Below are 115,343 nucleotides of genomic sequence, written 5' to 3'. Positions count from 1 at the left end.
CGACGGCGGCGTGCGCTTCTCCGGCGACCTGGCCAAGGCCATCGCCGCGGGTGCCGACTGCGTGATGATGGGTGGCGCCTTCGCCGGCACCGAAGAAGCCCCGGGCGAGACCATCCTCTACCAGGGCCGCACGTTCAAGAGCTACCGCGGCATGGGCTCCATGGGCGCGATGGCCAAGGGCAGCGCGGACCGCTACTTCCAGGCCGAGACGGGCAACAACCCCAACACGTCCAAGCTGGTGCCGGAAGGCATCGAGGGCCAGGTGCCTTACAAGGGCTCGGTCGTGCAGGTCATCTTCCAGATGGCTGGCGGCTTGAAGGCGTCGATGCACTACTGCGGCTGCGCGACCATCGCCGACATGCAGAACAAGGCCGAGTTCGTTGAGATCACGACGGCGGGCATGCGCGAGAGCCATGTCCACGACGTGCAAATCACCAAGGAAGCGCCGAACTACCGCAGCGAGTGAGTCGCTGACCACGACGACGGGGCGATCAGAGAATCGCCCCGTTTCTCATTCCAGACTTCCGATGAGCCAGCCCCCGCAACGCACCCCGGCCATGGGCTTCATCATGGCAGCCGTGCTGATCGACATGATCTCCATCGGCCTGATGGTGCCGGTGCTGCCGCACATCGTCGGGACCTTCACGGCCAGCAACGACGAGCAGACCTTGGCGTTGCTGATGGTGACGACGGCGTTCGGCATTGCCAACTTCGTCGGCTCGCCGGTGCTCGGTGCGCTGTCGGACCGCTTCGGCCGCCGGCCTGTGTTGTTGATCGGTTTCGCTGGGCTGGCGCTGAGCTTCTTCGTCACCGCCCTGGCAACGGCGCTGTGGGTGCTGGTGGTCGTGCGGCTGTTCTCCGGCGCGATGCAAGCCAACATCGCCATCGCGAACGCCTACGTGGCCGACATTACGCCCGCCGAGGACCGCGCCCGTCGCTTCGGCCAGCTCGGCGCGATGTTCGGCATCGGCTTCATTCTCGGCCCGGTTGTGGGCGGGTGGCTGGGCCACTACGACGTGCACTGGCCGTTCCTGGCCGCCGGCTGCATGGCGCTGATCAACTGGTGCTACGGCTTCTTCGTGCTGCCCGAGTCGCTGCCGCCGGAGCGCCGCAGCCCGTTCAACTGGCGCAAGGCCAACCCGGTCAGCGCGCTGCGCGGTCTGGCTGCGCTGAAGGGCGTGGGGTCGCTGTTGGTCGTCATCGCGCTGTCGTCGCTGGCCCAGTTCATGATGCACATGACTTGGGTGCTGTACACCAAGTTCAAGTTCGGCTGGGGGCCGCTGGAGGTCAGCTGGTCGCTGCTCGCCGTGGGGGTGGCGTCGGTCCTCAGCCAGGGCGTGCTGCTGAAGCCGCTGCTCGCGCGGTTCGGGCCGCCGCGTCTGGCGATGATCGGCATGGGCTCAGCGGCGCTGGCCTACGCCGGCTTCGGACTCGCGACGCAGCCCTGGATGATGTACGCCGTCATCGCGCTGAACCTGCTGGGTGGTGTCGCCACGGCGGCCGTGCAGAGCATGATTTCCAACGCCGCCGGGGCTGACCGCCAGGGCCAGGCCATGGGGGCTGTGTCGTCGCTGAACAGCATGACGGCCGTGCTGGCGCCCGCCATTGGCCTGACGCTGCTGGGCTGGGTGTCGCACCTGCCCGCCACCGACCCGCGCATGGGTCTGCCCTTCTTCGCCTGCGCCGCCCTGCAAGGGGCCGGCCTCTTCCTGGCCTACCGCTTCTTCCATCGCCAGCGCACGGTCCTGCAAACCGCCTGACAGACTGCCCGAGAAACGCCATGCAACACGACAAAGTCCTCATCCTCGATTTCGGCTCCCAGGTCACGCAGCTCATCGCGCGCCGCGTGCGCGAGGCGGCGGTGTTCTGCGAGATCCATCCGAACGACGTGTCCGACGAGTTCATCCGCAGCTTCGCGCCCAAGGCCATCATCCTGTCGGGCAGCCACGCGTCCACCTACGAGGACCACGAGCTTCGCGCACCGCAGGCCGTGTGGGAGGCCGGCGTGCCTGTGCTCGGCATCTGCTACGGCATGCAGACGATGGCGGTGCAGCTCGGTGGCAAGGTCGAATGGAGCGACCACCGCGAGTTCGGCTACGCCGAGGTGCGTGCGCACGGTCACACCCAGCTGCTGGACGGCATCCAGGATTTCGAGACGCCCGAGAAACACGGCATGCTCAAGGTCTGGATGAGCCACGGCGACAAGGTCACCGCGCTGCCGCCGGGCTTCAAGCTGATGGCGTCGACGCCCAGCTGCCCCATCGCCGGCATGGCTGATGAGGCGCGCAAGCTCTACGCGTTCCAGTTCCACCCCGAGGTCACGCACACGCTGCAGGGCGCGGCCATCATCACGCGCTTCGTCAGGACAATAGCCGGCTGCCAGGGCGACTGGCAGATGGGCAGCTACATCGACGAGGCAGTCGCCAAGATCCGCGAGCAGGTGGGCGACGAGGAGGTCATCCTGGGCCTGTCCGGCGGCGTGGATTCGTCCGTCGCCGCGGCGCTGATTCACCGCGCCATCGGCGATCAGCTGACCTGCGTGTTCGTCGACCACGGCCTGCTGCGCCTGAACGAAGGCGACATGGTGATGGACATGTTCGCCGGCAAGCTGCACGCCAAGGTGATCCGCGTGGACGCCAGTGGGCAGTTCATGGGCAAGCTGGCCGGCGTCACCGACCCCGAGCGCAAGCGCAAGATCATCGGCGCCGAGTTCGTCGAGGTGTTTCAGGCCGAGGCCTCGAAGCTCAAGAACGCCAAGTGGCTGGCCCAGGGCACCATTTACCCGGACGTGGTGGAGAGCGGCGGCACCAAGACCAAAAAGGCCACGACGATCAAGAGCCACCACAACGTCGGCGGCCTGCCCGAGACGCTGGGGCTGAAGTTGCTGGAGCCGCTGCGCGAGCTGTTCAAGGATGAGGTGCGCGCCTTGGGCGTGGCGCTGGGCCTGCCCGCCGACATGGTCTACCGCCACCCGTTCCCCGGCCCGGGGTTGGGCGTGCGCATCCTGGGGGAAGTGAAAAAGGATTTCGCCGACCTGCTGCGCCGTGCCGACGCTATCTTCATCGAGGAGCTGCGCAACACCATCGACCCGGCCACCGGCAAGAGCTGGTATGCGCTGACCAGCCAGGCCTTTGCCGTGTTCCTGCCGGTGAAAAGCGTGGGCGTCATGGGCGACGGCCGCACCTACGACTACGTGGTGGCCTTGCGCGCCGTGCAGACCAGCGACTTCATGACCGCCGACTGGGCCGAGCTGCCGTACGCGCTGCTCAAGCGAACGTCGGGCCGCATCATCAACGAGGTGCGCGGCATCAACCGCGTGACCTACGACGTCAGCTCCAAGCCCCCCGCGACGATTGAGTGGGAATGATTCGAAAGTTCTGAAGCGGGCGCGCTTGCCCTTTAGCGCGTGAGATGACCCGCCGTTACCTTTTGACAAACGCATGCGAGACGGATGTCACGGGACGGCGCAGGCGCCATCCTGACGACAAAGAAGCCTCACCGAAGATGTTCGGCATGTGCAATGCAGCTGAGCATTGGATGTGAAAGTGAGAGATTTCTTTGCTCCGTCTGTCTTACTCGACAAGAGTCCTCCGGTCGTCGTTGACCGGCAGGCTGTGCGCCCTGGGCGCTATGCTGGCGTTGTTGACGCCATTTGCCAGTGCGCAGGACGCGCTGCTGGCCCAGGCGCGTGAGCAGCTGAACCGGCGCGACGCCGCCGGTGCGTTCGCGTTGCTGGCGCCCCATGAGGCAAGTCGCGCGGGCGACGCGCGGTTCGATTACCTGATGGGTGTCGCGGCGCTCGACGCTGGGCATGTCACGCGTGCCATCTTTGCGCTGGAGCGCGTCGTTCAGTGCCATCCTGAAGACATGCTGGCGCGCGCGGAGCTCGGGCGCGCCTATCTGGCGGCCGGAGATGCGCAGGCTGCGCGCGAACAATTGCAGCTGGCGCGTTCCGGCAAGCTGCCGCCGGCGGCTTCTGCCGCCATTGAGCGGGTGATCGGCATGGTCGACCAGGTGGCGCCTGCCGCGGCGGGGCCGCAGCTGTCGGGATACGTCCAGTTCGGCGCCGCCTACGACAGCAATGTGAACAGCGCCACCCCGTTGGGCGAGTTCGCCATCCCGGCGTTTGGCGGCATCGTGTTCGAGACCTCGGCGGAGAACCGCCAGAGGCGCGATCTGACGCTCAACGCCGCAGGCGGTGTCAGCGCCGAGGCCACGCTCACGCCTACCTGGCGGCTGGTCGGCGCGGCCAACCTGCGTGCCGGCGTCAATCGCGAGGTCCGCGACATGGACACGATTTTTGTCGATGTCACCGCGGGTCTGCGCCACACGGCTGGCAAACACAGCCAAGTGCTGGCGCTGCAAAGCAGCACGGCGTGGTTGGGCGCCAGCCCGTACCGCACGGCCAACGGCCTGATCGCGCAGTGGCAGTCTGAGCTCGATTCGGATTCGCAGGCCAGCCTGTTCAGCCAGTGGTCGCGCCAGGAGTACGCGTCGCAAGCGGAGCGCGACACCGACCGGCTGCTGCTGGGCGTCGGAGGCGCTCGCCAGCACGGCCTCGCCGGCCCCCTTGCCTACGGCAGTGCCTACCTCGTGCAGGAGCGCGTTCACCAAGCAGCGTTCGCCAACTTCGGACACCGGGGGGGCGGCATCAGGGTGGGCATCGAGCAGCGCCTCGGGCCTGCGAGCGTGGGCTTCGCCGAGTGGCAGTACGAGCAGCGCCGCTACGGCGGCAGCGAACCGTTCTTTGACGTGCGACGCCGTGATCACCAGAAGGACTTGGCAGTGGGGCTGCGGTACACGCTGGACCCGCGGTGGCAAGTCATCGCCCAGGCGCGCCGGTCCCGCGCCGGTTCCAACGTCGTCCTGTACGACTATTCCCGCAACGTTTTGCAGATCACTGCCCACAGGAGTTTTCAATGAGCCGCACGAGTGGACTTCGGCGGCCGCTGCAAGCGCGTCCGACCGCGCGCCTTCGCCATGTGCTGGCCGTGGCAGCGCTGTGCGTGGTGAACGGCGCCGTCTGGTCGGCGCCTGCGGCCACGGCCCTGTTCACGAGCGGACAGGTGCAGGTGGTTTCCGCCAAGGGCGCGGTTCGGGATCTGAAGACTGGTGAGCAGGTCGAATCGGGCGAGACGGTGCAAACCGGCAAGGGCCGCGTGCAGCTGCGCATGGTGGACGGCGCCCTGATGGCGCTGGGTGAGCGCACCACGTTGCGCCTGGACGACTACCGCGTGGGCGGGGCCGAAGGCAAAGAAGAGCGTGGCTTCATGAGTCTGCTCGGCGGCGGGCTTCGCACCATCAGCGGCTCCATCGGCAAGCCCAGGACCGAGAACTACAAGCTGGACACGCCGTCCGGCACCATCGGCATCCGTGGCACCGAGTACACCGCGGACGTCGACCACGGGCTTCGCGTGGGTGTCATCGGCGGGCGGGTGGCCGTCTGCAACGATGGCGGCTGCGTCGACGTGCCCAAGGGGTCGACGGCCTACACGCCGAACCGCTCGGTGAAACCCAGCGTCAGCGCCCAGCAACTCATCCACCTGCAGCCGGCCAACGCCACGGACGCGGACACGGCGGTCGCCGCCGACACGGCGGGGGGCGAGGCCGCTGACATCGCGGTTCCCAACGCCGGTGAGAAGGCCGCGCGCGATCTGGGCGCCGAGCCCACACCCGGCCCGGCGGCCGCGCCAGCGCCGTCGCCTTCAACGTCATCGGGACCAGCGCCTGGCCCCGCACCTGCACCTGCACCTGCACCTGCACCTGCACCTGCGCCTGCGCCTGCGCCTGCGCCTGCACCTGCACCTGCACCTGCACCTGCACCTGCACCTGCGCCTGCGCCTGCACCTGCGCCTGCGCCTGCGCCTGCGCCTGCGCCTGCGCCTGCGCCTGCGCCCGCGCCTGCGCCTGCGCCTGCACCTGCACCTGCACCTGCACCTGCACCTGCACCTGCACCCACACCCACACCCACACCCACACCCACACCCACACCCACACCCGCGCCCGCACCGGCACCCGTGCCTGCACCTGCACCCGTGTCGACACCTTCACCGGCGCCCACGCCCGTGCCGGTTCCCCCGCAGCCCCCTGGACCCGGACCTGCGCCAACGCCCAGCGCGACGCCGGCACCGCCGTCTGCACCCGTTCCGGTGCCCACCCCCACACCTGTCCCGGTACCTGCGCCAACGCCGACCCCAGCGCCGACGCCTCTGCCATCACCCACACCTTCCCCGCAGGTGACCGCGGGCCTGGTCTGGAGCACGGAGAAGGGCGAGATCGCATCAGGCCTGATGGACGGCACGGCGACATTCGATGGTCAGGGGCGTCTGCGGGAGTTGCATTACCCCACCACCGGCAAGCCGATCATCGAGAAGGGCACTCCGGTCGACACCGGCGTGGATGGCGTCATCGCCTGGGGCCGGTGGATTGGCGGCCAGAACAAGGTACGCGGCGCCAACGGCAACGGGAACGGCGTCGGCAATGGCAACCTCGCGACGCTGCACTACTTCACCATGGCATCGGAGCGCACCGATCCCACGCTGGGCCGCTTCACGTCCTTTGCCGCTACGTCGCCAACCATCCAGTCGAATGGCAAGCTGACCTCGACGGGCACCGTCAACAGCGCCGGTGGCAGCTTCACCGCTGCGCTGACGCTGCAGAACGCAGGGACAGCTACCTACCGGCTGACCGTGCCGGTGCCGGGCCAGACGTTCACGCTCGCAGGCGTTGCGTCACAAACATCACCGTCGTCATTCGCCGGCGTCTCGACGATCACGTCGACCGGAACCGGCTGCCGCGGGGGCTGCACCGGCAGCCTCGGCAACAACGTCTCCGTGATCGGCCAGATCGCGGGCTCCCAGGGCAGCCATGCCGGCGTTTTGTACGGGTTCGACAGCCGTTTGGGTAACGTATCGGGCGTCATCGTCTTCAAGCGCTGAACATGAACCGGGAAGCCCCAGATCGTCCGCCCGCAACGACCGTGCCCCTGGAGCTGGAATGCGCGACAGCGCTCGCTGGCATCCTGATCGTCCACCGCGATGGCTCCGAGGCGGCGCGTGACCTGGTGGATGGCCTGCGCCAGACGCGGCTGGTCGTGCGCGACTGCGATGCAGCGCACGCGCTGTCGCAGGTGGACCGCGGCGACTGGGATGTGGTGGTGCTGGATGCGCGTGGCGGGGGCGAGGATGCGATCGCCCTTGCAGCCGACATCCGGGGGCGCTACCCGTCGAACGTGCTGCCGATTGTCATGCTCGCAGACGCCTCGTTGCGCGCCCTCCAGCAACGTGCTTTCGACGCCGGGGCCAGCGACTGGATCCACGGCGATGCGGACATCGCCGAGATCGGGCGCCGCCTGTCCACGCTGGCCGAACTGCGGCGCCTGCGCCGCAAGAGCGCCATGGAGGCCAACCGCTTCGGGGCTGAACTGTCGTCACGCTCGCTGCGCCTGAACGGGCTTATCGAGACTTGCATCGCCATGTCCATGAGCCGGGACCGTACCGCCTTGCTCCAGCAGGTTCTCAGCGAAGGACGGCATCTGCTGAACTGCAACGGCGGCACCATGTACATGGTGACGGACCAGGGAACCCTGCGCTTCGAACTGCGCACCCGCAGCGACCTGCTGCCGGCCAACGAGATACCGCTGCACGACAGCGCAACGGGATTGGCCAACGAGAACTACGTGTCCGTCTACACGGCGCTGAACAACCGCTCCGTGCGCATCGACGACGTCTATGCCGAGACGCGGTTCGACCTGAGTGGCACGCGTGCCTTCGATGCTGCCAGCGGTTATCGCACGGTGTCGATGCTGACCGTGCCCATCGCCCCGCGCGGCAGTGCGCCCATCGGGGTGCTGCAGTTCATGAACGCGGTGGACCCGGCCACCGGCGGCGTCGTGCCCTTCGATCCGGAGGCGGGAGCGCTGGTCGAAGCGCTCGCAGCCCAGGCCGCGGTGGCGCTGGACAACATGGAACTGCTGCAATCGCAGAAGGAGCTGACGGAAAGCCTCATCCGCATGCTGGCGACGACGATCGACGCGAAGAGCCCGCACACAGGCCGGCATTGCGAACGGGTCCCCGAGCTGGCGTTGCAACTGGCCCAGGCCGCCTGTGATGCCAGCGACGGCCCGTTGAAGCACTTTGCGTTCCGCTCCGAGCGCGAGTGGGAAGAGTTCCGCATCGGCGCGTGGCTGCACGACTGCGGCAAGGTGACGACCCCCGAGTACGTCATCGACAAGGCCACGAAGCTCGAGACCATCCACAACCGCATCCATGAGGTCCGCATGCGGTTCGAGGTCTTGCACCGCGATCTGGAGATTCAGAAGCTGCAGGCCCAGGTGGCTGGCACATGGAGCGATGCGCAGGAAGCCGCCCACCTCGACGCGCTGGCGCAGCTGACGCAGGAGTTCGCGTTCGTGGCTCGCTGCAACATCGGCGAGCAGCCGTTGGGCGACGAGGAGGTCCAGCAACTCGCCCGCATTGGCGAGCGTCGATGGACACGACATTTCGACGACCGGCTGGGGCTGTCCGCCACCGAAATGGAACGCCGCGCGCAGGAGCCGCTTCAGACGCTGCCCTGCAGCGAGCCGCTGCTGGCGGATCGTCCGCGAGACGTCGTGCCGCGCCCGCCGGAGCAGCGGCTAGATCCCGCATTCGGGTTCCGCATGGACATGCCGGAACACCTTTACAACCGGGGTGAGCTGTACAACCTGTCGGTCCGCAGCGGCACGTTGACTGCCGAGGAGCGCTACAAGATCAACGAGCATATGGTGCACACGGTGCTGATGCTGGAGCGCATGCCGTTTCCGAAGCACCTGCGGCGCGTGCCGGAGTACGCCAGCACCCATCACGAACGCATGGATGGCAAGGGCTATCCGCGCCAGCTCGGCCCCGAGCAGCTCTCCGTGCCCAGCCGCATCATGGCGGTCGCGGACATCTTTGAGGCCCTGACAGCCGCCGACCGCCCATACAAGCAGCCCAAGCCGCTCTCCGAGGCGCTGGGTGTCATGCAGCGGCTGGCGGGCACCCACATCGACGCGGACATCTTCAACCTGTTCCTGCAGGCGGGCGTCTGCCTGGAGTTCGCGCGGCGGCACCTCAGCCCTGAGCAGATCGACGTCACCGACACCACGCCCTACCGCGCCAGCGGCGGGCATGCCTAGAGGCGCCGACATGCCCGGAGTCCCCGCGCTGCGTGCGGCCTGGCCGGGTGAACGCGATGCATCCGGGCACGCTTAGCCCGCGCGCCGCCCGCTGGGGCTGGGCCGTGCCGCTGGTCGCGATGGCAACGTTACTGGTCACGATGTGGGCGGACCCCCCGCTGCTGCGCAGCCTGCGCTATGCGGCGTTCGACCAGTTCCAACAGTGGCATCCCCGGCCGCAAGTCGATGCGCCGGTGCGCATCGTTGATATCGACGACGAGTCGCTGCGCCGGGTCGGGCAGTGGCCGTGGCCGCGAGACCAAGTGGCGCGGCTGGTGCAGGACCTGCAAGCTGCTCAGCCGGCGGTCGTCGCCATGGACATCCTGTTCGCGGAACGCGACCGCAGGTCCACGGCTGCGTCGGCGGATGCAGGCGCGGCCGCGCCGGATGCGCAGATGACCGCAGCATTGGCCCGGGGCCAGGTGGTGCTTGGCTTCGGCATGGCGCCCACGCGCGCGGCCTCGGCGCCCCCGGACCTGCAGGACGACGGGCTGGCGCTGAAGGCAGGCTACCTTGAGATGGGCGGCAATCCCGAGGCGTTCCTGCCCCCGTTCGCGGCGTCCATCGCCAACCTTCCCGAGTTGCAGCAGGCCGCCGCGGGGCAGGGGGCGATGACGTTCATCCCGGATGTCGACGGCGTGGTCCGCACCGTGCCGCTGGTCCTCAGCCTCGACGGCCGGCTCGTGCCATCGCTGAGCGCGGAGGCCTTGCGCGTGGCCGTGGGCGCCAGCCAGTACGTCGTTCGCAGCGCCGGTGACACCGGTGGCGTCGTCGACGTGCACATCGGTCCGCACGTCATCGAGACCGATGCATCAGGCGCGCAGTGGATTCACTACGCACGCCCCGACACCGCGCGCTACATCCCCGCCTGGCGGGTGCTGTCCCACCAACTCTCCGCGGATGAGCTGAAGGGGAAGATCGTCCTCGTCGGTACCTCGGCTCAGGGCCTGATGGACCTGCGGTTCAGCCCGCTGGGCGGCATCATTCCCGGCGTCGAAGTCCATGCCCAGGCGCTGGAGCAGGTGCTGACGGGCCATCGTCTGCGGCGCCCGGGTTGGACGCCGGCGCTCGAGGTGATCGCCACGCTGCTGGGCTGCCTGCTCGTCGGCGGCCTCGCGATGAAGCGCAGGGCCGTCGGGTCTGCAGTCGGCTTCGCGATGCTCTCGGGCACCGTCAGCTTGGCGGCATGGCAGTCATTCCTGTGGGCTGGCTTGCTGATCGACCCGATCACGCCGGTGCTGGGCATGGCGCTGGTGTTCGTGCCGACCACCGTGATGCGCTACCTGCAGAGCGAGCGCAGGCAGCGCCGCATGAAGCATGCCTTCTCGCGCTACATGTCGCCCAACCTCGTCGACTACCTGCTCAGTCACCCGGATGGGCTGGCGCTCGAAAGCCGGCGGCAGCGCTGCAGTTTTGTTTTCACCGACCTTGCAGGCTTCACGCGCCTGATGGAGGGCATGGATGCGGCCACTGCGGTGGGCCTGGTCAACCGATACCTGGATCGCATGATCGCCATCGCCTTCGAGCATGACGGCACCCTGGACCGCATCGTGGGCGACGCCGTGGCCATCATGTTCTCCGCACCCGTCGAGCAGCGGGATCACGAGCTGCGGGCCTTGCGCTGCGCGCTGCAGATGCACGCCTTCTCGCGCCGCTATGTTGAGGAGCTGGCGCGCCAGGGCATCCCGTTTTCGGAGACGCGCATCGGCGTGCATTCCGGAGAGGTCACGGTGGGAAACTTCGGCGGCGATGCGATCTTCGATTACCGGGCCCTCGGTGATGCGGTCAACACCGCCGCGCGGCTGGAGGGCGCCAACAAGCACCTGGGCACGCTGATCTGCGTGTCCGAGGCCACGCTGAGCGCATGCCCCGGCGCGCTCGCACGCCCCATCGGCAGATTGCGCCTCGCAGGCCGCACCGGCTACGTCATGACCTACGAGCCGCAGGCCGACGGGGCAGCGCCGGACGCGGCGTATCAGCAGGCGTATGAGCTCGTGCACAGCCACAGCGAGCTGGCGCTCCCCGCCTTTGAGGCGCTGGCGGCGGACCGGCCGGCCGACCCGCTGGTGCAGCTGCACCTGGCGCGCCTGCGAGCCGGCAAGCGCGGGGAGGACATCGAGTTGCTGGACAAGTAGGCGTGCGACCTCCAGCCTGACCTCTGAAACTGCCACCCTAGAATCCTCCGAACAAAGTCATTCGTTACGAGGCGCGATGCGAATCCGGACCCGGTTGCTGGTGGTGGTGCTGGGTGTCTGGATGGCCGCTGCCGCAGGGTTTGGCCTGCTGACCTGGAACCTGCACAAGCAGAAGACCGAGGCCGACCTGCAGCAGGTCAGGGACTTCGCGGACGGCGTCAGCGCGCTGGTGGAACTGGAATTGGACAAGCGTGCGTTGCTGGCTCGCACGCTGGCCTCGTCCCGCGCGGTGCGTGACGGCGACTTCGCCCGCTTCCACGAAGAGGCCGTCGTGGCGACCGAGGGTACCGGCGACTGGGCATTGCTGGTGGAGCCGCAGTTGCTGCGAGCCAACTCGCTGGCGCCTTTCGCTGCCGAGCCGCTGCCCCGTTCGCTGCCGCAACCGCTCACGCAAGCCGGCACAAGCATCCTGTTCGTGCCCAAGGGCTCGGTGTCGGGCGCACCCGTGGTGACCGTGATGGTGCCCGTGCCGCGCATGACGCCGCAGAGGTACAACGTCGGGGTGTCGTTCGAGCCGTCGAGGTTCCAGCAGCTGTTCATGGGCCCGAACATGCCGTCCGCGGCCGTGACGTCTATCGTCGATCGGCATCAGGTCATCATGGCGCGTTCGCGGGATCCTGAACTCTGGGTTGGCCGGTCGGCTTCTCCCGCGTTCAAGAAGCGCATCGAGGAGGGCGGCGTCGGCTTCGCGACTTCCACCACGCTGGACGGCACGCCCTCCCTGACCTACCTGACACGCCCGAACGCCTACGGCTGGTCGGTGGTGGTCGCAATCCCGCGTGCGCACCTCACCGCTGCGGCCTGGGCGGCATCGACGAAGGCCATGGCGGTGTCGGGCGCGCTGTTGCTGCTGCTGCTGGTCAGCGCCCTGCTGGGCGCGCGGGCCATCACCTCCGCTGTTGATCGCCTGAGCCGCGCGGCGGCCGACCTGGGCTGCAACCGGGTGCCCGAGCCGCTGGCGTCGGGCGTGCGCGAGTTCGACGACGTGGCCCTGGCCTTGCACGAGGCCGGCGTGAAGGCGCAGGAAGCGACCGGCCTGCTGGAGCGCCGGGTCGAGGAGGCGGTGCGGGCCGAGGCCGACGCGCAGGCCCGGCTGCTGCAGGGCCAGAAGCTGGAACTGGTGGGGCGGCTGTCTGCAGGCGTGGCGCATGACTTCAACAACCTGCTGCAGACGATCACCACCGCGCAGCAGTTCCTGAAGGCCCGCGTCGACGGAGAACGGGAACAGCGCATGCTGAGCGCCGCGGCGCGCGCCACGTCAAAGGCGGCGGATCTGGTGAAGCAGATGATGATGCTGGGCCGCGTGCAGGCGCTCGAACCCAGGCCGGTGCACATCGCCGACGCGATCCTGAAAGGGCACGAGCTGACGAGCAAGGCCGTCGGCCCCGGCATTTCGTTGACGGCGGACATCACGCCCGGCCTGCCGCCGGTGTTCGTGGATGCGGCCCAGTTCGACATGGCGTTGCTCAACCTCGTGTTCAACGCGCGGGACGCCATGCCGTCGGGCGGCAGCATCCGGGTGTCGGCGCACGTGCCGTCGCCGCAAGAGCTGGAGGCCGCGCCGCTGCGAGGCGCCGGCTATGTGTGCGTCGCCGTCTCGGACAACGGTGCCGGCATGACGGCCGAGACGCAGACCCAGGCCTTCGAGCCGTTCTTCACCACCAAGCCGGTGGGGGCCGGTACTGGTCTGGGCCTGGCGCAGGTGCATGCGTTCGCAACCCAGTCGGGCGGCAGCATCCAGCTGACCAGCGAGCCCGGGCGGGGCACGCGCGTGTCCATGCTGCTGCCGGTGGCGCCGCAGACGCCGGCTGCGGCGCAGGAGGCCGGCGGCGTGTCACTGCAAGCGTCCAACCCGCGTTCGCTGTCGGTGCTGATGGTGGAAGACGATGCGCTCGTCGTGTCCGTCGTGGCCGCCGCGCTGCGGTCCGTGGGCCATCGCGTGCAGGCCTGCCACAGCGCCGACGAGGCCGTCGAGGTGCTGCGCACGGGCGCCTCGTTCGACGTGCTGTTCTCCGATGTCGTGATGCCCGGGTCCATGAACGGCGTAGAGCTGATTCACTGGGCCCGGCAGCTGCGCCCGGACCTGGCGGCCGTGGTGGCGACGGGCTATGCGGACAACGTCAGCACGCTGTCCGTGCCGGTCATCCGCAAACCCTACGACTTCGACACCCTGCAGCGGGTGCTGGACGAGGTGGTGGCGCTGCAGCCTGGCTGATCCAGCAGGCCGATCGGGCGACCCGATCGACCCGTGAGACGCCGAGATGGCGTGGATTCCGGCCGGTGTTCCGGGCTTCCTTTTTTTGCCCTCATCGAGGGCGCCGTAACGGTGCATTTGTGCACTGGTCTGGGCGTTACAGCCCGGGACCGTTGAGGTAAAACCCGAATGGTTCGTCCTGGTGGCGCTGCCGGTGTGCAGCTGCCGTGGCCGGGACTTCTACCCGGAGAGTTGCGAATGTTGCGAGGCCCCCAATCGCTCAGCCCCCTGGCGGCGAGCCTGTTCTTGGTCCTGGCCTCGATGGCGAACGCGCAGACGCCGCCCACCGGCGAAGACCTGCTGCGCGAAGCGGAGAAGGCCTCTAGCCGCACCCGCCGCGCCGACCTGCCGCCGCCCGCGCAGCCTGCACCGTCCCGGCCCGGCGCCGGTGCGGCGGTGGTGGTGCAGCGGTTCGAGGTGCTGGGCGTGAAGCTATTGGACGCCGCGACCGTGCAGGCCGTGCTGAAGCCGTGGGTGGGCCAGAAATCCGACCTGGTGTCGCTGCAGCGCGCGGCCGATGCCCTCGTGGATGCCTACCGCCGCAGCGGCTATCTGGCCCGTGCCTGGCTGCCTGAGCAGGAGATCCGTGACGGTGTGGTGCTGATCCGCGTCGCCGAAGGGCGACTGTCGGGGCTGCGCATCGAGAACCGCGGGGCGCCGCGCGCGCTGCCGGAGCCGCGCATCCGTGAGTTCATGCTGGCCCGCCAGCGCGAGGGCGAGGCGCTGCGCACCGACGACATCCAGCGCGCTGTGACGCTGCTCAACGAAATGCCCGGCATGCGTGCCGCGTCGGTGCTGGAGCCCGGCGAAAACGACGGCGACAGCCGTATCGTGGTGGCTGTGACCGACGCACCGCTGGTGACCGGCAGCGCGCTGCTCGACAACGCTGGCGCCCGTGCGACCGGCGAGGCGCGCGCAGCGGTGAACCTGGCGCTGAACGGCCCGCTGGCGCGCGGTGACCAGTGGACGCTGGGCACCTTCGCCAGCAAGGGCTCCAAGTACGCCCGCGCCGGCCTGTCACTGCCGGTCGGGAACGACGGCATGCGCGCCTCGGCGCAGGTGTCGGCGCTTCACTACGGCTACGACCTGAATGCGGTGCGCTACGCCGGCAACGCCAGCACCCTGGGCGGCACGCTGAACTACCCGGTGCAGCGCAGTGCCGAGCGCAACCTCAGCCTGCAGGGCACGCTGGAGCGCAAGCGCTTTAAGAACCGCGTGGCCGGCATCGAGCTGAGCCGCAAGCACATCGACCTGCTGACGCTGGGCTTCAACCTCGACCGCCTGGACGACTGGGCCGGCGGTGGCGTGTGGATCGCCTCCGGTCAGCTGGCGGCGGGCCGGCTGGACCTGGGCGGGAACGCCGCCGACCTGGCCAGCGACCAGCTCGCCGGCGGCCCGCAGCGCAACGGTGGCTTCGCGAAGGTCAGCGGCACGCTGACGCGCATGCAGCGCCTGAGCGCACAGCAGACGCTGACAGTCGCCGCGTCGGGCCAGATCGCCAGCAAGAACCTGGATTCGTCCGAGAAGCTGCAGGTGTCCGGCCCTTACGCGGTGCGGGCTTACAGCGTGTCGGAGCCCAGCGTCGACACCGGCGTGCTGCTGACGGCTGACTGGAAGTACAAGTTCTCGGACACCTGGGCAGTGACGGTGTTCCACGACCAGGCCATGGGCTGGCGTGACGAACAGGTCAACGTGGCGACGCTGCAGCCCAACCGACTGCACGTGCGCGGCTCCGGGCTCGAGCTGAACTGGGAGGCGCCCGGCGCTGTGCAGGTGCGCGCCGGTGTGGCCCGCCGCCACGGCGTGAACCCCACGCGCAACCCGGTGACGCTGGCCGATGCCGACGGCACGCGCAAGGAGACGCGGGCGCTGCTGTCCGTGTCCAAGTGGTTCTGAGTCCGCTGACGTTCCAGTCCAGCGGCATTCGATTGAAGATGAATACAGAGGTGTGACATGAAGGCTCGTGGTCCCGGTGCAATGAATCGTGCGTTCAGGCTGGTGTGGAACGACGCGCTGGGCGCGTTCGTGGCCGTCGCCGAGCACGCGGGCGGCCGCGGCAAGGGCCGCTCAGGCTCGTCCAAGGCGGTGGCCGTCGTGGTGCTGGCGGGTGCGGCGCTGTCGGCGTTCGCGCAGCAGGCACCGCCCGCAGCCAACGCGCTGCCGCAGGGCGGCGTCGTCACGCAGGGGCAGGCGCAGATCACGCAGGGCGGCGCGCGGCTGGAGGTGAACCAGACGAGCAACAAGGCCGCCATCAACTGGCAGCGCTTTGACATCGGCGCGCAGGCCGAGGTGCGCATCAACCAGCCCAATGCCGCGTCGGTCGCGCTGAACCGCGTGGTGGGCGCCGACGTGTCGCAGGTGTTCGGCAAGCTGTCGTCCAACGGCCAGGTCGTGTTGGTGAACCCGAACGGCATCGTGTTCGGCAAGGGCGCGCAGGTGGACGTGGGCGGGCTGGTGGCCTCCACGCTGAACCTCGCGGACGAGGACTTCATGGCGGGCCGCCTGCGCTTTACGCGCGGCGCCGTGGCCGGCGCGGTCGTTAACGAGGGCAGCTTGTCGGCCGCCGAAGCGGGTTACGTGGCGATGCTGGCCCCCGAGGTGCGCAACGAGGGTGTCATCAGCGCCCGCCTGGGCACCGTGGCGCTGGCCGGCGGTGACGCCGTCACGCTGAACTTCGACGGTGCGCAGCTGCTGGGCGTCAAGGTAGAACCCAGCGCGTTGAAAACGCTGATCGAGAACCGCCAGGCCATCGTGGCCGACGGCGGTCAGGTCATCCTCGCGGCAGGCGTGGCTCGGCAGCTGCAACAGCAGGCCATCGCCGGCGGCATCAACGCCGCGCAGATGGTGGAGCAGGACGGCGTGGTACGCCTGGTCAGCAACACCGGCAGCATCTCAGCGCAGGGCGGCAGCGTGTCGCTGGGCGGCGGCAATGTCGACCTGGGCGGCAGCATCGCGGCGCGCGACGGCGGGCGCATCACGGTGCAGGGCGACTACGTGGGCCAGTCTGGCGCGCTGGACGTGTCGTCCGCGCACAGCGCCGGCGGCGCGGTGCAGGTACAGGCCGAGACTGTCATCCAGACGGCGCAGGCCAGCATCCGGGCCGACGGCGCGACGCGGGGCGGCAGCATTGCCGTCACCGGCAGCACAGGTGCCGGCAGCGGCTCGACGATCTACAGCTCCGGCAACGTCAGCGCGCAAGCCGCGGCGGGGCAGGGCGGCAGCATCGACTTCACGGCGGCCAGCGTGCAGCTGCGCGCGGCCACGCTGGACGCCAGCGGCAGTGCGCAGGGCGGCCGCGTGCGTGTGGGCGGCGGGTTCCGCGGCGCGGAGGCCGACATCGGCAACGCGACCAACGTGGGCATCAATGCGTCCACCGTGCTGCGTGCGGATGCCAGCGGCATGCGGGGCGACGGCGGGCAGGTGGTCGTCTGGTCCGACGAGAAGACGCTGTTCGCGGGTGCGGTGAGCGCGCGCGGTGGCTCGCAGGCGGGCGCCGGCGGGCAGGCCGAGGTGTCGGGCAAGCAGGACCTGGTGTTCCAGGGCCGGGCCGACCTCAGCAGCCGCGACGGCCGCCCGGGCCAGCTGTTACTGGACCCGCGCAACCTCATCATCGACAACGCCGGCAACTCGCTGGCGGCGCTGGACATGGCCGATCCGACCCCGTCGGGCACCAACGGCTTCGGCGCGTTCACGCAGGTGCTGGGCAATGGCAACGTGGTCATCTCGGCGCCGCTGGCCAATACGGGCGGCACCGCCGGCACGGGCGCGGTATACCTGTTCAACAGCCAGACAGGTGCGCTGCTGTCCAACCTGCGTGGCACGAATGCCGGCGACCAGGCCGGCAGCGGCGGCGTGAAGGTGCTGGGCAACGACAACTACCTGGTGCTGAGCCCCAAGTTCGGCACGGTCAGCGGCGTCAACACGTTCAGCCTGACGATCACCGACCCCTTCAACGTCAGTGCCGCCAGCGCCTATGCCATCCAGACCGGCACCACGGCCTCGGCCGGGGCCATCACCTGGCAGAGCAGCACCGGCAGCGGTAGCAGCGCCGTCGGCAGCGGCAACAGCCTCGTGGGCAGCACGGCCAACACCGACAGCGTCACGCGCTACGGCTATTCCGGCCTGACCGTGACGACCGGCAGCAACCAGACCATCACCGCCAATGACCGGCTGGGCAATGTCACCACCTACAACCAGTGGGGTGACGTGCTGGCCGAGGGCACGACGAACATCGTCGAGCTGACAGACGGCAACGTGGCCATCGCGGCCAGCAACTGGTTCAACGGCCGCGGTGCGGTCGCCTGGATGAACGGCGGCACCGGCGCACTGGCCAACGCAGCGTCGGGCGGCGCGCTGTCGTCCACCACGGCAGTGGTGGGCAGCACCGGCATCCGCAGCCAGGCGCCGACCGACGCCGACGCCGGCAAGCAGGTCTACGTGACCGGCCTGAACGCGTCACTGCCCTACGTCAACAAGAACCTGAGCAACAACAACCTGCGCACGGCGCCCCCGGGCGCGGCGGGCGATGCGGTCGGCAGCACGCTGACCGCGCTGCCTGGCGGCCGCTACGTCATCTCCAGCCCCACCTTCACCAACGGCGCCAGCACCTATGCCGGCGCGGCCACCTACGGCGCCGCGGGCGGCACGGCGGGCGCGGTGTCGGCCAGCAACAGCCTGGTTGGCACGCACAAGTACGACTTCGTCTCCAGCGGCGGCGTGCAGTCGGTCGGCGCGGGCCAGGGCTACGTGGTGGCCAGCCCGTACTGGACGGATGCCGGCAACGCGGCCGTGGACCGGTTCCTGCAGAACAACCCCAACGGCGCCGTCACCTGGGTGGATGCCAGCAGCGGCCATATCTTCGGCACCGCTGCGACGGGCGCCGATGTCGGCGCCGGCAACAGCCTCGTGGGCGGCGCCGGCGACCTGATGGGCAGCCAGGGCAACAGCAGCAGCTCGCCCATCACCACACGTATCTACAACGGCAGCGACACGCAGAGCGCGCGGTCCGTGGCCACCAGTACCGGCGTGAAGGTGTTGAAGAACGGCAACTACCTGGTCGTCGACACCGACTGGAACACCGGGCGTGGCGCGGTCGCCTTCGCGGCCGGCACGGCCGGCGTGGCAGGATCGGTGGGCGCGGGCAATGCGCTGGTTGGCGCGACGTCGGGCGACGGCGTAGGCACCGCCGTGGTGGAGCTTTCGGGTAGCCACTACGTGGTGCTGTCCCCCAGCGCCGACGTGGGCGCGGTGGACGGCGGCGCTGCAAGCTGGGGCTCGGGCACTGCAGGCATCACCGGCGCGCTTTCGACGAGCAACAGCCTCTACGGGACCACCGTCAGCAGCCGTGTCGGTTCGGGCGGCGCCCTGTCTGTGGGCGCGCTGGACGGCAACGGTCTGCGCGCGAACGCCGTCGTGCTCAGCCCCGACTGGGGCAACCGCACCAGCGCCGCCAGCACCGTCTCCTTCGGTGCCGTGACGTGGCTGGACGGCAGCACCGGCTACGCCACCGGTCAGGGCGCCGCAGGCGGCGCCGTGTCGGCCGGCAACAGCTTGGTGGGCAGCAACCCTGGCGACTACGTCGGCAGCTTCCACTACGCCGACAGCCGCAGTGCCACCTCGGCCGGTGATTTCAGCAATCTGTCCAAGGTGACTGGCGACTGGAACGCCGTGCTCAGCAAGACGGTGGACCTGCTTGCCAACGGCGACTTCCTGGTGCGCAGCCCCAGCTGGGACGGCGGCAAGGGCGCCATCACCTGGGGCAGCGGCAGCGCAGGCCTGGCCGGTGCGGTCTCGTCGGGCAACAGCCTGGTGGGCAGCGTCGCCGATGTCATCAGCACCAGCAGCGCGAACGCCACGCGCGGCGGCAAGAGCTTCACCGACACCACCTACCGCCTGACCACGACGGGCGACCACGTCGGCCTGCTGGGCCAGGTACTGGACAACGGCAACTACGTCGCCATCAGCCCGTACTGGAACGGCGGCCGGGGTGCCGTCACCTGGGTGGGCAGCGGCAACCGCACCGGCACGGTGTCGGCCGCCAACAGCCTGGTGGGCAGCACGGGCGACACCTACAGCGACGTCAACCACAGCGCCATCACGGCCACTGGTGACCGGCTGGGCACGCTGCCCAGCACGAACTGGGTGGTGCCCGTCGTCAGCGAGACCACGTCCGGCGGCGACACCTTCACGACCGCCACACTGCGTCCGCTCGGCCCCTATTCGTTCGGCAGCGCCAGCGACGTGAAGACCGGCACGAACTACGGCGGCGGCGCCGACATCGTGCTGGGCAAGAGCTACTCGGCCACCGCGCCGCGCAACGCTGTCTTCGAGGAGGCCTACGACTACCTCTCCACCAACTTCATGCACAACGGTTATCCGATCGTGCAGCAGCTGGGCAATGGCAACGTGCTGGTGGCCAGCCCGGGGTGGAACAACACCGGCGCGGCCATGGCGGGCGCCATCAGCTGGTTGAACGGCAGCACCGGCGCGTTGGCCGGTGGCGGCAGCGGCGGCACGCTGTCTGCGGCCAACAGCCTGGTGGGCAGCCATGCGAGCGACCTGCTCGGCTACCGCCTGCCGCTGGACGGCTTCACGCAACTCACCAACGGCAACTTCGTGCTGCTGAACCCGCAGTGGTGGGACGAGCGCGGCGCGGTCACCTGGGGCAGCGGCACCGCCGGCATCACCGGCGTGGTGGGCGGTAGCAACAGCCTGGTGGGCACGACCGGCTCTGCCGGTTTCAGCTTCAGCGTGCCAAACGATTCCGTCTACCAGATCGTGCGCGGCGACGTGCTGGTGAGCGACTGGACGATCCGCCGGTCCGACAACGCCGGCGACCGCGTGGGCGCCGGTGGCGTCATCGCGCTGGCGGACGGTAACGCCGCCATCGGCTCGCCGCTGTGGCAGCAGGCCACGCCGTGGGACCAGGTCAGCGCGCCTGCGTCGCTGGGCGCGGTCACCTGGCTGAACGGCAGCAACGGCCAGCTGCGCACCGGCGCGGCCGGCGGCAGCATCAGCAGCAGCAACAGCCTCGTGGGCACGCAGGCCGGTGACGCCATCGGCTACAACAGTTGGATCGACCCGGGCACTGGCCAGCACTACCTGCTGTCCGGCATCACGGCGCTGGACGGCGGGCGGCACGTCATCGCGAGCCCCTGGTGGAGCAACGGCGCGACGAGCGGCGTCGGCGCGGTCTCGTTCGCACCGGCCGGCGGCATTGCTGGCACGGTGACGGCGGCCAACAGTCTGGTGGGCGCGACGGCGGGCGACCATGTCGGCCGCACCTTGTCCAGCTACGACGCCTACACCTACGGCGCCGTCATCGACTCCGGCGTCGTCGTGCTGCGCAGCGGCGGGACCACCAGCTACATGGTGCGCTCGGTCGACTGGACCAGCTCCTACGGCGATGGCAGCGGCACACCCGCGGCCGGCGCCGGCGCGGCCACCTGGGTTAACGCGACCAATGGCCACGCCTACGGCGAGACGGGTGTCGGCGCGGTCGTTTCCGATGCGAACAGCCTGACCGGCAGCAGCGCGGGTGATGCGGTCGGCGGCCAGAGCATCACGCTCAAACGCAACGTCAGCGGCAACCTCGTCGCCACCGGCGACCTGCTGCTGCTGAGCAACCTGGCCTATTGCGGCGTCGACGGCGTGGGCGCCGTGACGCTGTTCTCCGGCGCGCACGGCGCGGCCGGCCCGGTGAGCTGGCGCAACAGCCTCATCGGCGCGGCTTCGGTGGCCGACGGGCTGGCCACCACCGGCTTTGACGGCTACAGCTTCCTCACCGACGTGCGCGCCACGGTGCTGCCCGCTGCCGTGACGAGCGCGGAGCAGGTCGCGTGGCGCCCGCTGGTCTGGGTCGCCCCCAACACCGTGTCCGGCAGCAACGCCAGCCGCGCCTACGGGCTGACGCTGGTGGCTGACAACAGCGCCACGCCCACTACCGTCGACCAGGTCAACGGCAGCGGCGGCAACAGCAACTGGGGCGGCAGCCTCTTCGCCGGCACCACCGGCGGCCTGAACGCCGTGGGCTTCAGCGGCGGCACGCTGGGCTTCTCGGCCAACACCGGCGCGGACGTGGTCATCACGCCCGCCACGCTGGCCGCGCTGCTCAACGCCGGCACCAGCGTCACGCTGCAGGCTAGCAACGACATCACCGTGCTGCGCGACATCGTTGTTTCGGCCATTGGCACCGGCGGCAACCTGACGCTGGAAGCCGGCCGCTCCGTGCACCTGCGCGCCAACATCGACACCGATGGTGGCAACTTCACCGCCATCGCCAACCAGAGCGTGGCCAACGGCGTGGTCGACAACGACTGCAGCACCTGCACCGCCATCATCAGCCAGGCGGCCGGCACGTCCGTGCACGTCGGCGGCGGCCAACTGATCCTGGACCTGCGCAACAGCACGGACAAGACCAGCAACGACGCCGGCACCGTTCGCCTGTCCGACCTCAGCGGCCTGTTCGTCCAGGTCAAGAACAACGGCGTCGACGGCAGCAGCCTGGGCCGCGGCATCCGCTTCAACAGCGGCGCGCATCTGGGCGGCGGCGTCACCAACCGCATCGAGCTGTACGCCGGCGGCCACAGCGCCGTCGGTGGCGGGCTGGTGCTGGCATCTGACACCCAGCTCAGCGGCTCCGGCACGCTGCAGGTCTCTGCGGCCGACCTCGCGGCCGGCATGACACTGGGTGCGGCCAGCGGCACGGGCATGTCGATGACGACGGCCGAGATCGGCGCCGTCATCCACCAGAGCTCGGGCTTCGACAGGGTGCTGCTCGGCAGTGACAGCCAGGGCGGCGCCATGGTGGTCAATTCGCTGGACTTCACGCAGGCGCCGATGCTGCGCGGCGCCAGCACGCTGGATGCCACCGTGCAGATCACCGGCGGCAACGGCGGCATGAACGTCAACGGCGTGCTGAAGTCCGGCGCGGCCACCGGCCGTGCACTGGAGTTCTACGTCTACGACGGCACGATTGCGCTCGGTGGTGCTTCGGCCGTGACGGCCAGCACCGGCGACCTGCTCTTCAACCTCGAATCCGCACAGCTCACCCAAGCGTCGGGCAGCACGATCAACGCCGCGCGCCTGCGCTTCGGCCTCGACGGCACCGCCACGCTGACCGCCGGCACCAACACCGTGGGCAACGTCGCCGGCAGCCTGGGCAGTCTCGACCTCAAGACCTCCGGCAGCACGGCGGTGGACAGCAGCGGCCTGACCGCTAACAACGGCCTCACGCTGCACGCCAGCGGCGCCAGCGCCGACCTCACGGTGGATGGCACCGTCACTGCCAACAACGGCAACCTCGTGCTGGCCGCCGGTCGCAACTTCATCAACAACAAGGCTGCGAACACCGGCCTGAGCGCGCCCAACGGCCGCTACCTTGTTTACTCCACCACGCCCGCCGGCACCACCGAGGGCATGACCGGCTACAGCAAGCACTACGCGCAGGCCTACACCGCCGGTGCCACGCCGGGCTACGCGGCCAGTGGCAGCTGGTTCCTCTACAGCACGACGCCCACGCTGACCGTCTCGGTCGGCGCGGGTTCCACCATCGACTACGGCACCGTGGGCGCCGTTCCGGGCGTCAACATCGCCGGCTTCATCGACGGCGACACGCAGGGCTCAGCCACCACCGGTGCGTTGAACTTCTCCACCAGCAGCTACACGCCGTCAGGCGCTGGCTTCATTCCGGCCGGCACCTATACCGTGAACCTGACCGGGCAGGGCACGTTCGCGGCCAATCTGGGCTACCAGGTCAACGTCACCACGGGCAGCAGCAACTTCGTCGTCAACCCGAAGGCGATCAGCGTCACCGGCCTGAGCGCCGCCAGCAAGGTCTACGACGGCACCACCGCCACTTTCGTCACCGGCACGGGCGCCATCGCCTCCGGCGGCGCGACGGTCAACGACGGCAAGGCGCTGACCGGCGATACGGTGTCGCTGTCCGGCACCGGCAGCGGCGCGTTCGCGGACCGCCATGCCGGCACGGGCAAGTCGGTCACGCTGTCGGGCCTGACGCTCGGCGGTGCCGACGCCGGCAACTACACGATCAGCGCTGGCTCGGTCACGGCCGACATCACGCCCAAGGCGCTGAACGTCGGCGGCCTGGCGGTCGCGGCCAGCAAGGTCTACGACGGCGGCACCGCCGCCACGCCCACCGGCACCGCGGGGTTGCTGGCCGGCCAGATGGCAGGCAGCGGCAGCACGGCCGACGGCACGCCGTACACGCTGGACACGATCTCGCTTACGGGCATCGCCACCGCGACCTACAACAGCAGCCAGGTGCTGCAGGCTGCGCAGGTGCAGTTCGGCGGCTTGACGCTGAGCGGCGCGCAGGCGGGCAACTACACGCTGAGCTTCGGCACGCAGGCCGCCGCGATCACGCCCAAGGCGCTGACCGTGACCGGCACGACCGTGGCCAGCCGCATCTACGACGGCAGCCTGACGGCCGCACTCAGCGGGGGCGCGCTGCAGGGCGTTGTCGGCGGCGACACCGTCACGTTGACGCAGGCCGGCAGCTTCACCGACCGGCACGTCGGCACCGCTAAGACGGTCACCGCGTCCGACAGCATCGGCGGCGCGAGTGCCAGCAACTACACGGTCACGCAGCCCACGGGCCTGACGGCCGACATCACGCCCAAGGCGCTGACGGTCGCCGGCAGCAGCGTGGCCGGCAAGGTCTACGACGGCGGCGTCATGGCGGTCATCACGGGCGGCAGCCTGGTGGGCCTGGTGGGCGGCGACTCGGTCACGCTGACCGAGTCCGGCCACTTCGCCGACAAGAACGCAGGCACGGCCAAGGGCGTGACGGTGACCGACACGCTGGGCGGCGGCGACGCCGGCAACTACACCGTGACGCAGCCCACGGGCCTGACGGCTGACATCACGCCCAAGAGCCTCAGCGTCACCGGCAGCGTCGCGGCCAGTAAGGTCTACGACGGCGGTACGACGGCCGCTATCAGCGGCGGCAGCCTGCAAGGCCTGCTGGGCGGTGACACCGTGACGCTGACGCAGGCGGGCACGTTCGCCGACAGGAACGCCGGCCTGGGCAAGACCGTGACCCTCGCCAACACGCTCGGCGGTGGCGACGCGGGCAACTACAGCTTGTCGCAGCCTGCCACGCTGACAGCCGACATCACGCCCAAGGCCCTCACCGTGACCGGCACCACCGTCACGGGCAAGGTCTACGACGGCACGACGAGCGCCACGCTCAGCGGCGGCAGCCTGCAAGGCCTGATCGGCGGCGACGCCGTGACGCTGGCCGAGAGCGGCTACTACGCCGACAAGCACGTCGGCGCGACGAAGGCCGTGACGGCCACCAGCTCCCTGGGCGGCGGCGACGCCGGCAACTACGCGCTGACGCAGCCGACCGGGCTGAGCGGCGCCGTGACGCCGAAGAGCATCACCGTCACCGGCACGACCGTGGTCGACAAGGTCTACGACGGCACCACCGCCGCCACGCTGACAGGTGGCAGCCTGCAAGGCCTGGTTGGCGGCGACAGCGTCACGCTGGCGCAGTCCGGCGTGTTCGACGACAAGAACGCCGGCACGGCCAAGACCGTCACCGCGACCGACAGCCTCGGCGGCGGCGACGCCGTCAACTACGTGCTGACGTCGTCGGGCACGCTGACCGGCAGCGTCACGCCGAAGGCGCTCACCATCACCGGCACGACCGTGGCGGACAAGGTCTACGACGGCAGCACCATCGCGGCCCTGATGGGCGGCATGCTGCAGGGCCTGGTGGGCGGCGACGCCGTCACGCTGGCCCAGTCCGGCCACTTCGCCGACAAGAACGCTGGCCTGGCCAAGTCGGTCACCGCGACCGGCACGCTCGGCGGCGCCGACGCGGGCAACTACAGCGTCACGCAGCCCGCTGGCCTGAGCGCTGCCGTCACGCCCAAGGCCGTTACGGTCACGGGCACGACGGTGGTCGACAAGGTCTACGACGGCAGCACCGCAGCGGCACTGACCGGCGGGGTGCTGCAAGGCCTCGTCGGCGGCGACACCGTGACGCTGACGCAGGCCGGCCATTTCGCCGACAAGAACGCCGGTACGGCTAAGGCCGTGACCGCGGCGGACGTGCTGGGCGGCGCCGATGCCGGCAACTACAGCATCACGCAGCCCACGAACCTCAGCGGCACCGTGACGCCCAAGGCCGTGACGGTGACGGGCACCACCGTCGCCGACAAGACTTACGACGGCGGCACCAGCGCCGCGCTCCGCGGCGGCACGGTCGACGGCCTGGTGGCGGGCGATGCGGTGACGCTGACCGAGGCAGGGCAGTTCGCCGACAAGAACGCGGGGGCGGCCAAGGCCGTCGTCACGACAAGCACGCTGGGCGGCACCGATGCCGGCAACTACAGCCTCACGCAGGCCACCGGCCTGACCGGCTTCGTGGCGGCAAAGGTGGTCACGATCACCGGCACCACGGTGGCCGACAAGGTCTACGACGGCACGACCGCCGCCACGCTGACCGGCGGCAGCGTCGTCGGTCTCGTGGGCGGCGACGCGGTGACGCTGGTGCAGGCCGGCAACTTCGCCGACCGCCATGCCGGCGCCACCAAGGCCGTCATCGCCGCGAACACGCTCGCCGGTACGGATGCCGGCAACTACAGCGTGCAGCAGCCCACCGGCCTGAGCGCCAGCGTCGGCTCGCGCAGCGTGACCATCACCGGCACCGTCAGTGCCGCCAAGGTCTACGACGGCACCACTGTGGCCACGCTCAGCGGTGGCAACGTCGTCGGCCTCGTGGGCGGCGACACGGTCACGCTGACGCAGACCGGGCAGTTTGCCGACAAGAACGTCGGCACCGGCAAGGCCATCACCGTCACCGGCACGCTGGGCGGTGCATCGGCCGGCGACTACAGCATCAGCCCCACCACCGGCCTGACGGCGGACATCACGCCGCGTGCGCTGACGCTGGCCGGCCTGCAGGCGCAGGACAAGGTCTACGACGGCACGCTGGCCGCGCAGATCGGCACCCAGGGCCTGGAGTGGCAGGGTCGGGTGGCGGGCGACCAGGTGCTGCTGAACAGCGTTACCGGCAGCTTTGCCGACAGGAACGCGGGCATGGGCAAGGTGGTGGCCGTGGTCGCGTCGCTGGGCGGCGCGGACCTGGGCAACTACCTGGTCAGCGTGCAGCCGCAGTCCAGCGCGGCCATCACGCCGCGCGGCCTCACCGTGACGGCCGACGACCAGCGCAAGATCTACGGCGACGCCGATCCCGCGCTGAGCTACCGCCTCGGTGGCCAGGGCCTCGTGGCCGGCGACACCGCGGCGGGCAGTGTGTCCGGGCAACTCGCCACCGACACCGGCGCGGCGGCGACAGCGGGCAGCCATGCCATCACGCTGGGCACGCTCAGCGTCGATGCGAATTACCGCATCACGCAGTTCGTGCCGGCCACGCTGAGCGTCGACAAGGCAGCGCTGACGCTGGCGTTCGACCCGCAGACCAAGGTTTATGGCGCCGCGGAGCCGGCGCCTACGTGGCGCGTGAATGCGGCCCAGCTGAAGTACGGCGACACCGCCGGCGTGGTGCAGGTGGCCGGCGTCTCGACCGCCACCGGCGCGCAGGCCACGGCCGGCACCCACGCCATCACCGGCCAGGCCACGTCGGCCAACTACGCAGTCACCGTGGCGCAGGGCGTGCTGACCGTGACCCAGGCACCGCTGACGGTGACGGCCGACGACAAGACCAAGACCGCCGGCGAACAGGATCCGGTACTGACCTGGTCACTCGACCCCAGCCAGCTGCGCTACCAGGACACCGCCACGGTGGTGCAGGGCGCCAGCCTCAGCGCGCCCACCGGCGCGGGCACGCCGCCGGGCAGCTACGCCATACAGATCAACGGTGCCAGCGCGCAGAACTACGCGCTGACGCTGGTCGACGGCGTGCTGACCGTGAAGCCGTCTCCGGCCGTCAAGTCCGAGAACCTGGAGACACAGCTGAACCTGATTCCAGTTACCGCGCTGCCCTACGCGACCCTGACGCAGCCGGTGCTGAACGCGCCGTTGCCGCCGGCGGGTAGTGCCACGGCCATCGGCCCGGCGGGCTCGCTGACCGTGCTGGGCGGCGGCGTGGCCGCGCCGGACTTGCCGGCCCCCGCTGCACCAGTGCAGCTTGCTGCGACAACAGGACGGGCGTTGGATGTCAGCGCGCCAGCGGCGGCCGTGGCCGCGCGCCTGGTCGTGCTGCAGCCGGTGCTGCAACTGCCCGTCGGCGATCTGCGCAGCGGCATCGCGACAGACCGGCTGTTCAGCCCGCCGGCCGGCACGCAGGTGACGTACAGCGCGCGGCTCGCGGATGGCAGCGCGCTGCCCGGCTGGCTGCGCTTCGACCCGCAGAGCGGCCGTCTCGAAGGCACGCCGCCTCGTGGCATGAACGCCAACCTGATCGTGGAAGTGCTGGCGCAGACGTCCGACGGCCAGTCAGCCTCCGCGCGCATCAGCGTGGGGCGCGGCAACTGAGGCCGGCGCGAGGATGCCGGCGTGAGAAGACGGCGGGGGGCGATGAGATGATGGCGCGATGCGTGCCGCCCTCAGCCTCCTCGCCCTCGTCGTCGTTGCCGCCATCGTGTTGTCGCTGACCAAGAAGCAGGGGACAGCCCTGAAGCCACCCGCGGCCGGCGCCTCGGCCGCCAGTGCGGCGCAGCCCACGCCGCAGGCCGTCGGCCAGCAGATGCAGGGGGCTGTCGACGAGGCGGCCCGGCGTGCCGCCGACGCGGCGAGCGCGGCGACGAACTAGGGCGCTGGATCGCCCCAGGCAGGCGGCGCAGGCGTGCGGGCCGCGTCGGCGCGTCCCCTAACAAGGCTTCAGCCGCTCCTGCTGCGGACAGGAACTGTCACGTGCGCTGCACATGAGGTTCCTAGAGTTCGGCGCCATCCCGACTTCCATTTCCGGAGCGCCCATGTCCTCTCAACCCGATCGCCGCGGCTTCCTGCGCGCCGTGGGCCAAGGCGTCGCCGCCAGCGCCGCGCTGGCCAGCTTTCCGCCCGTCATCCAGCGCGCACTGGCGATCCCCGCCCACACCCGCTCCGGCACGCTGCACGACGTCGAGCACATTGTCATCCTGACGCAGGAGAACCGCTCGTTCGACCACTACTTCGGCACGCTGCCCGGCGTGCGCGGCTTCGCCGATCCGTTCCCGGCGCCGACGTTGGACCGTCCCGGCACCTTCACCGGCAAGACCGTGTTCGTGCAGCCCAACGGCGGCGGTGCCAAGGTGCCGGGCCGGCCCGACTGGGGCGGCCAGCGCGCAGCCATCTCGCCGTTCCACCTGAACACGCAGCAGGACTTCGCCGTCATGCGCGTCGCCGGCACGCCGCATTCGTGGAACGACGCGCAGGCCGCGTGGGACCACGGCCGCATGAACAACTGGCCCGCTGCCAAGCAGGCCCATTCGCTGGGCTACTACAAGGAGGCGGACCTCCCGTTCCAGTTCGCTCTGGCACGGGCCTTCACGGTGTGCGACGCCTACCACTGCGCCACGCAGACCGGCACCAACACGAACCGTCTGTTCCTGTGGAGCGGCAACAACGACCCGCAGGCGCTGGGCGGCGGCCCGTCCACCGACAACAGCCACGACTGGTTCAACGAGAACCCGCTGACCGACTACACCTGGACCACCTACCCCGAGCGCTTGCAGGCCGCGGGCATCCGCTGGCAGGTCTACCAGAACATGGAGGACAACTTCACCGACAACCCGCTGGCCGGCTTCCGCCCGTTCCGCGATGCCTGGTACGGGCGGCCCGGTGCGTCCGCCGTGCTGCGCGAACGCGGCATCGCCACGCGCGACCTCGACAAGCTCAAGGCAGATGTGCTGGCCAACCAGCTGCCGCAGGTGTCGTGGATCGTTGCGACCGCCGAGGGCTCGGAGCATCCGGGACCGTCCAGCCCGGCGTCGGGCGCCGACTACACGGCCCGCGTGCTGGAGGCGCTGACCGCCAATCCCGAGGTCTGGGCCAAGACCGTGCTGTTCATCAATTTCGACGAGAACGACGGCTTCTTCGACCACATGCCGCCGCCGGCCGTGCCTTCTTACCTGGCTTACGACGCCGACCCCGGCAAAGCGCAGCTGGCTGGTGCGTCCACCGTGGACACGACGGGCGAATACCACCACGTGTTGAACGGCAGCAACCCCGCCTACCAGCACCGCCCTTACGGGCTCGGCCCGCGCGTGCCGATGTACATCGTGTCGCCCTGGAGCAAGGGCGGCTGGGTCAACTCGCAGGTGCATGACCACAGCTCGGTGCTGCGCTTCATCGAAGCCCGCTTCGGCGTGCAGGAACCGTTGATCACGCCGTGGCGCCGCGCCGTCAGCGGCGACCTGACCGGCTGCTTCGACTTCGCCCGCCCCGAGGACAGTGCGTTCCTGCAGGATCTGCCCGCCACCGCCGCGCTGCGCGCCCGCGCGCTGACGCTGCCCGGCACGAAGATGCCGGCCACGCCCACCAGCCTGGTCACCCCGGTGCAGGACGCCGGCCTGCGCATGGCCCGCGCGTTGCCCTACGAGCTGCAGGTGCAGGCGAGCGCCAGCGCCACGGGCGTCATGCTGCGCTTCGAGAACGCGGGCGACGCGGGCGCGGTGTTCCACGTCTACGACCGCCTGGCGCTGAGCCAGCCGCCGCGGCGTTACACGGTCGAGGCCGGCAAGCAGCTGGAAGGTCGCTGGGCCGGCACTCCCGGTGCAGCCTACGACCTGTGGGTGCTCGGCCCGAACGGCTTTCATCGCCATTTCATCGGCGAACTGCCCAAGCTGGGCGCCGCACAGTCACAGCCTGACGTGCGGGTGCATGCCGACCGTGTGTACCTGGAGCTGGTGCTGGAGCTGCGCAACGAGGGCAGCAAGCCCTGCACCTTCGTGTTGAGCAGCCACCGTTACGCCGCCGTGCCCGACCGGCGCTGGATGCTGGCCGCCCACAGCCAGCAGACGGTGCGCATCGCCGTGGACGGTGGGCACCGCTGGTACGACCACAGCCTCAAGGTCATCGAAGTGCCCGGCTTCGGCCGCCGCCTGGCCGGTCACCTGGAGAACGGCGAACCCTCGGTCAGCGACCCGGCCATGTCCGGCGCCGCGCGCCTTGACCAGACCCGCCCCTGACACTTCCAACGAGACAGAACATCATGATCAAGAAGCTCCTCGCCACTGGCCTGCTGGCCGCCTTCAGCGTCGTCGCACAGGCCCAGGCCACACTGGGCGGCAATCTCATCGTCAACGGCGGCGCCGAGGCCGGCGTGTCCGGCTGGACCGGCTTCGACGGCTACCCGCTGTTCCAGTCGGTCGACTACGGCAGCAACTGGGTGCTGCCCACGCAGCCCGGCCCGGCGGATCGGGGCAGCAAGATGTTCGCCGGTTTCGGTGGCCAGACGGCCGGCTTCCAGGTCGTCGAGCTGGGTGTGCTGGCAGGCCAGGCGCTGCACTACGACCTCAGCGGCTGGCTGGGCGGCTGGCAGACGCAGGGCGACAACGCGTTGCTGTATGTGTCCTTCTTGGACACAGTGGGCAACGAGATCGGCTTCGCGTCCATCGGCCCCGTGATGCCCGCGGACCGCGGCAACCAGACCGGCCTGTTCCTGCGCGGCGCGTCCGGCCTGCTGCCCACGCAGACCACGTCGCTGATGTTCTCGCTCTCCATGGAGCGCCAGGGCGGTGGCGACAACGACGGCTATGCCGACAACTTGTCGTTCGTCGTGACCAGCGCTGTCCCTGAGGGCAGCACGCTGGCCTACCTGCTGGCTGGCCTCGGCCTGGTGGGCGGTGTGGTGGTGCGGCGGCGCAGCTGCTGAAACGGGCGGGCAGGGCATGATGGCGCGATGCCGGTCATCCTTGGCCTCCTTGCTCTTACCGCGGCGGAATGAATCGTGGAGGGCAACGCCGTGGCCGGTCACAAGCTGTTCTTCGCACTGCGTCCCGCCGCAGAGACGGCCGAGCGCATCGCCCGCATCGTCACCGCCGAGCACGAGGCTCGCGGCCTGGCGCCGAGGCTGCGGCCCAGCCGCGTCTTCCACATCACGCTGCACTACTTCGGCTATTTCGAAGGCGAGGAGCCGGACGAGCGCTTCGTCGCCGCAGCCAGCCGCGCTGCCGCGGAACTGGTCTGGCCGGCGTTCGATCTGCGATTTGACACCTTCGCCAGTTGGGGTGACGAGCGCGCGCGTCACCATCCCTTCGTGCTGACCGGCGGGCGGTGCCTGGAGGCAGTGCGCAAGTTGCGCGACGCGCTCGTGGCGCGGCTGGTGGCGCGCGGCTTGGCAGCGCCCCAGCGCGCTTACGAGCCGCACCTGACGCTGCGCTACGACCCGCGTCCGGCGCCCGCCTGGGGTGTCGGCCTGCCAGGCTGGGTGGCCAGCGAATTCGTGCTGGTCCGCAGCATGCAGGGCCAGACGCGCCACCACGTGCTGCGGCGCTGGCCGCTGCAGGGGTAGCGTCCTACAACCGGCCACGCCGCCCGCCGACCATCTGGGCAGGGCGGCAACGCCACCATGGCGCACCTGCCAGATTCCGTACAGGAGAGACCGTCATGATCAAGCATGTGATTGCCCTGGTCGCCGCCTCCGGGTTGGCGGCCAAGTTGGTGAAGCACCTCAGCCAGAGGCACCAGACGCGCCGCAGCCACGAGGAAGGCCACCGTCACCACGAGGAAGTCAGCCGATGGGAAGCCGAGGGCGGCAACCTGCCGCCGGCGCCACCGAAGCGGGCCGGCGCGCCGCGCGGCCGCAACACCGCGAAGAAGGCGCGTGCAGCGGGCTGAAGCCAGCGCGTCTCATCAAGGAAGGTGCACGGATCGTGCATCTTCTTCTTGCTCACCGCTCCAACAGTGCGAAAGAGAAAGCCGCCCCGAGGGGCGGCTTCTTCATTCAGGACAGCGCAGCTGTCGTCACACCTTGTCGTTGATGAACCAGTCATCGGTCACGCGGCGCTCCCAGGTAGCGATCTGCTTCTCGGCGTCGTCCTTTGCCACGCCGTAGCGCTCCTGGATCTTTCCGGCCAGCTGGTCGCGGCGTCCGGCAACGACGTCGATGTCGTCATCGGTCAGCTTGCCCCACTGCTCGCGCACCTTGCCGGTGACTTGCTTCCATTGGCCCTGAATTCGATCCCAGTTCATGGTGACTCCTTCATTGACGTGCGGCGATGTGCCGCGGTGATGTCACTTTGCCGCGGCATCTGTCGTCAACGGGTCGGACCATCGGTTAAATCCCTGTAGGAACAGGCTGATGGGGCTTCAGCCCTGTGGCGCCCCTTGCACCACCGCCTGCGCCAGCGCGCGCACGCTGAGCGGCGCTGATCCCTCGGCCTTGTTGGAGATGGTCACGAAGCAGTCGTGCCCCGCACCAGCCGTGCCGCGGGTGATGCGGGCCAGTTCGGCACGTGTCTCGGGGTCGGGGTCCAGCATCTCCGCGAACTCGCCGTATTTCTTCTCGGCATTTTCGTAGCCGTAGGCGCCATGCAGACGGTTCAGGTTCCAGCGCGCCACCAGCGGGCCGGGCCACAGCGCGCGCAGCAGCGGCAACTGCTCCGCCAGTGTCGGTAGTTTGGGATGCAGGCCGAGGCAGTAGCGCGCACCAGTGTCGCGCAGCAGCGAAGCGAACTCGGACGTCAGCCAGGCCGTGTCGCGCACCTCCACGGCGACGACGCCGGCCGGCAACGTGCTCAGCGCGCTCAACATGGCGTGCAAACGGTCCAACTGCTCGGGCATGCGTGCCAGCAGACCGCCGGGCAGGGGGCTGATCTGGAACACCAGCGCGCCGATCTTGGTGCCCAGTCCTTCGATGACCGGCTCAATGAAATCCTGCATCGCCACGGCGGCGTCCAGGAACAGCGGGTTGGGCTGCTGGCCGCGGCCGTCCTCGTTGCGGATCAGCGCGTCGGTTACCAGGCTGGGCGCCTTCACCGTGAAGCGGAAACCCGCCGGTACCTGTTCGGCGTAGCGCTGGAACTCGCTGGCGGCCAGCGGCTTGTAGAAGCCGCGGTCGATGCCCACGGCGCGCAGCAGTGGATGCGCCGCATAGGCGGGCAGGCCGGTGCGGGACAGCGTGGACTCGCTGTGCCGCCCGGCCCATACCAGGCCCTGCAAGCCGGGGTAGCTCCACGTGGAGGTGCCGAGGTGGACATGCGGCGACAGCGCGGCGGCCAGCGCCAGGTCGTCGTCGCTGGACGGTGCAGGCTGAACGCCGCGTGCGCGCTTCTGCGTCGACTCGTCGGCACCCGCAGCACCATCCGCAGCACCATCCGCAGCAGCAGCGAACAGCTCGTCCTGCATGGTCAGGCGGTCACGCGCACGCCCGCGCCGACCAGCGCCGCGTGCAGCGCCCGCGCGAAGGCCAGCGCGTGCGGGCCGTCGCCGTGCAGGCAGATCGTCTGCGCGACCAGCGGCACGGTCTCGCCGCCGACCGCCACGACGACACCTTCGCGTACCATGCGCAGCGTGCGGGCGACGGCCTCGTCCACGTCGGCAATGAGCGCGCCTGGCTGGGCGCGCGGCACCAGGCTGCCGTCGGCGCGGTAGCCACGGTCGGCGAACACCTCGGACACCGCGCGCAGGCCAGCCCGTTCAGCGGCGCGCAGCAGTTCGCTGCCAGCCAGCCCATAGAGCGCGAGGCTGGGGTTCACGTCGAGCACGGCGGCAGCAATGGCATCGGCCAGCGCCGGGTCGCGCGCGGCCTGGTTGTACAGCGCGCCATGCGGCTTCACGTGGTGCAGCTCGCCGCCTTGCGCGCGCACCAGCGCATCCAGCGCGCCGATCTGGTAGATCAGGTCGGCGCGCACGTCGGCCGCGCTCAACTTCATCTCGCGGCGACCGAAGTTGTCGCGGTCGGGGTAGCTGGGGTGGGCGCCGATGGCGATGCCGCGCGCCAGCGCCGCCGCCACCGTGGCCTGCATCTGCCGTGCATCGCCGGCATGCCAGCCGCAGGCGACGTTGGCGGCGCTGACCAGCGCCAGCAGTTCGGCGTCGTCGGGCGCGCCTTCGCCGAGGTCGGCGTTCAGATCGACTCGCAGGTTCACAGCGCGTAGCTCCAGGCGTCCAGGTCGCGTTGCCGCTCGCGCAGCGCGGCGACGGCGTCGTCGGGCGAGCAAGGCACGAAGCGCAGTGTCGCGCCCAGGCGCAGCTGCGCGAGTTTCCACAGGTCGGCGCGGATGACGACGGCGATCTTCGGGTAGCCGCCGGTGGTCTGCGCATCGGCCAGCAACACGATGGGCTGGCCCGACGGCGGCACCTGCACGACGCCGGGCAGCACGCCGTGCGACGGCAACTCCTCGCCGCGTTCGCGCGCGAGGGCCGGGCCGGCCAGACGGTAGCCCATCCGGTTGCTTTGCGGCGTGACGGTCCAGTCGGTGGCCAGCAGCGCCTCGCGGGAGGCGCTGTCGAAGTCGGTGTACTCGGGGCCGGGCAGCACGCGCACGGCGGGCGTCCAGTCGGGCAGGCGCAGGCCGGCCGGCTTCAGCGGCGAGCGGGCGGGCCTGCCCACGGGCAGCCGGTCGCCGTCGCGCAGCGCGCGGCCCTCCAGGCCGCCATAGCTGGCCTTCAGGTCGGTGCTGCGCGAGCCCAGCGCGGCCGGCAGGTCGATGCCGCCCGACACTGTCACATAGCTGCGCATGCGCTCGTGCGGTGCGGCGACCTTGACCTGCTGGCCCGCGCGCACGGCGCAGCGCCAGCCTGGGCGCAGCGGGCGGCCGTCCAGGCTGGCATCGGCGTCGGTGCCGGTCAGCGCGATCCAGCCGTCTGCATGGAAGCGAAGCGTGGCGCCGCCCAGCGTGAACTCCAGGCCGGCGGTGTCCGCTGGGTTGCCCAGCAACAGGTTGCCGGCCGCCAGCGCGACATCGTCCAGTGCGCCGCACAGGCTGACGCCGCGGTCGCGCCAGGGCTTGCGTCCCAGGTCTTGCACGGTGGCCAGCGGGCCGGCGCGGACGATCTCGATCATATCGGCACGAAGCGCACGCGGTCGCCCGGCGCGAGCAGCGTGGGCGGGTCGGCCAGCGGATCGAACAGGGGCACGGCGGTGCGGCCGATCAGCTGCCAGCCGCCCGGCGTGGCCAGCGGGTAGATGCCGGTCTGTGCGCCGCCGATGCCCACGCTGCCGGCCGGCACCGACGTGCGCGGCTCAGCGCGGCGCGGCGTGTGCAGCGATTCGTCCAGCCCACCCAGGTAGGCGAAGCCGGGCTGGAAACCGATGAAGTAGACGATGTAGTCGGTCGCGGCATGGCGACGCACGACCTCCTCAGCGCTCATATCACAGTGGGCGGCGACGTCGCCCAGATCGGGACCGTCGTATCGGACCGCGATCTCGACGAGTCGGCCGGCTGCCTGCCTGCGCATCGGCTTGTGCCACAGCGCCAGGGCGGCCTGCGCCAGTGCTTCGGGCTCGTTGCGAAACGGGTCGAAGGTCAGCGTCAGGTTGTTCATGCCGGGGATGACGCTCAGCACGCCCTCGTGCTGCCCGAGCGCGGTGGCCAGCTGCCAGAGGCGCTGCTGGTGTTCCAGTGCGATGGGCCCGTCCACCGCGCAGCACATCGCCGCCTCGCCCAGCGGGCGGATCAGCAACTCGGTGGGGGCAGGCGGCGTGTCCATGGGGCGCAAGTATCGGGGCCACCGCTAAACTGCCGGCGCCCATGACCGACACCCTGTTCAGCCCCGCCGACGAGTACGCGATGCGCCTCGCGCTGGATCAGGCGCACAACGCCTGGCTGGTGGGCGAGGTGCCGGTCGGCGCCGTGATCGTGCGGGGCGGCCAGGTCATCGCCACCGGCTACAACCGCCCGATCACCACGCACGACCCGACCGCGCACGCCGAGATCGTCGCGCTGCGCCACGCGGCCACGCTGATGGAGAACTACCGGCTGCCGGAGTGCGAGCTGTTCGTCACGCTGGAGCCCTGTGCGATGTGCGCGATGGCGCTGATGCATGCGCGCTTCAAGCGCGTGGTGTTCGCCGCGACCGACCCGAAGACCGGCGTGGCCGGCTCGGTGACCGACCTGTTCGCGCTCCCGCAGCTGAACCACCACACGCGGATCGAGCGGGGTCTGATGGCCGATGCGTCAGCTCAGCTGCTGCGCGATTTCTTTGCCGAACGGCGCGAGGCCGCGAGGGCGCGCCGCGCCGAGCGTCAGGGGATCATTCCCACTGGCGAAGCCACCGAACTGGATCCTTCCTGATGACCTCCCTGACCCTGTTCACGCCCGCCGGTGCACTGGCCAAGTCCGCCAACCTGACGCGCGCGGCCAAGCGGCTGACGAAGCTGGGCTTCGACGTCGCCATTGACGCCGACGCGCTGGCACGCGACCAGCGCTTTGCCGGCGACGACGCGACGCGGCTGGCCGCGATCCATCGCATCGCCGACGCCGCGCCATCCATCGCCATGGCCACGCGCGGTGGCTATGGCATGACGCGGCTGCTGGACCAGCTCGACTGGAGCCGCATCGCGAAGAGCGTGGAGCATGGCACCCGCTGGGTCGGCTACAGCGACCTGACGGCGCTGCAGAACGGCTTCATCGCCCGCCAGAAGGGCTTGTCTATGTGGTCCGGTCCGCTGGCCTGCGACGACTTCGGCCGCAGCGACGCCGACGGCGGCGTGGACGAGGTGACGCAGGACTGCTTCCTGGAAGCCATGAGCGGCGCGCTGGAGGCCGTAGGTTTCCGCGCGCCGTCTCCCGAGTTCGATGGCCTGGAAGCGCGCGGCCGGCTGTGGGGCGGCAACCTGACGGTGCTGTGCTCGCTGCTGGGCACGCCGCACTGGCCCAAGGTCAAGGGCGGTATCCTGTTCCTGGAAGACATCAACGAGCACCCGTACCGCGTGGAGCGCCAGCTCCTTCAACTGCAGCAGGCTGGTGTCATGGATGCGCAGGCGGCGGTGCTACTGGGAGATTTCAGCGGTGCGGCGAAGTCGCCGCTGGACCGCGGCTACGGCATCAAGGACGCGATCGCCGCGCTGCGCGCCCGCACGAAGACGCCGGTGCTGACCGGCCTGCCGTTCGGTCATGTGCGCACCAAAGTCTGCCTGCCGGTGGGCGGCACCGTGGAGTTGTACGTGCAGGGCCGCGAGGCCATCGTGGGATGGCAGTCCGACCCGCGGTTGGCGCATGCTGCGCATCACCACGAGCATGGCGATGACTGCGCACTGGACTGCGGCCTCCATCACTGAAGTCATACCGGGTTTTCCACCGCGCTCGCTTGCCTGTATAGACGAGTGACCCGTCTATGATTCCGGCCATCGCCTCGGCTTGCGCCGGGGCGTCGCGTTTTTGAGGACGGTGTCGTGGTGGGTCGAGTCGGGTGGTTGAAGGTGGTTGGGGGCGCGCTCGCGCTGGCGCTGCTGCCCGCCTGCAACAACAGCCCCTTCCCGCGCGGCGCCGAGCGCGAGAACACGCTATACATGGCGTTTGCCGAGCGCTCGCCGCGCTACCTGGACCCCACCTCCTCGTACACGGCGCCCGAGAGTACATACGTCTACGAGATCAGCGAGCCGCCCTACGGCTACCACCCGCTCAAGCGGCCCTACGAACTGATTCCGCGTGCGGCGTCGAACGTTGCCAAGCCGTATTTCCTTGACAAGCAGGGCCAGCGGCTGCCGGACAACGCGCCAGACGCGCTGATCGCCGAAGCCGTCTACGACATCGAGATCCGCCCGGGGCTGAAGTGGTCGCCGCACCCGGCGTTCGCCAAGGACGCACAGGGGCAGTACCTCTATCACCACCTGAAGCCGGGTGAGCTGGGCGACAAGCGCAGCCCTTTCGAGTTCCAGCAACTGGCCACGCGCGAGGTGGTGGCCGAGGACTTCGTCTACGCGTTGAAGCGCCATGCCAGCCCGCGGCTGGAGGCGCCCGTCTCGGCGGTGTTCTCCGAGCATGTGCTGGGGTTGAAGGACTACATGGCGCTGCTGACCCGCGAGAGTGAAAAGCAGCTGACCGGCCTGCCCGATAACCTGGCCGACAAACCGTTCCTGGACCTGCGCCAATGGCCGCTGGCCGGCGCGGTGGCGGTGAACGACCACTTGTTACGCATCCGGCTGAAGGGCCGCTACCCGCAGTGGCAGTACTGGCTGGCCACCAATTTCACCGCGCCCGTGCCCTGGGAGGCGGATGCCTTCTATGCCCAGCCCGGCATGGCGGCCAACTCCATGAGCATGAACCGCTGGCCCATCGGCAGCGGCCCGTTCATGATGACCGAGTACGTGCAGGACCGCCGGCACGTCATGAGCCGCAACCCCCACTATCGGCCTGACACCTACCCCTGCGAAGGCGCCCCCGGCGATGCCGAGGCCGGCCGGCTGGCGGATTGCGGCAAGCCGGTCCCCTTCGTCGACAAGGTCGTTGCGATCAACGTCAAGGAGAGGGTGCCCATCAAGGAGCTGTTCAAGCAAGGCTACCTGGACCTGCCGGAGATGGACCGCGCCGACTGGGGCGTGAACCTTGCCGTGGACCGCGACGACTCGGACTCAGTCCGGGCGTTCTTTGAGCAGCGCGGCTTCCAGTTGCCAATGACGGTGGACATCTCCAACTGGTACCTGGGCTTCAACTGGATGGACCCGGTCGTGGGCCGGGGCGACACGCCGGAGCAGCAGCGACGCAACCGCGCGCTGCGCCAGGCGATCTCCATCGCCATCGACTGGGAGGAGGGCTATGGCCGCATCTTCCGCGACAAGGGTGGCGATGCGGCGCATGGGCCCATCCCGCCGGGCGTGTTCGGATCGAAGGAAGGGCAGCCGGGCGAGTTCAACCCGGTCACGCACCGGCTGTTGAACGGCAAGGTCGAGCGCCGGCCCATCGAGGATGCCTTCAAGCTGATGGAGCAGGCAGGCTACCCCGGCGGCCGCGACGCGACGACGGGCAAGCCGCTGGTGTTGAACTACGACTTTCAGCGCGTGGTGACGCCGGAGCTGAAGGCCGAGAACGACTGGCTGATCCGCCAGTTTGCCAAGCTGGGCATCCAGCTGGACATCCGCGCAACCGACTTCAACCAGTTCCAGGAAAAGATCCTGAAGGGCAAGCACCAGATCTTCTGGTGGGGGTGGTTCGCGGACTACCCGGACGCGGAGAACTTCCTCTTCCTGCTCTACGGCCCCAACAGCAAGAGCCAGCACGAAGGCGAGAACACCGCCAACTACCTGAACCCGAAGTTCGACCGGCTGTACCGCAAGCTTCAGTCGCTGGAGGACGGCCCGGAGAAGGCTGACGTGATGGCCCAGATGAACGACATCGTCCGCCAGGACGCGCCCTGGGCCTGGGGCTACTGGAGCTACTCGGCCGTGGCCTTCCAGCGCTGGGTGCACAACGGCAAGCCCGGCGTCGTCGTGCGTGACCGCGCGCGCTACCTGCGGGTGGACACCGAGGACCGCACGCGCAGCATCGCGGCGTGGAACCGGCCGGTCTGGTGGCCGCTGCTGGTGCTGGCCGTTGGTGGGCTGGCGATCTTCTTCGGGACGCGCCGCGCCTGGGTCAAGCGCGAGTCGGCCACGGCGCTGGGGGGCACGCGCTGATGCTCAGCTTCGTCATGCGCCGCCTGGGTTACGGCCTGGCCATCCTCATCGGCGTCAACCTGTTCACCTTCTTCCTGTTCTTCTCGGTCAACACGCCGGACGACATGGCGCGGCTGAACATCGGTGGCAAGCGCGTTACGCAGGAGCAGATCGAGGTCTGGAAGCGTGAGCGCGGCTACGACAAGCCGCTGTACTTCGATGCGACGAAGCAGGGCGCCGAGCAGCTCACGCACACCATCCTGTGGGAGCGTTCGGTCAGCCTGTTCGCGCTGGACTTCGGCAAGAGCGACGCGCGCCAGGCGGTCAACATCGGCCACGAGGTCAAGGTGCGCATGGGCGTGAGCTTGCAGCTGGCGCTGCCGCTGTTCATCCTGCAGGTCATCGTCAGCGTCGCGTTCTCGCTGCTGTTGGTGTTCTTCCGGCACACGCGCATCGACTTCTGGGGCGTGGTGCTGTGCGTGCTGATGCTGTCGATCTCCAGCCTGTTCTACATCATCGTGGGCCAGTACCTGTTCGCCCGCGTGCTGAAGCTGGTGCCGATGAACGGCTTCGCGCCGGGACTGGATGCGGTGCGCTTTCTCGCGCTGCCCATCCTGCTGTCGCTGCTGAGCCGGCTGGGCGGCGAGGCGCGGCTGTACCGCGCGATGTTCCTTGAGGAGATGGGCAAGGACTACGTGCGCACCGCGCGTGCCAAGGGCCTGAGCGAAGGCCGCGTGCTGCGCCGGCACGTGCTGCGCAATGCGCTGATCCCCATCATCACCAGCGCAGGCAGCTACCTGCCTTATGTGTTCCTCGGCAGCCTGGTGTTCGAGAGCTTCTTCGGCATCCCGGGCCTGGGCGCCTTCGTCATCGAGGCCATCACGGGCCAGGACTTTGCCATCGTGCGGACCATGGTCTTCCTTGGTGCGCTGCTCTACATCGCGAGCAATGCGCTGATCGACATCGCCTACACGTGGGTGGATCCTCGCGTGCGGCTGAGCTGAGGTTGTCATGAAGTTCGTGCTGCTTTGGACTGACGTCGCGCTGTGGCTGATGGCCGCTGCGGTCGTGACCTACGCCTGGCGCGTGAAGTCGCAGGCGCATCTGCGCGCGACCTGGCAGCGCGTGCTGCGCGATCCGGTGGCCGCCAGTGCGGGCGTCGTCATGGCGCTGTTTCTGGGCGTCACGCTGGTGGACAGCTTGCATCTGCGCCGTGCGCTGCCCAGTACCGATGGCAGCCCGGTCTACGACACCCGCACGCTGTCCGCGCTGGACCTGCTGCTGGAGCGGCAGATCGAGATGCGCGAGGTCAGTTACTCGGTGCCGCTGGGCACTCACGGCTTCAACAAGGAGAGCACCACCGACGCGCAGGGTCAGGTCGTGCGTGCCTACCCGCGGCTGGCCTTCGGCGGCGCCCACCTGATCGATCCGGCAACGCAATGGGCAGGTGATGTGGCTGGCCGCGCGGTCACGGGTGTCGCGGGTGCCGCCGTTGTCATCGCGCTGCTGTTCGCGCTGACCGCGGCTGTGCTCGCCCGCCATCACGGCGGATGGCGCCAGGCGCTGCGAGACCTGCTGGCCGACCGCACGCACTACCCGTGGCGCGCCATGCTGCTGACGCTGGCGGTCGTCGTGCTGCTGGTCGGTCCGACGCTGGCGTTGATGGGCCACTACCACGTGCTGGGCACCGACCGCACGGGCAACGACGTGCTGGTGCAGGCGCTGAAGAGCGTGCGCACCGCCTTCGTCATCGGCGCGCTGTCCACGCTCGCGACGTTGCCTCTGGCGCTGCTGCTGGGCGTGCTGGCCGGTTACTACAAGGGCTGGGTGGACGAGGTCATCCAGTACGGCTACACCACGCTCAGCTCCGTGCCCAACGTGCTGCTGATCGCCGCCTGCGTGCTGATGGTGCAGGTGTTCCTGGACAAGAACCCCGAGCTGTTCGAGACGGCCGTGGAGCGCTCCGACCTGAAGATGCTGATGCTGTGCCTGATCCTCGGCCTGACCGGCTGGGCGGGGTTGTGCCGGCTGGTGCGCGCCGAGACGCTCAAATTGAGAGAGCTGGACTACGTGCAGGCGGCGACGGCCTTCGGCGTGGGCGACGTGAGCATCATGGCCCGCCACATCCTGCCCAACGTCATGCACCTGGTGTTGATCACGGTGGTGCTGAGCTTCTCGGAGCTGATCCTGTACGAGGCCGTGCTCACGTACGTGGGCGTTGGCGTGGACCCGACCACCAACAGCTTCGGCGGCATGATCAACCTGGCCCGCTCGGAGATGTCGCGCGACCCGGTCGTGTGGTGGAGCTTCGCGGCGGCCTTCGGCTTCATGGTGAGCCTGGTGCTGGCGGCCAACCTGTTTGCCGACGGCGTGCGCGACGCGTTCGACCCCAAGGCGCGTTCGACACGGCCGCGCGTGCTCAGCCGCAAGCAGGTGGTGGACCATGCTTGAGATCTGTGACCTCAAGGTGGAGCTGGCCGCCGAGGCGGGCCTGGTGCGGGCCATCGACGGCATGCGGCTGGCGCTGACGCGCGGCGAGACCTTCGCGCTGGTGGGCGAGAGCGGCTGCGGCAAGAGCATGACGGCGCTGGCGCTGATGCGGCTGCTGCCCGAGAACGGCCGCGTGGCCGGCGGGGCGGTGCAGCTGGACGGCCAGGACCTGCTGGCGCTGCCCGAGAGCCGCATGCGCGAGGTGCGCGGCGGGCGCGTGTCCATGATCTTCCAGGAGCCGTCCACCAGCCTGAATCCGGTCATGCGCGTGGGCGAGCAGATCGTGGAAGCCATCGAGGCACACACGGACCTGCGTGGCAAGGTGGCGCGCGCCAAGGCCATCGATTGGTTGCGCCGCGTCGGCATCCCCGAGCCCGAGCGCCGCATCGACGACTACCCCTTCCGCCTGTCCGGCGGCCAGAAGCAGCGCGTGATGATCGCCGTCGCGCTGGCGGCCGAACCCGACTTCCTCGTCGCCGACGAGCCGACGACGGCGCTGGACGTGACCATTCAGGCGCAGATCCTGGACCTGATCCGCGACCTTCAGCGCGAGCGGCAGCTGGGCGTGCTGCTGATCACGCACGACCTGGCCGTCGTCAGCGGCATGGCGCATCGCGTGGCGTTGATGTATGCCGGCCAGATCATCGAGGTCGCGCCGGCGGCCGAGTTCTTTTCGCACCCGAAGCACCCTTACGCGCGGCTGCTGCTGCAGGCGCTGCCTGATGCAGGCCGCCGCGGCGAACCGCTGGCGGCCATCGCCGGCACCGTGCCCCCGCTGTGGCTGGATTTCGCCGGCTGCCGCTTCGCGCCGCGCTGCGACAGAGCCATGGTGCACTGCGCCGGCACGCCGCCCACGCTAACCGACGAAGGCCTGCAGCATCAGGTGCGCTGCCTGCTGTACAGCCAGCCTGGCGAGGCGCTGGCGCGCGTGCCCGTGCAACCCCGGGCGGTGTGGTCACAGGCCATGGGGCAGGGCGTTGCGCCGCTGCTGGATGTGCGCGACCTGCACGTGCGCTTCGCGCTGAAGGCGCCGCTGTTCTCGCGCGGCCCGCGCCATTTCGACGCGGTCGACGGCGTCACCTTCCAACTGCATGCCGGCCGCACGCTGGCGCTGGTCGGTGAGTCCGGCTGCGGCAAGACGACGTCCGGCAAGGCCATCGTCCAGCTGCTGCGCCGCCAGGCGCAGATCAGCGGCCAAGCCTTGTTTGACGGCCAGGACCTGTTCCAGCTGCACGGCCCCGCGCTCGTGCAGGCGCGCCGCAGCGTGCAGATCATCTTCCAGGACCCGTTCGCGTCGCTGAACCCGCGCATGCGCGTGGCCGAGGTGCTCGAAGAAGGCCTGATCGCGCTGCGCGCCGAACTGGATGCTGGCCAGCGCCAGGAGCGGCTGCTGAGCCTGGTGGAGCAGGTGGGCCTGCGCCGCGACGCGCTGCAGCGCTGGCCGCACGAGTTCTCCGGCGGCCAACGCCAGCGCATCGCCATCGCCCGCGCGCTGGCCGTGCAGCCGAAGCTCATCGTCTGCGACGAGCCGACCTCGGCGCTGGACGTGTCGGTGCAGGCGCAGATCCTGAACCTGCTGCGCGAACTGCAGCGCGAGCAAGGGTTGGCCTACCTCTTCATCACGCACAACATTGGTGTGGTCGAGTACGTCGCCGATGACATCGCAGTGATGCAGCGCGGGCGCATCGTGGAGCAGGGCGCCTGTGCCGACGTGCTGGGCCAGCCTCGCGAGGCATACACGCGCACGCTTTTAGCCGCAGTGCCGCGACTGAACGTTTCACCAAGCTGAGCCGTCGCGGCGCGGCAACGCTCCGGGCTGACAGCCTAGGGAAGAGCCGCGGACGGAAGGTCATGTGAATCAACGGGTTATGGCCTGGGCAGCGGCTCGTGCGGACATTCCCGGAGCGAGGCGAATTGCTGCGGTCGCACAAACTGCGCCACCTCTCCAGCCGAGCACATCGCCCGGTCCAGGGGCGACCCGGACCCGGGTCGGTGCCGCCAGATCGGGCGGCGATGTCATCTCAAAAGGAATGCCCATGTTCAAGACCACCGCCATCAGCGGCGCAATCCTGTTTCTTCTTGCCAGTCCTGCGCTGGCCCAAGACGCCCAGAAACTGGAGCGCATACAGATCACCGGTTCCAGCATCAAGCGGGTCGATTCTGAGACGGCGCTGCCGGTCACGGTGATCTCCCGCGAGGCCATCGAGAAGTCTGGCGCGGTGAACATCGAAGACGTGCTGCGGCGCGTCGCCGGCAATTCGGGCATGCTTTCCGATTCCACTCAGGGCGCCGGCTATGCCACCAGCAACGCCAACATGCGCAACCTGGGCGCCAATTCGACGCTGGTGCTGCTGAACGGGCGCCGCCTGGCCGGCCATCCGTTCGGCTCCATCGGTGGTTCGGTCGCCGTCGACCTGAACAGCATCCCTTTTGCGGCCATCGAGCGCATCGAGGTGCTGCGCGACGGCGCCTCGGCCGTGTACGGCACCGACGCCGTGGCCGGTGTCATCAACTTCATCACCCGCAAGGATTACGACAAGGGTGAACTGACGCTGCGCTACGGCGAACCCGAGGCGAATGTCGGCGGCGGCAAGGAGCAGGGGGGCTCGCTGGCATTCGGCATGGGCAACCTGGGTACCGACGGCTACAACTTCCTCGTCACCGCCAATTTCAAGGAGCAGACCCGCATCGAGGCCGCCCGGCAGGGCTGGTACTGGCGCCATGCGACCGAGGTGCCGGGTTCGATCCCGCCGACGTCGTTCCGCGGCTATCCGGGTCGGTTGATGGACATTGGCGTCAGCCCCGGCGCTTACACCAACCCCGGTGCCAACATGGCGGCCTGTGATCCTGCCAACACGGTCACCCAGATCACCGGCACGACGCCCAGTGGCCAGGACGCGGTGGTTTGCCGCGCCATCTACGCCGCGATGCTCGACAATCTGCCCGACAGCACCAAGACCGACCTGTTCGCGCGCGGCACGTTCAAGATCGACGCCGACAACCAGTGGTTCGTCGAGGCGTCCGCCGCCCGCAACCACACGATTGGCCGCGCCGCCGCCACGCCCATCGACGGCTCGGCGATGAAGGTGCGTGCCGACGGCTCGTATCCGAACGTGCGCATGCCTGTCACCAGCAAGTATTTCCCGACGGCGCTGCTGACTCGCCTGGGCTACACGCCGGCCGATTACGTCTCGTTCACCGATGCGCAAGGTGTGGGCTACACCGAGATCGCCTACCGCTCGCTGGATCGCGGCAACCGCGTCAGCGACAACACCAACGAGCAATTCCGCGTCGTCGTCGGTGCCAACGGCTTGTTCTCGGGCTGGGACTACGACATCGGCCTGAACATTGCCCAGGCGCGCGGCAAGCTGAACTACAGCGGCTATCTGCTGGAGGAGCCCTTCCTGGCGGCGATGGCCACGGGTAACGTCAACCCTTTTGGCCCCAACGACGCGGCCGGCGTGGCGCTGCTGGACGGTGCGGCGCTGGAGGGCAAGGTGCGCCAGTCCAAGGGCACCACGATGGTGCTGGACGCCAAGGCCAGCCGCGAACTGATGCCCATGGCGGGCGGCATGATGGCGCTGGCCGTCGGCATCGACCTGCGCCGGGAGAAGGCCGACGACAAGCCCACCAACGTGGAGTACTCCAAGGGTTCGCACATTGGCGGCGAGGGCTCGGTGCCTGCCACGTCCGCAAGTCGCAGCATCTCGGCCGTCTACGGCGAACTGGCCATGCCCTTCGCCAAGGGCTGGGAAGCGACCGTGGCCGCCCGCTACGACCGATACAGCGACTTCGGCAGCAGCTTCAACCCGCGTGTGGCGCTTCGCTTCCAGCCCAGCAAGGAAGTGCTGCTGCGCGCCAGTGCAGGCACCGGCTTTCGCGCGCCGACCCTGTGGGACGTCAACAGCCCGATCTCCAACACCAACACGGCAGACGCCCAGATCGACCCGGACTGCCCGGTGCCGCCGAACGCCAGCGGCAACCTTCCGGCGCTGTGCAACACGCAGTTCAATGTCCGGCTGTCCAGCGACCCCAACCTGAAAGCCGAGAAAAGCCGTCAGTTCGCCTTCGGCACCGTCTTTGAGCCGGTGCGTGACCTCAGCATCGCGCTGGACTACTGGAACATCGAGAAGCGTGACCAGATCGGCGTCATCAGCGGCGACACGCTGATGACCGGCAATGGCCTGTATGACAAGTACAAGTCGCGCGTCCGCCGCTCGCCGACTGGCTACATCGCCTACATCGAAACGCCGGTGGAGAACCTGGGCAAGCTCAAGACCTCGGGCATCGACTTCGACATTCGCTCGGCATTCGCGCTGGGTGCCATGGGGCGCCTGGGCGTCGGCTTCGCGGCCACGCGCACGCTGAAGTTCGAGCAGCAGAACGGCCGCGACGAACCCTTCACGGACTACCTGGGCAAGTCGCTGGGCGGTAACCCGCCGGTTCCTGAGTGGCAACACACGCTGTCGTTCGACTGGACGCTGGGTTCCTGGAATCTCGCGCTGGAGAACGTGTTCACCAAGGGCTGGCAGGAGTCGGCTGCGGTCGTCAATACCAATCTCGGCGTGGATGCGCCTTACAACGTCAAGGACACCAGCCGCTGGAACCTGTCGGTGAGCTACCGTGGAATCAAGGATCTGCGCCTGACGCTGGGCGCCCGCAACGCGTTCGACCAGGATCCACCGTTCGTCGCGTCATCGAGCTACGGCTCCCACGCCGCCGGCTTTGCTGGCTCGTTTGCCGATCCGCGAGGCCGCTTCATTTATGGTTCGGTGAGTTATCAGTTCAAGTAAGCGAAGGCGATTCGCAAAAGGCCTGCCACGAGGTCGGCCTTTGTAAGCCAATCGTCAAAAGTCAAAAGGAAACGTGACGTAATTCGCCCGCCGGATGCATCAATCGGCCCCGGGTTAGCACCAACAAGGGGTGGGAAATCACGGGGCTAAGATGCCGCATGGCCAAAGTTTGGCCGGTGGTGTAGCCATTGGCTGTGCCTGGTTCGTGGCGAAGAAACGCGTGCCCGACGGCGAATGCCACCGGGCAATTTTTTTGGCCTCAACGGATGTGAAGCTACCTTTACATCCCCGGCAGACTGCGTGTTTTCTACGATTCTGGAACGTGGTTCCGGGATTTAGAATCCATGTCCTTCGGGAGCTAGTCGACGGCAGGAGCGCAACTTCCGCCGTTGTTCAAATGGCCGACATCCTGAGAGTCATTGACTGTGATCTGTAGTTGCAAGAAGGAGCGCGCATGAATTTTGCGCAGGAGAAGCAGGGCGCGTCCCGGTTCACGGGCATTGGTATCGTGGTCCTGATTCACGTCGTGGCCATCTACGCTTTGGCCAGCGGCCTGGCCAAGGACATCGTGAAGAAGGTCAGCGGCCCCATCGAGACCAAGGTCATCGAAGAGGTGAAACAGCCGCCACCGCCGCCCGAGAAGGTGATTCCGCCTCCTCCGGACATCAAAGCACCCCCGCCGCCTTTCGTGCCGCCGCCTGAATTTCAGGTGACCGCGCCCGCACCGCCGGCACCCGCGATTCAATCCACGCAGGTTGCACCGCCGGCGACGGAGACGGTTCGTCCGCAGCCCGCGCCCGTTCCGGCCGCACCGCCTGCAGCTCCCCGTGTCGGCCCCAAGACCGCTGCGATGGTCTGCACGAAGATGGGCAAGCCGGAGATGCCGTCGGTCAACTGGAGTGGCGAAGCGCTATACAAGGCCATCGCCACCGTGAAGGCCGGTCGCGTCACGAGCGTGGAGTTCCAGTCGCTGCGAGGCGGCGTGGATCGCAAGGCACAACGTGCTCTGACACAAGCCATCGAGGCGACGCTGCGCGATACCTACGAATGCCCGGGTGACCACGTCTTCGAGCAGGAGTTCCAGTTCAAGATCGAGTAGCCCGTCCGCTTCGAGTAAGGCGTCGCTGCTGCGGCGCGTTCAAATCAAACACCAAACCAGAATTTTTCCGTAGGAGTTGACTCCATGATTTCTCGCATCACCGGCTTCCTTGCCGCCATCGCCATGGTCGCGACCCTGGCTGTTTCTCCCGCTCAGGCGCAAGACCAGCAGCCGGCTGCTTCGGCCCCCGTCGCCGAGACCGTTGCCGCTCCCGTGGAAACGGCTGCCGCCCCCGCTCCCGCAGCTTCTGCTCCGGTCGACAACCCCTACAGCCTGGCCAACATCATCGCCCACGGCAACGTGGTCGACCAGGTCGTGCTGCTGATCCTGGGCATCATGTCCATGGGTTCCTGGTACATCTTGGTGGTCCGTCTGTGGGACACCAGCAAGCTGTCTTCCGAAGCCAAGGAAGTCCGCGCCACGTTCTTCAAGAAGCCCAGCCTCGCTGACGGCGTGAAGGGCCTGAAGGAAGAAAGCGCCTTCCGCTACATCGCCACCACCGCCATCGAAGCTTCCGAGCACCATGAAGGCGCGCTGACCGAGAACATCGATCACAGCACCTGGGTCACGATGAACGTGGACCGCGCCGTCGGCGAAGTCAACTCCAAGATCTCCGCCGGTCTGGGCTTCCTGGCAACTGTCGGTTCGACCTCCCCCTTCATCGGCCTGTTCGGCACGGTGTGGGGCATCCTGAACGCGCTGACCGCCATCGGTGTTGCCGGCCAGGCTTCGATCGACAAGGTTGCTGGCCCCGTGGGCGCCGCGCTGATCATGACCGCCATCGGTCTGGTCGTCGCCGTTCCGGCCGTGCTGGGCTACAACTGGCTCGTTAACCGCAACAAGACCGTCATGGCCCAGGTTCGCGCCTTCGCCGGTGACCTGCATGGCGTGCTGATGGGCAACCGCGCCGTCGCCAAGCGCTAATCCCTGAGCTGCAGCTCGTAAAGGAGCCAATGCCATGGGCATGAACGTCGGATCCTCTTCCGGCGAGGACGAAGTCAATGCAACCATCAACACCACGCCCCTCGTGGACGTGATGTTGGTGATGCTGATCATCTTCCTCATCACCGTTCCGGTGGTGACGCAGACGGTGGCGGTCAACCTTCCCAAGGAGACCAACATCATCCGCGTGACCAAGCCGGAGAACATCGAAATCTCGGTCAGCAAGGACGGCGACGTCTTCTGGAACACCAAGCAGATTCCCGACATGGAGGAGCTGGTTCAGCGCCTCGGTAAGGAAGCTGTGAAGAATCCGCAGCCCGAGGTGCACATCCGCGGCGACGACAAGTCCCGTTATGAATCGGTCGGTCGTGTGATCTATGCCTGCCAGCGTGCCGGCATCATGAAGATCAACTTCGTGACCGAGCCGCCAGCGCGCGGCGGTTGATCTCGGGAGTCAAGCATGGGAATGAATGTTGGAAGTTCGTCTGGTGACGGTGATCCCGAGCCGATGATGGACGTCAATACGACGCCGCTGATCGATGTGATGCTGGTGCTGCTGGTGATGCTGATCATCACCATCCCCATCCAGCTGCACACGATCAACCTGGACATGCCACCGCCCAGCGACAGGCAACCAGAGCGCGATCCGATCGTGCACACCGTCATGATCGACTTTGACGGGACGATCTACTGGGATGAGAACGCGCTGCCGAACATCGACGCGGTGAACGCGAAGATGCAGGAAATCGGGGTGATGAATCTTGGTGACCAGCCGGAAATCCACATCAAGCCGAACAAGCTGGTGGACTACGGTGTCGTTGCTGCCGTGATGGCCTCGGCTCAGCGCAACAACGTCAAGAAGATGGGCATGGTTGGTAACGAGCAATACGTCAAGTGACGTGGGCTCGGGCCAGCTAACGCCGATACTTTGAGCGCGCTGCCCGAAAGGGCGGCGCGTTTTTTCTTTGTAGGAGAGCGAGTTGAAGACTTTGAAAACCGTGGTGGCCGTCGCCGTTGGTGCGATGGCCCTGTCCATGAACGGTGCCCCTGGCGCCGAGTTCGGCTTCAGCCAGGCGACGGCCCAGGAAACCGTCCGCAAGGAAGTTGGCACGCCGTTGACCGAAGCTAGCCGTCTGGTCAAGGCCACCAAAGGCAAGGAAGCGCTCGCCAAGCTGCGTGAAGCCGAGGCGGTCGCTGGTCGCACGGCAGCCGAGAACAATGCCATTGAGGGCGTGCGGTTCTCCGCTGCGATGTATGCCAACGAGCCTGACACGATGGCCCGCTCTTTCGAAGCGCTGAAGAGTGCTGGCAAGCTGGGGCAGTCGCAGCAGCTGCAGTACATGGAAGCCATCGCCGGCACGTACTTGCGCAACCGCGACGCTGCCAAGGCGCTGACGTGGGCACAACGCTACTTCAAGGAAGGCGGCAACAGCCCCGCGATGAAGCAGGTGCAGCAGAGCGCGCAGTTCGCGTCCGGCGACATGACCGGCGCGATCAAGGACACGCTGGATGAGATTGCCGCTGACGAGCGTGCCGGGCGCACACCGTCCAAGGACAAGCTGAACCTGCTGCTGTTTGCGGCCATGAAGAAGGGTGACGCGAACGCTGAAGGCATCGCGACCGAGAAGCTGCTGAACTACTACCCGGATCCCAAGCTGTGGGGGCAGATCCTCAGCTCGCTGCCGCAGAAGAAGAGCTTCGACAGCAATCGCTTCCAGCTCGACCTGTTCCGCCTGCGCCTGGCCACCGGCAACATGCGTGAAGCCAACGACTACATGGAGATGGCTCAGCTGGCCGCCCAGGCGGGCTACCCCGAAGAGGGCAAGCAGGTCGTGGACAAGGGCTTTGCCGCAGGCGTGCTGGGTCAGGGCGCTGAAGGCGCCCGTCACAAGCGCTTGGCCGACCTGATGATCAAGAGGATCGGCGAGGCCAAGGCCAGCGCTGCAGCCAACGAGAAGGCGGCGGATGACGCCAAGGATGGCAACGAACTCGTCAAATTGGGGCTGGCCAATGCCTTCGGCGGCAACGGCAAGAAGGGCGCGGGGCAGATCGAGCAAGGGATTGCCAAGGGCAACCTGAAGCGGCCTGAGGATGCCAAGCTCTACCTGGGGCTGGCCCATCAACTGGCGGGCGATCACAGCAAGGCCGTGGCGGCCTGGCGCTCGGTCAAGGGCACGGATGGTGCCGCCGACCTGGCCCGCCTGTGGATCATCCAGTCGCGCAAGCGCTGACCGCGTCGGTTTCGACCTGCGGAAAGGGCCTGGTGCGAACCAGGCCCTTTTTTCTGTGCGCCAGGCATGGCGCTGTCCGGCTCGCTGTGGTGGCGAGTGGGATGACTTGGGGGTGGAAGTCCCCTGCGGACCTTGATGGTGGGACCGTTAGCCGAACAGCAAGGGTGTCCGCCGCGAGGCGGAATCTGAAGGAAGCTGTACGCAATGCTGTGGCCCGACGAACAGAAGCCGCATATGAGGCAGGCTCAGCTGGGCGAGGGAGCCGAAAAGCCCGAAGCCCAAAATCATCCGGAAGGTGAGCAAGTAGATGCGGCGGGTGTATGCAGTGAAGGTCGCGCGTCTTACCCTGGGAGACCTGTCAGCCTGCCCGATAGCGCTACCGGCGTCGCAAGGCGACGGGATGGGCCGGCAGGGGGTAGCAGAGGCCGTAGTAGTCGCTGGGAGCCGCAGCGGCGAAGGGCCGACCCTGTCATGAGTGGACAGTCACGCGTGCTCTCTGGCATTGCAGGGCAGAAGTCTTGGCACGGGCCAAGAGCAACGGCAACCGCTGAGTCGAGGCAGGAAGTCTCGATGCGGTGCGGTGGTGCTCGATGCAAATCAGGCGACACGACGAACGAAACCAAGCTCGCTGGGCACCTCGTCCAGTAGACAGGAACCGACGTATGCCGAACGGCACGTACGGCGGTGTGGGAGGACGGAGGGGGGGGCAACCCCTCCTCCTGCCCGATTGGTGCGCCCGGCAGGGCGCACTTGCTTGGAGGTGGACGTCCTCTACCAGCCCGGCAAGGCGAATGGCTAGCCAAGGCAAGGGCTCCGCGGGCGACTGCGGGTCTGAAGGAAGCGCCATGGCAAAGCGCTGGCCTGACGAACAAGAAGCGGATACGAATGCTGGGGCCAAATACTTGGTGGCCGCGATGCCGCAGACGTACCTTGCGAACATGGGGCTAGTGTCGTTGGTGGACATCCACCAAAGACTCCAGCGTTTTACTTGAACCGCCGGATGCGGAACCGCACGTCCGGTGGTTTGAGAGGGCTGAGGGGGCGACCCCTCACCCTGCTTGAACCCGCACCGAGGTCACTTGGGCGCCATGCGGATTGCACCGTCCAGCCGGATGACTTCGCCGTTCAGCATCTCGTTCGTGACGATCTGGTGCACGAGCTTCGCGTAATCCTCGGGGCGGCCGAGGCGACTCGGGAAGGGCACGCTCGCAGCCAGCGCGTCCTGCACCTCCTGCGGCATGCCGAACAGCATGGGCGTGCCGAAGATGCCCGGCGCAATCGTCATGTTGCGGATGCCGTTGCGTGCCAGGTCGCGCGCAATGGGCAGCGTCATGCCAGCGACGCCAGCCTTGGACGCCGCATAGGCCGCCTGGCCGATCTGGCCGTCAAAGGCCGCGACCGAGGCGGTGGAGATCAACACGCCCCGCTCGCCGGTCTCTTCAGGCTCATTCTTCACCATCGCCTCGGCCGCGAGACGGATCATGTTGAACGTGCCGATCAGGTTCACCGTGATGGTCTTGGCGAAGCTGGCCAGCGGGTGCGCCCCGTCCTTGCCGACCGTCTTGCTGGCCGGCGCGATGCCTGCGCAGTTCACCAGCCCCATCAGCTTGCCGAGGCTGACGGCGGCCGTCACGGCCGCCTGGCCGTCGGCCTCCTGGCTGACATCGCACTTGACGAAGATGCCGCCGAGCTCGGCCGCGACATGCTGTCCGCGCTCGACCTGCAGGTCTGCGATGACGACCTTGCCGCCGTGCGTGGCCAGCATGCGCGCCGTGCCTTCGCCGAGGCCCGAGGCGCCGCCGGTGACGATGAACACCTTGCCTGCGATTTCCATGGTGAGGATTCCCTGGGTTGATTGACGTGAACGTCAATTGTCGGGCACAAAAAAGCCGCGGTGCCTGCGCCACGCGGCTGTTCGGAGTTGGAAGGATCAGGCCAGCGCCGCCAGGGCCTTGCGCGTGATCTCGTCGACCGAGCCGATGCCTTCGATGCGGCGGTACTTGGGTGCGTTCGCGTCACCGGTGGCGGCCCACTGAGAGTAGTAGTCGACCAGTGGACGGGTCTGCGCGGAGTACACGTCCAGGCGCTTCTTGACGGTCTCTTCCTTGTCGTCGTCGCGCTGCACCAGCGGTTCGCCGGTCGCGTCGTCCTGGCCCTCCACCTTGGGCGGGTTGAACTTGACGTGGTAAGTGCGGCCCGAGGCCGGGTGCGAGCGGCGGCCGCTCATGCGCTCGATGATGGCGTCGAACGGCACGTCGATCTCGAGCACGTAGTCCAGCTTCACGCCGGCCGCCTTCATCGCGTCGGCCTGTGGGATGGTGCGCGGGAAGCCGTCGAACAGAAAGCCGGCCGCGCAGTCCGGCTGGGCGATGCGTTCCTTGACCAGCGCGATGATCAGGTCATCGCTGACCAGACCGCCTGACTTCATCACCGCGTCGGCCTTCTGCCCCAGTTCCGTGCCGGCCTTGACGGCCGCGCGCAGCATGTCGCCCGTCGAAATCTGCGGAATGCCGAATTGCTTGCAGATGAAGGCAGCCTGGGTGCCTTTGCCGGCGCCCGGGGCGCCCAGAAGGATCAATCGCATGGGTCTCCTCGTCCATTCGTCTCTTGAAGAGGACTGTTGAAAAGTCCCGCTTCCGGTCAGCGAACGAGTATCGCACGCGGCCTTTCGGGGGCCTGACGCGCGAGAGCCGGATCAGGCTGTGATCAGGCGCCTGACGCGCTCCAGATCTTCAGGCGTGTCAACGCCGGGCCCGGGCGCTTCGGCACTGACGTGAACGGCGATGCGTTCGCCATGCCACAGCACCCGCAGCTGCTCCAGCGATTCGATCTGCTCCAGCGGGCTGACCGCCAGCGTCGGGAAGCGGCGCAGGAAGCCGGCGCGATACGCGTACAGGCCGACATGGCGCAGCGCTTGGTTGGGCTGGCCAGCGCCGTCGCGCCACCACGCGATGGGCGCGCGTGAAAAGTACAGGGCCCGGCCGGCCTTGTCGGTGACCAGCTTGACGACATTCGGGTTCGCGAATTCTGAAGGTTCGGTCAGCGTATGCGCCACGGTCGCCATTACGCAGTCGGGTTGCGCGGCCAGCGTTGCTGCGCAGGCGTCGATCATGCCCGGCGCGATCAACGGCTCGTCGCCCTGCACGTTGACGACGACGGCGTCGTCGGCCAACCCGAGCTGTTCGACGGCCTCGGCCAGGCGGTCGCTGCCGGACGGGTGGTCGGCTCGCGTCATCAGCGCAAGCACCCCGTGGCCTGTGCACGCGGAGGCGACCTCCGGCGCATCGGTGGCGACGACGATCTGGCTGGCGCCGGACAGCCCGGCGCGTTGCGCCACGCGCACGATCATCGGCAGGCCGCCGATGTCCGCCAGCGGCTTGTTGGGCAGGCGAGTCGACGCTAGCCGCGCCGGAATGACGACGATGAAGCTCACGTCGCGAGCGGTACGGGGGCGCTAGCGGCATCCGGGTCCCAAGGCCTGGCCTCGTTCTCCAGCATCAGCGGGATGCCGTCGCGGATCGGGAACGCCAAGCGGTCGGCGCGGCAGCCCAGCGCGGGCAAGTCGGCCTCGGTGCCACGCAGCAGGGTCAGCGGCGACTTGCACAGCGGGCAGACCAGCATCTCGATCAATCGTGGGTCCATGGGGAGGGAAACAGGCGTTGGAGTTGGGTGTCCAGCGCGGCCTCGAAGCCGGCGCCGGGCGCAAAGTCTAGCGCCACGACCCAGACCGGCGTGACGCCCACGCGCTCGGGCAGCAGCTTCACGGCGTCCTTTTCAGTCAGCAGCACGCCAGCCGTGTCCCCGGGCCAGGGCAGGGGGTCGAAGTCGGCGTGGTCGGGCAGCGGCAGCGGGGTGAATGCAAGCCCCAGGCCGGCCAGCATGTCGAAAAAGCGCTGGGGCCGCGCCAGGCCGGCGCAGGCCACCAGACCGGGTCGTTCGCGCAGTGCCAACAGCGTGGCCATATCTGCAGGCTTGCCTGCCCACCAGTCCGCCAGCGTGACGGCACCGGCCAGGCGGCGCTGCGCGACGAAACCGGGCAGCGAGGTGCTAGGCGCCAGCGCGTTGTAGACGACCAACTGGCCAGTCTGCATCGCCCCCGGCGGCTGGCGCAGCGGGCCGGCGGGCAGCAGCCGGCCGTTGCCAAGGCCGCGCTCGTCGAACACCAGCAGGGCCAGGTCGCGCGGCAGCCGCCAGTGTTGCAGGCCATCGTCGCTGACCAGCAGGTGCAGGCCGGGGTGCGCTGCCAGCAGCGCTCGTGCCGCCGCCACGCGGTCGCGGCCGACCGCGACGGGCACACGGCCTCGCAGGTGGATCAACAGCGGCTCGTCCCCGGCCTGGCGCGCCGTCGAGTCGCGCGTGACGAGGTGGACGTCGTCCCCCTGGCGGCCGTAACCGCGCGACACCACGCCGGCGTGAAGCCCACGTGCTCGCAGCAAGTCCAACAGCGCCAGCGTCGTGGGTGTCTTGCCGGCACCGCCGACGATCCAGTTGCCGACCACGACGACCGGCACCGGCAGCGTCTCGGCGCGCTTCAGCCCGAACCGATAGGCGAGGGTGCGCAGGCCCAGCAGCCCGCGGTACAGCCAGCTCAGCGGCAGCAGGGCGGCTGATAGCGGGCCGCCATCCAGCCACTGCTGCTGCAGACGGTCACTGAGCGTCGGTCTGCGCGGCGAAGGTGACACGCGTCAGGCCCACGCGGCGCGCGGCGTCCATCACGTTGATGACGGCCTGGTGCGGCGTGGCGGCGTCGGCAGAGATGATGACGGCAGCCTCGGCGTTGCCTTTGGAGGCCTGGCGCAGCACGCCGACGAGGATGTCGACCGAGCGGCCTTCGACCGCTTGCTTGTTGATGACGAAGCGGCCATCGGCCGCGATGCCAACGATGACCTCCTGCGGCCGGTCCTTCAGCTTCTCCGCGTCGGCCGACGGCAGCGTGATCTGCAGCTCGGTGAACTTGGAATACGTCGTCGACAGCATCAGGAAGATCAGGATCACCAGCAGCACGTCGATGAACGGGATCAGGTTGATCTCCGGCGGCTCGCTGTGCGGGGAGCGGAACTTCATGCCGGCGTCCTCAAATGGTGAAGCGTCGCAACTGGCCCATCAGGCGGTCGGCGGCGGCTTCCAGCTCCAGCACGTACTCCTCGATGCGGCCGCGGAAGTAGCGGTGGAACATCAGTGCGGGAATGGCGATCATCAGGCCGAACGCGGTGTTGTACAGCGCAATGGAAATGCCGTGCGCCAGCTGGGCCGGGTTGTTGCCGGTCGGGCCCTGGCTGCCGAAGATTTCGATCATGCCCACCACGGTGCCCATCAGACCCAGCAGCGGCGCGGCGGTGGCGATGGTGCCCAGCGTGTTCATGTAGCGGTCCATCTGGTGCACTGCGCGGCGCCCGGCGAACTCGAACACGGTGCGCAGTTTGGCCTCGGGCATCTGGGGCTCGGCCGACACGGCGCGCAGCCCGGACGCCAGCACCTCGCCCAGCAGGGAGTTCTCCGCCAGACGGTCGACCATGTCCGGGGCCGGCAGCTGCTGCAGGCTCACGCTCATCACATCGTCCAGCAGCCGCGGCGGCAGCACGCGGCTGGTGCGCAGGCTGGACAGACGTTCGATGATCAGGGCCAGGGCCACCACGGAACACAGGAGCAAGGGCCAGATCGGCCAACCGGCGGCTTGTATGATCGAAAACAAGGTCGTCCTCGTCGAGAAGTTGGCCGCTCAGGGCCGGATGATTGCGCGGGATTATGGCCCCAGCCTCACACCGCGCAGCCTCTCCTGCTCCCCGTTGGAAGCGCCACCACAATCCACCGCCGCTGTGGACAACTTTGTGGACAACCCGGGGGCGCGGACCCGCAGGGGCCGTCAAATCAAGGCCTTGGACAATTTGCCTCAAGATTGAGCAGCGGAAATCGAATTGAAAAACAAGGCCTTATGTGCTCATGACAGTGCCGTGACGGGCGAAATGAGCCGCAATTGCCCGCCAGCCCAGCAGGGGTGCGGCTGTGGACTTCCCGGCCCGCGCCGGTGTTGGGTTTGCGCGTGATTGAGGCGCGAGAACCCGCATCGAATCGTCGCATCTGGGGGGTTGCCGGCCTGGTGGAGGCGATCACGCAGAGCCTGGCCGAACGATTCTCGGTGGTCGCCGTCGGCGGCGAGATCGGCGGTTTCACGCGCGCCGCCAGCGGCCACTGCTATTTCACGCTGAAGGACGCCGACGGGCTGGCCGCCAGCTTGCGCTGCGCGATGTTCCGCCGCGCGGCGGCGATGCTGGACTTCACGCCGGGCGACGGATCGCTGGTCGAACTGCGCGGCCGGGTGGCGATCTACGAACCGCGCGGCGAGCTGCAGTTCGTCGTCGAGGCGATGAGGCGCGCCGGCGCCGGCACGCTGTACGAACAGTTCATGAAACTGCGCGCGCGACTCGCGGCCGAGGGGCTTTTCGATGCGGACACCAAGCGGAAGCTGCCGTCGCACCCGCGCCGGATCGGCGTCATCACGTCAACGGCCGGCGCCGCGCTGCACGACGTGCTGACGGCGCTGACGCGGCGGGCGCCGCAGGTCGAGGTGGTGGTTTACCCGAGCCCGGTGCAGGGCGTGGAGGCGCCGCCGGCGCTGGTCAGCGCGCTGCGCACGGCCAATGAACGGGCCGAGGTGGACGTCCTGCTGCTGGTGCGCGGCGGCGGGTCGCTAGAAGACTTGTGGGCCTTCAACGACGAGCGCGTGGTGCGCGCGGTCGCGATGTCGGGCCTGCCTGTCGTCTGCGGTGTGGGGCATGAGACCGACGTGACGCTTTGCGACCTGGCCGCCGACCTGCGTGCGCCCACGCCCACCGCCGCTGCAGAGCTGGCGGCGCCCGCGCGAGACGGCCTGCTGCAGCAACTCGCGGCGCTGGAGCGGGGGCTGTTGCTGCGGCTGGACCACCGCCTGCAGTCCACGGCCCAGCGGCTGGACCGTCTGTCGCTGCGCCTTGCCCGCCCCAGCGACGCACTGGCCCGCCAGCATCGCCAGTTGGAGCTGCTGGCGCAACGCGCGGCGGCGGCGCCGGCGCGGCGCGTCGAGCTGCAGCGCCAGCGCTTGGCGCACCTGGCGCCGCGCCCGCACCGTGCGCTGGCCGAAACGCTGCGCCGCCAGGCGACGCGGCTGGACGCGCTGCAGGCCCGGCTGGAGGCACTCGATCCGCAGCACGTGCTCGCCCGGGGCTATGCCTGGCTGGACGACGGACGGGGTGGCGCCATCACGTCGGTGCAGAAGCTGCAGGCCGGCACTGCAGTGCGCGCCGTGCTGGCCGACGGCCATGCAGACCTGCAAGTTCTGCAGGTACGGCCTTTGCCGCAGGGTTGATTCCCCGTCCCTACAATCTTTCGCGTTCACCTTCCCCCAACAAAGAGGTCCCCATGGAACACACGCTGCCCCCGCTGCCCTATCCGATCGACTCGCTGGCCCCGCACTACAGCAAGGAAACGCTGGAGTTCCATCACGGCAAGCATCACAACGCTTACGTGGTGAACCTGAACAACCTGCAGAAGGGCACGGAGTTCGAAAGCAAGACGCTGGAAGAGATCGTTAAGACCTCCAGCGGCGGCATCTACAACAACGCCGCGCAGATCTGGAACCACACCTTCTTCTGGAACTGCATGAAGCCGCAAGGCGGTGGCGAGCCCAGCGGCGCGCTGGCTGACGCGATCAACGCCAAGTGGGGCAGCTACGCCGCCTTCAAGGAAGCCTTCGTCAAGAGTGCCGTCGGAAACTTCGGCTCGGGCTGGACCTGGCTGGTCAAGAAGGCCGATGGCTCGGTCGACATCGTCAACACCGGCGCCGCCGGCACGCCGCTGACGACCGCTGACACCGCGCTGCTGACCGTCGATGTGTGGGAACACGCCTACTACATTGACTACCGCAACCTGCGTCCCAAGTTCGTCGAGACCTTCCTGAGCAATCTCGTGAACTGGCAGTTCGCCGAAGCCAACTTCGCGTAAGCGTCGACGGCAGAAAACAAAGCCGGCCTGCGGGCCGGCTTTTTTATGGAGCGTCGCGGTCGTCAGTGGTGGTCATTCCCGCCTCGACCGCCATGGCCCTGCGGCTTTCGCACCGTCACATCGACATCGCCCGGCGCCACCGGCGTGTGCGGCGCTGTTGCCGCCGGCGGTGCTTCGCCCACCTCGCGCGCCACGGTGCCGGCCGGGTGCTGGAACCAGCCCGGATCGCTGTAGTCGCCTCGTTTCAGGCCGTGCCTGACCTTCAGCACGCTGAACATGCCGCCCATGCCGATGGCGCCGAACGGACCATCGCCGGCCATCATCGGCGCGGTGTTGGCCGGCCCGGCCATGTGCATCTCGGTCATCTCGTGCATGCCGGCGTGCCCCATGGCCATGTAGCCCGGCACGAGCTTGCGGATCTTGTCTTCCAGGGCGCTGGCGTCCACGCCCAGCATGGTCGGCACGGCGTGGCCCATCGCGTTCATCGTGTGGTGGGCCTTGTGGCAGTGGAAGGCCCAGTCGCCTTCCTCGTCGGCGATGAACTCGACCTGGCGCATCTGCCCCACGGCAATGTCCGTCGTCACCTCCGGCCAGCGCGCCGTGCGCGGCACCGGCCCACCATCGGTGCCGGTGACCTCGAACTCGTGGCCGTGGATGTGGATGGGGTGGTTGGTCATCGTCAAGTTGCCGATGCGAATGCGCACGCGATCGCCCTGGCGCGCCACCAGTGGCGCGATGCCAGGGAAGATGCGGCTGTTCCAGCTCCACAGGTTGAAGTCCAGCATAGTCATCACCTTCGGTGTGGCCGAGCCCGGCTCGATGTCGTAGGCGTTCAGCAGGAAGGCGTAGTCCCGGTCCACAGTCGCGATGTGTGGATGCTTCGCTTTCGGATGCGTGATCCACAGGCCCATCATGCCCATGGCCATCTGCACCATCTCGTCGGCATGCGGGTGGTACATGAAGGTGCCGGGGCGACGCGCGACGAACTCGTAGACCCAGGTCTTGCCCGGGGGGATGGGCGGCTGCGTCAGGCCCGACACGCCATCCATGCCGTTGGGCAGGCGCTGGCCGTGCCAGTGCATCGTGGTCGCCTCAGGAAGGCGGTTGGTCACGTACAGGCGCACACGGTCGCCCTCGACAACCTCGATGGTGGGGCCGGGGCTCTGGCCGTTGTAGCCCCACAGGTGTGCCTTGAAGCCGGGCGCCATCTCGCGCACCACGGGCTCGGCGACGAGGTGGAACTCCTTGACACCGTCGGTCATGCGCCAAGGCGCGGTCCAGCCATTCAGCGTGACGACGGGGTTGTAGGGGCGGCCGTTGGGCGGCACGAGCGGGGCCTGCGTGTCGGGAGAGGTCTGGATGACCGGCTCGGGCAACGACGCGAGCGCGGCCTTGGAGACGGCGGCCAGCGAGGCCAGCGTGGAGCCGGCCAGCAGGGAACGTCGGTTGAACATGGATTGGTCTCTCGAATTCAGTGGGCGGCCGCAGCGGGCGCGGCAGCAGCGGAGCCCGCCTGGGGCAGGGCAGGCGATCCTGAAGATGTCACGCGGCCCAGAAGAGTCTGATCCAGGTCGGCTTGCGCCAGCCAGAAATCGCGCAGCGCGTCCTGCGCGGCGGCGACGGCGGCGACCTGGCTGCGCGCATCGGCCAGCAGCTCGAACACGCCGATCAGCATGGCGTTGTAGCGCAGCAGCTGCTCTTGCGAGATGCGCTGCGCCAGCGGCAGCAGTTCGTCACGGTGCTGGCGCGCGATGTCGAACGCGCCGCGGTACCGGCCGTGCGCCTCGCGCACCTCGGAATGCGCGCGGATGCCGGTGTCGGCCGCGTCGTACGCCGCCTCGCGGGCCAGGGCCTGCGCGCGTGGCAGCGGGCCGGAGCCGAACAGCGGCAACTCCAGCGTGACCTCCCAGCCGCGCTGCGTGGGCGCTTCGTTGGACGAATTGCGCACCACTCCCAACTCCAGCATGGAAACAAAACGATTGATGCGACCGGCTTCGAGCTGTCGCGACGCCTGCTCAAGCCGCAGCCGCGCGGCCTGCACGTCCAGCCGCTGCGACAGCGCCAGCGTCTCGGCATCGGCCAGTTCTCTCGGCGCGGCGGGCAGCTCGGGCAGGCGCTCGGGCAGCTGCAGCGCCGCGGCGTCGACGCTGGACAGTCCCAGCAGTCGCACCAGCCGCTCGCGCGCCGCCAGCCGCTGGCTCTCCGTCCGGGCCAGACCCAGGCGGGCGTCGGCGGCGAAGGCCTGCTCGCGGGCGTGGGCCAGTGCGTTGAAGTTGCCGGCAGCCTGCATGCGCTTGGCGAGTTCGGCGCCGGCATCACCCGCTTCCAGCACCTGGCGCCGATAGCTCAGCGCCGCTTCGGCGGCGACGGCAACGACCCAGGCCCGGCGCGTGTCAGCGGCCAGCGCCAGCACATCGGCGGCGGCCAGCTGCTGCTCGGCCTGCAGACGGCGCTGCTCGGCTCGCTGCACCAGCGGCAACGTCAGTAGCCGCGCGAGGCTGATGTGCCAGCCACGCTCCAGCTCGACCTCATCGCCGCGTCTGAGCCGGCTGAAGCTGAAGCCGGGGTTTGGCAGCCGGCTGGCCGCATCGACCTCCGCAGCAGTGACACCCAGGCGGGCCAGCCGTGCCTGCAGCGCGCGGCTGTTCTGCAGCGCCAGCTGCACGGCCGCGTCGGCGCCCAAGGGTTCGCGCAGGCGTTCAGCGAGCGCCTCGGGTGACAGCGGCTCGGCGGCCAGCGGCTGGCCGGTGTGGGGCTGGGTGAGGCGGTTGATGGCGGCGACGTCGGCGTCACCGGGCGGACCAATACTGGCGCAACCGGACAGCGCCAGCGCGCCCAGCAGTAGGGCCGGCAAGCGCAAAAGGGGAAATGGCAATGGCATGAAAGCCTCTCGGAACGGGACATCCACCCGCAGCATGCGGCAGCGCACGCGGCGGGGACAGCGTCGGGAGAAGGCTCAGCCTCGCGGTGGCGGGTCAGGCAGCGGCGGCACGACGTCGGCCCACCGCGTGGCAGCGGCTTGACGCGCGCGCTCGGCGCGCGTGACGGCGTCGGTCAGCGTCAGCGCGGGTGGCGGCGCGGCTGCGAGGCAGCAGGGCGCACACAGTTTGCAGGCCTGCTCGTGGTCTGCCTCGGCATCTGGCTGTTGATGATGCGCATGGCCTTCGTGCGTCATCCCGGCATGCGCCGGCTCGGCCGGTGGCATGCACTCCAGCTGCGTGGCCGCGAGCAGGCTGCGCAGCGGCAGCAGCGCGAGCAGCAGGCAGAGGACGAAGACGCGGCCGAAACGCATGGGCGGCACTTTAACCGCGCGGTCGTTGCGCCTGTGCTCGCGGCACCGCCAAAAGCAAAAGCCCAGGACTCCGGGGCCTTCTGCGTTAAAAGATCGGGTGGCTACACCAGGCCCTGCTTTGATGCCAGCACCGCGGCTTCTGCGCGGCTGGACACGTTGAGCTTCTTGTAGATGCTCTTGATGTGGTCGTTGACCGTGAACCACTTGATGCCCATCAGGTTCGCGATCTCCTTGATCGTGAAACCCTTGCTCAGGTAGGTCAGCACTTCGCTTTCGCGCGGCGTCAGGCGTTCCCACTCTGGCGGCGGGTCCAGCGCAACGCTGCGGCTGTTGCTGAACGGCGCATGCGACGACGACAGCGAGCCGAAGCCCGAGTTAAGCGGCATGTTGCCGCTGTCGCCGCTGGACGAGGGGCGGAAGTGCGACAGCAGCCGGCGCGCGATGGCGGGCGACAGCGGTGGCTGGCCACGCACGATTCGCTGCAGCTCTTCCACCAACACCTCGAAACGGTCTTCCTTCAGCAGGTAGCCGTCAGCGCCGCATTGCAGCGCGGGGAACAGGTGATCGTCGTCGGAGTACAGCGTCGTGACGATCTTGATGGCTGTCGAGCCGGCCAGTTCCGTCAGGAACTCCATGCCGTTGCCGTCCGGCAGCTCCAGATCCACGAGAACGAGCTTGAAACCCATGTCCTGGGCATTGCCGCCGAACTTGCTGACCTGGCGGCGTGCGTTCTCCAGGTCGCCGACCTCGGTGATCTCCATCGCATCGCTGAAGCTCTCGCGCACCACGCGGCACAGGAAGCTGCGGGCGACGGGGTTGTCTTCGATGATGAGGACTTTGACGGTCATGGCGGAGGGGCGGGGACGGCTGTCGAATCGACAGGCGAATGTAGCGCACCGACCCCCTAGAACGCCTGCCGGAACACGGGGGTGGACGCCCCCGTTTCAGGCTTCAAGCGTTGGTGAGAACTACCTTTCCGACGACCTCCCGCGCTGCCATGCGCGCGAACGCCTGCGGCAGCTGTTCCATAGGCAGCACGCGGTCCAGCACTGGCTTGATCTTGCCGCCGGCATACCAGGCGGCCAGCTCGCCCAGCATCTTCGCGTTGCGGCCCGGCTCGCGCTTGGCGAACTCGCCCCAGAACACGCCCACCAGCGACGCCCCCTTCAGCAGCGCGAGGTTCAGCGGCAGCGCCGGAATCGACCCTTGCGCGAAGCCGATGACCAGATAGCGGCCGCGCCACGCGATCGAGCGGAAGGCGAGCTCGGCGAGGTCGCCGCCGACCGGGTCGTAGATGACGTCGGGTCCCTTGCCCTCCGTCAACGTCTTCAACCCGTCGCGCAGGTTCTGCGTTGTGTAGTTGATGGTTGCGTCGGCTCCCAGCGTCTTGCAGGCTTCGCACTTGGCATCGCTGCCGGCTGCGGCGATGACGCGCGCGCCGGCGGCCTTGGCGATCTGGATGGCTGCCGTGCCGACACCGCCGGCCGCGCCGAGGATGAGCACCGTCTCGCCCGGTTGCAGCGCGGCGCGGTCCATCAGCGCGTGATGGCTGGTGCCATAGGTGCAGATGAAGGCCGCGGCGTCCTCGAACGCGAAGCCGTCGGGCAGCGGCATGGCCAGCAGGGCGGGCAGGCAGACCTCGGTCGCGAAGCCGCCCAGCCCGCCGAACGCGGCGACGCGCTGGCCGATCGCAAAGCCCTTCACGCCTTCGCCCACCTCGGTGACGACGCCGGCGAGTTCCGTGCCCGGCACGAACGGCAGCGGCGGCTTCATCTGGTACTTGTTCTGCACGATGAGCAGGTCAGGAAAGTTCAGGCTGGCCGCGCGGATGGCCACGCGCAGCTGGCCTGCCGGCAACGGCGGCGAGGGCAGGTCGCGCCATTGCAGCGCCTCGACGCCCACCGGGTTCTCGCACAGCCATGCCTTCATCATCGACTCCTGTTTTTTGACGAGGCGATGATAGGAATCAACGGGGTTACACCCGGTCTCGCAGGTGACGCGCTCCCTACAATTGGCCACATGCGCATCCTGATTTCCAACGACGACGGCTACCTGGCCCCGGGGCTGGCGGCCCTCGTGAAGGCCTGCGAAGGCCTGGGCGACATCGACGTCATCGCCCCCGAACAGAACGCCAGCGGCACCTCCAACTCGCTGACGCTGAACCGCCCGCTGAATGTCTACCGCGCCCTCAATGGCTTTCGCTACGTCAGCGGTACGCCGTCGGACGGTGTCCACCTGGCGCTGAGCGGCCTGCTCGGCTACCGGCCCGATCTGGTGCTGTCAGGCATCAACAACGGCGCCAACATGGGCGACGACACCCTCTATTCCGGCACTGTTGCCGCGGCCACGGAGGGTTATCTGTTCGGCATCCCGTCCATCGCGTTCTCGCAGGCCGAGAAGGGCTGGGGCGACCTGGAGGCCGCGGCGCGCGCGGCGCGCAGCGTCGTCGAGCAGGTCATTGCCGGCGGCCTGGGCCAGGCCTTCCTGTTGAACGTCAACATCCCCAACCGGCCTGATGCCGACCAAGTGCCACGCAAAGTCACGCGGCTTGGTCGTCGCCACTCCGCAGAGGCCATCATCGAGCAGGTCAACCCGCGCGGCGAGACCATCTACTGGATCGGCCCTGCAGGCATTGCCAAGGACGCCGGCGAAGGCACCGATTTCCACGCGACCGCCAATGGCCAGGTGTCCATCACGCCGCTGCAGGTGGACCTGACGGAGCATTCCTCGCTCGGTGCCTGGTCTCAACGCCTCGGGCTCTGATGTCCACGCCCAAGCGTTTCCCGGCCAGCCTGAAGTCAGCCGCGGTGCCGCAGCGGGAGCTGCTGATGCCGCAGCGCCACCTGCGTCAGGCCACCGTCGATGCGGCGCGACTGGCCCGCCCCAGCGGCACCGGACTCGACAGTGGCGCGGTGCGCGAGCGGATGGTCAACCGGCTGCGCGCCGAGGGCAAGTTCAACGAGCAGGTGCTTGCCGCGATGGCCGCCGTGCCGCGCCACGAGTTCGTCGACACCGCGCTGGCCGCGCAGGCCTATGAAGACACGGCCCTGCCTATCGGTCATGGTCAGACGATCTCCAAGCCGTCTGTCGTTGCGCACATGCTCGGCCTGCTGATGGCCAGCCCGGCTGCACGTCAGCGCGGCTCGCTGGGCCGCGTGCTGGAGATCGGCACGGGCTGCGGCTACCAGGCCGCGGTCATTGCGCTGCTGGCGCGCCAGGTCACGTCCATCGAGCGCCTGCAAGGCCTGCATGACAAAGCTCAGGCGAACCTGCAGCGCGTGTTGCTGCCGCGCGCGCCGCGCCTCATCTGGGGCGATGGCCGTGTGGGATACACCGGCGGCGCGCCGTTCGACAGCATCATCGCGGCGGCGGGCGGCGAGGACATCCCGCCGGCCTGGACAGCGCAACTGGCGCCCGGAGGCCGGCTCATCGCGCCCACCGCAACCAGCGGCCGCGGGCAGGTGCTGGTGGTGCTGGATCATGTGGTGGATAACGGCGTCAGCCGCTGGGTCCGCAGCGAACATGAGGCCGTGCTTTTCGTCCCCCTAAAATCCGGCATCGTCTGACGGGGCCGCTGGCGCACCGCGCCGCACAATCCCGGCGGTCCTCAACGTGCGACACACGATGCCCTCACGCCTGCGACTTTCATTCCTGATCCTTTCTTCCTCGCTGTTGCTGAGCGCTTGCGGTACGTCGCTGCACCAGGCGCCGGTTGAGGACCGCAACCCCCAGCCACCCAAGGCTGCGGCCGCGACGCCGGCGCCTGCGGCCTCTGCCGCTGCTGAAGTCAAGCCGCCGCCCGGTGCTGAGAACGCGGGCAAGCCCGGCTACTACACCGTCAAGCCTGGCGACGCGCTGATCCGCGTTGCGCTGGACAACGGCCAGAGCTGGCGCGACGTGGCCAAGTGGAACAACCTGGACAACCCCAACCGCATCGAGGTGGGTCAGGTCCTGCGCGTGGTGCCGCCGGGCGTGGATGCCGGTGGCACTACCGCCCGGCCCATCGCCAGCGCGCCGAAGATCGAGAGCCGTCCGCTGGATGCCAAGCCGCCGGTTGCATCGGCCAGTGCGGCCTCCGCTGCAGCTACTGCGGCACCGTCCAAGGAGGCCCCGAAGGAGGTCGCCAAGGAGTCCGCGTCGGACGACGATGGCTTGGCCTGGGGCTGGCCGGTTTCACACCCCGTCACGGCGGGCTTCGACGAGCAGCGCAACAAGGGGCTGGACTTTGCCGGCAAGCCGGGCGACCCGGTGCTCGCTGTCGCGGATGGTCGCGTCGTTTACGCGGGCTCGGGCTTGCGCGGCTACGGCAACTTGGTCATCATCAAGCACAACAACACCTACCTGACCGCGTATGCCCACAACCGGGCGATGCTGGTCGAACAGGATCAGGTGGTCCGCAAGGGCCAGAGGATTGCCGAGATGGGTTCCACCGAAAGCGACACCGTGAAGTTGCACTTTGAAGTGCGCAAACTGGGCAAGCCCGTCGACCCCGCCAAGCTGTTGCCTGCGCGCTAAGAGAGCGTCCACGCGCCTCCTCTAACGGGCCAGCCTCACGCCATGAAACGCGCTGCGCCCAAGTCCGACGGCCCAGGCAGCGCGGCCCACGAGCCGGGCATCATGTTGAGCGTGAGCGGCCGCAGTGAGCCTGACCAGGATGGCGGTGACGGCGGCGTTGCCGAGGACGTGGAGCCGGCGCCTCGTACGGCGGGCGCGGTGGTCGAACTGGGCAACGCGCTGCAGGCTTATCTGCGCGACATTCGCCGCACGCCGCTGCTGACGCCGGAGCAGGAGTTCGACACCGCCCAGGCCGCCCGCGCCGGTGATTTCGGGGCGCGGCAGGCGATGATCGAGCACAACCTGCGCCTGGTGGTCAGCATCGCCAAGAACTACCTCGGGCGCGGCCTGCCGATGAGCGACCTCATCGAGGAGGGCAATCTGGGGCTGATGCACGCCATCGGCAAGTTCGAGCCCGAACGCGGCTTCCGTTTCTCGACCTATGCAAGCTGGTGGATACGCCAAAGCATCGAGCGTGCGTTGATGCACCAAGCCCGTCTGGTGCGGCTGCCGGTGCACATCGTGCGCGAGTTGAACCAGGTGCTGAAGGCGCGCCGTGCGCTGGAGGCGTTGCAGAGTGCGCAGGGCGCTGAAGGGCGGGTGCGGGCTGAGGATGTGGCCCAGGCTCTCGGGCGGCCGGTCGACGAGGTCGCCGAGCTGCTGGCCTACGCGGAACTGCCCAGTTCACTGGACTCACCGGTGGACCGCAACGGCGAGGGCGGCGAGTCCATGCTGGATCTCGTCGCCGACGAGCAGGCGGTCGATCCACTGGGGCTGCGGCTGTCGCACGAGGTCGAGGAGTTGCTGCAGCACGGTCTGGCGAGTCTGAATGACCGCGAGCGCGAAGTGCTGTCGGGTCGCTATGGTTTGTCGGACCGCGAGCCCGAGACACTGGACGTGTTGGCCATCCGCCTGAAGCTGACGCGCGAGCGCATCCGCCAGATCCAGCTGGAAGCGCTGGCCAAGCTGAAGCGCAACATGATGCGCCACGGCGTGGACCGGGACAGCATCTTCTGATCTCCCGACGTGAGCCGGGATAATTCCGGCCCTATGAATCAAACAACGGACTGGCTCAAGGTCGAGAGCATCGAGCTTGAGGCGCAAGGCGTGGCGCACAACGCCGAGGGCAAGGTGGTCTTCATTGACGGCGCCTTGCCGGGCGAGATCGTGAAGGCCCAAATCGCACGCCGCAAGAACAACTGGGAGCAGGGCCAGCTCACCGAGATCAAGAAGGAAAGCCCGCTGCGCGTGACGCCAGGCTGCCCGCATTTCGGCCTGCATGCCGGCGCCTGCGGGGGTTGCAAGATGCAGCACCTGCACCCGGGCGCGCAGGTGGCCGTGAAGCAGCGCTCGGTGGAAGACCAGCTGTGGCACTTGGGCAAGGTCAAGGCCGAGGTGCTGCTGCGTCCCATCGAGGGACCGGCCTGGGGCTACCGCTACCGCGCTCGCTTCTCGGTGCGCTACGTGCAGAAGAAGGGCGTGGTGCTGATCGGCTTCCACGAGCGCAAGAGCCGCTACGTGGCCGACATGCAGGTCTGCAAGGTGGTGCCCAAGGTGGTCAGCGATCTGCTGATGCCGCTGCGCGAACTCATCATGGGCATGGCCGAGCGCGACCGGCTGCCGCAGATCGAGCTCGCCATGGGCGACGAGGTCATCGCGCTGGTGCTGCGCCATCTGAACCCGCTGCCGGATAGCGACATCGCGCTGCTGCGCAAGTTCGCTGCCAGGCATGGGGTGCAGTGGTGGCTGCAGCCCAAGGGGCCTGACACGGTCAAGTTGCTCGACGAAGGTGGTCCGCAGCTGGCCTACAGCCTACCGGAGTTCGGCATTCGCATGCCGTTCAAGCCGACCGACTTCACGCAGGTGAACCCGCACATCAACGCGACGCTGGTGGGCCGCGCGCTGCGTCTGCTGGCGGTGCAGCCGCACGAGCGCGTCATCGACTGGTTCTGCGGCCTGGGCAACTTCACGCTGCCGCTGGCGACACAGGCGCGCGAGGTGCTCGGCATCGAGGGCAGCGAGACGCTGGTGCAGCGCTCGTTCGAGAACGCGAAGGCCAACGGCCTGGCCCACAAGACCAGCTTCGTTGCGCGCAACCTCTTCGACATGACGCCTGAGGTGCTGGCGGCCGATGGCATTGCCGACCGCTGGCTCATCGACCCGCCGCGCGAGGGCGCGTTCGCATTGGCCAAGGCGGTGGCTGACATCGCGCAAGACCCGTCGCTGGCGCCAGGCTGGACACCGCCCAAGCGCATCGTCTATGTGTCATGCAACCCGGCGACGCTGGCGCGCGATGCGGGGCTGCTGGTCAATGTGGCCGGCTACCGCTGCACGGCGGCCAGCGCGGTGAACATGTTCCCGCACACGGCGCACGTGGAGAGCATTGCGGTGTTCGAGCGCTGACTGGGCAGGCTTTCTTCGCGTAACTCCCGAGCCGCAGCGGCGGCTGGTTGGACAAAATAAACATAAACAAGATTGTTTAGTTGTTTTTCTAGCCCTTCACCCGGAGACAAGAAGGCCATGTTCAACCAATTCAAGTTCGCGCGCCTCCTGGCGCTAGCGTCGCTCGCACTGGCCGTCGCTTCCACAACGCAGGCGCAGGCCAACAACGCTGCAGCAGTGCCTGCGCTGAAGCGCGGCGTCAACATCGTCGGCTACGACCCGCTATGGACCGAGCCCGCCAAAGCGCGTTTCCAACCGCAGCGTCACATGCAGGCGATACGTGATGGCGGCTTCGACCATGTGCGGCTGAACCTGCACGCCTTCGCTCACATGGATGCCCAGGGGCAGCTGTCGGCAGCATGGCTGAACACGCTGGACAGCCTGGTGGACGCAGGCTTGAGGGCGGGGCTGCAAGTCATCCTGGATCAGCACAACTTCATGGACTGTGCCAAGGAGGTCGATGCCTGCCGCATGCGGCTGAAAGCCTTCTGGCGCCAAGTGGCGGCACGCTATCAGGACTCGCCGGATGGCGTCATCTTCGAGATTCTGAACGAGCCCAACGGCGCAGCCGACGCGGTCTGGAACGACATGCTGGCCGAGAACCTGGCCATCATCCGTACGTCCAATCCGACCCGGCGCGTCATCGTGGGCCCCAAGTTCTGGAACTCGCTGGACCATCTGGACAGCCTGCAGTTGCCGGCAAACGATCGCCGCCTCATCGTGACCTTCCATTACTACACGCCCATGGAGTTCACGCACCAGGGCGCGAGCTGGACGCCGCAGTTCCAGAATCTGTCCGGCATCACCTGGGGCGCACCGGCCGAGCTGGACAAGCTCAAGGCCGACATGGACAAGGTCAAGGCCTGGGCCGACAAGGCCCAGCGGCCCATCCTGCTGGGCGAGTTCGGCGCGTTGGAAACGGCGGGCATGGCGCAACGCGCGGCGTGGACGGCTGCCGTTGCCCGTGCCGCCGAGGCGCGCGGCTTCGGCTGGTCGTACTGGCAGTTCGACTCCGACTTCATCCTGTGGGACATGAAGGCCGACGGCTGGGTCAAGCCCATCCACAGCGCGCTGGTGCCCGAGAAGGCCGACAAGTCATCGACTGCCGTGCCGGCGCGCGATCCGGCGCTGGATCACCTGATAAACACGCCGAGCATCACGAGCTGGAATGTCTATGGCGGAGACGGCGCCGCGACCCAGCAACTGCCTTGCGCGGCGTATGGCAAGGTCTGCTTGCGCGTGCCACTCCAGGCCGCCAAACCCAATGCTTGGGACATCGGTGCCGTCGCGCCGGTTCAGGCGGCCATTGCCAAGGGCGATCAGCTTCAGATCTTGCTGTGGGCGCGGCTGGATACGGATGAAGCGAGCGCGAAGGAGACCGTCCCGGTGTTGCTGCAGCTGGGCGCAGCGCCCTACACAGCCCTCGTCTCCGGCACGGCGACGTTGACCAGCAAGTTGCAGCCGGTGGCCATCGGTGGCGTCGCCACGGCTGCCTTCGAGGCTGGCACGGTGAACCTCGCGCTGCAACTGGGCCAACTGGGCCGCCCGGTCTTGCTCAGCGCGCCGCTGGTGCTGAAGAACTACAAGCCAGCAAAACAATAAAAAAAGGAGCCAGTCTGCAGGCTCCTTCGTCAAGCTGCTGCCGTGGAACCAGCTTTGCCGGGCCACTGGCAGCGCTCCCTTGAGGGGTGGGGCAGGCGCAAAGCGCCTGCGGGGGGCAATCAGTCGCGCTCGCCGCCGAAGATGCCCAGCAGCGACAGCAGGCTCTGGAACACGTTGTAGATGTCCAGGTAGATGGCCAGCGTGGCGCTGATGTAGTTGGTCTCGCCGCCGTCCAGAACGCGCTTGATGTCGTACAGCATGAACGCCGAGAACACGCCCAGCATCAGCACCAGCACGGTCAGCATCAGCGCCGACGACTGCAGAAAGATGTTGGCGATGCCCGCCACCATCAGGATGATGGCGCCGACGAACAGAAACTTGCCCATGCCGGACAGGTCGCGCTTGATGACGGTGGCCAAGCTGGCCATGGCGAAGAAGATGGCCGCGGTGCCGCCGAAGGCCGTCATGACCAGGCTGGCACCATTGCGGTAACCCAGTACCTGCGCCACCAGTCGCGACAGCATCAGGCCCATGAAGAACGTGAAGCCCAGCAGGGCCACTACCCCCATGCTGCTGTTCTTTGTCTTCTCGATGACGAACATCAGTCCGAAGGCGCCGATGAAGAACACCAGCGTGCTCATGCCGAAGCCCATCGTGGCCATGAAGCCGGTGGACACGCCGATCCACGCGCCCAGCACGGTCGGCACCAGTGACAGGGCCAGCAGCCAGTAGGTGTTGCGCAACACGCGCTGACGGTCGGCAGCGAGGCCCGGGGCGGCATAGCCGTATTGGGTGTGCAGGCTGTCGTTCATGATGTCTACCTCCGAAGGACCAATGAATACCGGACCGATTCTAGGTGCGTCCCACACAGCTACATTGAGGCCTGTCACTTGAAACTCAAGATCATGAAGCAGCAACCCCAACTCGAACTCTCCGACGTCAAGCGCATGGCTGCCGCAGCCGAGGCCCATGCCGTGCAAAAGGGCTGGGCGGTGTCTATCGCCATCGTCGACGCCGGCGGCCATCTTCTGTGGCTGCAGCGCCTGGACGGCGCTGCGCCCATCTCGGCGCAGATCGCTCCGGCCAAGGCCCACACCTCGGCTCTGGGCAAGCGCGAAAGCAAGATCTACGAGGACTTGATCAATCAGGGTCGCATGTCTTTCCTCAGCGCCCCGGGTCTGCAGGGCCTGCTGGAGGGCGGCGTGCCCATCCTGGTCGATGGTCAGGTGGTCGGTGCCGTCGGTGTGAGTGGCGTCAAGTCCAGCGAAGACGTCGAAATTGCCAAGGCCGGCATCGCGGCACTTTGAGACGTCGCGAGTCGGTCACGAAGCCTCCGTACTAACCCGCGTCGGCTATACTCGATGGGTTTACCTGAACCCTGCGCTGCCCGGCGGAAACCTGTAAGGTTTCTAGAAAACCTACCCCTCGGTTTCAACAAGTTGGTCCGTTCCTGAATCCCCTCAGGTGGACCAATGCCGGGCACGCGAACCACTTGCGGAGACCCTTTGTGCTGACCGACCTGCTCCATCCCCCTCAAGCAATCCTGGCTCTGGCGGATGGGACGGTGTTCCGAGGCCAGTCCGTCGGCGCGACCGGCCAGACGGTCGGCGAAGTGGTGTTCAACACGTCACTGTCCGGCTATCAGGAGATCCTGACCGACCCCAGCTATTGCAAGCAGATTGTCACGCTGACGTATCCGCATATCGGCAGCTACGGTATCAGTGACGAAGACGTCGAAGCGTCCAAGATTTTTGCCGCCGGTCTGGTCATCAAAGACCTGCCGATCCGCGCGTCCAACTTCCGCGCCGGCAAGACGCTGGACGCTTACCTGCGTGAGCAGGGAACGGTAGCCATCGCCGGGCTCGACACGCGCCGCCTGACGCGTGTGCTGCGCACCCGGGGTGCCCAAAACGGCTGCATCCTCGCGCTGCCCACCGGTCAGACGCTGACGCAGGCGGACATTGACGAAGCCGTTGCGCAAGCGAAGGCCGCGCCGTCGATGGCGGGGCTGGACCTTGCGAAGGTCGTCAGCCGCACCGAGAACGAAGTCTGGACGCAGACCGAGTGGCAACTCGGCAGTGGCTACGGCACGCAAAGCGCCCCCAAGTTCCACGTCGTCGCGTACGACTTCGGCGTCAAGAGCAACATCCTGCGCATGCTGTCATCGAGAGGCTGCAAGGTCACCGTCGTGCCCGCGCAGACGCCTGCCAGCGCCGTGTTCGACCTGGAGCCGGACGGCATCTTCCTGTCCAACGGCCCGGGCGACCCTGAGCCTTGCGACTACGCCATCCAGGCCACCGCCCAGCTGATCGAGTCCGGTATCCCCGTATTCGGCATCTGCCTGGGTCACCAAATCCTGGCGCTGGCTAGCGGAGCGAAGACCTTCAAGATGAAGTTCGGCCACCATGGCGCCAATCACCCCGTCAAGGACCTGGACAGCGGCCGCGTCGGCATCACCAGCCAGAACCACGGCTTCGCGGTCGACGCCGAGACGCTGCCGGTCAACCTGCGCGCCACGCACATCAGCCTGTTCGATGGCACGCTGCAAGGCATTGCCCGTACCGACAAGCCGGCCTTCAGCTTCCAGGGGCACCCTGAAGCCAGCCCCGGCCCGCACGACATCGCCTATCTGTTTGACCGCTTCATCGGCCTGATGAACAAGGCCTGACATGTTCGGCATCACCGACATCGGTACCTACCTGGCGGCAGCGATCTTCATCATCCTGCTGCCGGGGCCGAACTCGCTGTATGTGCTGTCCGTCGCCGCCCAGCGCGGTGTGCGTTCGGGCTACGTGGCGGCGTGCGGCGTGTTCGTCGGCGACACGGTGCTGATTACGGCGGCCGCTGCCGGCGGCGCGTCCCTGCTGATGGCCAGCCCGCAGATCTTCTTTGTCGTGAAGATGGCCGGCGCGGTTTACCTTGGCTGGCTCGGCATCCAGCTGCTGCGCGGCGGCGTGAAGAGTTGGCGCGCTGAGGCGCACGTGGAGGCACCGCGCGCCGTGGATGCCGGCCAGCCATTCAAGAAAGCACTGGTCGTCAGCCTGCTGAACCCCAAGGCCATCGCCTTCCTGTTGTCGTTCTTTATCCAGTTCGTCGATCCGGCCTACCCGCATCCCGCGCTGACCTTTTTGATCCTTGGCGCCATCATTCAGGTGCTCAGCTTCATCTATCTCTCGACGCTGATCTTTGCCGGAGCCCGCCTTGCGGCCGCCTTTCGTGCGCGGCGTCGACTCTCTGGCGCGGCCAATGCCGGCGTCGGTGCACTTTTCGTTGGGTTCGGGGCCAAGCTGGCCACGACCACGCTCTAAGCAGACTCGCAAGCCATGCCAAAACGTACTGACCTCAAGACCATCCTCATCATCGGCGCGGGCCCGATCATCATTGGCCAGGCTTGCGAGTTCGACTACTCCGGCGCCCAGGCCTGCAAGGCACTGCGCGAGGAGGGCTACAAGGTCGTCCTCGTCAACAGCAACCCGGCGACCATCATGACGGACCCGGACACGGCGGACGTCACCTACATCGAACCCATCACCTGGCAGGTTGTCGAGAAGATCATCGCCAAGGAGCGCCCGGACGCGGTGCTGCCGACGATGGGCGGCCAGACCGCGCTGAACTGCGCGCTGGACCTGCACAAGCACGGCGTGCTGGCCAAGTACAACGTCGAGATGATCGGGGCCAACGAGCACGCCATCGAGAAGGCCGAAGACCGCCTGAAGTTCAAGGACGCGATGACCAAGATTGGCTTGGGCTCGGCCCGGTCAGGCATCGCACACTCGATGGAAGAGGCGCTGGCGGTGCAGAAGCGCATCCAGGCCGAGATCGGTGGCAGCGGGTTCCCGATGGTCATCCGTCCCAGCTTCACGCTGGGCGGCTCCGGTGGAGGTATCGCCTACAACCCGGAAGAGTTCGAGACCATTTGCAAGCGCGGGCTGGACCTGTCGCCGACCAACGAACTGCTCATCGAAGAGAGCCTGATCGGCTGGAAGGAGTACGAGATGGAGGTCGTCCGCGACAAGGCGGACAACTGCATCATCGTGTGCTCCATCGAGAACCTGGATCCGATGGGCATCCACACGGGTGACTCCATCACCGTAGCGCCCAGCCAGACGCTGTCGGACAAGGAATACCAGCTGCTGCGTAACGCCAGCATTGCCATCCTGCGCGAGATCGGCGTGGACACCGGCGGCTCCAACGTGCAGTTCTCGATCAACCCGAAGGACGGTCGCATGGTCGTCATCGAGATGAACCCGCGCGTGTCGCGGTCATCCGCCTTGGCATCGAAGGCGACCGGCTTCCCCATCGCCAAGATCGCCGCCAAGCTGGCCGTGGGCTACACGTTGGACGAGCTGAAGAACGACATCACCGGCGGCGTCACGCCGGCGTCCTTCGAGCCCAGCATCGACTACGTCGTCACCAAGATCCCGCGCTTCGCGTTCGAGAAGTTCCCGATGGCGGACTCGCGCCTGACGACGCAGATGAAGTCGGTCGGTGAAGTGATGGCCATGGGCCGCACCTTCCAGGAATCGTTTCAGAAAGCGCTCCGCGGACTGGAAACCGGCATCGACGGCCTGACCGAGCGCTCGACCGACCGTGAGGACATCGTTCAGGAGATTGGCGAGGCCGGCCCCGAGCGAATCCTTTACCTGGCGGACGCCTTCCGCATCGGCATGACGCTGGATGAGATCTACGAAGAGACCGCGGTGGACCCGTGGTTCCTTGCGCAGATCGAGCAGTTGGTGCAGATCGAGGGCGAGATCAAGGGTCGCGCCGTCGAGTCCATTTCCGAAGCCGAGCTGCGCTTGCTGAAGAGCAAGGGCTTCTCTGACAAGCGGCTGGCCAAGCTGCTGGGCACCAACCAGCACGCCGTGCGTGAGCGCCGCGTCGCGCTGAACGTGCGCCCGGTCTACAAGCGCGTGGACACCTGCGCCGCGGAGTTTGCAACGCAGACGGCCTATATGTACTCCACGTACGAAGGTGCTGATGCCGAGTGCGAAGCCAACCCTACCGACAAGAAGAAGATCATGGTGCTGGGCGGCGGTCCGAACCGCATCGGCCAGGGCATCGAGTTTGACTACTGCTGCGTGCACGCCGCGCTCGCCATGCGCGAGGACGGCTACGAGACGCTGATGGTCAACTGCAACCCTGAGACGGTGTCGACCGACTACGACACGTCCGACCGCCTGTACTTCGAGCCGGTCACGCTGGAAGACGTGCTGGAGATCGTCGACAAGGAAAAGCCGGTCGGCGTCATCGTGCAGTACGGCGGCCAGACGCCGCTGAAGCTGGCGCTGGACCTGGAGCGTGCCGGCGTGCCCATCATCGGCACGACCCCCGATTCCATCGACATCGCCGAGGACCGCGAGCGCTTCCAGAAGCTGCTGCACGAGCTGGGCCTGAAGCAGCCGCCGAACCGCACCGCGCGCACCGAGGACCAGGCGGTGACGCTGGCCAACGAGATCGGCTATCCGCTGGTCGTGCGCCCCAGCTATGTGCTGGGCGGCCGCGCGATGGAAATCGTGCATGGCGACAAGGACTTGGAGCGCTACATGCGCGAAGCTGTGCGCGTCAGCGAGAAGTCACCGGTGCTGCTGGACCACTTCCTGCAGGACGCAGTCGAGGTCGACGTGGACTGCATCGCTGACACGTCCGGCGACGTGATGATCGGCGGCATCATGGAGCACATCGAGGCGGCTGGCATCCACTCGGGCGACTCAGCCTGCTCGCTGCCGCCCTACACGTTGGCGGCCGACGTGCAGGATGAGCTGCGTCGTCAAACCGCTGCCATGGCCAAGGCGCTGAAGGTCGTCGGCCTGATGAACGTGCAGTTCGCCATCCAGGGCGATGTCGCCAAGGGGCTGGAGCACTGCACGATCTATGTGCTGGAAGTGAACCCGCGTGCGTCGCGCACCGTGCCATACGTGTCCAAGGCCACCGGCCAGCAGCTTGCCAAGATCGCAGCCCGCTGCATGGCGGGCCAGCAGCTGAAGGACCAGCGCGATCGCAAAGGCCGCGTGCCCGCTGAGGTGATCCCCCCGTACTTCAGCGTCAAAGAGGCTGTATTCCCCTTCAACAAGTTCCCGGGCGTGGACCCCATTCTTAGCCCGGAAATGCGTTCGACCGGTGAGGTGATGGGTGCTGCGCGCACCTTCGGCGAGGCGATGCTGAAGAGCCAGATCGGCGCCGGCTCGCGCCTGCCGCGCCAGGGCAATGTGCTGATCACCGTGAAGAACAACGACAAGGCCCGGGCCGTCGCCATCGCCAAGGATCTGCACGCGTTGGGGTTCGGCATCGTCGCCACCAAAGGCACGGCTGCGGCCATCACGGAAGCCGGTGTGCCGGTCAAGCTGATCAACAAGATCAAGGATGGCCGCCCGCACATCGTCGATGCGCTCAAGGGCGGCGACATTCAGCTGGTGTTCACGACGGTGGACGAGACCCGCACGGCCATCGCTGACAGCCGATACATCCGCCAGGCCGCGCTGGCCAACCGCGTCACCTACTACACGACCATGGCAGGCTGCGAAGCGGCCGTGGAGGGCATGAAGCACCAGGACGGCCTGCTCGTGCAATCCCTGCAAGAGTTGCACGCCGAACTCGCCTAAACTTCGTTCTCACTGATTCCGCCGCCGCCGTCCGGGCCACCCGGATCGCAGCGGCGGTCTCTTTTTTGCTGACCCAGATAGAGTTATGAGCACCATTCCCCTGACCAAGCGCGGCGCCGAAGCGCTGAAGGACGAGCTGCACCGCCTGAAGACCGTGGAGCGTCCTGCCGTCATCCTGGCGATTGCCGAGGCGCGGGCCCAGGGCGACCTGAGCGAGAACGCCGAGTACGACGCGGCCAAGGACAAGCAGGGCTTCATCGAAGGCCGCATCTTGGAGGTGGAAGGCAAGTTGTCGGTCGCGCAGATCATCGACCCGGCCACGCTGGATGCCGGCGGCCGCGTGGTCTTCGGTGCCACGGTGGATCTGGAAGACGAGGACAGCGGAAACGCTGTCACTTACCAGATCACCGGCGACGACGAGGCCGACATCAAGCTGGGCCGCATCTCGATCGGCTCGCCCATCGCGCGTGCGCTGATCGGCAAGGAAGCCGGCGACACGGCCGAGGTGCAGGCGCCCGGCGGCGTGCGCCGCTACGAGATCATCAAGGTCCGCTACGAGTGATGCTCGCGAGGCTGCAAGCGCTGCTGGCCGCCCTGTGGGGCGGCCTTTTGCTGTGCATCGCGTTCGTGGCAACACCCAGCGCGTTCGCGGTGCTGGAGCGCGCACAGGCCGGCGCATATGTGGCGCGTGTGTTCGCGCTGGAGGCACAGATCAGTCTGGCGCTGGGGCTGGTGTTGGTGTTGATCGAGCGTCGCTTGACGCGCGACACGTCGGAAGCGGGCGGCGCGAGTGAGGCCTTCTCCGCGCGTTTGATGCTGCCGCTCGTTGCGATCTTCTGCACCGTTGCCGGCTACTACGGGCTGCAGCCAATGATGGCCGATGCGAAGGCCGGCACCGGAGTGGCGTCGTTCGCGGCGCTGCATGGCGCCTCGCTGGCGTTCTTCGGCGTGAAGGGCCTGGTCGTGCTGGCCCTGGCCTGGGTCACTCAGCGGCGCGCTTCTTGACGCTGGTGTTGACGGCGCGCTTCTTGACGCGCTTGATTTCGCCGCCCTGAGTCACGCGCTCATTGCCCATGACCTTGACCTTGTTGATCTGCGGCCGGCCATTGCCGCTTTTGGAGAACTTGACGATCTTGACGACGCGCGGTCCGGGCATGGCGTGTTCGCGCTCGGCCTTGGGCTTCTCTGGCAGGGGCCGCCACAGCACCAGCAGCTTGCCGATGTGTTGGATGGGCGCGGCGTTCAGCTCATCGCACAGCTGCGCGAACATCGCTTCGCGCGCCTCGCGGTCGTCTCCCAGCACCCGGACCTTGATGAGGCCGTGAGAGTTCAGCGCGGCGTCGGTTTCCTTTACGACGGCCGGCGTCAGGCCGTCACCGCCGATCATCACGACCGGATCGAGGTGATGGGCATCGGCGCGCTTGTCCTTGCGCTGGGCGGGGGTCAAGATGATTTGAGGCATCACCGTATTATCCCGTAGGCATGAAAACTCAGACGAAAAGCAAGAAGCTGAACAAGGCGTGGTTGAACAACCATGTCAGCGATCCTTATGTTCAACAGGCGCAGAAGGACGGTTATCGCTCGCGTGCAGCCTACAAGCTCAAGGAAATCGATGAGGAGCTCAAGCTGATTCGTCCGGGGCAGGTCGTCGTGGACTTGGGTGCCACGCCTGGTGCGTGGAGCCAGTATCTTCGCCGGCGCTTCGCGCCCACGGAAGCAGGGCGGGGTGGGGCGGCGGTCGGCCAACTCAATGGCACCATCATTGCGCTGGACCTGCTTGAGTTCGAGCCCATCGAGGGCGTCCAGTTCATCCAGGGCGATTTCCAGGACGCGCAGGTTTATGCGCAGCTGGAGGCTGCGCTGGCCGGTAAGCCGGTGGATGTGGTCGTGTCCGACATGGCGCCCAACATGTCCGGCATCGGGTCTACCGACGCCGCGCGCATATCAGCATTGGTCGAACTGGCGGTGGATTTTGCTGGCCAGCACCTTAAGCCTGACGGGGCGCTGGTCGCCAAGGTGTTCCATGGCAGCGGATACAACGAGCTCGTCGCTTTGTTCCGGGATCGGTTCAAGACAGTCAAGGCGTTGAAGCCCAAGGCCTCGCGCATCCGGTCTTCAGAGAATTTTCTGGTCGGTATCGGTTTGAAACCTCGCTAAATCGGGTGCTTTGCAGGGGCAAGCCCTTGCAGCGCCTAAAATCGGCCCCACTGTCCCAGAGCCAGAGAGTGGCAATGGGTCAAGAAGGGCCAAGGAGTCGCAGTGAACAATCAGTGGTTTTCGAAGTTCGCCGTCTGGATCGTGATCGCCCTCGTGCTGTTCACGGTCGTCAAGCAGTTCGGCGGTGCGACAGCACCGGGCAACCAGATCGGTTACTCAGAGTTTCTCGATGAGGTGCAGGCGCACCGCATCAAACAGGTCACGCTGACCGAAGGCGGCGCCAGCGGCGCCGAGATCGTGGCGGAGACCACCGACGGCAAAAAGCTGCGCGTCACGGCCACTTACTTGGACCGTGGTCTCATCGGCGACCTTCGCAACAACAACGTCAAGTTCGACGTGAAGCCGCGCGAGGAGCAGAGCTTCCTGATCAGCATGCTGATCAACTGGACGCCGATGCTGCTGCTGATTGGCGTGTGGGTGTATTTCATGCGCCAGATGCAGGGTGGTGGCAAGGGCGGGGCGTTCAGCTTCGGCAAGTCCAAGGCCCGGATGCTGGACGAGAACAACAACAACATCACCTTTGCCGATGTGGCCGGATGCGACGAGGCGAAGGAAGAGGTGAAGGAGCTCGTGGACTTCCTGAAGGACCCGCAGAAGTTCCAGAAGCTCGGTGGCCGCATCCCGCGCGGCGTGTTGATGGTGGGCCCCCCGGGTACCGGCAAGACGCTGCTGGCCAAGTCCATCGCCGGCGAAGCCAAGGTGCCGTTCTTCACGATCTCGGGTTCTGATTTCGTCGAGATGTTCGTCGGCGTGGGTGCTGCCCGCGTGCGCGACATGTTCGAGCAGGCCAAGAAGAGCGCGCCCTGCATCATCTTCATCGATGAAATCGACGCCGTGGGCCGCCACCGTGGCGCCGGTCTGGGCGGTGGCAACGACGAGCGCGAGCAGACGCTGAACCAGATGCTGGTCGAGATGGACGGCTTCGACACCAACCTCGGCGTCATCGTCATCGCAGCCACCAACCGTCCCGACATCCTGGACCCGGCCTTGCTGCGTCCCGGCCGCTTCGACCGCCAGGTCTACGTGACGTTGCCGGACATCCGCGGTCGCGAGCAGATCCTGAACGTGCACATGCGCAAGGTGCCCATCGGGCAGGACGTCAACGCGTCCATCCTGGCCCGCGGCACGCCCGGCATGAGCGGTGCCGACCTGGCCAACCTCGTCAACGAGGCGGCACTGTTCGCGGCGCGCCGCGGTGGCCGCTTGGTCGAGATGATCGACTTCGAACGCGCCAAGGACAAGCTCTACATGGGCCCCGAGCGCAAGAGCATGGTCATGACCGAGGACGAGAAGAGGGCCACGGCCTACCACGAGTCGGGCCACGCCATCGTTGCCGAGATGCTGGAAGGCACCGACCCCGTCCACAAGGTCACGATCATGCCGCGCGGCCGCGCGCTGGGCGTGACCTGGCAACTGCCCGAGCGCGACCAGTACAGCAAGTACTACAAGCAGATGCTCAACGAAGTCAGCATCCTGTTTGGTGGCCGCGTGGCGGAGGAGCTGTTCCTGAAGGACATTTCCACCGGTGCGTCCAACGACTACGAGCGCGCCACACGCATCGCTCGCGATATGGTCACGCGCTACGGTATGAGCGAGGTGCTGGGCCCGATGGTGTATGCCGAGAACGAGGGCGAGGTCTTCCTCGGCCGCAGCATGACCAAGACGGCCAACATCAGCGAGAGCACGCAGCAGAAGGTGGATGCGGAGATGCGCCGCATCCTCGACGAGCAGTACGCCCTCGCCAAGCGCATCCTGGAAGAGAACCGCGACAAGGTCGAAGTGATGACCGACGCGCTGATGAAGTGGGAAACCATCGACCGGGACCAGGTGCTGGACATCATGGCCGGCCGCCCGCCCCGTGCGCCGGACGACAAGCCGACGCCCAGCGGTGGCCCCTCCGGTGGTGGCACCCCCCCTGTCAGTACCGACGGTGCGCCGGCCGCAGCCTGATCCAGATCGCACCACCGGGCCCGGCTTGCAGCCGGGCCTTTTCGTTGTGCGCCCTGCAGGGCGCACCTACTCGGAGGTGAAAGTCCTCTACCAGCCCGGCAAGGGGAATGGTTAGCCAATGGCAAGGGCTCCGCGGGCGACTGCGGGTCTGAAGGAGGCCGGATGGCAAAGCGCTGGCCTGACGAACAGGAAGCGGATACGAGGCGATGCACTGCGGGTGAGGTGTCGAAGATCACTAAAGCCCGGTACTTGCACAGAGCGGTGCGTCGTGGATCCGACAGGCATAAGCGTGAAGGTGGGTGCGCAATACCCGGGGAGATCTGAGCGAGTGCCCGAAGGGGCTACCGGCGTCGAGAGGCGACGGGATGCGCGCTGAGAGGTCAGCAGAAGCCATAGTAGGTGCCGGTACGGACCGAAGGGCTGAACGAGTAAGACCGAGAGTAGGACGATCGATCTTGATGTCCATCGATGACGCAGAAGCCGCCGCGAGGCGGGCCGAGCGCGAAGCAACCGGACGGAATCCGGGGAGTGCGCGCGACGGTGCGGAGATGGGCGCAGCGACGAGCGGGCGAACGAAATCGGAGGACCAACGGGTCATGGAGCAGGTGGTCGAACGCAGCAACATGCAAAAGGCGTACAGCCAGGTCATGAAGAACCGCGGGGCACCCGGCGTAGACGGGGTGCGATGCGAAGACCTCAAGGCTTGGCTGCAAAGCCTTTGGCAGCGTGTGAAGGCGGCGCTGCTGGACGGCACGTACCTGCCCGGCGCGGTGACTGCAACATCTATGTGTCGAGCGAGCGAGCGGGACAACGCGTCATGGACGGGGTGACGAAGTTCCTCTGGGAACGACTGAAGCTCACCGTGAACGCGGCCAAGAGCGCGGTGGCCAGGCCCTGGGGACGCAAGTTCCTGGGCTACAGCGTGACCGTGCACAAGGAAACCCGTCTGCGGATCGCGCCAGAAAGTCTTGTACGCCTGCGTGCACGGATCACAGACCTGTGCCTGAGGGGACGCGGACAACGTCTGGAGCGGACCATCGAGCAGCTCCGACCGGTCCTGCGGGGCTGGATGAACTACTTCCAGCACACCCAGGGACGACGGGCGCTCGAAGAGATGGACGCATGGGTGAGGCGTCGACTGCGAGTCATTGCCTGGAGGCAGTGGAAGCGCCCGGCTACACGGGCATCCCGCTTGCGCGCGCTTGGGCTCGACGCGCATCGCGCGTGGAAGTCGAGCGTCAACGGGCGGGGGGCGTGGTGGAATGCCGGAGCAAGACACATGGTGACAGCAATGCCGCCGAAGTACCTTGCCAACATGGGGCTGGTCTCGCTGGTGGACATCCACCGGCAACTCCAGCGTTTTACTTGAACCGCCGGATGCGGAACCGCACGTCCGGTGGTGTGAGAGGGCTGAGGGGGCGACCCCTCACCCTACTCGATCGGACACCATGTACTGGCAGACCCGCCGCTTTCGCATCGATCTGAGCCGCCCGCGCGTGATGGGCATCGTCAACGTGACGCCCGATTCGTTCTCGGACGGGGGCAGTCATGACGATGACCGGCGTGCAATCGCGCATTGCGAACGCCTGCTGGCCGAGGGGGCGGACCTCCTGGACATCGGCGGCGAGTCCACGCGACCCGGTTCACCGCGCGTCGATGCGGACACCGAATGGGCGCGTATCGGCGGCGTACTGGCTGCCGCCGTGAAGCTGGGCGTGCCGATTTCCGTCGACACCTACAAGCCGGAGGTCATGCGCCGTGCGCTGGACGCCGGCGCCGACATCATCAACGACGTGCAGGCGCTGCAGATGCCCGGCGCGTTGGCAGCCGTGGCCGGCAGCGGCGCCGGCGTGTGCCTGATGCACATGCGCGGCGAGCCTGCATCCATGATGGACCTGGCGCTGTATGGCGATGTCGTCGCCGAGGTCGGCGTTTTCCTGGCTCAGCGCGCACAGTCGGCGCAGGCGTCGGGCATTCCGGCCGACTGCATCGCGCTGGACCCCGGCTACGGCTTTGCAAAGAAGGCCGAGCACAACTTGCGTCTGCTGGCGGGTCAGCAGCGGCTGACCGAACTGGGCTACCCGCTGCTGGTGGGCTGGTCGCGCAAGCGCACGCTGGGCGACATCACGGGGCGGCCGGTCGAGGAGCGGCTGCCAGCCAGCCTGTCGGCGGCGCTGCGTGCGGTCAGTGCCGGCGCGAACGTCATTCGTGTGCACGATGTCGCTGCCACCGTGGACGCCTTGAAGGTATGGGCTGCCGTCGACGCGGCGACAATGACGCCCATTGAATAGAAGGGAAGAAGCTCAATGAGCCGCAAGCATTTCGGTACCGACGGCATTCGAGGCACCGTCGGCCAAGCTCCCATCACGCCGGACTTCATGCTGCGCCTGGGCCACGCCGTGGGCCGCGTGCTGCGCAAGTCTGGTCCGCGCCCCACGGTGCTGATCGGCAAGGACACGCGCATCTCGGGCTACATGATCGAATCGGCGCTGGAAGCCGGCTTCGCGTCGGCGGGCGTCAACGTGCTGCTGACTGGCCCGTTGCCGACGCCGGGCGTGGCTTACCTGACCCGGGCGCTGCGCCAGGATCTGGGGGTGGTCATCAGCGCCTCCCACAACCCGTTCCAGGACAACGGCATCAAGTTTTTCTCGGCCAAGGGCGAGAAGCTGCCCGATGCCTGGGAGCTGGCGGTGGAGGCTGCGCTGGAGGAGCCCCCGCAGTGGGTGGACTCCGCCAGCCTGGGTCGGGCCAAGCGGCTGGAAGACGCACGCGGCCGATACATCGAGTTCTGCAAGGCCAGCTTCGGCTCGGATCTGACGCTGAAAGGCCTGAAGATCGTCGTCGACGCCGCCCATGGCGCTGCGTATCACGTGGCGCCGGACGTGTTCCATGAGCTGGGCGCCGAGGTCATCTCCATCGGTTGCAAGCCCGACGGCTTCAACATCAACGCCGGCTTCGGCGCCACGGCGCCGGGTGCGCTGGTCGAGGCCGTCAAGACGCATGGCGCCCACTACGGCATTGCATTGGACGGTGACGCTGACCGCCTGCAACTGGTGGATGCGAACGGCCGTCTCTACAACGGTGACGAGCTGCTGTACGTGATGGTGGCGGACCGCCTGGCCCAGGGCCAGCGCGTGCCGGGCGCCGTCGGCACGCTGATGACCAACATGGCCGTGGAGGTGGCGCTGCGCGGCCGTGACGTGGAGTTCGTGCGCGCCAAGGTCGGTGACCGCTATGTGCTGGAAGAATTGGCTGCGCGCGGCTGGCAGCTGGGGGGCGAGGGGTCCGGCCACCTGCTCGCGCTGGACAAGCACACCACTGGCGACGGCATCGTCAGCGCGCTGCTGGTGTTGCAGGCTGTCTGCCGCAGTGGCCGCAGCATCGCCGAGCAGTTGGCCGGCGTGGACCTGTTCCCGCAAACGCTGATCAACGTGCGGCTCGCCGCTGGGCAGGACTGGGCGAGCAGCCCACGGCTGGCGGCGGAACAGACTGCGGTGGTGGCCGAGCTGGGCGCGCGGGGCCGGGTGCTGATCCGGGCGTCCGGCACCGAGCCATTGCTGCGCATCATGGTGGAAGCCGCCGACGCAGCGCTGGCACAGCGCTGTGCGCAGCGCCTGGTGGACGCCGTCGCCGTCTGAACCTGTTCTTACGCCAGGCAAGGCCGCCTCCGGGCGGTTTTTGTCGTTCCAGGGCCCCCTACCAAGCACATGACAGCCGCGTGACGCTTCATGACCGCGCTGTCATATTTCGTTTTCGGTCTTCACACTCTCAGTCCGACGCGCTCCAATGGCTGGGTGATGCCATCAGGCGTCACGCGGCCGTCACATTGGCTCCCTAGGATGCCGAGCATCGTCAATCAGACAGCGTAAGGTGTTACAGATGAACTTTGTCAAGGCCAGTCAGTCCGTCGTTCTCGTCGCGGGTCTTTTCGGTGCGCAGCTGGCATTCGCCCAGGACGTGACCGGCGCCGGCGCCACCTTCCCGGCACCCATCTACGCCAAGTGGGCCGATGCCTACAACAAGGCCACCGGAGTGCGCATCAACTACCAGTCGGTCGGCTCCGGCGCCGGCATCCGCCAGATCAAGGCCAAGACGGTCGACTTTGGCGCCTCGGACATGCCGCTGAAGGACGAAGAGCTGGCCAAGGACGGGCTGGTGCAGTTTCCCACCGTCATTGGCGGCGTGGTGCCGGTCATCAACGTCAAGGGCATCAACCCCGGCCAGCTGAAGCTGACCGGCCCCGTTCTGGCCGACATCTACCTCGGCAAGATCACCAAGTGGAACGACGCGGCCATCACCGCGCTGAACCCCGGCGTCGCGTTGCCCGACGCCGCCATCGCCCCGGTGGCTCGTGCCGACGGCTCCGGCACCACCTTCATCTTCACGAACTACCTGTCCAAGGTCAGCGAGTCCTGGAAGAGCCAGGTCGGCGAAGGCACGACCGTCAAGTGGCTGGCTGGCACGGCCGGCAAGGGTAACGAAGGCGTCGCTGCCTTCGTGCAGCGTCTGCCCAACTCCATCGGCTACGTTGAGTACGCCTATGTGAAGCAGAACAAGATGAACTTCGTGCAGCTGAAGAACAAGGATGGCCAGTGGGTCAACCCCAGCGACGATGCGTTCAAAGCTGCCGCTGCCGGCGCCGACTGGAACAAGACGTTCTATCAGATCACGACCGACCAGCCGGGCAAGGCCTCATGGCCGCTGACCAACCCGACCTACATCCTGATGTACAAGTCTCAGGACAAGGCGGCCCAGGCATCCGCCGCGCTGAAGTTCTTCGATTGGGCCTTCACCAGTGGCGACAAGATGGCCGACGAGCTGGACTACGTGCCGCTGCCTGCCAGCGTGAAGGATCTGGTCCGCAAGCAGTGGGCCGACCAGATCAAGGACACGGCCGGCAAGCCTGTCGCGTTCAAGTGATTTGAAGGGCGCAAACAGCGGCCGCAAAGCAGGCCCGGCAGCCGCCGGGCTTTGTCTTGCCCGCAGCGCCCGCTCCTGACCTGACCCCCGGAGGTTTCTTGGCTGCCATCCTTCCTGCCGACAGCGCCGGCAATGACCGGAGCGAACCTCACCAGCGCAGCGCGCCAGTGAGCCCCCAACCCCCGCGGCGCCGCGTCGCGCCGTGGGCCGACGCGCTTTTCGCGGCGCTGTCGCAAGGTGCGGCCTGGCTGACCCTGCTGCTGATGGTCGGCATCATTGGTTCCCTCATCGTCGGTGCGGCACCGGCGCTGGAGGCCTTCGGCCTCGGGTTCCTGACCAGCGCCGAATGGGACCCCGTGCAGGAGAAGTTCGGTGGCCTCGTGATGATCTACGGCACGCTGGCCAGTTCGTTTATCGCGCTGCTCATCGCAGTGCCGGTCAGCTTCGGCATCGCCATCTTCCTGACCGAACTCTCGCCCAGCTGGCTGAAGCGTCCGCTGGGCATCGCCATCGAGCTGCTGGCGGCGGTGCCGTCCATCGTCTACGGCATGTGGGGCCTGCTGGTGTTCGGTCCGATCCTCGCCACCTTCGTGCAGCAGCCGCTGCAGGCCGCGTTCGGCGGTGTGCCCTACCTGGGTGCGCTGTTCTCGGGTCCGCCGGTGGGAATTGGCATCCTGTCGGCCGGCATCATCCTGGCGATCATGATCATCCCCTTCATCGCGTCGGTGATGCGTGACGTGTTCGAAGTCACCCCGCCCATGCTGAAGGAAAGTGCCTATGGCCTCGGTGCGACGACCTGGGAGGTCGTCTCCAAGGTCGTGCTGCCGTACACCAAGACCGGGGTGGTCGGCGGCATCATGCTGGGCCTCGGCCGTGCGCTCGGCGAAACGATGGCCGTCACGTTCGTCATCGGCAACATGAACCAGCTGAACTCGCTGTCCGTCTTCGAGGCCGCGAACAGCATCACGTCCACGCTGGCCAACGAGTTCGCCGAAGCTGGTGAAGGCTTGCACCAGGCCTCGCTGATGTACCTCGGCCTGGTCCTTTTCTTCATCACGTTTGTCGTGCTGACCATCTCGAAGCTGCTGCTGATGCGCTTGAAGAAGAGCGAAGGAGCCCGTTCATGAACCCCGCACGGCCGCCCGAAGGGGTTCGCACCGCAGTGCACTGCACGGAGGTTTTCTGATGTCTTCTGTCGTCGACGCTCGCCGCCTGGCGATGCACAAGAAGCGCAAGCGCACCAACGCCGTCGCGTTGGCCCTGTCACTCGGCGCCATGGGTTTCGGCGTGTTCTGGCTGGTCTGGATCCTTTTCGAGACCATCTACCTCGGCGTCGGCGGCCTGACGCTGGCCACTTTCACCGAGATGACGCCGCCCCCGCAGGGCGAGGGCGGCGGCCTTGCCAATGCGATCTTCGGCAGCTTCGTCATGGTCGGCGTCGCCACGCTGATCGGCACGCCGGTCGGCATCCTGGCCGGCGTGTACCTGGCGGAGTACGGCCAGAAGACCTGGTTGGGCAGCGCGGTGCGTTTCATCAACGACATCCTCCTGTCCGCCCCGTCCATCGTTGTGGGCCTGTTCGTCTACGCGATGGTTGTGGCCAAGCTGAAGAGCTTCTCCGGCATGGCGGGCTCGCTGGCCCTGGCGCTGCTGGTCATTCCCGTCGTCATCCGCACGACGGAGAACATGCTGAGCCTGGTGCCCAACGCACTGCGTGAGGCAGCCTACGCGCTGGGCACGCCGAAGTGGAAGGTCATCCTGACCGTCACGCTGAAGGCGGCTCGTGCAGGCGTCCTCACCGGCATCCTGCTGGCGTTGGCCCGCGTGTCCGGTGAGACTGCACCGCTGCTGTTCACCGCGCTGTCCAACCAGTTCTGGACCAGCGACATCACGTCTCCGATGGCCAGCCTGCCCGTGACCATCTTCAAGTTCGCAATGAGTCCCTACGAGAACTGGCAGAAGCTGGCCTGGGCCGGCGTCTTCCTGATCACGGTTGGCGTGCTGCTGCTGAACATCCTCGCCCGCGTGCTCTTCAAGAACAAACACTAAGGAACCACCATGGACGTCAAAGTCGATATGCCCGTGGGCGAACGCGCCAAGCTGTCGGTGCGCAACCTGAACTTCTATTACGGCGGCTTCCACGCGCTGAAGAACATCAACCTCGACATCCCCGAGCACAAGGTCACGGCCTTCATCGGCCCTTCGGGCTGCGGCAAGTCGACGCTGCTGCGCACGCTGAATCGCATGTTCGAGCTGTACCCGGAGCAGCGCGCCGAAGGCGAGATCCTGCTGGACGGCGAGAACATCCTGCAGAGCAAGGATGACGTGTCGTTGATCCGCGCGAAGGTCGGCATGGTGTTCCAGAAGCCGACGCCGTTTCCGATGTCCATCTACGACAACATCGCCTTTGGCGTGAAGCTGTTCGAGACGCTGCCGCGCGTGGAGATGGACGAACGCGTCGAGTGGGCGCTGAAGAAGGCGGCGCTGTGGACCGAGGTCAAGGACAAGCTCAACCAGAGCGGCTCCGGCCTGTCCGGCGGCCAGCAGCAGCGCCTGTGCATCGCGCGCGGCATCGCCATCAAGCCCGAGGTGCTGCTGCTGGACGAGCCCTGCTCGGCTCTGGACCCGATCTCCACCGGCAAGATCGAGGAGCTGATCCACGAGCTGAAGAGCGACTACACGGTCGCCATCGTGACGCACAACATGCAGCAGGCCGCGCGCTGCTCGGACTACACGGCATACATGTACCTCGGCGACCTGATCGAGTTCGGCCCGACGGCCGAGCTGTTCATGAAGCCCAAGCGCAAGGACACCGAGGACTACATCACCGGCCGCTTCGGCTGATCCAGGAGCAAAGAATGGTCGACAAGCATCTCTCCACCCAATTCGACGCCGAACTCAGCGGCATCTCCACCCGCGTGCTGGAAATGGGAGGCCTCGTGGAGGCCCAGGTGGTCCAGGCCGTGCAGGCGCTGGGCGAGTTCGCGGCTGATTCCGCCGACGAAGTCCTGGCGCGCGAAGAGCGCGTCAACACGATGGAGATCGAGATTGACCGCGATCTCTCCACCATCATTGCGCGGCGCCAGCCCACGGCGCGTGACCTGCGCCTGCTGATTGCGATCTCCAAGACCATCGCCAACCTCGAACGCGTCGGCGACGAGGCTGCCCGCATTGCCCGCACCGTGCAGCGCCTGGTTGCCAGCGGCGTGTCGAGCCGCCTGCGAGTGCCGATGTCCGACCTGGCCTACGAGGCCGAGCTGGCCACCAGCCAGCTGCGCAAGGCGCTGGACTCCTTCGCCCGGCTGGACGTGGAGCGCGCGCTCGACGTGCTGAAGCACGACGACGAGATCGACAAGGAGTTCGACGGCCTGCTGCGCAAGCTCATTACCTACATGATGGAAGACCCGCGCACCATTTCCTCGTCCATCGACCTGGTGTTCGTCGCCAAGGCCATCGAGCGTGTGGGTGACCACGCCAAGAACCTGGCCGAGGTGGTCATCTACGTGGTCAAGGGAACGGACGTGCGCCACAACACGCCCGAGGCCGTCGAGACGATGGTCCGTTGAAGGGAGCGAACGAATGAGTCGAATCCTGGTGGTGGAAGATGAATCGGCGATCGCCGAACTGATTTCCATCAATCTGCGCCACGCCGGCTTTGAGGTGACGCTGGCAGGCAGCGCCACGGCCGCCCAGTACGAGGTGGACCGCGTGCTTCCCGACCTGGTGGTGCTGGACTGGATGCTGCCGGGTCAGAGCGGCGTCGCGCTGGCCCGTCAATGGCGTGGCAACGCGCGCACCAGGGAGCTGCCGGTCATCATGCTGACCGCGCGTGCCGACGAGGGAGACAAGATCGCCGGTCTGGACGCGGGGGCCGATGACTACATCACCAAGCCTTTCTCGACCAACGAGCTGCTGGCCCGCATCCGTGCCGTGCTGCGCCGCAAGGCGCCCGAGGCACTGGACAGCGCGGTCGAGATCGGCCCGCTGCTGCTGGACCCGGGCACGCGCCGCGTCAGCCGCGAGGGCGTCGAGGTCAAGTTGGGCCCGACCGAGTTCCGCCTGCTGCATTTCCTGATGACGCATCCCGAGCGCGTGCACAGCCGCTCGCAGCTGCTGGACCGCGTCTGGGGCGACCATGTGTTTATCGAGGAACGCACCATCGACGTCCACGTCAAGCGGCTGCGCGAGGCGCTGGAGCGGGTGCAGTGCGCCCGCATGATCGAGACGGTGCGCGGCGCCGGCTACCGGCTGACGCAGCAGAGCAGCGCGCTCTCCGCCTGAAGAGGGCGCTGGCGACATGGCCTGGTTCCTGCCGCGACTGCTGCTTGCCCTGGCGGCGGTGCTGATCGGCTTCATCGTCGGCGTCGTGGTGCGCAGCATCACCGGCGTCGAGCCGCTGGCGCTGGGCCTGGGCGTGCTGGCCGGCGTCATCACCATGATGCTGACCGACGCGATCCGCGGCTACCGGCTGCTGGAATGGCTGCGTGGCAAGCAGCTGAACAATGCGCCGCGCGACACCGGCTTGTGGGGCGAGCTGGGCTACCGCATCGAGCGCGCAGTGCGCGACCGCGACCGCTCCATCGACCGCGAGCGGCTGGCACTGGAGCAGTTCCTGTCCGCCATTGAGGCCTCGCCCAACGGCGTGCTGATGCTGGACCCGCAGGAGCACATCCTGTGGTGCAACGGCGTGGCGGCCGACCATTTTGCGCTGGACCCCAAACGTGACCTGCGCCAGCGCATCACCAATCTCGTGCGTGCGCCGGCGTTTGTCGCCTATCTGCAGGCGGGCCGCTACGCCGAGCCGCTGGTGCTGGGCAACGGGCGCGGGCCGGGCACGCTGTCCATCGTCGTGCGCGAGTACGGGGAGGGCCAGCGTCTGGTGCTGTCGCTGGATGTCTCGGAGCGGCTGCGCAACGATGCGATGCGGCGTGATTTCGTCGCCAACGTGTCGCACGAGATCCGCACGCCGCTGACCGTGCTGTCCGGTTTCATCGAGACCATGCAGCAGCTACCGCTGACCGGCGTCGAGCGCGAGCGCGTGCTGACTCTGATGAGCCAGCAGACGCAGCGCATGCACATGTTGGTGGCCGACCTGCTGACGCTGTCGCAGCTGGAAGGCAGCCCGCGTCCCGGCTCGGACCGCTGGGTCAGCCTGGATGCGCTGCTGGCGCGCGTGGCGGCCGATGCTCAAGCCCTGTCGGGCGGTCGGCACGTGCTGAACCTGAAGCCACACACCGGCGTTGAAGTCGCCGGCATTGAAACCGAACTGCAGAGCGCCGTCGCCAACCTCGTTAACAATGCGGTGCGCTACACGCCCGACGGCGGCGGCATCGAGGTCTGCTGGCGCCAACTGGAGGACGGCAGCGGCGAGATCACCGTCGTCGACAGCGGCCCCGGCATCTCGCGTGAGCACATCCCGCGGTTGACCGAGCGCTTCTACCGCGTGGACGGCAGCCGCTCGCGCGAGACGGGCGGCACCGGTCTGGGCCTGTCCATCGTCAAGCACGTCATGCAACGGCATGGCGGCGAGCTGATGATCCAGAGCGAACTGGGCAAGGGGTCGAGATTCCGCCTCGTGCTGCCGGCCGCTCGCGTGCGCACGTCCAGCGATGCGGCGCTGGGCGACGAGGCAGCGTTCAGCACGGCGGTGTCCAGCGACTACTGACGTTTCAGCAGCACCAGCCCAGCGCTGCCGCTGCGGTCGGTCGGGCGTCGCACCTGCGCGATGACCTGCCAGCCGTGCGGCACCGACTGCCCCGTCGAAATGACCGCATGCGGGCACTCGGTGTCCGCCAGCGAGCCCAGCCCTTGCACGCGCCAGCCGCCATGCCATTCCAGCGCAGCCAGTGTTGGCAGGCTCTGGCCCGGCGCGGCCATGCAGCGCGCATCGGCGGGCAGGCGGACCTTGAGCCGGGTCACCAGCGGCTGCAGGCTGCGTGCATAGTCCAGTGGCGGCAGCAGCAGCGTCATGACCAGCAGCCAGGCCAGCGCCACACCACCGGCCGGCAGGGCCAGGCTCTTCCAAAGCGCATGGCGGTGGCGGGCCGTGCGCCAGCGCACCAGCGCCAACCAGGCGGTGGTCGCGGCGACGGCGATCAGAAGCGCCGGCAGGCTGAAGATCGGCTCGAAGCCTTCGGCCAACTTGTTCAGGTTGGCCAGCGGGCGCGCAGGCCAGCCGGTGTGCATGGACAGGTAGTACAGCCAGCCGAACAGGGCCAGCGACGTGAAGATGAACAGGCAGAACCAGTCCACCGCTGCGGCGATGCTTCGGCTCAGCGTGGGCAGCGTGAACGCGGCCAGGATGGCCATGGACGGCAGCGCCAGCAGCAGCGCGCTGTCCGAGCCGTCCATCGCGATGCAGGCCGCCAGCGGCACCAGCAGTGCGATGGCGGGCACCGCGATGTGGCGGCGCAGGCCGTGCCGGCGCCAGCGCCACAGCGTCCACAGCGCCAGTGGCCCTGCCGGCCAGCAGAACCACGCCAGCAGGCGCAGCAGCGAGCCCACGTCCAGTGCAGGTGCCACGCGCCACGCCCAGCCGCGGAAGATCCACGCAGCCAGCACCGCCAGCGTCAGTGACGCCAGCAGCCACGGGCGCAGGCCCTTGGCTTCGTCGTAGGCCGAGCGGTGGTTCAGCAGCGCGCCCAGCAGGCCCAGTGCGCAGGCTACCGCCGGTGCGCCGCTGGCTGCCAGCATCGGCAGCGCGAGCAGCACGGCGGCGCGCGCGCTGCGCGGGCGGGAGGGCGCCGCCGCCAGACCGTACAGGTAGGTCGCCACTGCCAGCAACTGCAGCAGGTCGGGGGTCGTTTCGTGTCCAAGGCGCAGCAGGCCCAGTGTGGACATCAACGCCAGCAACGCGCCATCGGCCAGCGCGCGGGCGTAGTCCACGGCCTGGGCCTCGCCGCCGAAGGCAAAGGCGACCGGTTGTGCGGCCTCCGTGCGTGCCAGGTGGAAGCAGGCGTACCAGACGGCCACCAGCACGCCCACCAGCACGAAGGCGTAGGGCAGGCGGGCCGCCACCGGCTGGTCCAGGAAGGGCAGGGCCTTGATGGCCAGCGCCCCCAGCCAGTAAGGCAGCGGGCCGCCCTCGGCCGGGATGCCGGCGATGGCCGGCTGCCACCAGGGGGCGTCGCCGTGCGCGATGCTCGCCATGAAGCCGAAGGCTGTCAGATCGGCATTGCGCCAGGGATCGCGGCCGAAGATGCCAGGGATCACATAGGCTGCGCACAGCAGCAGCAGGGCCAGCCGGGGCAGTCGTTCTGCACCGCGTTCGGCGACGATGGCAGGGGTGGGAAGGTTCACGCGCGAGAGTTCGATGGGGGCGGCCGGCATGATGCCGCAGTTCCAGCGGGCCTGTGGCGAGCACCAATGACAAAGGGCAGCCGAAGCTGCCCTTGCGTGCGTGATGCGGCGCCAGGCCGCAACGCCGAATTACTTCTTCAGGTGCGCAAACTTGTTGCGGAACTTCTCGACGCGACCGCCCAGGTTGTCCACGCTCTTCTGCGTGCCCGTGTAGAAGGGATGCGATTCGCTGGTGGTTTCCAGCTTCACCAGCGGCATTTTCTTGCCGTCGATCTCGATGGAGTCCTTGGTCTGCACGGTCGAACGCGACACGAACTGGAAACCGTTGGACTGGTCGACGAAGACGACGTCGCGGTAGTTGGGGTGAATGCCTTCTTTCATGGGGAACCTCTCAGGTCTGGTCGGGAGCCACGCCGCGCAACGGTCGATATTCCAGTTGCACTGCGACGCACTTTCCGAAAGTGTCGGGGCGGAAAACCCGCGATTGTAGCGGGCTTGCCGGCGGTCTGGCTAGTCTGGGCTGAAGTTACCCGCCGCGCCGCATCATGTCGAAGAAGTCCAGGTTGTTCTTCGACGCCTTCATCTTGTCGAGGATGAACTCCATCGCCTCGATCTCGTCCATGTTGTAGAGCAGCTTGCGCAGGATCCAGCTCTTTTGCAAAATCTCTGGCTTGAGCAGCAACTCTTCGCGGCGCGTGCCCGACTTGTTGATCAGGATGGACGGGTAGACGCGCTTCTCGGCCATGCGGCGATCCAGATGGATTTCGCAGTTGCCGGTGCCCTTGAACTCTTCGTAGATCACCTGATCCATCAGCGAACCGGTGTCGATCAGCGCGGTTCCGATGATGGTCAGCGAGCCGCCTTCCTCGATGTTGCGCGCCGCGCCGAAGAAGCGCTTGGGGCGCTGCAGCGCGTTCGAGTCCACGCCGCCGGACATCACCTTGCCCGAGGACGGCAGCACGTTGTTGTACGCGCGGGCCAGGCGGGTGATCGAGTCCAGCAGGATGATCACGTCCTTCTTCAGTTCCACCAGGCGCTTGGCGCGCTCGATGACCATCTCGGCCACCTGCACGTGGCGGGCGGCGGGCTCGTCGAAGGTGGAGCTGATGACCTCGCCGCGCACGGTGCGGATCATCTCCGTCACTTCTTCCGGGCGCTCGTCGACGAGCAGCACAATCAGGTGGCAGTCCGGGGCGTTGGCGACCAGGGCATGCGCGATGCTCTTCATCATCTCGGTCTTGCCGGTCTTGGGCTGGGCGACGATCAGCGCGCGCTGGCCCTTGCCGATGGGCGCCACCAGGTCGACGATGCGGCCGGTGATGTTCTCTTCGCCCTTGAAGCCCTCGCGTTCGAGCCTGAACTGTTCCTTCGGGAACAGCGGGGTCAGGTTCTCGAACATGATCTTGTTCTTGCTCTCCTCGGGCGTTTGGCCGTTGACGCGGTCGACCTTCACCAGCGCGAAGTAGCGCTCGCCGTCCTTGGGCACGCGCACCTCGCCTTCCACCAGGTCGCCGGTGTGCAGGTTGAAGCGGCGGATCTGGCTGGGCGACAGGTAGATGTCGTCCGTCGACGCCATGAAGCTGGCTTCGATCGAGCGCAGGAAGCCGAAGCCGTCGGGCAGGACTTCGAGGACGCCATCGCCGAAGACCTGCTCGCCGCCTTTGGCGCGCTTCTTCATGATGGCGAACATCAGCTCCTGCTTGCGCAGGCGGCTGACGTTGTCGATCTCCAGCTCCTCGCCCATCTGGATGAGAGCGGAGACGTGAAGGGCTTTGAGTTCGGAAAGATGCATGGGTGGATACCCGTCAGTGGCCGCAGCGCCAGCCAAGGCGCAACGGCGATTCCACGGCTGCCCCGGGAAAAGGCCGATCAGCTACCGCTCAAACGACAGCGGCGCGGATGCAGACAAGAAAACTTGGGGAGGGGAGCCGAGGCCACGCTGGCTGGATTCCGTCTTGGAACCCGGGGCGTGTTGGCTTTGGCTGCTGCGGCGTCAGCGCCGAGAGGCACTGGGAAACGCCGCAGCAGTTGGCGCGATTATAGGTTCGCGTCGAGGAAGGCGGTCAACTGGGCCTTGGAGAGGGCGCCGACTTTCGTGGCGGCCAGCTGGCCGTCCTTGAACAGCATCAGCGTCGGGATGCCGCGGATGCCGAACTTGGCGGGCACTTCGCGGTTCTCGTCGACGTTCATCTTGGCGACCTGCAGCTTGTCACCGTAGCCGGTGGCGACCTCGTCCAGGATGGGCGCGATCATCTTGCAGGGGCCGCACCACTCGGCCCAATAGTCCACCAGCACCGGCTTGCCGGACTGGATCACGTCGGCGTCGAATGACGCGTCGGAAACATGCTTGATCAATTCGCTGCTCATGGGAGGGTTCCTTGGCCTCAAAGGTGTGACGGTCGCCTCGCGGCGCCGTCCGAATAGGCAAAAATGATTGTGACATAGCCACTTTGCCCGGGCGGACGCCAGGGTGACCCGGGCAGTGGCAGACGTCAGGGCGGGAGGGCTCTTTGCAAGTCATGAATCTGGGCCTGGAGCCTGGCGAAAACATAGCGGGTTTTTGGCGTCGGGTGGCGAACGTCAGCGCCGACTGGCTGGCCGCGCAGGACGCGCCGCTGCGCGATGCCGTGCTGCTGCTGCCGTTTGCCCAACAGCTGGCGCCTGCGCGGCGGGCCTTCCTCGCACGCGGCGGCTGGATGCCAGTGTTGTCGACCACGCACAGCCTGGCCTCGGCGCTGGGCCCGACGACGCTGGCCGCGCCGCAGCAGATCAGCGGCGACGCCCCCGTGGATGCGCTGGCCGCCGATGCGCTGCTGGCGCAGCAGACCTGGGCCCAGGCGCTCAAGCGTGACGACCCGCGCGCCTACCGGCTCGCGCTCGCGCGGCTGGTCGAGACGGCTCATGCCTTCGCCCGTGCGGCCGGCCAGCGCGACCCGTCCGGGCGTGCCGCCTGGTTCAACGCCGCGCGCTGCCATCTGAGCGAGGACGCCATCGGAGGCGCCGAGCGTGCGCTGACCTGGGTGGCGCTGGAATGGGCTGCGTCCGATGACCGGGCCCCGGCCACGGACGCGCTGTTCCGACACCGTCCCAGCGCCTGGATCGCGCTGCAGGCCGGCGGTCCCGACCCCTTGGCCCAGGCGCTGCTGGCACGCGGCGATGTGCCCACGTTGCTGCTGAATGCAGACCTCGATCTGGACGCGCTGGCCGAGCCCGTTGCGCGCGTGGAGGAGGCCTTGTGCGCCGACTTCGAGACGCTGGCCCAGGCCAGCGCTGTCGCCGTGCTGCAGCACCTGGCTGCCGGCCGCGCGCCGGTCGCGCTGATTGCGCAGGACCGCGTCGTCGTGCGCCGCGTGCGGGCGCTGCTGGGGCGCCAAGGCGTGCCGCTGCACGATGAAACAGGCTGGACACTGGCGACCACGCCGGCCGCCTCCAAGTTGATGGCGCTGCTGCGCGCGGCGCTGGGCGGTGGCGCGGTGGACGACTGGCTGGCCTGGCTCAAGCTCAGTGCCGAGCCGTCTGCGGCGCTTGACGCGCTCGAGTCGCTGTGCCGCCGCCGTCGCATCCGCCGCGCCGAGGCGCTGGACGCGATGGACAAGCTGCCCGCGCAGGCGCTGTGGCAGTCCCGCCGCCAGGCGCTGGCGCCGTTGACCAGCAGCGGCCGGCGGCCCCTGGCGCAGTGGCTGTTCGAGCTGAAACGAGCGCTCGGCCCCGAGCCGCTGGCCGGGCTGGAGGGTAGCGAGGGCGTACTGAATGCGCTGTGGCTGTCTCGCAACCCATGGCCGGGCAGCGCCCACGAGGCCGTGCTGGGCGACGCGCGTCTGGACGGCGCGGGTTTCCTGGCCTGGGTGGGCGACGTGCTCGAAGCCGGCCAGTTCGCACCCAGCGATCCCGGCAGCGCCCCCGTCGTCATCACGCCGCTGGTGCGGGCCATGCTTCGGCCTTTCGGCGCGCTCGTCTTGCCAGGCGCCGATGCCGACACGCTCGGGAAACAGGGCCGGTCGTTGAGCCTGCTCAGCGATATGGACGCCGCCGCGGTCGGCCTGCCCACGCAGGCCCAGCAGCGGGAGGGCGAGACGCAGGCCTTTGCGCAGGCGCTGCGGGCGCCGGTGCTGACGCTGCTGCGCTGTACGCGTGCTGGCGCCGAGCCGCTGCCGGCCAGCCCGCTCATCGAGCGGCTGGCCGCCGCAGCGCGCCGCGCAGGGCGCGAATCGCCGGTGCAGCCCTGGGTGGACCAGCGCCAGCCTCAGGCCATCGTGCCGCAGCCCGTGGAGAGAGCCCGCGTCGCCGCGTCGCTGCTGCCGGCCGCGTTGAGCGCCAGCGCCGTCGAGTCGCTGCGCCGCTGCCCCTACCAATTCTTCAGCCGTCACCTGCTCGGCCTGAACGAGGCCGACGAGCTGGAGGCCGAGGTCGAGAAGCGCGACTACGGCACCTGGCTGCATGCGGTGCTGCACCGGTTCCACACCGAGCGACAGCCGGGCGACGTCACGGCCCAGCTGCGCGCTGCTGCTGATGCGCAGAGCGTGGGGCTGGACGAGGCCGACTTCCTGCCCTGGCAGGCCAGCTTCGAGCGCCTGCTGCCGCGCTATGTGCAGTGGCTGAGTGGCGCTGAACTCCACGGCCTGAGCTTTGCCGACGGCGAATTGGACCGGCAGTGCACGCCGTTCGACGGGCCGCTGTCCGAACTCGTGCTGCGCGGCCGTATCGACCGCATCGACACGACTGCCGAGGGCCAGCGCGTGCTGCTGGACTACAAGACCGGCAGCGTTGCCAGCCTGAAGAAAAAGGTGGACGAGCCCTACGAGGACACGCAGATGGCTGTCTACGCGCTGCTGATGGACGCGGCGCCCGACCTGAGCGCCGCGTACCTGGCGCTGGACGACCCGGGCGGCGTGGTGACCGTGGAGCACCCGGACGTGACTGCCACCGCCGAGGTGCTGCGCGAGGGTCTGCAGACAGATCTGTTGCTGATGCTGGCGGGCGAGCCGTTGGGCGCCTTGGGCGAAGGAAGCGCCTGTGAACACTGCGAAGCACGTGGTTTGTGCAGGCGTGACGACTGGAGCGCCGCATGAGCTACGCCTACTACGCCGATGGCGCGCTGGTGCCCCGCGAGCGCTTCTATGCGCTGGCCTGCGACCCTGCCCGCAGCGCCGTCGTCGAGGCCTGCGCCGGTGCGGGCAAGACCTGGATGCTGGTGTCGCGCATCCTGCGGGCGCTGCTGGCGGGCGTGCAGCCGCAGGAGATCGTCGCCATCACCTTCACGCGCAAGGCGGCGGGCGAGATGCGCGAGCGGCTGCTGGAGTGGCTGGCTGAGTTCGCCGCCGCGAGCGATGCCAGGCGCGTGGCCGAGTTGGTTGCACGCGGCATGAGCGAGGCCGAAGCGCGCGCCGCCGCGCCGCGCCTGGCTGTGCTGCAGGACGAGTTGTTGCGTGGCGGCCGGCCCGTCGAGATCCGCACCTTCCACGGCTGGTTCTCGCAACTGCTGCGCGCCGCGCCGCTGGCCGTGCTGCAAGCGGAGGGCCTGTCCGCCGAACTGCAGCTCATCGAGGACGAGGCCGAGCTGATGCCGCAGCTCTGGCGCCGCTTTCACGCCTGTGTGCTGGCCGATGCCGAACTGAAGGCAGCGTTCCAGGCGCTGACCGAGACGCGCGGTCGGCACAACCTGCGCGAGTGGCTGCTGGCCGCCTTCAACAAGCGCGTGGAACTGCGCCTGGCGGTGCAGGCTGGCGTGCTGGCGGGCAGCCAGCCCGATGTGGCCGAGCCGCTGGCGCCGCTGGCGTCGTGGCGCGCGCGGCTGGCGGCGCTGGCCGTGCAGTTGGGCGGCGCCAAGGGCGTGAAGGCGCGCGATGCGGCGACCGGCATCGAGCAGGCGCTGGCGCTGCCCGATGAGGCCGCGTTCCCCGCGCTGTGGGCTGCACTGTTCACCAAGACCGGCACAGCCAAGAAAGGCCTGGGTGACTCGCCCGCGCAGCTCGACGCCTGTGCGGCGCTGGAGGCCATCGCCGCCGACATCGCTCAGCATGAAGCGGCTGTCGAACACGCGCGCATGGCGGCGCTGTCGACGGTGCTGGTCGCCGAGTTCGAGGCGCTCAAGCGCGAGCGCGGCCTGGTCGACATGAATGACCTGGAGCGTGGCGCGCTGGCACTGCTATCCAAGCCCGAACTGGCCGGCTGGGTGCAGCAGAAGCTGGATGCCCGCGTGCGCCACCTGCTCATTGACGAGTTCCAGGACACCAGCCCGCTGCAATGGCAGGCGCTGCACGGCTGGCTGGGCGCCTATGCCGGCGCGGGTGGCGGGCAGATCGCCGTCTTCATCGTCGGCGACCCCAAGCAGAGCATCTACCGCTTTCGCCGCGCGGAGCCGCGCGTGTTTGCCGCGGCCGGCGAGTTCGTGCGCGACGGCCTGTCTGGCGTGACGCTGGCCTGCGACCACACGCGCCGCAACGCGCCCGAGGTGCTGGCCGCCGTCAACGCGGCCTTCACCGGGCAAATGCCCGGCTTCCGGCCGCACACGACGGAGCAGGGCGCCGACGACGCGGCCGGGCTGTTCACGCTGGACGGCCCACTGGCGGATCAGGAGGCGCCTGAGATCGACCCCGACTACTGGCGCCCCAGTCTGACCGAGCCGCGAGTCGAAGCCGAGATTGCCCGCCGCGCGCCCGAATGCGAGCGCGTAGCCCAGGCGATCCGCGCGCTGCTGGACGAGGGCATGCGGCCGCGCGACGTCTTCGTGCTGGCCCGCAAACGCGCGCCGCTGCGCCAGATGGCCGAGTCGCTGCTGGCGGCCGGCATCCCGCATGTCGCACCCGAGGACAACCGCCTGGCCGACCTGCCCGACGCGCAAGACTTGATTGCGCTGCTGGACGCGCTGGCGTCATCAGGCCATGCGCTGTCGCTGGCGCGCGCGCTGCGCAGCCCGCTGTTCGGCGTCGACGAGGCCGACCTGTTGCAGGTGGCCGAAGCCGCCGGCTCGGCCACCTGGCTGGGTGCCGCGCCACGCGAGCGGCGCGGCTGGTGGGACGCGCTCGCCGCTCTCCGCAATCCCAGTCCGGCATTGGCGCGTGCGCGGGATCTGCTGCTGGCCTGGCGCAGCGCCGCCCCTCGCTGCACGCCGCACGAGCTGCTCGACCGCATCGTCAACGAGGGCGAGCTGTTGCCTCGCTTGCTGGCCGCCGCGCCGCCGTCCGAGGCCGCCCACCGGCTGCGCACCGTCAACGCGCTGCTGCAGGCCTCGCTGGAACTGGACGGCGGGCGATTTGCCGAGCTGTACGGGTTTGTCCGCGCGCTGAAGGCCCGCTCGCCCAAGCTGGTGCCCGCGCCGGCGGACGACGCGGTGCAACTGCTGACCGTCCACGGCGCCAAGGGGCTGGAGGCTGAGGTCGTCATCCTGCTGGACGCGGACGCCGCGCCGCCGCGCGCCGAGACGCTGTCGCTGGCCTGTGGCTGGCCGGTCGATGCGCCGGCACCGGCGCGGCTGGCCTTCCTCGTGTCCGAGCGCAAGCCACCGCCGGCGCTGGTCGCGCTGATTGCCGACGAGCAGGCACTGCGCGAGCGCGAGGAGCTGAACGCGCTGTATGTGGCCATGACGCGGGCACGTCGCCGGCTGATCGTCAGCCGCACGCCGCCCCGTCGCGGCACGGGCGACGCGAGCTGGTGGGCCCGGCTGTCGCCGCTGGGCCAGCCCCTCGCGCTTGCCGAGCCGGGCGACGCCGAGCCGCTGGCGCTGCGGCCGCCGGTTCATCTGCCGTTGCCGGTCTGGACTGCGCCGTCCTCGCTGGCCAAGGATGGCGCGGCCGACGACGCCACGCAGGCCAATCTCGGCGACGCGCTGCACCGCGTGCTGGAATGGGCCAGCGCCCCCGGCCAGGTGCAGCCGCTGGCCACGCTCGTCGCTTCGTCCGGGCAGGCCTTCGCGCTGGATGCGCCGGGCCGCCTGCGCCTGGCTGCAGCTGCCGACGCCATCCTGCAAAGCCCCGACTGCCGTCCCTTCTTCGACCCGGTGCGGTTGCGCTGGGCGGGCAACGAGGTCGCCATCAACGCCGACGGCGAAGACCGCCGCATCGACCGCCTGGTGCAGCTGGACGATGGCGTCTGGTGGGTGCTGGATTACAAACTCGGCGCCACGCCCGAGCGTGAGCCGGCCTATCTTGAGCAGATGCGCAGCTACGTCGCGGCCATCCAGAAACTGCAACCGGGAGAGCTTGTGCGGGCCGCACTCATCAGCGGAACCGGACGACTCGTTTTAGTCAGCTAGAATAGCGGGCTTGATCGGGGCGTAGCGCAGCCTGGTAGCGCATCTGCTTTGGGAGCAGAGGGTCGCGAGTTCGAATCCCGCCGCCCCGACCAAACCTTTCTCCAAGACCCGCCCCGGCGCAATCCGCGGCGGGTTTTGTCTTTTGAGGAGCCCCGCATCCGGGGCGTCGCTCCTGGGACAACCCCCAAAATCCGACCGAACGGTCGGCCATGACAATCGCCCGCTTTTGCTGCACACCCGGCAAGGCCACAAGCCGCGCCCGAGACCCATGGCACTCCAACACCTGACCGACGAGCAGATCACCAGCTGGACCCGCGCCCAAAAGGACGAGTGGTGGTTCAACAACGTCTACCGCCACGATATGCCCCAGCTGACGCTGCGCTCCGGCCTGACCGGCTTTCTGCTGGGCATCGTGTTGACCGCCACGGCGCTGTACGTCGGGGCAAAGACCGGGGTGGGCATCGGTGTCGGACTCACCTCGGTGATCATGGCCTTCGCGCTGTTCAAGGCCTTGTCCAATGCACGGCTGGCCAGAGATTTCAGCGTGCTGGAGAACAACTGCACCCAGTCCATCGCCACGGCGGCGGGCTACACCGTGATGCCGCTGATCGCCGGTCTGCCGGCCTACATGATGGTCACGGGGCACTTGATCCCCTGGTGGCAGCTGATGCTGTGGCTGATCGTGGTTTCCGTGCTGGGCGTGCTGGTGGCGTTCCCGATGAAGCGCCGCTTCATTAATGAAGACCAGTTGCCGTTCCCCGAGGGGCGGGCCTGCGGCGTCGTGCTGGAGTCGCTGTACTCCGGTGATGGTGGGGAGGGCATGTACAAGGCGCGGCTGCTTGGCAAGGTGGCCGCTTTCGCCGCCATCTATCAGGCCCTGGTGAGCGACGGCTGGATGAAGCTCGTCCAATTCAAGCTGCTGATGATGGACAAGTGGGCCGGCCTCACCGCCCCTTGGTATCTGCATGAACGTCTGGACCAGTACTACTACGACTGGGCCATGAAGGCCGATGCCTACATCCCCAAGATCCTGGGCACCGACTTTCGCGTGCTGGGCCTGCGGCTGACGCTGGACATGGCTATGATCGGCGTTGGCGGCCTGATGGGCCTGGCTGTGGCAAGCAGCTGCATGATCGGCGCCGCGCTGAACTTCGGCCTGCTGGCGCCGCTGATGATCCAGGCTGGCGACATCGCCCCGCGCCTGAATGTCGATGGCTCGCTGGTGCCGCTGAACCGTGCCGAGATCGTCAACCAGTGGTCGCTGTGGTGGGCGGTCACGATGATGGTGGTGGGCGCCCTGGTGGGCCTGCTGTCCAAGCCTGAACTCATCACCAGCATCTTCAAGCGCCGCAGCAAGCGGGACGAAGTTCAGGGCCCGGACATCCTGCGTGACATCGAACTGCCGCTGTGGCTGTCCTACATCGGCGTGCCGGTGCTGGGCCTGCTCAGCATCTGGCTGACCCACAGCTTCTTTGGCGTGCCGCTGCTGCTGGGAGTGATCTCCCTGCCGCTGATCCTGGTGCTGACCGTCATCTGCACGAACGCGATGGCGTTGACATCCTGGACGCCGACCGGCGCGCTCTCCAAGATCACCCAGTTCACGATGGGCGCGCTGGATCGCAGCAACCCGGCCTCCAACCTGCTGCCGGCCACCATGACCTCGGACGTTGCTGCCAATGCGGCCAACTTGCTGTCGGACATCAAGCCTGGCTACATGCTGGGTGGCAAGCCGCGCCACCAGGCCGTTGGCCACTGCATCGGCATCCTGGCCGGCACGCTGGCTTCGGTGCCGCTGTTCTACCTGCTGTTCCTGCCGCCCGACGCGAATGGCGTGCGCAGCACGGCCACCATCGTCAGTGATCAGTTCGCCTTCCCTGCCGCGCTGCAGTGGAAGGGTGTGGCGGAGCTGATCGCCAAGGGCTTGAGCCAGCTGCCGCATTCCGCACTCGTCTCCATGGCCGTGGCGGCCGTGATGGCGGTGGTGATCGAAGTGCTGCGCATCCGCACCCGCGGCCGCTTCCCGTTGTCCGCGGTCTCCATCGGGCTGGGCGTGGTGCTGCCGCCGGAAGCCGTCATTTGCATGTTCATCGGCGCGGTGTTCTTCTGGGTCATGCGGGCGCGCAACGAGTCCAGGATCGGCACCGCCGGCCACCGCCGCTGGGTCGAAGGCATGGAGCCCATTTGCGCCGGCCTGATTTCGGGCGCCGCCCTGATGGGCATCGGCAACGCGATCATCAACGTGCTGATCTGATAATCACGCGTGCGATCTGTCCGTAGCTCAACTGGATAGAGCAGCTGCCTTCTAAGCAGCAGGTCGGGGGTTCGAGTCCCTCCGGACAGGCCAACCCTTCAAGGCGCCCGGATCGTTGACGGTCCGGGCGCCTTTTTCTTGTTGTAGCCACCTCTCGTACAGGAATTCCGCTGTGCTCACGCATCTGCTGCTGATCGACCCGCAGAACGACTTCTGCGACCTGCCTGCAGACTGGCTGCCGCGCTCGCCGGTCAGCGGCGAGCCCATCCGCCCCGCACTGCCGGTGACTGGCGCGCACGCTGACCTGCAGCGCGCTGCCGGGCTGGTGCAGCGCCTGGGCGGCCGGATTGAAGCCATCACCGTCACGCTGGACTCGCACCACCGCATTGACATCGCCCACCCGGGCTTCTGGCTTGACGCCGCTGGGCAGCCGCCCGCGCCATTCACGCCCATCACCGCGGCCCAGGTCCGCGCTGGCCACTACGCCCCGCGCGACGCCGCCTATCTCGCTCGCACGCTGGCCTACCTGGACGCGCTGGAGGCCGCCGGCCGCTACACGCTGATGGTCTGGCCCGTGCACTGCCAGATGGGCAGCTGGGGCCACGGCGTTCATGCCGGCCTGCAGGCCGCGCTGGATGCCTGGGCCGACGCGCAGGGCCGTTCGGTCGCCGTCGTCACCAAGGGCGAGAACCCGTGGACCGAGCATTACAGCGCGCTGCAGGCCGAGGTGCCGGACGCTTCGGACGAGCGCACCGAGCTGAACGGGACGCTGCTCGTCGAGCTGGACCGCTTCGACCGCGTGCTGATCGCCGGCGAGGCCGGCAGCCACTGCGTGCGCGCCACCGTCGAGCACCTGGCTGCGCACCTGCCATCGCGCCAGCTCGGCAAGCTGGTGCTCCTGACCGATTGCATCAGCCCAGTACGTGGCTTCGAGGGCCAGCAGGCCGAGTTCCTGGCCTCGATGCAGGCGCGTGGCCTGCGACTGGCCACCAGCACGGAGATCTGACCATGGCCGTCATCACCAGCCTGCTGGACACCGATCTCTACAAGTTCACGATGTGGCAGACGATGCTGCATCGCCATCCGCAGACCCAGGCCGAGTACCGCTTCGTCTGCCGCAACCAGCCGGGTTACCCGCTGGCCGAACTGAAGGCCGATGTGGAGCGCGAGCTGGAGGCGCTTTGCGGGCTGAGCCTGCGTGAGGATGAGCTGGCCTACCTGCAAGGCCTGCGCTTCATCAAGAGCGACTTCGTCGACTTCCTGCGCATCTTCCGCTTCCAGCGCGCCTTCATCGAGGTGAGCGCCGAAGGCCCACATCTGCACATCGTCGCCCGCGGCCCGCAGGTGCATGTGATGGGCTTCGAGATCCCGGTGCTGGCCATCGTCAACGAGCTGTACTTCCGCCGGCTGGACAGCGCGGAGGTGCGCGCCGAAGGTCTTCGCCGCCTGGCTGCCAAGATCGCCGCGCTGCAGGCCTTCGCCGCCGAGCCCAGGCCGCAGCGACATCCCTTCGACCTGTTTGATTTCGGCCTGCGCCGGCGCTTCTCCGGCGCCTGGCAGCGCGAGGTCGTCACGCAGCTGCGCGATGCCTTGCCGCAGCATTTCAAGGGCAGCTCCAACGTGCTGTTGGCCAAGGAGCTGGACCTGGTGCCCATCGGCACCATGGCCCACGAGTACCTGCAGACCTACCAGGCGCTGGGCACGGTGCGGCTGCGCGACCACCAGAAGGCCGCGCTGGAGGACTGGGTGCAGGAGTACCGTGGCGACCTGGGCACGGCGTTGACCGACGTGGTCGGCATGGATGCCTTCTTGGCCGACTTTGACCTCTACTTCGCCAAGCTGTTCGACGGCCTGCGCCACGACAGCGGCGACCCGGTCGTGTGGGGCGAGAAGGCGCTGGCCCATTACGCCAAGCTGCGCATTGACCCGCACACCAAGCGCCTCGTGTTCAGCGACGGCCTGACCATCACCAAGGCCATCGCGCTGTACCGCCACTTTGCCGACCGCGTGCAACTGGGCTTCGGCATCGGCACCCACCTGAGCAACGACTTGGGGCTCACACCGCTGAACATCGTCATGAAGCTCACCCACGCCAATGGCCAGCCGGTGGCCAAGCTCAGCGACAGCCCCGGCAAGACGCTCTGCGACGACGAAACCTTCCTGGCGTATCTGCGGCAGGTGTTCGGCATACGGGCGACATGACGCGGGTTCTGCATTGGCAGCGGTTGCCGCAAAAGTTACGCGCGCTTGGCAAAAGTGCCGCCGTTTCGGGCCGCCACAGGGGTCTTTGTACTGGCGTGATTTTTGCGTGTGCTGCCGCGAATGACGGTGAATGGGAGCACCCTTGAATGAGCAATCCGCCAGCGACCGCGGCGCCTGATGAGCCGCTTTTAGGCGAATTGCGTGCCGCCACGAGACCACATCACGACCGCATCGAACAGCTGCTGGCGCTGGACGCGCCCATGGCGTTGCCACGCTACAGCGCCATCATCGGCGGCTTCCACAGCTTCCTCTCCGGCTGGGAGCCGCAGCTGCGCCGCGCCATGCCGGAGCGCCTGCATGGCTGGCTGGCCGAGCGGGGGCGTGCTGCTTTCGCGGCCGATGATCTTGCCTTCCTGGGCCGTGCCGTGCCGTCCTCGGCGCACTCGCCCGACTGCCTGCCCGAGCCCGGCGTTGCCGCTGCCTTCGGCTCGATGTACGTCATCGAGGGTTCAGCGCTGGGTGGGCAGGTCATCACGTCCTGGTTGAAGCGAGACCTCGGACTGGAGCCGGGACGCGGCGCCAGCTACTTTCACGGACACGGTCGGCGCACCGGCGAGATGTGGCGCGAGTTCCGGCTGCGCGCCACCGCCGAGGTGGGCGCAGACCCGGCGTCGCGCCGCGCTGCCTGCCGCGCCGCCGAGCGCACCTTCGACGCGCTGATCGCCACCTTCGAGCCCTTGGTCACATGACGCTGCCCCTGCCCGACGCCGCCATGCTGCCGCTGGACCCGACGTCCTGCGCTAGCGAGCCCATCCGCGTGCCCGGCGCCATCCAGCCGCATGGCTGGCTGCTGACGCTGGACGCGACCAGCGGCGCCGTGGCTGCGTGGAGCGAGAACTGGCCCGAGCTGCTGGGGGCTGTGACGTCGGCCGCGCTGGCCGATGTCGCTGCCGGCTTCGCGGGTGGCATGGCGGAGCTGGTGGACGGCGAGGGCGCTTCCTCGCTGGGCGCGCTGACGCTGGCCGGCCGGGCGCTGCACGTGTCCGCCCACCGCCTGGGGGCCCTCGTGCACCTGGAGTTCGAGGCGTCGGCGCCCGAGACCGGCGCGCGGGCACCCATCTACAGCCTGGCCCGTCATGTCGTGCCGCAGATGCAGCTCACGACCTCCATCGAAGAGGTGTGCGGTGTGGTGACGGTCGAGATGAAGCGGCTCACCGGCTTCGGCCGCTGCCTGATCTACCGCTTCGATGCCCAAGGGCATGGCGAGGTGCTGGCCGAGCTCGCCGATGACGGCTACGAGACCTACCTGGGGCATCACTTCCCGGCGGCCGACATCCCGGCCCAGGCGCGGGCCCTGTACCGGCTCAACCACCTGCGGCTGATCCCGGACGCCAACTACGAGCCGGTGCCGGTGCGGTTCGCCGACGGCAGCAGCACCGCGCTGACGCTGGACCTGTCGCAGTCGCAACTGCGCAGCGTGTCGCCAGTGCACCTGGAGTACATGCGCAACATGGGCACGCTGGCGTCGATGTCCGTGTCCATCGTCGTGCGCGGCGAGCTGTGGGGGCTGGTGTCCTGCCACAACCGCGGGCCGCGCGAGCTGTCGTACACCACCCGCATGGCGTGCGAGCATCTGGGGCAATTGCTGTCGCTGCAGATCGAGGCCAAGGAAGAGAACGAGCACGTCAACGAGCAGCTGCGGCTGCGCCAGCTGACGCTTGCCATGGTGGCCCACCTGGCCGACAGCGATGCGACGCTGCAGCGCCTGGTGGACGAGCCCGGGCCATTGCTGCGGCTGGGCCGCGCCTCAGGCGCGGCGGTCATCCTGAACGACCAGTGCTGGCGCGTCGGCGAAACGCCCGGCGAGGAGGCCGTGCTGCAGATCGGCAGCTGGCTGGCCAACCACATCGACGAGGTCGCGTACACCGACCGGATCGCGCAGGACGCGCCGGCGCTCGCCGGCCACGTGTCCGTTGCCGCGGGAGTGATGGCCATCTCCATCTCGCGGCTGCACCGGCACTACGTGGTCTGGTTCAGGCCCGAGATCGTGCAGACCGTCACCTGGGCCGGCGATCCGCGAAAGGCCGCCGCGCCGCCCGGCACCCGGCTGCATCCGCGGCGCAGCTTCGAGAGCTGGGTCGAGCATGTGCGCGGTCGCTCGCTGCCGTGGACTGCGGCCGAGGTGCACGCCGCGCTGGAGCTGCGCCATGCGCTGATCGGCATCGTCATGCGCCGCGCCGAAGAAATGGCCGAGGTGGCTGCGGAACTGGGCCGCGTCAACAAGGAGCTGGAGGCGTTCTCGTACACCGTCTCGCACGACCTGCGCGCGCCCATGCGCCACATCGCCGGCTTCGTCGATCTGGTGCTGGAGATGGAAGGCGAAGGCATCAGTGACCGCGCGCGCAACTACCTGTCGCACGTGAAGGAGGCCTCCGCGCACGCCGGCCTGCTGGTCGACGCGCTGCTGGACTTCTCCCGCATGGGCCGCGCCGCGCTGAAGTGCACGTGGATCGACACCACGCTGCTGGTGGACGAGCTGGCCGCCGAGCATGGGCGCGATGCGCGCATCGAGTGGATCGTGCACCGCCCGCTGCCGCGGCTGTGGGCCGACCCGGTGCTGCTCCAGGTGGCGCTGCGCAACCTGATTGACAACGCCGTCAAGTACAGCCGCACGCGCGAGGTGTCACGCATCGAGATCACGGGCATTGCTGACGAACGTTGCGCCGGCCTGGCGATTCGCGATAACGGTGTGGGCTTTCAGATGAAATATGTCGCCAAGCTGTTCGGAGTCTTTCAGCGCCTGCACCGTGCGGAGAGTTTTGAGGGCACCGGCATCGGCCTGGCCAGCGTCCGGCGTATCGTGGAGCGCCACGGCGGCAGTGTCGAGGCGTGGGGCGAGCCAGATCGTGGCGCCCGCTTCAGTTTCGTGCTGCCCCTGCCGGCGCACCACGAGTCCCCCTCAACCCCACCTGCTGCATGAGAACGTCATGTTGAAACCCATCTTGCTCGTCGAAGACGACGCCCGTGATCTCGAGCTGACACTCGTCGCACTGGAACGCAGCCAACTCGCCAACGAGGTCATCGTGGTGCGCGACGGCGCCGAAGCGCTGGACTACCTGCGCCGCGAGGGCAGCCACGCCGGCCGCGGCGAAGGCAACCCCGCCGTCGTGCTGCTGGACCTCAAGCTGCCCAAGGTCAACGGCCTGGAAGTGCTGCGCTCGGTGCGCGCGACCGATTCGTTGAAGAGCATCCCGGTCGTCATGCTGACCTCGTCGCAGGCCGAGTCCGATGTCGTGGAAAGCTACGCGCTGGGCGTGAATGCCTACGTCGTCAAACCGGTGGAGTTCAAGCAGTTCGTGTCGGCCATCGCCGACCTGGGCGTCTTCTGGGCCGTGCTGAATGAGCCGCCGCCGGGTTCGCTGCGTACACACCGGCGCCATGGCTGAAGGCGGGGTCACGTCACCCCCAGGCGCGGGCGGCCTGGACATTCTGCTGCTGGAGGACTCTGCCTTCGACGCGGAGTTGCTGAAGGCGTCGCTGCAGACCGCGCGGCCGGACGTGCGACTGCGCTGGGTGCAGGACGAGGAGGGCTTCAAGCAGGCGCTGGCAGGCCAGCGCTTCGACGCCATCCTGTCCGACTACCAACTGCCCGACTTCAACGGTGCCGAGGCGCTGGACCACGCGCGCGTCGTCGCGCCGCTGACGCCGTTCATCTTCGTGTCTGGCGTCATCGGCGAGGAGAACCTTGTCGAGCTGCTCAAGCGCGGCGCGACCGACTACGTGATGAAGGGCCGGCTGTCGCGGCTGCCGCTGGTCATCGAGCGTGCGCTGCGTGAGGTGGCGCAGCGCGAGGCGCAGGAGCTGGCCCAGGCCCAACTGCGCGAGGCCGACGCGCTGTACGCGCGCGTGGTGGACTCGCTGCAGGATTACGCGGTCGTGCTGATGGGCCTGGAGGGCCGCATCCGCGACTGGAACCGCGCGGCCGGCGTCATCTTCGGCCATGCGCTGGACGATGTGCGTGGCCAGTCTGCGGCGTTGCTGTTCACGCCCGAGGACCGGGCGGCCGGCGTGCTGGCGCGTGAGATGGCGGCTGCCCTGGCCGCAGGCTCGGCGCGCGACGACCGGTGGCTGATGCGCCGGGATGGCAGCCTGCTGCGCGCCGAGGGCGTTTTGACGCCGTTGTACAGCGCGGCGGGTGAGCCCACAGGTTTCTCCAAGATCGTGCGCGACGTGACCGCCACCTACCAGGCCTCGCTGCAGCTGCGCCAGGCCAAGGAGGAGGCCGAGCGCAGCAACGAGTTGAAGGACCAGTTCCTGGCCGTGCTGTCGCACGAGCTGCGCTCGCCGCTGAGCGCCATCACCGGCTGGGCCGACGTGCTCGAAAAGCGTGGCGGCGCCGACGAGCTGCTGGCCAAGGCCGCGCTGGTGATCCGGCGCAATGCCCAGTTGCAGACGCGCATGATCAACGACCTGCTCGACATGAGTGCCGTGGTGGCGGGCAAGTTGCAGTTGCAGCAGCAGGTGCTGGACCTCAGCGCGCTGACGGCCGAGGCTCTGCTGTCGCACGTGCACGCGGCGCAGGCGCGCCGCATCGCGCTGGAGTGCGCCGGAGGTGGCGTGCTGTGGGTCGCGGGCGACTCGCAACGGCTGGCGCAGGTCATCGCCAACCTGGTCGGCAACGCGATGAAGTTCAGCCTGGAGGGCGGTCGTGTGGACGTGTCGACGCGTCTGGACGGCGACATGGTGGTGCTGTGCGTGCAGGACAACGGCCGCGGCATCTCGCCCGATTTCCTGCCGCACGTGTTCGACCGCCTGCGCCAGGAAGACAGCTCCAGCACGCGCAAGGCCGGCGGCCTGGGGCTGGGCTTGGCCATCGCCCGTGCCATCGTGGAGCTGCACGGCGGCCGCATCTCGGCCCACAGCGAAGGCGCCGACCAGGGCGCCCGCTTCGAGGTGCGCCTGCCCGTCGCGCCGGCGCCGGCCAGCAGGCCGGTCTCGCTGGCGCTGCCCGTGCCGGGCCAGGCGGCACCCTCGCTGCAGGGGCTGCGCCTGCTGCTGGTGGATGATGAGGAGGACGCACGCGACGTGGGACTGGCGGCGCTGCGCGAGCTGGGCGCCAACGTCACGGCTGCCGCCAGTGCCCCGGAGGCCCAGGCACTGCTGGCCACGCAGCGCTTCGACGTCATGGTGTCCGACATCGGCATGCCCGAGATGGACGGCCTGACGCTGATCCGGCGCCTGCGCGAGCAGCCGGCCACTGCGGCACTGCCCGCGGTCGCGCTGACCGCCTTCGCGATGTTGCCCGACCGCCAAGCCGGCCTGGCGGCGGGCTTTCAGCGCTACGTGGCCAAGCCCATCGACATGCGCCTGCTGGCTTCGGCCATCCTGGAAGCTTTGCGCACGCCCGTCGGGCAGCAGAGCAATCTCCGATGAGCCTGCCATTCCCGCCTGTCGAGCCCGTCACGCTGGACAACTGCGAGCGCGAACCCATCCACATTCCCGGCTCCATCCAGCCCCACGGCGCACTGCTGGCCTTCGACCGCCTGGGCCGCCTGATGGTGATGAGCGCGAACGCGAACGCACTGCTGGGGCTGGAGCTGACGCCGGGCCGCGCACCGCGTGTGGCCGACCTGGGAGGCGACGCCGATGTGTACGCTGCCGTGCAGCAGGCCGTGACGAGCCTGGGCAGCGGCGACTCCATGCCCGATTCGCGCGAGGTGTCGCTGAACGGGCATGACTTCGACCTCGTGCTGCATGCGCACGCCGGCCTGTGCCTGTGCGAGTTTGAGCTTCGCGATGCCAGTGCCGACCGGCTGAGCAGCTTCGCGCGCATGGCCTACCGCTCGATGGACAAGCTCAAGCGCCAGCCCGGCATCGACAGACTGCTGGAAGTGGCCGTGGCCGAGGTGCGCGCCATGACCGGCTTCGACCGCGTGATGGCCTACCGCTTCCGCCACGACGACAGCGGCGACATCGTCGCCGAGGCCCGCCGCGACGACCTGGAGGCCTATGTCGGCCGGCGCTACCCCGCCAGCGACATCCCCGCGCAGGCGCGCCGGCTCTACGTGCTGAACACGCTGCGCCTCATTCCCGACGTACGCTACCAGCCCGTGCTGCTGCTGGCGGACGCCGGCCACGTCGAGCCGGTGGACCTCAGCCACAGCGTGCTGCGCAGCGTGTCGCCCATCCACGTCGAGTACCTGACCAACATGGGCGTGGCCGCTTCCATGAGCGTGTCCATCGTCGTCGGCGGCCGGCTGTGGGGCATGCTGGCCTGCCATCACATGGCACCGCTGGCCGTGCCCTATGCCATCCGCATGGCAGCGGACGTCATCGCGCAGTTGCTGGCGGCCTCCGTGCAGTCGCTGGCGGCGCGCGAGCGCGAGGCCGTGATGGCTCGTGCAGCGCTGCTGCGAACCGACATCGCCGCGCAGATCGTGCAGGGCCGCGAGGCGCAGGACGTGCTGGCGCAGGAGGCGCCCGCGCTGTGTGAGAGCCTGGACTGCGACGCGCTGATCGTCGGCCTCAACGGCCGCGTGCGCCTGCACGGGCCGGTGGACGAGGCGTGGGCCGCGCGGCTGCTGACGTGGCTTCAGGCGCGCGACCGGGCGCTGGTGCATGTGGACCGCTGCGACGAGCTGCCCGAGTCCGACGGGCCCGAGCGCTATTGCGGGCTGCTGGCGCTGCGCTTCGACGCGCCGCGCCAGGGCTGGCTGGTCGCGCTGAGGCGCGAGCAGATCGAGACCATCCGCTGGGGCGGCAAGCCCGAGAAGGAGTTGATGCACGGCCCGCTGGGCCCGCGCCTCACGCCGCGCGGCTCGTTCGCCGAGTGGCGCGAGACCGTGCGCGGCACGGCGGTGCCGTGGTCCGATGTCGCACTGGAGACGGCCACGCTGCTGCTGGACACCGTCAGCCGCGTGCATGCCGACCGCGTGCTGGAGCTGGATCGGCTGCGCTCGCAGCTGTGGGCCGTGTTGGGCCACGACCTGCGCGACCCGCTGCACACGCTGAGCGTCGCGTCCATCGTGCTGGACCGCCAGAACGCGGCCGACCGCATCACCACCGTCATCCGCAACTCCACCAACCGCATGCAGCGGCTGCTGCGCGACCTGCAGGACATCACTCGGCTGCAGAACGGCCTGGGCCTGGCGCTGGAGGCGGAGGACACCGACCTTGCCGCGCTGCTGGCCCAGCAGCTGGAAGACCATCGCGCCACCTACCCCGACACGCCGCTGGACGTGAGCCTGCCCGCCACGCTGCCCGCGAGGCTGGACCAGATGCGGCTGCTGCAGATGTCGGCCAACCTGCTGAGCAATGCGCGCCACCACGGGAGCGGCCGCATCGGCGTGCAGCTGACCGGCAACGCCGGCCATGCGCGGCTGCGCGTCAGCAACCCCGCCGAGCCCATCGCGCCGGAGCTGGTGGACGGCCTGTTCGACCCCTTCAAGCGCCAGTCCATCAGCAACCCGCGCAACCCCGGCAGCATGGGCCTGGGCCTGTACATCGTGGACCAGGTGGCAGCAGCACACGGCGGCTCCATCCGCTACGCGTACGAGGACGGCGAGGTCGTGTTCGTGCTGGAACTGCCGCTGGCGCCGCCGGGCTGAAATCGGCGCCTCGTCCTACACCTGCGCCGCAGGGGCTGGCCTACATTGGTTTCGGGCTCACGCCCCCTGCTGTTCCTCCCTGAGCAGGCGTCTACCGTGACAGCGGAAGACGGTTTCAGCCCCGGCATTCGTGCCGGGGTTTCTTTTGTGCGCTCAGCATGAGCGCACTTCTCGCGGGTGCAAGTCCCGTCGTAAGTTGATCACGGCGAACGAAGCGAAGCGCAACTGCACGAGGGCGACCGAGTGTGGGAAGGAAGCGTGGAGCGAAGCTGCGAGCCGATGAACAAGAACCGGATAGAAGGCACTGCCAAGCAGGGCGAGCGGGCAAAAGGCCGCAAAGCTCTCGTGATCAAGGCGAAGCGGTGTAGATCCGGCGGCTGTGCAGCGAAGTGCGGTCTTCTCTGAGGAGATCCCGCCTTGTGCCTGAAAGGGCGACGGCCATGCTGGAGCGGGAAGTCAGCCGAGGTCGTAGTAGCCGGGTAGCGGGGCCGCCGAGGCCACCAGCGAGAGGCGAAGGACCGAACGAGA

The 115,343-nt window shown here is 67.9% G+C and carries 89 protein-coding genes, 2 tRNA genes and 1 pseudogene (1 of these 92 running past the window's edge); 68 read left to right on the top strand and 24 right to left on the bottom strand.

Going from position 1 to position 115,343, the window contains the following annotated elements; translation table 11 throughout:
• The 5 genes and pseudogenes from guaB to ACG02S_RS14780 form a co-directional block, all read left to right on the top strand.
• On the top strand, positions 1-466 hold the 3' end of the coding sequence (gene guaB / locus ACG02S_RS14800) for an IMP dehydrogenase (protein ID WP_394471235.1). The gene continues 1,004 nt to the left of window position 1, outside the view; only the last 466 of its 1,470 coding nucleotides appear in the window; its start codon lies off the left edge, out of view; its stop codon occupies positions 464-466.
• A gap of 61 nt (positions 467-527) precedes the next feature.
• Complete coding sequence (locus ACG02S_RS14795; protein WP_394471234.1) at positions 528-1,760, top strand: TCR/Tet family MFS transporter; 1,233 nt, start codon at positions 528-530, stop codon at positions 1,758-1,760.
• A gap of 20 nt (positions 1,761-1,780) precedes the next feature.
• Positions 1,781-3,367 carry a glutamine-hydrolyzing GMP synthase gene (guaA, locus tag ACG02S_RS14790; RefSeq protein ID WP_394471233.1) on the top strand — a complete coding sequence of 529 codons (1,587 nt, stop codon included), beginning with the start codon at positions 1,781-1,783 and terminating at the stop codon, positions 3,365-3,367.
• Positions 3,368-3,600: 233 nt separating this feature from the next.
• A complete protein-coding gene (locus tag ACG02S_RS14785; RefSeq protein WP_394471232.1) occupies positions 3,601-4,923 on the top strand; it encodes a surface lipoprotein assembly modifier in 1,323 nt (440 codons plus the stop codon).
• Positions 4,920-5,426: pseudogene (locus tag ACG02S_RS14780) on the top strand (FecR family protein); the annotation flags it as partial. The gene ACG02S_RS14785 and the pseudogene ACG02S_RS14780, both read left to right, overlap by 4 nt.
• 109 nt (positions 5,427-5,535) lie before the next feature.
• Here ACG02S_RS14780 and ACG02S_RS14775 read toward each other — a convergent pair.
• Positions 5,536-6,216, bottom strand: a complete 681-nt coding sequence (locus tag ACG02S_RS14775) for a hypothetical protein (protein ID WP_394471560.1) — start codon at positions 6,214-6,216, stop codon at positions 5,536-5,538.
• Between the two features lie 20 nt (positions 6,217-6,236).
• Here ACG02S_RS14775 and ACG02S_RS14770 point away from each other — a divergent pair, with 20 nt between their 5' ends.
• From ACG02S_RS14770 to ACG02S_RS14720, 11 genes are all read left to right on the top strand, one after another.
• Positions 6,237-6,938 (top strand): hypothetical protein, encoded by a 702-nt coding sequence (locus tag ACG02S_RS14770; protein WP_394471559.1) that lies wholly within the window; start codon positions 6,237-6,239, stop codon positions 6,936-6,938.
• A 41-nt stretch (positions 6,939-6,979) separates the two neighbouring features.
• Positions 6,980-9,157, top strand: a complete 2,178-nt coding sequence (locus tag ACG02S_RS14765) for an HD domain-containing phosphohydrolase (RefSeq protein WP_394471231.1) — start codon at positions 6,980-6,982, stop codon at positions 9,155-9,157.
• A gap of 56 nt (positions 9,158-9,213) precedes the next feature.
• On the top strand, positions 9,214-11,331 hold the full coding sequence (locus ACG02S_RS14760; protein WP_394471230.1) for a CHASE2 domain-containing protein: 2,118 nt from the start codon (positions 9,214-9,216) through the stop codon (positions 11,329-11,331).
• Between the two features lie 76 nt (positions 11,332-11,407).
• Positions 11,408-13,606 carry an ATP-binding protein gene (locus tag ACG02S_RS14755; RefSeq protein WP_394471229.1) on the top strand — a complete coding sequence of 733 codons (2,199 nt, stop codon included), beginning with the start codon at positions 11,408-11,410 and terminating at the stop codon, positions 13,604-13,606.
• Between the two features lie 237 nt (positions 13,607-13,843).
• Entirely contained in the window at positions 13,844-15,541 is a 1,698-nt protein-coding gene (locus tag ACG02S_RS14750; protein WP_394471228.1) for a ShlB/FhaC/HecB family hemolysin secretion/activation protein, read from the top strand.
• A gap of 57 nt (positions 15,542-15,598) precedes the next feature.
• Complete coding sequence (locus ACG02S_RS14745) at positions 15,599-28,111, top strand: YDG domain-containing protein (RefSeq protein ID WP_394471227.1); 12,513 nt, start codon at positions 15,599-15,601, stop codon at positions 28,109-28,111.
• A 58-nt stretch (positions 28,112-28,169) separates the two neighbouring features.
• A complete protein-coding gene (locus ACG02S_RS14740; protein ID WP_394471226.1) occupies positions 28,170-28,388 on the top strand; it encodes a hypothetical protein in 219 nt (72 codons plus the stop codon).
• A 163-nt stretch (positions 28,389-28,551) separates the two neighbouring features.
• Complete coding sequence (locus ACG02S_RS14735; protein ID WP_394471225.1) at positions 28,552-30,744, top strand: phosphocholine-specific phospholipase C; 2,193 nt, start codon at positions 28,552-28,554, stop codon at positions 30,742-30,744.
• Between the two features lie 23 nt (positions 30,745-30,767).
• Entirely contained in the window at positions 30,768-31,430 is a 663-nt protein-coding gene (locus tag ACG02S_RS14730; RefSeq protein ID WP_394471224.1) for a PEP-CTERM sorting domain-containing protein, read from the top strand.
• Between the two features lie 75 nt (positions 31,431-31,505).
• Positions 31,506-32,069, top strand: a complete 564-nt coding sequence (locus ACG02S_RS14725; protein ID WP_394471223.1) for a 2'-5' RNA ligase family protein — start codon at positions 31,506-31,508, stop codon at positions 32,067-32,069.
• A gap of 95 nt (positions 32,070-32,164) precedes the next feature.
• Complete coding sequence (locus ACG02S_RS14720) at positions 32,165-32,395, top strand: hypothetical protein (protein WP_394471222.1); 231 nt, start codon at positions 32,165-32,167, stop codon at positions 32,393-32,395.
• Positions 32,396-32,521: 126 nt separating this feature from the next.
• On the opposite strand, the gene ACG02S_RS14715 is transcribed toward ACG02S_RS14720, so the two are convergent.
• From ACG02S_RS14715 to pxpB, 5 genes are all read right to left on the bottom strand, one after another.
• Positions 32,522-32,749: a CsbD family protein gene (locus ACG02S_RS14715; RefSeq protein WP_394471221.1), complete on the bottom strand. Its 228-nt coding sequence runs from the start codon at positions 32,747-32,749 to the stop codon at positions 32,522-32,524.
• A 117-nt stretch (positions 32,750-32,866) separates the two neighbouring features.
• Entirely contained in the window at positions 32,867-33,904 is a 1,038-nt protein-coding gene (locus ACG02S_RS14710; protein WP_394471220.1) for a DUF72 domain-containing protein, read from the bottom strand.
• A 2-nt stretch (positions 33,905-33,906) separates the two neighbouring features.
• A complete protein-coding gene (pxpA, locus tag ACG02S_RS14705; protein ID WP_394471550.1) occupies positions 33,907-34,641 on the bottom strand; it encodes a 5-oxoprolinase subunit PxpA in 735 nt (244 codons plus the stop codon).
• A gap of 2 nt (positions 34,642-34,643) precedes the next feature.
• Positions 34,644-35,564: a 5-oxoprolinase subunit C family protein gene (locus ACG02S_RS14700; protein ID WP_394471219.1), complete on the bottom strand. Its 921-nt coding sequence runs from the start codon at positions 35,562-35,564 to the stop codon at positions 34,644-34,646.
• On the bottom strand, positions 35,561-36,211 hold the full coding sequence (gene pxpB, locus ACG02S_RS14695; protein ID WP_394471218.1) for a 5-oxoprolinase subunit PxpB: 651 nt from the start codon (positions 36,209-36,211) through the stop codon (positions 35,561-35,563). Before pxpB ends, ACG02S_RS14700 begins: the two co-directional genes overlap by 4 nt.
• A 41-nt stretch (positions 36,212-36,252) precedes the next feature.
• Here pxpB and tadA point away from each other — a divergent pair, with 41 nt between their 5' ends.
• The 12 genes from tadA to ACG02S_RS14635 all read left to right on the top strand — a co-directional run bounded on the left by tadA (position 36,253) and on the right by ACG02S_RS14635 (position 51,649).
• Positions 36,253-36,795, top strand: a complete 543-nt coding sequence (gene tadA, locus ACG02S_RS14690; RefSeq protein WP_394471217.1) for a tRNA adenosine(34) deaminase TadA — start codon at positions 36,253-36,255, stop codon at positions 36,793-36,795.
• Positions 36,795-37,781, top strand: coding sequence for an LD-carboxypeptidase (locus ACG02S_RS14685; protein WP_394471216.1), 987 nt, complete (start codon positions 36,795-36,797; stop codon positions 37,779-37,781). Before tadA ends, ACG02S_RS14685 begins: the two co-directional genes overlap by 1 nt.
• 141 nt (positions 37,782-37,922) lie before the next feature.
• Positions 37,923-40,115 carry an ABC transporter substrate-binding protein gene (locus ACG02S_RS14680; RefSeq protein ID WP_394471549.1) on the top strand — a complete coding sequence of 731 codons (2,193 nt, stop codon included), beginning with the start codon at positions 37,923-37,925 and terminating at the stop codon, positions 40,113-40,115.
• On the top strand, positions 40,115-41,098 hold the full coding sequence (locus ACG02S_RS14675; RefSeq protein WP_394471215.1) for an ABC transporter permease: 984 nt from the start codon (positions 40,115-40,117) through the stop codon (positions 41,096-41,098). Before ACG02S_RS14680 ends, ACG02S_RS14675 begins: the two co-directional genes overlap by 1 nt.
• Positions 41,099-41,105: 7 nt before the next feature.
• Positions 41,106-42,545, top strand: a complete 1,440-nt coding sequence (locus ACG02S_RS14670) for an ABC transporter permease (RefSeq protein WP_394471214.1) — start codon at positions 41,106-41,108, stop codon at positions 42,543-42,545.
• Positions 42,538-44,373: an ABC transporter ATP-binding protein gene (locus tag ACG02S_RS14665; protein ID WP_394471213.1), complete on the top strand. Its 1,836-nt coding sequence runs from the start codon at positions 42,538-42,540 to the stop codon at positions 44,371-44,373. The genes ACG02S_RS14670 and ACG02S_RS14665 overlap by 8 nt, the downstream gene beginning before the upstream one ends.
• A gap of 247 nt (positions 44,374-44,620) precedes the next feature.
• Entirely contained in the window at positions 44,621-47,377 is a 2,757-nt protein-coding gene (locus ACG02S_RS14660) for a TonB-dependent receptor plug domain-containing protein (RefSeq protein ID WP_394471212.1), read from the top strand.
• A gap of 454 nt (positions 47,378-47,831) precedes the next feature.
• Positions 47,832-48,476, top strand: coding sequence for an ABC transporter substrate-binding protein (locus ACG02S_RS14655; RefSeq protein ID WP_394471211.1), 645 nt, complete (start codon positions 47,832-47,834; stop codon positions 48,474-48,476).
• 84 nt (positions 48,477-48,560) lie between these two features.
• Positions 48,561-49,400: a MotA/TolQ/ExbB proton channel family protein gene (locus ACG02S_RS14650; RefSeq protein ID WP_394471210.1), complete on the top strand. Its 840-nt coding sequence runs from the start codon at positions 48,561-48,563 to the stop codon at positions 49,398-49,400.
• Positions 49,401-49,434: 34 nt separating this feature from the next.
• A complete protein-coding gene (locus tag ACG02S_RS14645) occupies positions 49,435-49,863 on the top strand; it encodes an ExbD/TolR family protein (protein WP_394471209.1) in 429 nt (142 codons plus the stop codon).
• 15 nt (positions 49,864-49,878) lie between these two features.
• Positions 49,879-50,316, top strand: a complete 438-nt coding sequence (locus tag ACG02S_RS14640) for an ExbD/TolR family protein (RefSeq protein ID WP_394471208.1) — start codon at positions 49,879-49,881, stop codon at positions 50,314-50,316.
• Positions 50,317-50,398: 82 nt separating this feature from the next.
• Positions 50,399-51,649 (top strand): hypothetical protein, encoded by a 1,251-nt coding sequence (locus tag ACG02S_RS14635; RefSeq protein ID WP_394471207.1) that lies wholly within the window; start codon positions 50,399-50,401, stop codon positions 51,647-51,649.
• A 1,075-nt stretch (positions 51,650-52,724) separates the two neighbouring features.
• Here ACG02S_RS14635 and ACG02S_RS14630 read toward each other — a convergent pair.
• The 7 genes from ACG02S_RS14630 to ACG02S_RS26425 all read right to left on the bottom strand — a co-directional run bounded on the left by ACG02S_RS14630 (position 52,725) and on the right by ACG02S_RS26425 (position 57,083).
• Positions 52,725-53,483, bottom strand: a complete 759-nt coding sequence (locus ACG02S_RS14630; protein WP_394471206.1) for a 3-hydroxyacyl-CoA dehydrogenase — start codon at positions 53,481-53,483, stop codon at positions 52,725-52,727.
• A 96-nt stretch (positions 53,484-53,579) separates the two neighbouring features.
• On the bottom strand, positions 53,580-54,233 hold the full coding sequence (gene adk / locus ACG02S_RS14625) for an adenylate kinase (RefSeq protein ID WP_394471205.1): 654 nt from the start codon (positions 54,231-54,233) through the stop codon (positions 53,580-53,582).
• 111 nt (positions 54,234-54,344) lie between these two features.
• Positions 54,345-55,082 (bottom strand): 3-deoxy-manno-octulosonate cytidylyltransferase, encoded by a 738-nt coding sequence (gene kdsB / locus ACG02S_RS14620; protein WP_394471204.1) that lies wholly within the window; start codon positions 55,080-55,082, stop codon positions 54,345-54,347.
• Positions 55,079-55,291, bottom strand: a complete 213-nt coding sequence (locus ACG02S_RS14615; RefSeq protein ID WP_394471203.1) for a Trm112 family protein — start codon at positions 55,289-55,291, stop codon at positions 55,079-55,081. Before ACG02S_RS14615 ends, kdsB begins: the two co-directional genes overlap by 4 nt.
• The gene (lpxK, locus tag ACG02S_RS14610) at positions 55,276-56,331 is read right to left on the bottom strand and encodes a tetraacyldisaccharide 4'-kinase (RefSeq protein WP_394471202.1); all 1,056 of its coding nucleotides are present in this window, start codon (positions 56,329-56,331) and stop codon (positions 55,276-55,278) included. Before lpxK ends, ACG02S_RS14615 begins: the two co-directional genes overlap by 16 nt.
• Positions 56,297-56,713, bottom strand: coding sequence for an ExbD/TolR family protein (locus tag ACG02S_RS14605; protein ID WP_394471201.1), 417 nt, complete (start codon positions 56,711-56,713; stop codon positions 56,297-56,299). The genes lpxK and ACG02S_RS14605 overlap by 35 nt, the downstream gene beginning before the upstream one ends.
• A gap of 10 nt (positions 56,714-56,723) precedes the next feature.
• Positions 56,724-57,083, bottom strand: a complete 360-nt coding sequence (locus ACG02S_RS26425; RefSeq protein WP_419964803.1) for a MotA/TolQ/ExbB proton channel family protein — start codon at positions 57,081-57,083, stop codon at positions 56,724-56,726.
• A 244-nt stretch (positions 57,084-57,327) separates the two neighbouring features.
• Here ACG02S_RS26425 and ACG02S_RS14595 point away from each other — a divergent pair, with 244 nt between their 5' ends.
• From ACG02S_RS14595 to ACG02S_RS14585, 3 genes are all read left to right on the top strand, one after another.
• Entirely contained in the window at positions 57,328-57,549 is a 222-nt protein-coding gene (locus ACG02S_RS14595) for a hypothetical protein (protein WP_394471558.1), read from the top strand.
• 143 nt (positions 57,550-57,692) lie between these two features.
• Positions 57,693-58,991, top strand: a complete 1,299-nt coding sequence (xseA, locus tag ACG02S_RS14590; RefSeq protein ID WP_394471548.1) for an exodeoxyribonuclease VII large subunit — start codon at positions 57,693-57,695, stop codon at positions 58,989-58,991.
• A 53-nt stretch (positions 58,992-59,044) separates the two neighbouring features.
• A complete protein-coding gene (locus tag ACG02S_RS14585) occupies positions 59,045-59,626 on the top strand; it encodes a superoxide dismutase (protein WP_394471199.1) in 582 nt (193 codons plus the stop codon).
• Positions 59,627-59,688: 62 nt separating this feature from the next.
• Here ACG02S_RS14585 and ACG02S_RS14580 read toward each other — a convergent pair whose 3' ends face one another.
• The 5 genes from ACG02S_RS14580 to ACG02S_RS14560 all read right to left on the bottom strand — a co-directional run bounded on the left by ACG02S_RS14580 (position 59,689) and on the right by ACG02S_RS14560 (position 64,847).
• Positions 59,689-61,080: a multicopper oxidase family protein gene (locus ACG02S_RS14580; RefSeq protein WP_394471198.1), complete on the bottom strand. Its 1,392-nt coding sequence runs from the start codon at positions 61,078-61,080 to the stop codon at positions 59,689-59,691.
• Between the two features lie 17 nt (positions 61,081-61,097).
• The gene (locus tag ACG02S_RS14575; RefSeq protein WP_394471197.1) at positions 61,098-62,507 is read right to left on the bottom strand and encodes a TolC family protein; all 1,410 of its coding nucleotides are present in this window, start codon (positions 62,505-62,507) and stop codon (positions 61,098-61,100) included.
• Positions 62,508-62,582: 75 nt separating this feature from the next.
• Positions 62,583-62,918: a hypothetical protein gene (locus ACG02S_RS14570; RefSeq protein ID WP_394471196.1), complete on the bottom strand. Its 336-nt coding sequence runs from the start codon at positions 62,916-62,918 to the stop codon at positions 62,583-62,585.
• A gap of 101 nt (positions 62,919-63,019) precedes the next feature.
• A complete protein-coding gene (locus ACG02S_RS14565; protein WP_394471195.1) occupies positions 63,020-63,766 on the bottom strand; it encodes a LuxR C-terminal-related transcriptional regulator in 747 nt (248 codons plus the stop codon).
• A gap of 103 nt (positions 63,767-63,869) precedes the next feature.
• Positions 63,870-64,847 (bottom strand): NADPH:quinone oxidoreductase family protein, encoded by a 978-nt coding sequence (locus ACG02S_RS14560; protein WP_394471194.1) that lies wholly within the window; start codon positions 64,845-64,847, stop codon positions 63,870-63,872.
• Positions 64,848-64,937: 90 nt separating this feature from the next.
• Between ACG02S_RS14560 and surE the strand changes: the two genes are divergently transcribed.
• From surE to ACG02S_RS14530, 6 genes are all read left to right on the top strand, one after another.
• Positions 64,938-65,681 carry a 5'/3'-nucleotidase SurE gene (gene surE, locus ACG02S_RS14555; protein WP_394471193.1) on the top strand — a complete coding sequence of 248 codons (744 nt, stop codon included), beginning with the start codon at positions 64,938-64,940 and terminating at the stop codon, positions 65,679-65,681.
• Positions 65,681-66,484 carry a protein-L-isoaspartate(D-aspartate) O-methyltransferase gene (locus ACG02S_RS14550; protein ID WP_394471192.1) on the top strand — a complete coding sequence of 268 codons (804 nt, stop codon included), beginning with the start codon at positions 65,681-65,683 and terminating at the stop codon, positions 66,482-66,484. Before surE ends, ACG02S_RS14550 begins: the two co-directional genes overlap by 1 nt.
• 58 nt (positions 66,485-66,542) lie before the next feature.
• Positions 66,543-67,433 carry a peptidoglycan DD-metalloendopeptidase family protein gene (locus tag ACG02S_RS14545; protein ID WP_394471191.1) on the top strand — a complete coding sequence of 297 codons (891 nt, stop codon included), beginning with the start codon at positions 66,543-66,545 and terminating at the stop codon, positions 67,431-67,433.
• Positions 67,434-67,475: 42 nt separating this feature from the next.
• On the top strand, positions 67,476-68,489 hold the full coding sequence (rpoS, locus tag ACG02S_RS14540; protein ID WP_394471190.1) for an RNA polymerase sigma factor RpoS: 1,014 nt from the start codon (positions 67,476-67,478) through the stop codon (positions 68,487-68,489).
• 33 nt (positions 68,490-68,522) lie between these two features.
• On the top strand, positions 68,523-69,875 hold the full coding sequence (gene rlmD, locus ACG02S_RS14535; protein WP_394471189.1) for a 23S rRNA (uracil(1939)-C(5))-methyltransferase RlmD: 1,353 nt from the start codon (positions 68,523-68,525) through the stop codon (positions 69,873-69,875).
• Between the two features lie 117 nt (positions 69,876-69,992).
• Positions 69,993-71,516: a glycoside hydrolase family 5 protein gene (locus ACG02S_RS14530; protein WP_394471188.1), complete on the top strand. Its 1,524-nt coding sequence runs from the start codon at positions 69,993-69,995 to the stop codon at positions 71,514-71,516.
• Positions 71,517-71,635: 119 nt separating this feature from the next.
• On the opposite strand, the gene ACG02S_RS14525 is transcribed toward ACG02S_RS14530, so the two are convergent.
• Complete coding sequence (locus tag ACG02S_RS14525; RefSeq protein WP_394471187.1) at positions 71,636-72,328, bottom strand: Bax inhibitor-1/YccA family protein; 693 nt, start codon at positions 72,326-72,328, stop codon at positions 71,636-71,638.
• 93 nt (positions 72,329-72,421) lie between these two features.
• Between ACG02S_RS14525 and ACG02S_RS14520 the strand changes: the two genes are divergently transcribed.
• The 6 genes from ACG02S_RS14520 (at position 72,422) to ACG02S_RS14495 (ending at position 79,123) form a co-directional block, all read left to right on the top strand.
• Positions 72,422-72,823, top strand: coding sequence for a GlcG/HbpS family heme-binding protein (locus tag ACG02S_RS14520; RefSeq protein WP_394471547.1), 402 nt, complete (start codon positions 72,422-72,424; stop codon positions 72,821-72,823).
• A gap of 200 nt (positions 72,824-73,023) precedes the next feature.
• Positions 73,024-74,184, top strand: coding sequence for a glutamine-hydrolyzing carbamoyl-phosphate synthase small subunit (carA, locus tag ACG02S_RS14515; protein ID WP_394471186.1), 1,161 nt, complete (start codon positions 73,024-73,026; stop codon positions 74,182-74,184).
• 1 nt (position 74,185) lies between these two features.
• On the top strand, positions 74,186-74,824 hold the full coding sequence (leuE, locus tag ACG02S_RS14510; RefSeq protein ID WP_394471185.1) for a leucine efflux protein LeuE: 639 nt from the start codon (positions 74,186-74,188) through the stop codon (positions 74,822-74,824).
• A 15-nt stretch (positions 74,825-74,839) separates the two neighbouring features.
• Positions 74,840-78,118, top strand: a complete 3,279-nt coding sequence (gene carB / locus ACG02S_RS14505; RefSeq protein WP_394471184.1) for a carbamoyl-phosphate synthase large subunit — start codon at positions 74,840-74,842, stop codon at positions 78,116-78,118.
• Positions 78,119-78,203: 85 nt separating this feature from the next.
• Positions 78,204-78,680, top strand: coding sequence for a transcription elongation factor GreA (gene greA / locus ACG02S_RS14500; RefSeq protein ID WP_394471183.1), 477 nt, complete (start codon positions 78,204-78,206; stop codon positions 78,678-78,680).
• Positions 78,680-79,123: a DUF4149 domain-containing protein gene (locus ACG02S_RS14495; protein ID WP_394471182.1), complete on the top strand. Its 444-nt coding sequence runs from the start codon at positions 78,680-78,682 to the stop codon at positions 79,121-79,123. Before greA ends, ACG02S_RS14495 begins: the two co-directional genes overlap by 1 nt.
• Here ACG02S_RS14495 and ACG02S_RS14490 read toward each other — a convergent pair.
• Positions 79,101-79,580: a YhbY family RNA-binding protein gene (locus ACG02S_RS14490; RefSeq protein ID WP_394471181.1), complete on the bottom strand. Its 480-nt coding sequence runs from the start codon at positions 79,578-79,580 to the stop codon at positions 79,101-79,103. The two genes, ACG02S_RS14495 and ACG02S_RS14490, sit on opposite strands and share 23 nt — an antisense overlap.
• Positions 79,581-79,600: 20 nt before the next feature.
• Between ACG02S_RS14490 and ACG02S_RS14485 the strand changes: the two genes are divergently transcribed.
• The 13 genes from ACG02S_RS14485 (at position 79,601) to phoR (ending at position 92,870) form a co-directional block, all read left to right on the top strand.
• A complete protein-coding gene (locus ACG02S_RS14485) occupies positions 79,601-80,275 on the top strand; it encodes an RlmE family RNA methyltransferase (RefSeq protein ID WP_394471180.1) in 675 nt (224 codons plus the stop codon).
• Between the two features lie 102 nt (positions 80,276-80,377).
• The gene (ftsH, locus tag ACG02S_RS14480; protein ID WP_394471178.1) at positions 80,378-82,285 is read left to right on the top strand and encodes an ATP-dependent zinc metalloprotease FtsH; all 1,908 of its coding nucleotides are present in this window, start codon (positions 80,378-80,380) and stop codon (positions 82,283-82,285) included.
• Positions 82,286-82,743: 458 nt separating this feature from the next.
• The gene (locus ACG02S_RS14475; protein WP_394471177.1) at positions 82,744-83,115 is read left to right on the top strand and encodes a hypothetical protein; all 372 of its coding nucleotides are present in this window, start codon (positions 82,744-82,746) and stop codon (positions 83,113-83,115) included.
• The gene (locus ACG02S_RS14470) at positions 83,103-83,654 is read left to right on the top strand and encodes a group II intron maturase-specific domain-containing protein (protein WP_394471176.1); all 552 of its coding nucleotides are present in this window, start codon (positions 83,103-83,105) and stop codon (positions 83,652-83,654) included. The genes ACG02S_RS14475 and ACG02S_RS14470 overlap by 13 nt, the downstream gene beginning before the upstream one ends.
• A 79-nt stretch (positions 83,655-83,733) precedes the next feature.
• Entirely contained in the window at positions 83,734-84,576 is an 843-nt protein-coding gene (gene folP, locus ACG02S_RS14465; RefSeq protein ID WP_394471175.1) for a dihydropteroate synthase, read from the top strand.
• 15 nt (positions 84,577-84,591) lie between these two features.
• Positions 84,592-85,923 carry a phosphoglucosamine mutase gene (gene glmM / locus ACG02S_RS14460; RefSeq protein ID WP_394471174.1) on the top strand — a complete coding sequence of 444 codons (1,332 nt, stop codon included), beginning with the start codon at positions 84,592-84,594 and terminating at the stop codon, positions 85,921-85,923.
• 241 nt (positions 85,924-86,164) lie between these two features.
• Complete coding sequence (gene pstS / locus ACG02S_RS14455; RefSeq protein WP_394471173.1) at positions 86,165-87,205, top strand: phosphate ABC transporter substrate-binding protein PstS; 1,041 nt, start codon at positions 86,165-86,167, stop codon at positions 87,203-87,205.
• Positions 87,206-87,372: 167 nt separating this feature from the next.
• Complete coding sequence (gene pstC, locus ACG02S_RS14450; protein WP_394471172.1) at positions 87,373-88,332, top strand: phosphate ABC transporter permease subunit PstC; 960 nt, start codon at positions 87,373-87,375, stop codon at positions 88,330-88,332.
• Between the two features lie 58 nt (positions 88,333-88,390).
• A complete protein-coding gene (pstA, locus tag ACG02S_RS14445) occupies positions 88,391-89,254 on the top strand; it encodes a phosphate ABC transporter permease PstA (protein ID WP_394471171.1) in 864 nt (287 codons plus the stop codon).
• A gap of 9 nt (positions 89,255-89,263) precedes the next feature.
• Positions 89,264-90,049 (top strand): phosphate ABC transporter ATP-binding protein PstB, encoded by a 786-nt coding sequence (gene pstB, locus ACG02S_RS14440; RefSeq protein ID WP_394471170.1) that lies wholly within the window; start codon positions 89,264-89,266, stop codon positions 90,047-90,049.
• Positions 90,050-90,063: 14 nt separating this feature from the next.
• A complete protein-coding gene (gene phoU / locus ACG02S_RS14435; RefSeq protein ID WP_394471169.1) occupies positions 90,064-90,771 on the top strand; it encodes a phosphate signaling complex protein PhoU in 708 nt (235 codons plus the stop codon).
• Between the two features lie 13 nt (positions 90,772-90,784).
• Positions 90,785-91,486, top strand: coding sequence for a phosphate regulon transcriptional regulator PhoB (phoB, locus tag ACG02S_RS14430; protein WP_394471168.1), 702 nt, complete (start codon positions 90,785-90,787; stop codon positions 91,484-91,486).
• Positions 91,487-91,502: 16 nt separating this feature from the next.
• Positions 91,503-92,870 (top strand): phosphate regulon sensor histidine kinase PhoR, encoded by a 1,368-nt coding sequence (phoR, locus tag ACG02S_RS14425; protein ID WP_394471167.1) that lies wholly within the window; start codon positions 91,503-91,505, stop codon positions 92,868-92,870.
• Here phoR and ACG02S_RS14420 read toward each other — a convergent pair.
• The 4 genes from ACG02S_RS14420 to trxA all read right to left on the bottom strand — a co-directional run bounded on the left by ACG02S_RS14420 (position 92,864) and on the right by trxA (position 96,871).
• Positions 92,864-94,534 carry a hypothetical protein gene (locus ACG02S_RS14420; protein WP_394471166.1) on the bottom strand — a complete coding sequence of 557 codons (1,671 nt, stop codon included), beginning with the start codon at positions 94,532-94,534 and terminating at the stop codon, positions 92,864-92,866. The two genes, phoR and ACG02S_RS14420, sit on opposite strands and share 7 nt — an antisense overlap.
• 99 nt (positions 94,535-94,633) lie before the next feature.
• Positions 94,634-94,885, bottom strand: coding sequence for a type B 50S ribosomal protein L31 (locus tag ACG02S_RS14415; RefSeq protein ID WP_394471165.1), 252 nt, complete (start codon positions 94,883-94,885; stop codon positions 94,634-94,636).
• 145 nt (positions 94,886-95,030) lie between these two features.
• Positions 95,031-96,296 (bottom strand): transcription termination factor Rho, encoded by a 1,266-nt coding sequence (rho, locus tag ACG02S_RS14410; protein WP_394471164.1) that lies wholly within the window; start codon positions 96,294-96,296, stop codon positions 95,031-95,033.
• Between the two features lie 245 nt (positions 96,297-96,541).
• On the bottom strand, positions 96,542-96,871 hold the full coding sequence (gene trxA, locus ACG02S_RS14405; RefSeq protein WP_056876926.1) for a thioredoxin TrxA: 330 nt from the start codon (positions 96,869-96,871) through the stop codon (positions 96,542-96,544).
• 152 nt (positions 96,872-97,023) lie between these two features.
• Between trxA and ACG02S_RS14400 the strand changes: the two genes are divergently transcribed.
• From ACG02S_RS14400 to ACG02S_RS14345, 12 genes are all read left to right on the top strand, one after another.
• The gene (locus tag ACG02S_RS14400; RefSeq protein WP_394471163.1) at positions 97,024-99,573 is read left to right on the top strand and encodes a PD-(D/E)XK nuclease family protein; all 2,550 of its coding nucleotides are present in this window, start codon (positions 97,024-97,026) and stop codon (positions 99,571-99,573) included.
• The gene (locus ACG02S_RS14395) at positions 99,570-102,755 is read left to right on the top strand and encodes a UvrD-helicase domain-containing protein (RefSeq protein ID WP_394471162.1); all 3,186 of its coding nucleotides are present in this window, start codon (positions 99,570-99,572) and stop codon (positions 102,753-102,755) included. The genes ACG02S_RS14400 and ACG02S_RS14395 overlap by 4 nt, the downstream gene beginning before the upstream one ends.
• A gap of 15 nt (positions 102,756-102,770) precedes the next feature.
• Positions 102,771-102,847 (top strand) — tRNA-Pro (locus tag ACG02S_RS14390).
• 176 nt (positions 102,848-103,023) lie between these two features.
• Positions 103,024-105,006 (top strand): OPT family oligopeptide transporter, encoded by a 1,983-nt coding sequence (locus ACG02S_RS14385; protein ID WP_394471161.1) that lies wholly within the window; start codon positions 103,024-103,026, stop codon positions 105,004-105,006.
• 16 nt (positions 105,007-105,022) lie between these two features.
• Positions 105,023-105,099, top strand: a tRNA-Arg gene (locus ACG02S_RS14380).
• Positions 105,100-105,178: 79 nt separating this feature from the next.
• Entirely contained in the window at positions 105,179-106,012 is an 834-nt protein-coding gene (locus ACG02S_RS14375) for a cysteine hydrolase family protein (protein WP_394471160.1), read from the top strand.
• Positions 106,013-106,014: 2 nt separating this feature from the next.
• Positions 106,015-107,208 carry a nicotinate phosphoribosyltransferase gene (gene pncB / locus ACG02S_RS14370; protein ID WP_394471159.1) on the top strand — a complete coding sequence of 398 codons (1,194 nt, stop codon included), beginning with the start codon at positions 106,015-106,017 and terminating at the stop codon, positions 107,206-107,208.
• Between the two features lie 146 nt (positions 107,209-107,354).
• Positions 107,355-107,957, top strand: a complete 603-nt coding sequence (locus tag ACG02S_RS14365; protein WP_394471158.1) for a biliverdin-producing heme oxygenase — start codon at positions 107,355-107,357, stop codon at positions 107,955-107,957.
• Entirely contained in the window at positions 107,954-110,188 is a 2,235-nt protein-coding gene (locus ACG02S_RS14360) for an ATP-binding protein (RefSeq protein ID WP_394471157.1), read from the top strand. Before ACG02S_RS14365 ends, ACG02S_RS14360 begins: the two co-directional genes overlap by 4 nt.
• Positions 110,189-110,195: 7 nt before the next feature.
• Positions 110,196-110,654, top strand: a complete 459-nt coding sequence (locus ACG02S_RS14355) for a response regulator (RefSeq protein ID WP_394471156.1) — start codon at positions 110,196-110,198, stop codon at positions 110,652-110,654.
• The gene (locus tag ACG02S_RS14350) at positions 110,647-112,641 is read left to right on the top strand and encodes a hybrid sensor histidine kinase/response regulator (protein ID WP_394471155.1); all 1,995 of its coding nucleotides are present in this window, start codon (positions 110,647-110,649) and stop codon (positions 112,639-112,641) included. Before ACG02S_RS14355 ends, ACG02S_RS14350 begins: the two co-directional genes overlap by 8 nt.
• On the top strand, positions 112,638-114,815 hold the full coding sequence (locus ACG02S_RS14345; protein WP_394471154.1) for an ATP-binding protein: 2,178 nt from the start codon (positions 112,638-112,640) through the stop codon (positions 114,813-114,815). Before ACG02S_RS14350 ends, ACG02S_RS14345 begins: the two co-directional genes overlap by 4 nt.
• Positions 114,816-115,343 lie beyond the last annotated feature (528 nt).

The sequence above is a fragment of the Pelomonas dachongensis genome, from assembly GCF_043555865.1.
Lineage (GTDB): Bacteria > Pseudomonadota > Gammaproteobacteria > Burkholderiales > Burkholderiaceae_C > Pelomonas > Pelomonas dachongensis.
This window is presented reverse-complemented; position numbering and strand designations above follow the sequence as displayed.

Bases quoted from the DNA above. Each gene is read 5' to 3' on its own strand.
- ACG02S_RS14530 (WP_394471188.1), top strand. From the start codon at position 69,993: ATGTTCAACCAATTCAAGTTCGCGCGCCTCCTGGCGCTAGCGTCGCTC.
- ACG02S_RS14715 (WP_394471221.1), bottom strand. From the start codon at position 32,749: ATGAACTGGGATCGAATTCAGGGCCAATGGAAGCAAGTCACCGGCAAG.
- phoU (WP_394471169.1), top strand. From the start codon at position 90,064: ATGGTCGACAAGCATCTCTCCACCCAATTCGACGCCGAACTCAGCGGC.
- ACG02S_RS14670 (WP_394471214.1), top strand. From the start codon at position 41,106: ATGAAGTTCGTGCTGCTTTGGACTGACGTCGCGCTGTGGCTGATGGCC.
- ACG02S_RS14675 (WP_394471215.1), top strand. From the start codon at position 40,115: ATGCTCAGCTTCGTCATGCGCCGCCTGGGTTACGGCCTGGCCATCCTC.
- ACG02S_RS14730 (WP_394471224.1), top strand. From the start codon at position 30,768: ATGATCAAGAAGCTCCTCGCCACTGGCCTGCTGGCCGCCTTCAGCGTC.
- ACG02S_RS14420 (WP_394471166.1), bottom strand. From the start codon at position 94,534: ATGCCGGCCGCCCCCATCGAACTCTCGCGCGTGAACCTTCCCACCCCT.
- folP (WP_394471175.1), top strand. From the start codon at position 83,734: ATGTACTGGCAGACCCGCCGCTTTCGCATCGATCTGAGCCGCCCGCGC.
- trxA (WP_056876926.1), bottom strand. From the start codon at position 96,871: ATGAGCAGCGAATTGATCAAGCATGTTTCCGACGCGTCATTCGACGCC.
- ACG02S_RS14775 (WP_394471560.1), bottom strand. From the start codon at position 6,216: ATGGCAGAGGCGTCGGCGCTGGGGTCGGCGTTGGCGCAGGTACCGGGA.
- ACG02S_RS14795 (WP_394471234.1), top strand. From the start codon at position 528: ATGAGCCAGCCCCCGCAACGCACCCCGGCCATGGGCTTCATCATGGCA.
- ACG02S_RS14490 (WP_394471181.1), bottom strand. From the start codon at position 79,580: ATGCCTCAAATCATCTTGACCCCCGCCCAGCGCAAGGACAAGCGCGCC.
- ACG02S_RS14355 (WP_394471156.1), top strand. From the start codon at position 110,196: ATGTTGAAACCCATCTTGCTCGTCGAAGACGACGCCCGTGATCTCGAG.
- ACG02S_RS14720 (WP_394471222.1), top strand. From the start codon at position 32,165: ATGATCAAGCATGTGATTGCCCTGGTCGCCGCCTCCGGGTTGGCGGCC.
- tadA (WP_394471217.1), top strand. From the start codon at position 36,253: ATGACCGACACCCTGTTCAGCCCCGCCGACGAGTACGCGATGCGCCTC.
- ACG02S_RS14640 (WP_394471208.1), top strand. From the start codon at position 49,879: ATGGGAATGAATGTTGGAAGTTCGTCTGGTGACGGTGATCCCGAGCCG.
- ACG02S_RS14615 (WP_394471203.1), bottom strand. From the start codon at position 55,291: ATGGACCCACGATTGATCGAGATGCTGGTCTGCCCGCTGTGCAAGTCG.
- rlmD (WP_394471189.1), top strand. From the start codon at position 68,523: ATGAATCAAACAACGGACTGGCTCAAGGTCGAGAGCATCGAGCTTGAG.
- ACG02S_RS14395 (WP_394471162.1), top strand. From the start codon at position 99,570: ATGAGCTACGCCTACTACGCCGATGGCGCGCTGGTGCCCCGCGAGCGC.
- ACG02S_RS14545 (WP_394471191.1), top strand. From the start codon at position 66,543: ATGCCCTCACGCCTGCGACTTTCATTCCTGATCCTTTCTTCCTCGCTG.
- ACG02S_RS14760 (WP_394471230.1), top strand. From the start codon at position 9,214: ATGCATCCGGGCACGCTTAGCCCGCGCGCCGCCCGCTGGGGCTGGGCC.
- ACG02S_RS14560 (WP_394471194.1), bottom strand. From the start codon at position 64,847: ATGAAGGCATGGCTGTGCGAGAACCCGGTGGGCGTCGAGGCGCTGCAA.
- ACG02S_RS14365 (WP_394471158.1), top strand. From the start codon at position 107,355: ATGAGCAATCCGCCAGCGACCGCGGCGCCTGATGAGCCGCTTTTAGGC.
- ACG02S_RS14650 (WP_394471210.1), top strand. From the start codon at position 48,561: ATGATTTCTCGCATCACCGGCTTCCTTGCCGCCATCGCCATGGTCGCG.
- ACG02S_RS14585 (WP_394471199.1), top strand. From the start codon at position 59,045: ATGGAACACACGCTGCCCCCGCTGCCCTATCCGATCGACTCGCTGGCC.
- ACG02S_RS14700 (WP_394471219.1), bottom strand. From the start codon at position 35,564: ATGATCGAGATCGTCCGCGCCGGCCCGCTGGCCACCGTGCAAGACCTG.
- ACG02S_RS14415 (WP_394471165.1), bottom strand. From the start codon at position 94,885: ATGAAAGAAGGCATTCACCCCAACTACCGCGACGTCGTCTTCGTCGAC.
- pxpB (WP_394471218.1), bottom strand. From the start codon at position 36,211: ATGGACACGCCGCCTGCCCCCACCGAGTTGCTGATCCGCCCGCTGGGC.
- pstS (WP_394471173.1), top strand. From the start codon at position 86,165: ATGAACTTTGTCAAGGCCAGTCAGTCCGTCGTTCTCGTCGCGGGTCTT.
- ACG02S_RS14495 (WP_394471182.1), top strand. From the start codon at position 78,680: ATGCTCGCGAGGCTGCAAGCGCTGCTGGCCGCCCTGTGGGGCGGCCTT.
- ACG02S_RS14685 (WP_394471216.1), top strand. From the start codon at position 36,795: ATGACCTCCCTGACCCTGTTCACGCCCGCCGGTGCACTGGCCAAGTCC.
- ACG02S_RS14735 (WP_394471225.1), top strand. From the start codon at position 28,552: ATGTCCTCTCAACCCGATCGCCGCGGCTTCCTGCGCGCCGTGGGCCAA.
- ACG02S_RS14385 (WP_394471161.1), top strand. From the start codon at position 103,024: ATGGCACTCCAACACCTGACCGACGAGCAGATCACCAGCTGGACCCGC.
- carB (WP_394471184.1), top strand. From the start codon at position 74,840: ATGCCAAAACGTACTGACCTCAAGACCATCCTCATCATCGGCGCGGGC.
- ACG02S_RS14475 (WP_394471177.1), top strand. From the start codon at position 82,744: ATGTCCATCGATGACGCAGAAGCCGCCGCGAGGCGGGCCGAGCGCGAA.
- pstA (WP_394471171.1), top strand. From the start codon at position 88,391: ATGTCTTCTGTCGTCGACGCTCGCCGCCTGGCGATGCACAAGAAGCGC.
- guaA (WP_394471233.1), top strand. From the start codon at position 1,781: ATGCAACACGACAAAGTCCTCATCCTCGATTTCGGCTCCCAGGTCACG.
- ACG02S_RS14580 (WP_394471198.1), bottom strand. From the start codon at position 61,080: ATGTTCAACCGACGTTCCCTGCTGGCCGGCTCCACGCTGGCCTCGCTG.
- ACG02S_RS14525 (WP_394471187.1), bottom strand. From the start codon at position 72,328: ATGAACGACAGCCTGCACACCCAATACGGCTATGCCGCCCCGGGCCTC.
- glmM (WP_394471174.1), top strand. From the start codon at position 84,592: ATGAGCCGCAAGCATTTCGGTACCGACGGCATTCGAGGCACCGTCGGC.
- phoB (WP_394471168.1), top strand. From the start codon at position 90,785: ATGAGTCGAATCCTGGTGGTGGAAGATGAATCGGCGATCGCCGAACTG.
- ACG02S_RS14470 (WP_394471176.1), top strand. From the start codon at position 83,103: ATGGACGGGGTGACGAAGTTCCTCTGGGAACGACTGAAGCTCACCGTG.
- ACG02S_RS14655 (WP_394471211.1), top strand. From the start codon at position 47,832: ATGAATTTTGCGCAGGAGAAGCAGGGCGCGTCCCGGTTCACGGGCATT.
- ACG02S_RS14645 (WP_394471209.1), top strand. From the start codon at position 49,435: ATGGGCATGAACGTCGGATCCTCTTCCGGCGAGGACGAAGTCAATGCA.
- ACG02S_RS14750 (WP_394471228.1), top strand. From the start codon at position 13,844: ATGTTGCGAGGCCCCCAATCGCTCAGCCCCCTGGCGGCGAGCCTGTTC.
- ACG02S_RS14485 (WP_394471180.1), top strand. From the start codon at position 79,601: ATGAAAACTCAGACGAAAAGCAAGAAGCTGAACAAGGCGTGGTTGAAC.
- ACG02S_RS14345 (WP_394471154.1), top strand. From the start codon at position 112,638: ATGAGCCTGCCATTCCCGCCTGTCGAGCCCGTCACGCTGGACAACTGC.
- pstB (WP_394471170.1), top strand. From the start codon at position 89,264: ATGGACGTCAAAGTCGATATGCCCGTGGGCGAACGCGCCAAGCTGTCG.
- ACG02S_RS14665 (WP_394471213.1), top strand. From the start codon at position 42,538: ATGCTTGAGATCTGTGACCTCAAGGTGGAGCTGGCCGCCGAGGCGGGC.
- ACG02S_RS14360 (WP_394471157.1), top strand. From the start codon at position 107,954: ATGACGCTGCCCCTGCCCGACGCCGCCATGCTGCCGCTGGACCCGACG.
- ACG02S_RS14740 (WP_394471226.1), top strand. From the start codon at position 28,170: ATGCGTGCCGCCCTCAGCCTCCTCGCCCTCGTCGTCGTTGCCGCCATC.
- ACG02S_RS14520 (WP_394471547.1), top strand. From the start codon at position 72,422: ATGAAGCAGCAACCCCAACTCGAACTCTCCGACGTCAAGCGCATGGCT.
- leuE (WP_394471185.1), top strand. From the start codon at position 74,186: ATGTTCGGCATCACCGACATCGGTACCTACCTGGCGGCAGCGATCTTC.
- ACG02S_RS14400 (WP_394471163.1), top strand. From the start codon at position 97,024: ATGAATCTGGGCCTGGAGCCTGGCGAAAACATAGCGGGTTTTTGGCGT.
- ACG02S_RS14595 (WP_394471558.1), top strand. From the start codon at position 57,328: ATGATCGAAAACAAGGTCGTCCTCGTCGAGAAGTTGGCCGCTCAGGGC.
- ACG02S_RS26425 (WP_419964803.1), bottom strand. From the start codon at position 57,083: ATGCCCGAGGCCAAACTGCGCACCGTGTTCGAGTTCGCCGGGCGCCGC.
- ACG02S_RS14350 (WP_394471155.1), top strand. From the start codon at position 110,647: ATGGCTGAAGGCGGGGTCACGTCACCCCCAGGCGCGGGCGGCCTGGAC.
- ACG02S_RS14575 (WP_394471197.1), bottom strand. From the start codon at position 62,507: ATGCCATTGCCATTTCCCCTTTTGCGCTTGCCGGCCCTACTGCTGGGC.
- greA (WP_394471183.1), top strand. From the start codon at position 78,204: ATGAGCACCATTCCCCTGACCAAGCGCGGCGCCGAAGCGCTGAAGGAC.
- ACG02S_RS14755 (WP_394471229.1), top strand. From the start codon at position 11,408: ATGCGAATCCGGACCCGGTTGCTGGTGGTGGTGCTGGGTGTCTGGATG.
- phoR (WP_394471167.1), top strand. From the start codon at position 91,503: ATGGCCTGGTTCCTGCCGCGACTGCTGCTTGCCCTGGCGGCGGTGCTG.
- ACG02S_RS14565 (WP_394471195.1), bottom strand. From the start codon at position 63,766: ATGACCGTCAAAGTCCTCATCATCGAAGACAACCCCGTCGCCCGCAGC.
- surE (WP_394471193.1), top strand. From the start codon at position 64,938: ATGCGCATCCTGATTTCCAACGACGACGGCTACCTGGCCCCGGGGCTG.
- ACG02S_RS14630 (WP_394471206.1), bottom strand. From the start codon at position 53,483: ATGGAAATCGCAGGCAAGGTGTTCATCGTCACCGGCGGCGCCTCGGGC.
- adk (WP_394471205.1), bottom strand. From the start codon at position 54,233: ATGCGATTGATCCTTCTGGGCGCCCCGGGCGCCGGCAAAGGCACCCAG.
- rho (WP_394471164.1), bottom strand. From the start codon at position 96,296: ATGCATCTTTCCGAACTCAAAGCCCTTCACGTCTCCGCTCTCATCCAG.
- pncB (WP_394471159.1), top strand. From the start codon at position 106,015: ATGGCCGTCATCACCAGCCTGCTGGACACCGATCTCTACAAGTTCACG.
- ACG02S_RS14710 (WP_394471220.1), bottom strand. From the start codon at position 33,904: ATGCAGGACGAGCTGTTCGCTGCTGCTGCGGATGGTGCTGCGGATGGT.
- ACG02S_RS14570 (WP_394471196.1), bottom strand. From the start codon at position 62,918: ATGCGTTTCGGCCGCGTCTTCGTCCTCTGCCTGCTGCTCGCGCTGCTG.
- ACG02S_RS14605 (WP_394471201.1), bottom strand. From the start codon at position 56,713: ATGAAGTTCCGCTCCCCGCACAGCGAGCCGCCGGAGATCAACCTGATC.
- ACG02S_RS14550 (WP_394471192.1), top strand. From the start codon at position 65,681: ATGTCCACGCCCAAGCGTTTCCCGGCCAGCCTGAAGTCAGCCGCGGTG.
- ACG02S_RS14745 (WP_394471227.1), top strand. From the start codon at position 15,599: ATGAAGGCTCGTGGTCCCGGTGCAATGAATCGTGCGTTCAGGCTGGTG.
- ACG02S_RS14660 (WP_394471212.1), top strand. From the start codon at position 44,621: ATGTTCAAGACCACCGCCATCAGCGGCGCAATCCTGTTTCTTCTTGCC.
- rpoS (WP_394471190.1), top strand. From the start codon at position 67,476: ATGAAACGCGCTGCGCCCAAGTCCGACGGCCCAGGCAGCGCGGCCCAC.